Source organism: Pseudoalteromonas lipolytica, from assembly GCF_003515105.1.
Taxonomy (GTDB): domain Bacteria; phylum Pseudomonadota; class Gammaproteobacteria; order Enterobacterales; family Alteromonadaceae; genus Pseudoalteromonas; species Pseudoalteromonas lipolytica.
Map to the genome: position 1 here is coordinate 793699 of NZ_CP032090.1, position 115343 is coordinate 909041.

A 115343-nucleotide genomic window follows, 5' to 3' on the forward strand; every position below is an offset into this window, starting at 1 on the left:
GCTGATTTCTTTGTCACGTAGTTTTAACGATAAGCGCATATCGACAGGCTTATCTCCCTCTGGCGCCACTTTAAACGCGACGCGCCATCCTTGATTATTCGGTAACTGCTGAACTGTTTTATCGCTAATCTCACCTGATGACAGTGCTAAATCGGCCTTCATAGCAAAATTTGCAGACAGTTGATTGATGTTTTCACCACTGAAGTCAACAGTAAATTGACGGTGACTTTTTGGTGGTGGATTCTTTTCGCCAGGCAGGGCTGCACTGCCTATGCGTGTTCTTAAAACACTCGCTTTATCCTGAGATGCAAGGGTTGCATTAAAAGTTGATAGCTTATAGCTGAAACTTAAGCTATCGCCTGCTTTCATCGCTTGCTCAGGCACCCAGTAGCTAACAATGTTGTCGTTAGTTTCTGTGTCTGTGGGAATCTCTACCAGCTCAACGCGGCCTTTCCCCCACGAACCCATTGGCTCAATCCACATACTCGGGCGGTTATGGTAATGTGCCTCTGTGTCTAAGTAATTGTTAAAATCACGGTCACGTTGTGCGAGGCCAAATCCCTTCGGATTATCATAACTAAATGATGTAACACTTAATTTTTTAGGGTTGTTAAGTGCTCGCCATACCCATTGACCCTCTGCTGATTGCATTAATAGGCCGTCTGAGTCATGTACTTCTGGACGGTAGTCATCAAAAAACTTGGTGCTGTTTTCACCGTGATAAAACATACTTGTTAGTGGTGCTATACCCAGTTTTTTAATATCTTTGCGGGCAAAAATTTGCATCTGAGTTTTTACTTCAGTGTTTGTCGAAGGTGTTAACTCAAAACGATATGCTCCAGCAACAGATGGGCTATCAAGCAGTGCATAAAGCACGATAGTGGTGTCTTCAGGCGCTGGTTTTACTAACCAAAATTCTTTAAACACGGGAAATTCTTCGCCCGAGCTAAGAGCAGTATCAACCGCAAGTCCGCGGGCTGAAAGGCCATAGACTTGGTGTGGGCCCACTAAACGAAAATAAGAGGCACCTTGGAATACCGCAACTTCATCTTTGTATTCGCTATTATTGAGCGGAAAATGCAGACGAAAACCGGCATGACCCAACTGAGTATTCTTAATTGCAGTGCTTATTTCTGCTTCCAACGGAGCCGCGGTTGCATCGTAACGATAATAATCAGTTTTAAAAGGCAGGCTTTTAACTTCGGCATTTTGCTCTAGGGTATTAATTGCCACCGGTGATTTATATAAAAAGCCAGGATGAAATAATTGCACTTCATATAAGCTTTGATCTTTCCAGATTGCTTGATCTGGGCGAAAGCGAATAGCACGGTAATCTTGATAACTAATGCTGGTTAATGCTTCAAGTTCTAAATCTTTTAGTGCGACATACGGCTCAGAGGCTAACTTTTTAGCGCGAGCAGTGATTACATCAAATAGTTTCTCTTGTGGAATTGTGATCATCGCAGGCTTTTGCTCAACAACGGTGTGCTGTGTTTCAGTTTTTTGTGGCTGAGTTTGGTTTTCAGTTGCGTAAGTATGGCCTGCACTCATGGCTAATAATACGCCCAAGAAGGTCTTCTTTTTAACAGCGCTGAAGAGCTTAGTTCGGGTTTCTGGTTTCATTAATTTTTCCTTTAGCCGTAAATCACGTTTATTCATTCATACCTCTCAGCAAAAAGTGAACCTAAAAAAACACTAATAATCTCAATGACGTTGAGTTGGTACAGCTAAATGCGAAGAGTAAATTTTGAAATTAGTGAGAAACAATTACACGGTAGCAGTTGTTAATTCGTCACCAATATGGAGAAGTTTAATGAACGAAAGCTTGCCCTAATATGAATAGCTTAAAGGATGAACAAAAATATGAACAAAATTAGCAGACGCTTAATTGAAAAAGTGAAATTGTAATCGAGAAGGAAGGTGCAGGCACTGAACTGACACATACCAATTCGCAATAACACTCAAAATAGAATGTTTAATTAAGTAAATTGATATAATTCAGTGCCTCAGAAAGGCAAATTTATTTAACTTCGCCTAACTTTTCTGCATTCGCTTTACATTGATTGTAAGCTTCGATGCACTTGTTACTACAGACTTTATGAACTAAGCCATCTGCGGTGCTTTGCTGTTCGCAGCTGGCTTCGCATTGATAGTTTTGTTGGGCACATTGTTGCATTTCTGGGTTATCAATCTTGCTTGAGCAAGCTGCTAACAAGGTGAATGCAAACAATGATACTGCAATAGCTGGTAATTTTTTCATGCTTATCCCTAGTTTATGGCTATTCTTTTAAATCCATCTTACCCAGATTGTTGAAACTTAATCCAGCGTAACTTGCAAATTATCAATTAAACGAACCGATCCTAAGAAGGCTGCGGCTAAAATAACCAGTTGTTTATCCGCTGCTGATGCAGCTTTTAGCGTTGATCGTTCGGCAATCGAGTAATAATCAGGTTTTAGGCCTGCGGCTTCAAGCGTGGCTTTGGCTTTAGCTTCTAATTCAGCGAAATCCGTTTGGCCTTGTTTTAGCTGCTCAGCCGTCTCGTTAAGGGTTGCAAATAATACTTTTGCGGTGTCTTTTTGCTCATCAGACAAATAGCCATTACGTGAGCTCATAGCAAGGCCTGATATTTCACGGCACGTAGGTACACCGACAATCTCGACAGGGATAGAGAGATCGCGTGTCATGGTTTTAATCACTTGCAGTTGCTGAAAATCTTTTTCACCAAAACAGGCAAAGTCAGGTTGCACAAGATTGAATAACTTAGTCACAACGGTGGCGACACCTTTAAAATGGCCGGGACGTGAACCACCGCAATAACCCATCGACACGCCTGGTACATCAACAAAGCTTTGTTCACCAAGGCCATTTGGATAGATGGTTTCAACTGACGGCGTAAACACGATGTCAGTTTCAAGTTCTGCTAGGCCTTGTTTATCTTCGTTGAGCGTGCGCGGGTAGTTGTCGAGATCCTCATTGGCGCCAAATTGCATAGGATTAACAAAAATACTGACGACGACTTTATCGGCTAACGTTTTTGCTTTTTCAACTAATGAAAAATGCCCTTGGTGCAAGTTGCCCATGGTTGGGACGAGTGCAATGCTAAGTCCAGCTTGACGCCAAGCTTTGATTTGACTACGTAACGATTTTATTTCAGTGATTGATTGCATTATTTAAACTCATGTTCGGTACTTGGGAAAGCACCACTTTTTACATCTTCACAATACTTTTGCACGGCTGCTGGCATATTCCCTGTTTCAAGTAAAAAGTTTTTTGAAAACTTAGGGATATAACCAGCTGAAATGCCGACGAGGTCGTGCATAACTAAAATTTGTCCGTCGGTTTGATTGCCAGCACCAATTCCGATTGTCGGGATAGTTAATTCATCGGTAATACGCTTAGCCAATTCACTAGGAATACACTCTAATACCAATAATTGTGCACCTGCAGCTTCAAGCGCTTTAGCATCGCTAAGCATTTTATCAGCTTGTGATTGTTCGCGGCCTTGAATTTTAAAGCCGCCAAATACGTGCACAGACTGAGGTGTTAAACCTAAATGACCACACACAGGTATGCCTTGTTGCGTCATTGCGCGGATGCTGTCGTGTAACCACTCGCCACCTTCAAGTTTGATCATGTTGGCGCCAGCACGCATTAACTCGGCTGCATTTTTACACGCATCGGCAGGGTTTGAGTAGGTCATAAAAGGTAAGTCAGCGATGATGAATAGCTCGCGGCTACCGGCGCGGACACACCGTGTATGGTAAGCAATCTCGCTGTTCGTTACTGCTAATGTGTCATCACCACCTTGTAAAACCATGCCCAGTGAGTCACCGACTAAAATCACTTCGACGCCATTATCATGAAACAATTTTGCAAAGCTGGCATCGTAAGCTGTAAGCGCGGTAATTTTTTGTTTTTCGTGTTTCATTTTATTAAGAGTTGAAACGGTGATTTTAGACATAATTTCCTCTAAGGCTTCGCCTAGGTTGATTACTGCTGAGGGAGTTTTTGTAAATCGTTTAAAGGCAACGTTTTTGTTATATCAGCAAGTGATTGGTTATTCGGTAAAACAAGAGAAGGGGCTATCTCTAATAAAGGATAAACAACAAACTCTCTCTCAACGAGGCCATAATGAGGCACGGTGAGGCGAGGCGTGTCGATCACTTGGTCACCAAATAATAGAATATCAATATCAAGGGTGCGAGGTCCCCAACGTTCTTCTTTACGTACACGGCCATGATCACGTTCTACTGCTTGGGTTAAATCGAGTAGTTGCTCTGGTTGCAGAGCCGTTTTAATACACGCAACCGCATTGACATAGTCGGGTTGATCTTGTGGCCCCATTGGCTTACTTGCGTAATCATGCGATACGCAAACCAGCTCAATTTCTGGTAGCCCTTGTAATGCTGTAATAGCATTACGAATTTGTGTACGTGGCGCATTTAAATTTGCGCCTAACCCTAAATACACTATGTTCATGTTTATTCTGCTTTTTTCTTACGAGGTCGACGGCGGCGTTTAGGGCCACCTTGATGGCCAAGTGCTTTAACCATCTCTTTTTGGCCATTTATATCTTGGCTTAAATACGCCGTCCACCACGTAGCAAGTTCCTGATGTTGCTGCTCACCAGCTTGAACACGTAATAGTAAAAAGTCGTAGGCAGCTTTAAAACGAGGCTGTTGCGTTAACCTGTATGCGCGTTGACCACCGCGTTTATCAAGGCGTTGTTGAATATGCCAGATATCTCTAGCGCCTAACGTGAACCGTTTAGGTACAGCAACATGTTGTGCGCTTTCACTGAGTACCTTATTCATCGCTTGTGCAAATGCATCAAACTCAGAAAGTTGGTCACGTTGCTGTAATTTTTTAGCGATGTCTAATAACGGGAACCACAATAGTGCAGCGAATATAAACGCGGGGGTTACTTTTTTCTCTGCATTGATACGTTTATCTGTGTTTTTAAACATTTGCAGAATAAATGCGTGCTCGAGTCCATCTGGGTTAGCATTCAAAATTTTATCAAGGGCAGGGAATAGGGCTTTGAAAAGGCCATACTGACGCAACATGATATAGTTTTCTTCTGCTTTACCATTTAAAAACAGCTTGAGTGACTCTTCAAATAGACGTGCAGGAGGAATGTGGTCTAATAAGCTTGCAAGCTCTTTCATTGGCTTTTCTGTCGAAGGCGCAATGGTCATGCCTAACTTTGTTGCAAAACGGACTGCACGCAGCATACGTACAGGGTCTTCACGGTAGCGGGTTTCTGGATCGCCAATTAATTCAACCTGTTTGGCTTTTATTGCACTAATACCGTTGGCGTAGTCATAGATGCAAAAATCATTAATTGAATAATACAGCGCATTAATTGAGAAATCTCGACGTTCGGCGTCTTCTTCAATACTACCGTACACATTATCACGCAGCAGTTGCCCATGTTCGCTTGATTGGCTAACGTGGTTTTTTTCTTCGTCGGCTTCATGATGGCCGCGCATCGTAGCAACTTCAATTATTTCACGGCCAAACACAATGTGCGCTAAACGAAAGCGACGACCAATTAGGCGACAGTTACGAAATAGTTTTTTGATTTGTTCTGGCGTCGCATTTGTAACTACGTCAAAGTCTTTAGGTTGTTGGCCTAACAATATATCTCGAATACAACCACCGACTAAGTAAGCATCGTAGCCACCTTCTTTGAGGCGGTATAGTACTTTGATTGCATTTGGGCTAAATTGTTTGCGTGAAATACCATGTTCACTGCGCTCGATCACCAAAGGTAACTCGCTCGTTTGTGCGGCATTTGTTGAAGTCGAGGCATTTGGGCCGATAATTTGCCGACAAAATTGAAAAAGCTTGGAAATAATAATCTGTCTCCTACGACGCGGACTTTGCGACTCATCAAGTATAGCGTGTGTTTTTTCACTTCGTCGATATGAGATTGAGTCAGTAAATGTGTGTTTTATATGACGCTACAGTATGGTGTTAATGATTCGCACACTTTGGGTCGCTATCATATACCAGCGTGGCTCAAAAATTAAGTTACTCTGCCTTTAAAATTGGCAATTTATTTTGTAATGACTTGAAAATCACAAAAAGTGGCGTGTGGATTCTCACTAACTTGTATTTCGAGTGCTGTTGGGATGTTTTCAATACGGTAGGCTGAGATTGCCCAATTAAGCATTTCTTCGACTGTTGAAGACAATAGAGCAGGCTCTGGGTTTAAACCTAAAAAACGAAACGCATCAAATAATGCTGGTTTTGGCGCACGTTTTGATATGGCCGGTGCGTAGTTTTGTTTTGATAATTTAAAACCGGGCTTTGCAACAGCCAATGGTAGATGCGCGTAGTTAGGTGCTGGTTGCCCTAGTTGCTTAAATAAGCTGAGTTGTCTTGCTGTTGGCTCGAGTAAATCGGCTCCACGCACCACGTGGCTTATTCCTTGTGCAATATCATCGACGACGACAACCAGCTGATAAGCAAATAAGCCATCACTTCGTTTTATAAGGTAGTCTTCTTTAGCAAGTCGGCTGTCAATATTCACCTGACCTTGAATAAGGTCGTGATATTCACTCGTCGCAAATTGCTGAGTTAAGCGCAGTGCAGAATCGTTTAATGGGTGATGTTTTGATTTGCAATACCCTTGGTATATTCCGCCCATTGCTTTGATTTCTTTTCGTGTGCAATGACAGGCGTAGACAAGGTTCTTTGCAATGAGTGCGTCAACAACGGCTTGGTATTCAGTATGGCGTTTAGTTTGGTAGATAACGCCTTCGTCCCAGTGCAGACCATACGCTTCTAGAGTGCGTAATATGTCATCGCTTGCGCCGGGTACAACACGGGTTGTGTCAATGTCTTCTATACGGACTAGCCACTTACCTTGATTTGATTTTGCATCAAGGAAGCTGCCCACAGCCGCTATTAATGAGCCAAAGTGCAATGGCCCAGAAGGTGATGGCGCAAAACGGCCCCTGTATGTGCGCATAGGCGCATTAACGGCTGTGGTAGACATAGGTTAATTAATGTATGTAATTAACCGCGTCCTGATTGTTTTTCTTTAATTTCCGCAAGCGTTTTACAGTCAACACATAAATCAGCTGTTGGACGCGCTTCTAAGCGGCGGATACCAATTTCGATACCACATGATTCACAATAACCAAAGTCATCATCTTTGATTAATTGAATTGTTTTTTCAATTTTCTTGATCAGTTTACGTTCGCGGTCACGAGTGCGAAGCTCTAAAGAGAACTCTTCTTCTTGTGCTGCACGGTCTACTGGATCTGGAAAGTTAGCTGCTTCATCTTGCATGTGCGATTTAGTACGGTCTACTTCGTTACGTAAATCGTTACGCCAAGCTTCTAAAATTGTTTTAAAATGAGCACGTTGTGCATCATTCATATACTCTTCACCCGGCTGTTCCTGATACGGCTCTAACCCGGCCTGAGCCAATAACCCTAGTCTTTTCTGGTCTGGCATAACTTTCTCCTAAATCCTTAATATTTTGCCCAGCATTAGCCGGCGGCTATAAATAGCAGAATCTTCTGTTTGAGGCAAATTTATTTTTTAATTAATCCTGTATGCCCCAACTTATCGACTTTAAAAATAAGAATGGGCGGTTTTATTCGTTTACACGGCCCGTGCAATTTTTAATTTGCTAAGTTATATGGGCAAAAAATCATATTACAACTTAAAACATGTGTTCATTGAGAAACTTTTTGGGGGTTGTGTCGTACCAGCGTTTAAATGCGCGTTGTAAAGCACTCTGCTCTGAAAACCCCAGTTTATTGCTGATCTCAAGCACTGAATAGCCTTGCAGTAACATGCGTTTTGCGTGTTGTTTTCTTTGCTGATCAATTAACTTTGTGAAGCTTAGTTGCTGCCCAGTGAGGTAGCGCTGCAAGCTGCGTTTCTTTAAGCCTAATTGTAATGCGGCTTGCTCAACACTCGGAATAACAGGGAATTGGCAGGCAATAAAGGCATTTAATTCATTAATATGATCTGCATACGGCGTTAAATCTCCCGCTTGCGATAACAAGAGTTGTTCAAGCTCTGGGTTTGGCGAGTGTAAACGGCTATTAAGTAGTTTTTCATTAAAAATAAGGCTGTTGGATTTGGCACCAAATTCGATAGGGCAGTTAAAAGTATGCTGATAAATGTGTACACTCGCAGTGCTCGGAATGGGTCTGGTAAGGGTTACTTTTTCAAGCGCAAGTTCAGCGTTTTGCTGGCAGCAGTGGTTTGCAAACGATAACCAACTACTAAACAGTTCATCGACCATGTAATGTCGTATTGGACTTCGTGCATGCCAGCTCAGTTGGCATTGCTGCTGCACTTTTCTCAGCTCTATTCGACCAATGTTTCTTACCAGTGAATTTAATCTTTGCGCATGCTGCAGCGCTTTCTCAAGATTTTGACTCACCAAGGCGACATGCCCCAATAGCCCCCAGTTTTGTGCTTTGAGTGATTGACCAAACAAAAGGCCTATATGCTCTTGCTTAAGCTGGGTATCAGCATAATGCATTAACGATTCGTAATCTGATACAGGAAATCGGTAGCTAGTTTCATTGAGATAACAGCGGCGCTCAGCAAGTAATGCATGCAGCTGTTCTTTTTCAAGCCCTTGTTTTTGTAAAAAATAGACCAAGGAGCGAATGATTTGGCTATTGACATAAAACATAGTCGTTCATTTTTTATTATTATTAGCAACAGTTAAGCTGCATGACTAGGCGCGCAAAGTCAATATTTTGCGTGGAGGGTCAAGATTTAGTCTTTTAATTAAGGCAAGCTGGTTGATGGATATAATACTCATAATATAGGAAGCACAATGAAACTTCATCCAATAATGTTCAGCATTGCAGCCGCATTTCTTGCTGTAGGTTGTAACTCAGATAACGATAATAAAACCGTTGAGCCCCCCGTTACGACAACACCCGAACCTGAAGATGTTGTAAAGGTCGCAATACCTACTTTTGCAGATAACAAGACGCTTGATGCCAATATTCGTTGGACAAGTTATGGCGTCCCACATATTACAGCATCAAACCTTGAAAGCTTGGCATTTGGCAGTGGCTATGCTTATGCAAAAGATCATGCGTGTTTATTAATGGATCAAATAATTAAAACCCGCGGCGAGCGTGCTAAATACTATGGCCCTGATCAAGTTGCGGGGAGTGGCGATTCAAAACACTTAATCTCTGATTTTGGTTATAAAGCACTAGGTGTAAATGAGTATGCGGCGGAACATTATGCTGAATTAGATGAAACAAGTCGTGCTCATTTTGAAGGGTTTGTGCAGGGTTTCAATAAATATGTGACTGATACGGGGGCTGAAAATTTAGCGCCTGAATGTGCATCTCAGCCTTGGGTTATTAGCTTAACGGCTCAAGATATGCTGGCTTATTCAATGGCGACAGTGCAACTTGCAAGCTCAGCTAACTTTTTAGAATTAGCATTTTTTGCAAACCCAGGTGATGGTGATGAGTATTTGCCTGTGCCAAGTGGTAGTGAACCGAGTGCCGTTTCGAGCCTTGTTAAAAATATAAATCAGCAAGCAAAGCAATTTAAGTTAGAGAAGAAGTTTGAGCACTTAGGCTCAAATGGCTGGGGGCTGGGTAAAGAGATGATGGCCAACGGTCAGGGCGGATTATTAGCAAATCCACATTTTCCTCATGAAGGAAATTTGCGTTTTTGGCAGTCACACTTAACAGTCCCTGGTGCCATGAATGTGATGGGTGGGAGCCTGCAAGGCATGCCTGGCGTTATTAATATAGGTTTTAATGAACATGTGGCCTGGACGCACACCTTCTCGACGGCACGTCACTTTTTAATTTATCAGCTCGCATTAAATGAAAATGACCGCATGAGTTATGGTGTTGAGGGTGAGCAACACACTATTACCAGTAAAATGGTAACGGTGGAGGTTGCTGTGGGGCCAAACACAACGATTGAGCTTACAAAACCATTTTATTACAGCCACCATGGTTTGATGCTAGAAACGCCTGCTGAAAGAGGGTTAGGCTGGAATGACACTCAAGCATTTACCATAAAAGATGCCAATGAATTTAATATGGATGTTGTAGCGCAGTGGTCAGCACTCAACCAAGCCGTGAGTCTTGATGATATGAAAGCGTCATTCGCTCAGTTTGATGGGGTGTCGTTCAACAATACGATGGCAACAGATAAAACGGGCACTGTTTTTTACGTTGATGACAGCACAGTGCTTAAATTAGATGACACTGCTAACCTAGCAATTCGTTTGCAGCCTGAGCTCGTTGCTTTGAGGGAATCAACGGGCTTTGATTTGGTGCCTGGCAACATGAAGCTCTTTGAAAGCCAAGGTAAGGTGCCTTTTTCTGAAGCACCCCAGCTTACGCGGACAGACTATGTACAAAACTCGAATGATAGTTATTGGGTGACAAACTTAAAACAGCCTTTACTTGGTTTTGCTGCGCAGTATGGTGATGTACATAAGCCTTTATCACTAAGAACAAGAATGGGTCTGAAGTTATTGCAAGAAGGCGGGGGAGAAGACGGTAAATTTACACTTGATGAATTAGAACAGGCATTAATTGGCAATCGCATCTACTTAGGTGAACTGGTATTTACCGATTTAGCCTCACAATGTATTGCCCAAGGAAATACACCGGTGCAAGTTTCAGCGGGTATTGACGTGGATATCAGTCCTGCCTGCGATATCGTTGCTAACTGGAATGGTGCTATGAACTTAGATACAGAAGGTGCTGCATTGATCCGTGAGTTTGCGCATCTATTTAATCCTTCAGCACACTTATATAACAACTTTGATGTTACAGACCCGGCTAATACGCCTCATACTCTACGCCAAGATAAAGTTGCATTAAAAGCGCTGGCGCACGCTATGTTAAATGTGCAGGCGAATGGGGTGCCATTAACAAGTACTTTAGCTGAGCTTCAGTTCGTAGAAAAATCACTGGCCGGAGGGCACGCTTCAGGTGAGCAGCTTCCATGGGCTGGGCCGATGCATGTTGAGGGAGGCTTTAATGTTTTCAGATACGATAGAAGTAATTTAACACGCTCTACTCTGATACCTTATGCTGATTATCAAACATTACCGGATGCAGTTACAGGCCAACCTTTAGCGTCAAATTTATCAGCGCAAGGCTACCCTGTGAACTATGGTTCAAGCTGGATGTTTGTGATGAATTTTACTGAGGATGGACCGGTTGCTAAAGGATTATTAACCATGTCACAGAGCTCTGATTCACGTTCAGAGCACTTTGATGATCAAAGCCGTTATTATTCTCAAACAGCAAAACTCAGACCGTTATACTACAAAGAAGCAGATATAGAACAAAATCTGATCGATGAAATTGATATCTCAATGACTAAGCAATAAACGGCACTTCTTCAGCCAGTACAATGTGACTGGCTGAAATCTCTGCTTTATAAGCATATACTTCTACACCACAGTCAACGGCGTGTACTAATAGTTCGCTGTATTTAGCATCTATATGTGATGCGTCACTGACTGTATTAATTCCTTGATGTAATACAGCAAAAAGCAAAACAGCTCGGTGCCCCTGTTGCACCATTTCTATTAACTCGCGCAGGTGCTTTTGTCCTCGCACTGTTTTAGCATCGGGAAAGTAACCTTGACCAGTTTCTGGCTTTTCTTCTGATAGCAAGGTCACTGACTTAACCTCAACATAGCAATGAGCGGCGTTTTCAGCCGTTAATAAAAAATCGATGCGGCTATTCTCTTGACCGTATTTCACTTCAGCTTGCAGTGTATCGTAGCCATCAAGCTGCTTGATAAGATGATTTTCGAGAGCTTCTTGAACGACTTGATTAGCAACTGCAGTATTAACACAAATTAAATGCCCATGTTGATTTTGGGTGAGTTGTAACGATTGCGGGTATTTACGTTTTGGGTTATCACTGGTTGAGTAAAACGCGTTAAAACCTGGCTCGGCACAGCCTGTCATTTTGCCTGTATTGGCGCAGTGTGCTGTAAATTGTTGATTATCTTGCGTGACTAAATCAGCTAAAAATCGCTTATAGCGCTTTAATAAAGTGGCTGATTGTAATGGAGGATTAAATTTCATTATTTTGTTTTTATTTGAGCTTTTCTATATTGTAAGTGAATAACCAAGCAGAGTGCACCTTCGTTGTCATTTAAGGCGTTATTTATCGCAAGCGGTTGGGAACTGACGTAGCCTGTAGTAAACTCAGTGAACAATTTTTAGCGCAAAAAGAGTATTCTAACATGTCGGAAAAATTTTTAGTTCAACTAAGCGAGCAGGCTGCTGCCGCACATTGGGGTGATAAAGCCTCTCTTTCTTTTACTGAACAAGGCGCAACTATTCATTTAACTGAACAAGATACACTTAAAAACGTTCAGAAAGCAGCGCGTACGTTAGCGAATCAAGGTTTAAAAAATATTGCGCTAACGGGTGATGTTTGGTGCACAGAAACACAGTGGGCTTTTTACCAAGGCTTTGTTTCACCAAAGAATTTAGACGCAGTTGAATTTGCCGAGAATGCAAAAACAGACAGCAAAGAGCTGGCTTCTTTAACGCAAGCAGCGACTTGGGCTCGTCAAATGATCAATGGGACCGCTGATGATATTTTCCCTGAAAGCCTTGCTGGTAAAGCGGCTGAGTTTATTCAGTCATTAGCGCCTGAGCATGTTAGCTATCAAATTATTAAAGGGGATGCATTACTTGAGCAGCAATGGATTGGTATTCATGCGGTTGGTCGTGGTAGTGAGCGCCCACCTGTACTACTTGAGCTAGACTATAACCCTACGGGTGACGAAACGGCGCCAGTGGCCGCTGCGCTTGTTGGTAAAGGCATTACATTTGATTCTGGCGGTTACTCTATTAAGCCAAGTGAAGGCATGCTAGGCATGAAGTGTGACATGGGCGGTGCAGCAACCGTAACGGCTGGTTTAGCACTTGCGATTAACCGTGGCGTTAATAAGCGCATTAAATTATTCCTATGTTGTGCTGAAAACTTAATTTCAGGCCATGCATATAAACTAGGTGATATTCTTACCTATAAAAATGGCACCACAGTTGAAATTGTTAATACTGATGCAGAAGGCCGTCTAGTGCTTGCTGATGGCTTAATGGCTGCGGGTGAAACCGGTGCGCCATTAATTATTGATGCGGCAACGCTAACCGGTGCTGCACTGGTGGCTGTTGGTCAAGAGTACAACGCACTATTTGGCCTTGATAAAGAGTTTGTCCGTGAAGTGCAAGACTTTGCTGAGCAAGAAATGGAAGGCGCTTGGCCATTACCGCTTGAGAAGTGGCATCAACAAAATTGCCCTTCACCATATGCTGATACAGCAAACAGTCGCCCACAAAAAGGCGGTGGTTATGGTGGTGCATCGAATGCGGCTGGTTTCTTATCTCGCTTTGTGCCAAATGATGGCAAGGGATGGGTTCATATTGACCTTGCAGCAGCATTTAATATGGGTAGCACAAGCGAGTGGGCTGCAGGTGCAACAACCCAAGGGATGCGCACAGTAGCAAGAACGTTATTAGAGAAAGCGTAATAACCAGTTTGCTAACTAAATAAGTAAAAACGCCCGATTATGGGCGTTTTTTCGTTTTTGGTAATTTTACAAACGGATACAAGATTTTTCGCACAATATAGTATAAAATCTCGCCCCACATTTTCTCATCAAGTGGTTAGTTTATATTTCATTAACTACACTTGGATGATCAATTCACACTGGGGTTTCTATTTATGTCAGATAAGTGCTATATCACTGCGCAGCAGCTTCTCGAAGATTCATTTCGTGTTGCGGCACAAGTTTATGACGATGGTTTTCGTCCTGATTTCATCATTGGTATTTGGCGTGGTGGCGCTCCAATTGGTATTGCAGTACAAGAATACTACGATTACAAAGGCATAGAGACAGACCACATTGCTGTTCGTACATCATCGTATTACGGTATCAATCAGCAATCGAAAGAAATTAAAGTACACGGCCTGCATTATATTATTGAAAATGCAAATGCGGGTGACTCTTTGCTTATTGTGGATGATGTTTTTGATTCTGGCCGCAGTATTTTTGCATTAAAAGAAAAGTTATCTGAATTAATGCGCTTAAACTTACCACGCGATATTCGCGTTGCTTGCCCCTACTACAAGCCTAAAAACTCAAAGGTAGACATGGTGCCAGATTATTATATTCATGAGTCTGACGAGTGGCTGGTGTTCCCTCACGAGCTTTCAGGCTTAACACCTGATGAAATTATTGAAGGTAAATCGGATTTAGCCAATATCCACGATTTACTGCTCAAAAAGTAAGTTTTTTAAAAATGTATGAAAAAGGCCCTGTTCAGGGTCTTTTTTGTATTCAGTTCTCACATCAATTCGCAATAATACTTAATCATTTTGAGAGATTAAACAGCTCACTACCGGGCTAAAAATTTCTTATTTACTACTGCATCGAAGCAGGTGGTAGAGCAATGCAGGAGCAATTGCTGAGAACAACTAAATACCGAAATTTTTGCTTTATTATCAACGAAGTTTTATCGCCTCAAAATTTCTTACTTAATTAAGCGAATTAGTATCATTTGATAGTGCTTGTTGAAGATCGCTTTTTGTTATTTAGCCTTGTTTGCTACTAGTCCCAGCTGCTATTCGTTGTTGTTGATGAGAATAAAAAACCGCGCATAAAGCGCGGTTTTATTTAGTGTAATTGGGTTAAACTCGTGGATTAGTTACCACCAGTACCACCAGTACCACCTGTTACTTCAACTGTTTTAAGTTCACAGTTGTCACGGTCGAAGTTAAATGATTCTGCAGTGCCATCAGCTGTAATTGAGGTCACTTCAGGTTCTACTTCAATGCCACGAGGAATGATAGTTACAGCATATGTTTCTCCACTTTCAAGTCCTGAAAGTGCATAAGAGCCATTTGTTTCAGTTGCTGTTGAAGAACGTTTTTTACCAAGAGCGTACTTAACTAGAGCACCTGTTAACGGGAATTGCTTGTCTTGATCAACTTCAGCGTTTGAACATGTATAAGTTACATTCAAATCTTCCGCAATAATTTCAACCGGGCTATCTAGTGCGATATTGATAGAGTTACTACAAACTGATAAGTTGCTTTGAGTACCCCAAACATTACCGTTGTTATCTGTAACGGTAACATCTACAACTGCGTCAGCAGGTATACCCGCTTTAGTAACCGCAGCTGAACCTAAGAAGTTACCTTGTGTTTTCTTGATTTTTTTCTCTTTAGTGATAGTGTCCGACTTAATTTTAACATTTAAGCCAACAGCCGGAATCGCATCGCCAGTAAAGTTGTATGCAATAGGGCCACTACAAACAGCCTTACTTTGTGTTAACACTTTTGTAGAAAAGTGGTCAACACTAAAAGTTGTTGGCATAGTTAATGTACCAGCCGTTCCAACCGTTGCAGGATCTGTTTCTTTTACCCAAATACCAGTGTCTTCATCATAAGAGAAAACATCGAACGTATCACCTGTTTCAATCACTGTACCATCTGCTGTTACATAAGTTGTAGGCAGTTTTGATGTGATAGATACTGGAGATGAGAAGTTTTTAACTTTAGTATCGCCAGCTAACATTTCTACGTTAATAACTGAAGCAGGTACCGCGACTTCAGTTGTGCTTGAGCCATTTAAACCTTCAGGAATTAAATCTACCGCGGCTGCCTTACCAGCTGCAGCATCAATATCGGCAGTGACAATATTTAATGTTACATCTGTACCTGAAACTAACTCGCCATTAGCATCTCTTAGTTCTACATCTTTAGGAATTGTTACAGTAGCACCGCTCGAATCCGCATCAGCAGAAGCTGTTAAATCAGCCGATAAGATACCATCTGCAGCAGCACCTTCACTTGAATCAATAGCAAGTTTTGTATCATCAAGTTTTACAAGAGGTACTATCGCGTCTAAAGATTCTGATGTATCTGATAAATCAACAACAATACTTTTTGAAACGTAGCCTTCAGAAGTAACAAGAACAGTCAACTCTGTTAGTTCAGCATCATCAGCCAGCGTAAATGAAAATACACCGTCTTCAGCTGTAACACTAGTAAGTTCTTCGCCTTCAATGTCAGTAACATTTGTAGAAGGTGCACCTTCCTCTAAAAACTTAATTGTAGCAGGAATCACTTCACCAGTTTCATTATCAACAACGTTACCCGCTACATAAAAAGTAAGTGCCTCAGGCGTATCAGCAACTGGAACATCTACAGTTGGTGTTGGTGGCTTAGGCACTGTGGTGTTGTTATCATTATCACTAAAACAACCGCTTAAGCTTAGAGTGACACCCAACGCTAGCGCTAGCTTTGTTAGTTTAAATTCATTGTTTCCCATAATCGTTACCTTTCTTTCCTTTATCGTAAAGTAATCAGACTTTTATTAGAGCAAATAGTACCGGTTTGTGCACCGAAATACGCCACACATGGTTATCTGTTATTGAAGGATAAGCGTACATTATATATACGTCAAGTGAACATTATATATACTTTCATTAATAGAATAAGAAAGTTTTGTCTCGTCCTTCAAACATTGTGGGCGGCACATTTCGCTTTGCCGAATTATAATACAGAGCCCAGCTATTAAAAAGCTCAACTCTATGAATATTTATAGTTTATGCAACTGAACTCATGCTGACTATTAATTTCAGTTTGCCTGCGTAATTGTAAAGCATAATAACAGATTATGTAACAAGTTTATAACTGCGAAAAACTGTCTACGTAATCACTCAGTTTGTCTATGTCGACCACTTGTAAACCTTGATTGCTGCGTTTTACTAAGCCCTTTTCTACAAGCTCAGTCACAACACGTCGATAGGCACGTTCGGTGGTGGCAAAACGTTCTGCTTCGGCATTCACTGTTGGGTAGGCTCTAAGCAGTGTCGGGTTATTATTTTCAGCTCTTAATAAACAATCTTTAGCAATATTATAGCTTAAGGGTAATAGCAATTTGTCTAGGTTGATTTTTTGGTTCTCTTGAAACTTAGCGGCTATTGTTTGTGCTGTGTATAAACTCAGTTCTGGTTTTTCTAAAAGTAGTGCGCGCCAATGTTTAAGCTCAATGAGATTGTAACTAACATCACTGAAACACGTTACTGTGTAGATACAAGGGAGGTTGTTAAGAGCTTCAATCTCACCAATTAATGTATTATTACAGTCAAGTTGACCGAGCAAAAGGCGGCGACCATTACCGACATCGTAACTAAACGAAACGGTACCACTTCTCACTAATACGAGTTTGGAAAGTGGTTGATCTTGATGGATCAGCACTTCTTTTTTGGCTTGTTGAAAACGACTCCCTGCAAAAGTGAGTAATTGATCAACAAGGTAGCTTGAAAAATGATATTGAAACATTAACGCCGCTCTTCGGACAATTGTCCTATTTATTACATCTTAATGACGCTAGCATTAAGATTCTAAGAATTTATGCTAACTTACTAGTAAGGTGTTCACGTTACTCATACCTTCATTTCCCGTGTAATGATTTTAAAGTCGGGTTAATTCTCAGGCTTTACAAGGTTTTTAGTAAGTTAGCTTTTTTATTTTCATTGTCAAAGTGAGCAATGAGTGAGTCTAAAAATGACAAACTCTAATGCTAACCTAAAGCCTAGGAGAGAACAATTGAGTTGGGAATATTTAGGCTATTTAGCATCTGCATTATTGGTCGCTTCTTTAACAATGAGCGATGTTATGAAGCTTCGTTGGTTTAACTTAGCTGGCTGTATCGCATTTACTCTTTATGGTGTAGCAATTGATGCCGTGCCTGTGGCATTTACCAATGGCTTGCTTACCTTCGTTAATATCTACCATATTATAAAATTAAAGCGTCAACCGACAGTTGACGCTAAAAAGTAATTTAATTTTCGTTTTCAAGTGTATATTTAAGCTCACCTGCCAGCCAGGTTTGCTGTACTTTTATAGCGTGAACGTCAGCGAGCGGCACCGTGTAATAATCTTTATTGATTAAAATAAAGTCAGCCCATTTTCCTTGTTCTAAACTTCCTACTTTAAATTCTTGATGGGCAGCGTAAGCGCCTCCCAATGTAAACGCTCTTAGTGCTTCATCACGTGACAGTAACTCTTCAGGACGCCAACCTCCTTCAGGAAGTTGGTTATGGTCCATGCGTGTAATTGCTGAGTATAAGCCATCGAATGGGTCAGCAAGTTCAACGGGGAAATCAGAGCCTGCCGCAATAATGGAGCCTTGTGATAAAAATGTTTTCCACGCATAGGCACCCGTCAACTGTGTTTCGTTCAGACGTTGCTCAGCCATGTGCATATCAGAAGTCGCATGAACAGGCTGCATGGAAGGAATAATTTTTAACGCTTTAAAGCGAGGAATATCGTTTGGCGACACAATTTGCGCGTGTTCAATGCGGTTCCGTAATAAAATGCCTCCCGATTTCTTGAAGACATTTTCATAAGCATCTAAAACGGTTTTATTAGCTTGGTCGCCAATCGCATGGGTATTCGCGCTAAAGCCGTGTGAAAAACTTAAGGTAAATAGTTGTTCAAGCTTTTCTTGCGTTTCGAGCATTAAGCCATGATGGTTTTTGCGATCAGCGTACTCATTAATTAATGCAGCGCCTCGACTGCCTAATGCACCATCTGCATAGACTTTTACACTGCCAATGGAGAGCATGTCGTTCATATCTTTATAGCGACCAGCTTTAAGCATGGTTTCGAGCTTTGGATCGCCAGCACTGAGCATAGCAACAATTCTAACAGGCAGGTTATTGTGTTCTGCACGCTGTTTATACACTTGCCACGTATCGTAGTCTATACCTGCATCGTGTGCTGATGTAATGCCTAAACTGAGTAGGTGATTACCAGCGTTATCAAGTGCGCGATTGATACTCGCGTGATCTGTCTTGGGGATGTGTTGCGTTACTAATGTTTCTGCTTTATCAATAAACACCCCTGATGGCTGACCCGAAGGAAGTTTAATTATTTCGCCTCCAGAGGGCGTATCTGTTTGCGCCGTTATGCCAGCCAACGCCATTGCTTTTGAATTGACCCACACGGCATGACCATCAACGCGAGACAGCACAACAGGCTTGTCTTTTACGTATTTGTCTAAATCTGCTGCCGTAGGAAATTGACCGCCAGGCCAATGTTCTTGGTTCCAGCCTCGGCCAATTATCCAACCTTGTTTATCTTTAGCGAATTCGGCCAACATTTTACCGACCATATCGACAGATTGGGTATTTCTAACATCCAGTTGTGACAAGTTATTGCCAAGCCCAATTATATGACCATGTGCATCAATAAGCCCGGGCAGCAGTGTTGCCTTTTTACCATCGATCGTTGTCGCATCAGGAAAACTAGCCTTAAGGGAATCATCGCCTGTTTTGACAACTTTTCCATCTTTAAAGACTAAGGTTGAAAATTGCTGTGTCTGACCTTGATAGGTTGGTGTGTAACCATTTACGTTATAAATAACGGTGGTGTTAGCGAAGCAAGATATCGATGCAGTTGCGAGTAAGCTGATAATGAGTTTCATACTATTCTTATTTTTATTGATTTATAAAAACAGTATCAGAGTTGTTGTAAACTGCAAATAATTAGGTAATTAAAACGTGCAAAAGGGTGACTCGCACCCTCAGCATTATTTGCTAGCATATTCATTAAATTCAGCAAACGATAACTTATTGTCTTTATCGCTGTCGTAACTTTTAAAACGAGACCACAGAGCGGGGTCTCGTGCAGATTCAGAACGGCTTAAGAAGCCATCTTCATTACGATCGAGTTGTTTAAATTTTTCTCCAATACTTTCTGTTGCAAAAACCATACTGCTATATAAACCACAGATTATAAGACTGGCGAAAGTGTATTTTGACATTGCTTTAACTCTTGTTTGTTAAGTAGTGCTTAAATTCAAGGAGTGATATTTGCTGATCGTTGTCTGTATCCCATTTAGCCATGTGCTTTTGCAAGTGTGGCTGAGATGCAAGCTCTTCAACACTTAAATAACCATTTTTATCTTTGTCTAAATGATCAAATCGCTGCTTAACATCTAATGCTAAGGTATTGAAGCTTATAGTAATTAAAGTGAATGAAGCAAGTGTCGCAATTTTCATAATAAAACTCCTCAGAAAGTAAAATCCTTTTTGGGAAAAGTGCTTGCCATAATTTAAATCCCAAAATTTAAATCCGTTTACACGCTCCCTCTGGGATTATGGCAAGCACTTTAAGAGGTTAAGGTTTGAATTTTTCAAACTCTTGTTCAGATAATCGCTGATCATTATTTGTATCAAGATCAGTAAATTGCTTAATTAGCTCAGGGTGTTCATTAGCTTCAGAAAGTGAAATTGCATTGTCTGCATTGCTATCAAACTTAGTAAAACGAACATCCATTTGAGATGCCAAAACGGTCGCACTGATAGCCAAAAATATCAGCGAAAAGGCAGCGATAAGTTGTTTCATAACAATCTCCTATAGAATAAACGACTGAAACTCTGGAAATGAAATTTGGCCATCCTCATTACTATCAATTTGAGAAAAATTGCCATGTAACAGTGCGTCCTCAGATGCTTCAGACTCACTTAGCGCGCCATTACTGTCTTTATCAAGTTCATTAAACGTCTCGTTGAGATCAAGCGCGTATGAGCTTATTGATACTAAGCTGGCAAGCATGATTGAAATACAGGCCATCGTTTTCATTTTGTTTCCTAAAATCTATAACTTATTACGGTATTAACAAAAACAATGCCAACTTTAAAATGTGTTTAATATCAATGGTTTAATTGTTTTCTGAGTGGTTTGCTCAGCAATACTTACAAAGAGTTGTGTCTTTTTTGCAACGTTTTTTGGGTTCTAAAGGATTATTCATTTTAAAACAGAGAGTTATATTGTTGCTGATTAGCAACAAAAAAGCATTTATTGGTTAAAAAGTGCTGTTATATAGGCTGGATTCAGCGAGTGTCTAAGTTATTTATCTAATAATCATCTTCTGTCACGTTGAAAAGGATCAGTATGCAAGGTCTCGTTGCGAATAAATTTAAACATGCGCTCGATTGGCGGCCCAGTTTAATTGGCCAGTTTGTCTTTAGCACTTTGTTGTCTTTGCTGCCTTTATCGTTGGTTGTGATCGTGTTTTTAAACGCACTGAATAAACAATTGGCTGTGACACAAAAAATTGTCAGCGATAATTATTTAGTTACAAAGGCGTTTAATAGTTTAAAACAAGATTTAAATAGCCTAGAAAGAGCAACAAGACAAAATTGGGTTTTAAAAAGTGAATCACTCGATACCTTAATTGAAAATAAGTGGCAGTCATCGCTGCAAAGTATTGATGAGCTTATTTTTCTTAGTCCATCGACAGAGTATGTGGCGCAGTGGCAGCAATTGGCAGAAGTACTCAACTTTGCCCAGCAACACTTAGTTGCAGAGCAAAAACAAGATGGTGAATTATTTGCCCCAGCAAGCAAACTTATTGCAGAGCAAACGGTGTGGCTACGTGATCAAAATGAATTACGGATCACAAAGAATCAACAGCAATTAAAGGCGCTTCAAGCGTCGTTTATAAACTGGTTGATTGCATTAATTCCACTCACATTATTAGTAAGTGGTGGGTTTTTATGGCGGATCAGTGGCCGTTTAGGTGAACTAACAAGTGTAATAGATAAACTAGGTCAAGGTCATTGGCAGCAGAAAATTTCTGTACGAGGCTCATCGGAGCTAGTTGAGTTAGGTAATAAATTAGAGTGGGTGCAAGCGCAGCTGCATATGCTAGAGCAACAAAAAGACACCTTTTTACGTCATGTTACTCACGAATTAAAAACACCGCTTGCCTCTATGGTTGAAGGCACTGATTTACTCGCGGATGAAATTGTTGGCCCAATTAATAGCGAGCAGCAAGCTGTCCTTGAGCTAATTACACAGAGTATGGCGCGTTTACGAGTGATGATTGAAAGCTTATTAAATTATAACGCGATTCGTACCAGTAAAGAGAGTGTCACAGAGCTTAACTTCAATAGTATGAAATCGAATATTGAGCGTCACTTTGAACATCGTTTAATTGCGCGAAATCAGTCGTTAATATGGGTAAATGAACTCCCCTCAAAAGCGATGTATATTTCTTCCGAGTTGTTAGAAATGATGCTTGTGCAACTCATTTCCAATGCCTTGAAATTTTCACCTGAACAAGGCGTTGTCACGGTCGAAGCGCGTTATAAACACACTCAGCTTCAAGTGACGGTCAGTGATGTCGGTAAAGGCATTGCTGATTCTGAAAAGACCGCTGTTTTTGGTGCCTTTTATCAGGGGAAAAATGCCAAAGAGCAAACTGAAATGGGCAGTGGTCTTGGCCTCACAATAGTGAAAGAAACGGTTGAGCAACTGAGAGGCACACTTAATATTGCTGATAATGAACCGCAAGGCTGTCGATTTACAGTGACATTACCAATTCAAGTAACCCAAGGAGTTAACTGATATGGGCTTCGTAAATAAAGCCAGTTTTATACCCGCTGTACTCGTTGTATTTTTGACCGGGTGTGCCTTAACACAGCCAACATCATCGACAGCACAAAAAGAGCATAAAACACAGCTAACACCAAAGGAGCAACCTAATCCTAAGCCAAGGCCTAAAAGCGAGCCTGTGTATCCGCCAGCACGTTTGGTTATTGCATGGCATGCAGAGCAATGCGGTGGTTTTAAAAGTACGCCGCAGAAGCAGACGTATGTAGGGCAAAAAGAGTTGATCAGTTTATTTAAATATTTATGTATACACAGTGCCTCAGAACCTAAACAAGCATTGGCATTACTCGAAAGCAGTGATCAAGCTTATTATTGGCCTGATGATATAAAACAGTATTTATGGCTACAAAAACAAAGTGTTCAACATAGTCTAAAGGCCAAGCAAGCCAAGCAGGCCTTAACAGAAAAAATGGAAAAAACGTTGTCGTCACTGGCGGCAATTGAACAACAATTGCTGTTACGCGAAGAAACTAAGGAGCAGTAACCATGGCTGAGATAACAAAACCACGCATATTGTTGGTTGATGACGATGCAAGCTTACTGAAATTACTTGCAATTAGAATCGAATCAAAAGGGTATCAAGTTAGCACGGTTGAGAGTGGTCTGGCTGCGCTGCAGCAATTAAAAATGCAAACCTTTGATGCTGTGATTACCGACTTACGTATGGATGAAATGGACGGTATGGCGCTGCACCGCCAGTTGCAAAGTCGCTATCCGTCTATGCCAGTCATTATGATGACAGCGCATGGCTCTATCCCCGATGCAGTTGAAGCAACTAAGCAGGGGATCTTTGCGTTTATTACCAAGCCAGTTGATAAAGATGAGTTATTTGATAGCCTCGCCAAAGCAATCGAGATCCATGGTGTGCATGGTGATGAAACTCCAACGCAAACAAACATAGTTACGCGCAGCGGTGCCATGTTGCACCTCCTTGAGCAAGTAAAGTTACTTGGGCCAACGCATGTTAATGTATTAATTTCAGGGGCGAGTGGCACAGGTAAGGAGTTATTAGCACAGGCGATTCACCAGCATAGTCACGTTAGTGATGGGCCTTTTGTTGCAATTAACTGTGGGGCTGTACCAGGTGAGTTGTTAGAATCAGAATTATTTGGTCATAAAAAAGGTGCGTTTACTGGGGCGGTAAAAGATCACCTTGGTTTGTTTCAACAGGCTCAAGGTGGTACCCTTTTTCTTGACGAAATAGGTGATATGCCACTGAATTTACAAGTAAAGCTATTACGTGTATTGCAAGAAAAAACAATTCGTCCCGTGGGATTTCAAGAAGAAATTCCTATTGATGTACGGATAGTATCGGCAACGCATAAAAACTTACCTGAAGCGATTAATAACCAATGGTTTCGTGAAGATTTGTATTACCGACTCAATGTGGTGAACTTAAAGCTTCCTCCTTTGTGTGAAAGACGGGAAGACATAAGCTTGCTGGCACAGCACTTTGCAAGCGTAATAGCAAAACGTATGAATCAAGATGAAAAGCGTTTTGCTAATGACGCAATGCATGCATTGGTGCGTTATGACTGGCCTGGTAATATTCGTCAGTTACAAAACGTGATTGAACAAGTTGTCGCGCTGACCCCAGGTAATGTAATTGCGGTACAGCTAGTTGAAAGCGCGCTCAATAGCAATGTAAGTAATGCAGAGCCATTATCATTAAACGATGCTAAAAAAGAGTTTGAGCGTGACTATTTAATAAATACGCTAAAAATGGCAGCCGGCAATGTCGCAGAGGCTGCAAAGCTTGCAAAACGCAATCGCTCAGATTTTTATAAACTAATTAAAAAACACAACATTAATGTAGAAAATTTAATCTAGATACAACAAAACCTAGATGCAAAAAAAGGAAAGCGCATGGGGCTTTATTTAGTTTACCTTGGTGGTCGTATACAAGGCTGTCATATCGAAATGCACGATGTTCGATTTGTTGTTGGTGATAAAATTGAAGACACCTACTCAAAGCTAAAAGCGCAGTGGGTTGGTGACAAAGGCAGTGTGCACATGGATAGCTACATGCATATTCAGCACATTGATGGTTACAAAGTAGAGGTGATAGAAGGGGCTCACGAGCAACCTGAAAAGCTTTATTTTGTTAATTTAGGCGCGTATCGAGCAGACAGTCTTGCCGAACAACATGACTTTGCATTGTATGTTGCGCGCAGCAGTGAGGAAGCAAAGCAACGTGCTAAAGACTCTTTGCTTGCAGGGCTGACACATTTGCACAAAGATGATTTACATGACGTAGATGATTGTTTTGCTATCGATTTACTCGATAGCAACTTGACCCTTAAGCTAACACCAAGTGGGCACTCTCAAGCGATGAAACCCGATTGGTTTGGCTATCACGTTTTATAGTGAATTAATTAGTCATCATTCTCGCTTTTACTGGCAACCTTAAAAGCAATGATGACTAAAGCAAACAGTGCAAAAGGGAGTGCAGCAAGTAAATATTCTACAGTATGGCTATCTTGGTAGTTAGGCTGAAGTAAAAAGTGCCCAGCAACACATAACAAGATTGCCACAAACAAAACAGGCAATAAGATTAACTCTTTTTTTGGCGAGTGATTTTTCATTACATAAGGTCAAATTTCAATGGTGGGGCATTGTAATGAGCTAAGTTAAGCTAGGTCAAATAACTTGGTGACTTATATTGCGCTGTATCAACTTTTTTAGTCGGTATTTTCTTTGATTGCTTTTTAGGCTCTGCGGGTTTATCTGTTACATCATTACAATTATAAAGTGCCATTATGAATTCGATTTCTTCACGTTGTAACCTTGATTGCATGATGCCCCCTCGAGTCAAATTTGCCTTTTATAGTACAATATACTAAGCCCGCTAATCTGAATTATTGGTGAATAACTAAGCGTTAAATTGTAATCAAGTGTAACGCTGTCATCGTTGTTTTATAGGCAAACTTACAGTGAACACCACGCCGCTATCATCTGCGATATTTTCAGCCTTGACCTGTCCCTCATGGTAATCACAAATTAAACGAACAATATACAAGCCTAATCCTAAATGGGGTTGTTGCTGATGCTCCTGAGTTCTCACTGATACCATCGAATCAAATATATGATCTACTAAGCCCTCTGGTAACAAAGGGCCTTGGTTCACAATTTTTAGAATAGCGTGCTGTTCGTTTTTAGCTAAACTCACCGTTACTTGGCTGTCAGGAGATTTAAACTCGAGCGCATTATTAATCAGTTTATCAAGAAGTTGGGCAATAAACTCCGGGGCCCCTCGCAGGGGCAGTGGTGATTCATAAAGTGATAAATTAAATAATTTCTCGCCATAAGTAATTTGGTAACCTTGCATGCAGCCAGTGATCACTTGAGTGAGATCAAACGTCTCAGCTTCCACATTTTGAATGCTTTGTTCTAGGCGTGTTGCTTCACTCATTGTGGTTATTATTTTACCTAGTCGCTCAACGCCTTCGCTGGCGCGCGCGAGGTATTTTTGACTAAACTCAGATTGCGGCTGCATTTGTAAGTTTTCAAGCGATGAGCGCACCACCGCAACAGGGGTACGTAATTCATGAGAAAGGCGTGATGACATATTCTCAAGGTAATCGGTATAACCACTTAAGCGGCTGACAATATTGGCAAAACTACGTGAGAGATCACCAATTTCATCATTTGAATCGGTATACGTTATTTTGCCTGTAATTCGGCCTTGTGCATCAATAGCTTGCTCAGCGTTATCACGTAAACGACGAATACGGCTTGAGATCCGTGATGCAAAAAAGAATAAGGTGACAGTACCGACTAGCATGACAGCTAAAATAACGTTAAATAGTTTCTCGAGCGATTTATTACGAAGAGTACGCACACCATTGGTGGTTTCTTCTGCGATAACAGCACCAATGACCTTATCTTGAATCCAAATCGGGTAGGCTGCTGATAAGATCACCGCCTTGCTATCGGGAGTTAAGCGCCACGATGAAGCGGGTTTCCCGTTTAATGCACTGGCGATATGCGTGCCTTGCATAGCGGCCACATCATGCAAAGTATCAATAAACTCATTTTCAGGGCGAGTTAATATTTGGTAATAAAGCGGATGCAAGTAATCACGCTCAAATTGTTGCCACCATGTTGTTGCCGGTTTATCTGTGAGTCCATCTGCCCAGACACCATCAGCGTGATGTATAGACCCCGCTTGTGCGAGTACGCGATGGTGGCTATCGACTACCCAAATTCGACTGCCGCTATGGCCCATCCCTTTTAAAATACGGTTTATCTCTGGTGAAGGCACAAGCACCGAGCCAATGTCGTTGGGATTGAGTAGGTTAGACGTTGACATAAGTTGAGGCTCAACTTTGTCATCATCCCAATCTTCAATTGCAAATCCCAGCTTGTTGCCAAGCATGCTTAATGGAAAGCGCAGTTCAATGTTATAGCCCGTTTCTGTGCTTTGAAAATAGCCTTGAATCTTTGTAACAGGCTCGCGGCTGATAGCGTCAAAGGCATTAACCCAGCCATCTTGGCGAGCAGCAATCACGTAATGCTTAAATTCACCTTCGGGGGTCTTTAACATGATTTGTAAGTGATCATTGCGCGTAATACTGAGCGTATTTTTAGCGCGATACACCAACGAGCTATCACGCACCTCAAAGACTGCATACAAATAGTTTTCGTACTTACCAACCATATGACTAAATGCTAAATCAGCGTCTTCGTGCGCGGGGTTTACACGTTGTAAGTAGCGTTTATCGTAATGCCAAAAAAGTGCCCTATAGGGTTGCCAGTCAGCAAGTTTGCCATCAAGTTGAATCGGGTTGCTGAGGTTATAGGCATATAAATCACGGCCTTTAACGACCTGATCTAAAAAATTGGTTTGCGAGTCGAATAAGGCTGGCCGTTCATGTAACGCTGTTGCCAGGGCTCGTGTGGTGCCTACGAGTGTTTTTTCTTGGCCCTGCCTTAAAAACTTTTCCATTTCCCAAACATATTCATAGCCAAGCCAAGGCAGTAAAAACAAAAAGCAAGACAGTAAAATAAACTTACTGCGCAAACCAAATCTGAGCATTAAGCTTGCTCCCAGCGATAACCCATACCGTACACTGTGTCGATACAATCGAAGCTATTATCTAAGGCAATAAACTTTTTTCGGATACGCTTAACGTGGGAAGTAATCGTACTGTCATCGACATAAATTTTTGCATCGCTCATTAATTCATTGCGACTTTTTACATGCCCTGGACGCTGCGCAAGTGAATGCACCATCCAAAACTCAGTCACCGTCAAGTCAACAAGCTGATCGTGCCAAAACACTTGCATACGCTGGCTATCTAATTTTAATAGACCACGATGCAGTAGCGCATCTTGATTAGCCGGTTGTTCAAGTGCATCTAAGCGTCTGAATAAAGCCCCAATTCGTGCGGCAAGGTGCGCCATACTGATATCTTTTGTTAAGTAGTCATCAGCACCCATGCGCAGGCCGCAGACCGTATCAATTTCACTATCACGCGCGGTTAAAAAGATAATAGGCAAGGTTTTCGAGAGCGACCGTAATGTTTGACATAATAAAAACCCTCCATCAATTTCATGCGCTAAGCCAATGTCTACGATGGCCAAATCTGGCAATGACTGGCTAAACGACAGCTCTGCGCTTGCTCGGTCAGCAAACCCAATGACTTGATAGCCTTGTGCGCTCAACATTTCAGTGTAGTTTTCGCGGATGGCTGTTTCATCTTCGACAATGGCTATTTTCTTCATTCTTCCTACTTATTTAGCTTCATAGTCAGCACTATGAATACACTATACCGAAAATTTTACTGTGCGTACTGGCAAAAATGCGATTGCCATTTTTCTGCCACAATTGCTCAGCAGTTTGCCTTTTTTGATCCCCTTTATTGCCATTTCGGCTTGTTTTAATAGCGCTATACCACGTTTGCAACGCCAACCAATAGTTGCCAAACAATTAATGTAAAAGAAAGGATTAAATTATGAAAAAGATCATCATTGCTGCACTTATAACGTCGGTCCTATCAACAAGCCAATTTGTTGAGGCTGCGCCTCAAGCAAAACAAGAAACACCAAAAGAAACAGCTATTGGCCTTAGTGCAGGCGCTGTTGTTGGCGGTTTGATTGGGGGCCCTGTGGGTGCATTTGTTGGCGCATTTGCCGGAGGATTAATCGGTGAAAAAGAAGCCGGTGAGCGTGTTATCGAAGCGCAAAACCAGGCACTTGTTGTTATGCAGCAGCACACTGCAGATTATCAGCAGGTTATTGCTAATAATGCGGTTTTGACTGAGCAACTTGAGAGCTTAAATGATGAGAAAGAGCAATTGCTTCAAGCCCAACTAAATACTTTGCTGGCCATGACCGTTCAATTTAAAACAGGGTCAAGTGAGATAGCCCCGCATTTTGCCAGTCAGCTCGATAAAGTCGCACGGTTACTGATTGAACAACCGCACTTGGCTATCGACTTAAACGGCTTTGCCGACCAACGGGGTGATGAACTCGCTAATTTAATGCTATCTAAGAAACGTGTGAATGCCGTGCAAAGTTATTTAATTAAACAAGGTGTGCCGCACACGCGACTGTCTGCTACAGCATTTGGCGAGAAACAAAGTGTTGCAAGTTCAAATGATTATGAAGATAACGTGTTTGATCGCAGAGTCACACTAACCACACGACCTGTTCAAAACACGCAATTACAGACTGCAAAAAGCAATCGCTAATTCATCTGTCGATGGAGTGACATGTTATGTTGAGTAACCGAACCAAAAGGCTCTTGTCCGTGAGCCTTTTTATCCTACTTTTAGGATATGCTATAAATCCTGCATTAGCCGCTAATGTCAGTGCACAATTACGGTTTTATGATAACTTGCACAGCGAAGTGTCATCAGGCGTTTTAGTCAAAAACGATGTGACGATGACGCTCACAGGTTTAATCAATCATGTGGTTGTTAAGCAGCGTTATCAAAACCCACACCCGTTTGCAGTTAATGCGCGTTATGTATTTCCTTTGCCCGATGAAAGCGCAGTACATGCATTACAAATGCAAATTGGTGAGCGTGTGATTACGGGCAATATTGCACTCAAACAGCAAGCTGAGCAGCAGTTTAAAGAGGCGCAGCAGCAAGGCAAGCGAGCAGCCCTAGTACGTCAGCAACGGGCGAATATTTTCGCAACCGATGTTGCAAATATCGGGGCGGGCGATGAAATTGAAATCACCTTACAGTATCAAGAGATAATTGGTTTTCGTGATGGGGTATTTTCACTGCGTTTCCCAACCACGATTACACCCCGCTATGAGCCAAAAACAGCTCAGCTTAAGCCTCATACAAGCGAAAACCCAGAACCTAATTCATCGTCAATGTTGAATCAGAGCGCTCTGGCTTCTGCGTGGTTAAAACCGGTGTACCAACGCACAAATAGTCAGCAGGTTGATGCACATTTAAACTTGGCTATTAACATGGATATTGGTTTAGAGCTTAGTGATATAAATGCAAACCTGAGCGGTATGCAAATTGATAACCCACATTTTGGGCGCTATATACTTGCCCTTAATCGCGATGTACCGATGACACGTGATTTTGAGCTGACATTTAAGCCGCTCGACAAAGAGAGTTCACAGGCTGCGTTTTTTAAAGAAGTCGTCAATGGCGAAGAATATGGACTATTGATGCTCGTGCCGCCAGCGGATCATTTTACCGCACAGGCACGCCTCCCGCGTGAAATGGTCTTTGTAGTCGACACGTCGGGTTCTATGCATGGTCAGTCCATGGAGCAGGCAAAGCACGCTTTGTTTTATGCTTTATCGTTACTCGATGAAAACGATAGCTTTAATATTATTGGTTTTGATAATGACGTTACGGCTCTTAGTGAGGCTGCAATGATTGCCAATGACTTTAATATTCGCCGTGCAGAGCGTTTTATATATGGCTTGCAAGCCGATGGTGGCACAGAGATAAGTAATGCACTATCGCGGGTGTTAGATGGCAAACAGCATGATGGTTTTGTGCGTCAAATTGTATTTTTAACCGATGGCAGTGTAGGCAATGAAACACAGTTGTTTTCGCAAATTCAAGCTGACTTAGGTGATAGCCGCTTATTTACCGTTGGTATTGGCAGTGCACCAAATAGTTTCTTTATGACACGCGCTGCTGATATTGGTCGTGGTACGTTTACCTTTATTAGTAGCGCCAGCCAAGTACAGCCTAAAATGCAGCTATTATTCGATAAACTCGCTCACCCAGTTGTAACCGAGCTTGTCTTACATGCAGATAACCAAGAGCTTGAGTACTGGCCATCGCCTTTACCCGATCTTTATTTTTCTGAGCCCGTGTTAGTTGCGGTGAAGTTAGCTGGAAATCAACATGTAACCCTGACCGGGCAGACTCTATCAGGACCCCTTAATATTAACTTATCAGCGAATCACGCGGCGCAAGGTGAGGGCATAGCAAGACTATGGGCAAGGCAGAAAATTAAGTCACTCCTGCTTTATAATGATAAAGACAGCGTAAAGTCAGAAGTCGAAACATTGGCACTTCAGCATCATTTACTCAGTCCATTTACTGCTTTTATTGCTGTTGATAACGTCGCTGGGAACGAAATTGCTGAGCGCTCAGTGCAACTAAGAAATAGGCTGCCGAGTGGAATGACATTGCCACAAACAGATGGGCAAAGTCGTGTATTTATAGTGTTTGGCTTGTTATTGGTATCGTTAGCATGGTTATGGCAATGGCGACGTTAAAAAAGGCCTTACCACTGTGTGTGGGGTTGCTTGGCATTTCACTGCTACTCAATGGCAGTTATATGCAAGCCAAGGCGTGGCTTGCCCAGCATCTGATTGAATCAGCTTGGCAACATGCTTTGCTGACGCCAAATGAAAAAGTCAGGCCGTGGTTTTACGCTGACGGTTATGTCACAGCACAACTAAATTGGCCTACTCAGCAGCAACGTTTAACTATTTTAGCGGGGGCGTCGGGGCGTAACTTAGCCTTTGCTCCCGGGCATTTCTTACCCAGTGGTGAACTTTCGAGTGACAATGGGGTGTTAATTGCAGGCCACAACGATACCCACTTTGCATTTTTAAAAAATGTGAAAGTGGGCGAGTCGTTTTCTATGCAGTTACAAAACGGCCAAGTCGTGCACTACCAAGTACGCAGTGTTCGTGTCATTCATCAACACGAGCAGGCCTTTTTAATGCAACCCGGTTTGTATTTATTAACCTGTTACCCTTTTGATTCTTTGGCATCGGGTACCGAGTTGAGATTATTAGTGTCGGCAGACAAGCTCTCATCATCTACGTCAATTTTAAGTTCTTGATGGCGTTGACTGACAATCACGCCCGCAAATACCACACCGATACTTAACCACTGCCAAGTTGTTAGCACTTCTCCCAGTAAGATAGCGGATAAAATTAACGCAAAAATAGGAATCAAATTAGAGTAAGCCGCGGCAGTTAGGACCGATACTTTACTGATGGCATAGTTATACATACCATAGCCGCCTAAGGTCACGCACGAGCCTAAATATAAAATACTCAATAGGGCACTCAAATCATGTTGATTCTCGCTCGGCAGTTCAATAAAGAATAAAAAGGGTGCAAAGAATAGGCTGCCACTAAAGCCTTGTATGGCTATCAGTGTAAGCGGGGAGTAACGTGTTACTAAGTGTTTAACACTGACAGTATAAAAGGCCGCGCAGACCATGGCCATGAGCTCTAAAAAGTTACCCAGTAAAGGGTTTGGCGCTTGCTCGCTACTTGGCGAAAGCAAGGTTAACAAAATACTGCCACCAATACAGAGTGTAAAGCCAACCACAATGGCTTTACTGATGTACTCTTTTAACATTAAGAAAGCTAAAATAGCGACAATAATCGGTAAGCAAGACACAATAACACCCGCTTGCGATGCTGATGTGTATTCAAGCGCATGACCTTCAAATAAGTAATATAAGCAAGGCTCTGCCAGCGACATGCCTATCAAGTATTTCCAGTCGCCTTTTTTAAATTCAAAGCGGATCACAAATCGCCACAAGCATAAACAAATTAAAAGGGTGGTTAACATCCTTAAAAAAATTACCAACACGGGGTCATGAATTGTGATTGCATGCTTTAACGCAATATAGGAACTTCCCCATAAAAAAGTGGCAATTATTAAGCATAAACTGGCAGGCATAGGTGTCGCTTCGTGTGTTAAAAATGAAAAAACGATCCTAGCATGAATTTTTTTAACTTGTTCAAAAACTGTTTGCTGGTATATATAAATTCTCTATTTTATTTACAGAATTAATAACGCAGATGCAAAGGCCACATGTCGTTGTTGTAAAGCTAGGCACAAGTGTGCTGACAGGCGGTACAGACAAATTAGATAAAGCACATATGGTGGAGCTTGTTCGCCAGTGTTGTGAGTTAAAAAAACAAGGTTATCAGGTTGTTTTAGTATCCAGTGGCGCAGTCGCTGCGGGTCGTGAGCAATTAATAACCCCCTGTGGCCGTTCTTTGATCGAAAAACAAATGCTGGCAGCAATTGGCCAAGGTCATCTTATTCATACTTGGCAGAGTTTATTTGCACTCTATGGTATTAATGTTGGGCAGATGCTGCTTACCCGAGCAGATGTTGAAGACCGCGAACGTTATTTAAATGCCCGCGACACACTCAATGCATTGCTTGCGCATAATGTGGTTCCAATCATTAACGAAAATGATGCCGTAGCCACGACTGAAATAAAAGTCGGCGATAATGATAACTTGTCTGCGTTGGTGGCTATTTTAGCAAATGCAGAAAAACTTTTGCTGCTGACCGACCAAGAGGGGTTGTTTACTGGTGACCCGCGCTCTGATGTTAATGCAACTCTCATAAACGAAGTATCACACATTAACGATGAGCTTAGAGAGCTTGCTGGTGGAAGTGGTACAAGTTTAGGAACTGGCGGAATGGCAACTAAACTTCAAGCTGCTGATATTGCTCGTCGTGCAGGCGTTGAAGTGATTATTGCCAAAGGTGCGGGTAAAAATGTGATTTTAAATTGCATGGCTGACAAACTGCCAGGTACTCGGTTTTTAAAATTAACCGCCCCCAAAGATGGTCGAAAAAAATGGCTATTAGCGGGCCCCAAAAGTTCTGGGCAACTGGTGATCGATGATGGTGCCAGTTTGGCACTCCAAGAGCGCGGAGCCAGCCTTTTAGCAAAAGGGGTCAGAGCTGTTAGAGGCCAATTTGAACGAGGTGATGTAATTGAAGTGATATCGAGTGAAGGTCAATGTATTGCAAAGGGGCTCGTTAACTTTAACCATCAAGAAATCGATACAATAAAAGGCTGCCACTCATCACAAATTGCGCAGTTACTTGTGTTTGCACCAAGCAGTGAAGTAATACACAGAGATGATATGATTTTATTATAGTTTTTTAGTAATTTTTATAAATTTAACTACACTAAAGTTACTAATAGTTCTGGGGACTTTTCAATGCAGGCAAACCCTTGTGGACATGAATGGGTTGTGACGATAACACAGCAAGAAGAAGAGCCAGAGCTTGATCAGGCCCTTGTCGATGCGGTGGCAGGGTTAGGAGAGTTTTCGCGGTTTGCTATTTATGTCAATAAATTTTTTAAACCTGGGCTACCTGCACAATTAATTAATAAAGACACCGTGATAGAGAAGCTCTCTGAACACGAGGTCAATGAATTAATAGATAAAGTCAGTCGCAATAAAATCCGCATTAGCCATAACTATGGCTGTATTTATACCTATGTACCTGTTTATTATACGGGAAATGTAGTAGGGGTTTTAGTGATTGAGTCGAATCAAGAGCTCACCGAACGCTGTAGTATGTTAGCAATTTACATGCTAAATATTTACGCTAACCAACTTGCATTGTTGCATAAGTCCCGCCTTGACCCATTGACTGAATTACTTAATCGTCAAACGTTTGATAAAAAAGTGATTGATATCGCGGCGCAAGCGGCGCATGGAGTTACTCACTCAGATGTAAATCACCGCCACTGGTATTTGGCAATGATCGACATTGATCACTTTAAACGTGTGAATGATAACTACGGCCATGTTATTGGTGATGAAGTCATTTTGCTGGTCGCACAATTACTCAAAAATAACTTCCGATTCGAAGATTATGTATTTCGTTATGGGGGAGAAGAGTTTGCCATTTTATTTCAAGCAACCGACGAATGTGATGCGCGCAACGTGTTAAATCGATTTCGTGCGTGTGTCGCTGAGTATCCATTTCCACAAGTAGGTAGCCTCACTGTAAGTTGTGGTTTTTTGCCTATTTGTGAGTTTGAAATGGTTGCAAGCTTAGTTCAAAAAGCAGATAACGCCTTGTATCATTCAAAGAACATGGGGCGTAATCGCATAACGGCGTATTGCGAATTGGATATTCAAGATAATAAACACAATGATGACTCGATAGAGTTATTTTGAGCCTGTTGCAGCGTGTAGTGCTGTGTTAAAATTGCCCACCTTATTTTATTCAGTATGAGAATGTGAGATGAAGTTTGTCCGCTGGTTGTTAGGCCGCCTTATTTTACTTTTTGATTTTATTTTTACGCCGCGCAGTAAAAAACGTCCTGCTGCAGAGCAAGCACAGCTTGATTTAGTAACATCACAATTTAAGCTATATCAATTCAAAGCGTGCCCATTTTGCGTAAAAGTACGCCGTGCGATTAAACGCCAGGGCTTATCTGTGGAAACTCGTGACGCCAAAGGTAATGAACTCTTTCGCCAAGAGCTATTAGAGCAGGGCGGAAAAATTAAAGTACCGTGTTTACGTATTGAAGAAAACGGCCAAGCAACGTGGTTGTATGAATCAAACGATATCATTGCTTATTTAGATAAAGTCGCTGCATAAAGCGGCTTTTCACTTCGATAATAGCTCATGCTGTGCTAGCATTTGGGCAAATTTTTAATTGTCTTTTGAGAGATATAACCATGACAATTCGCACCCGTGTTGCTCCTTCACCAACAGGTGATCCGCATCTAGGTACTGCTTACATCGCTTTATTTAACTACTGCTTTGCAAAACAGCAAGGTGGGGAGTTTGTTTTACGTATAGAAGACACTGACCAAGTGCGCAGTACAGCTGAATCAGAGCAAGCTATCATGGATAGCTTACGTTGGTTAGGCTTAAACTGGGATCATGGTCCTGATGTGGGCGGTGAGTTTGGTCCATACCGTCAATCTGAGCGAAGTGATTTATACAAAAAGTTTGCGCATCAGTTAGTTGAGCAAGGCAAAGCATTTTATTGTTTTGCAACTAGCGAAGAGCTAGATCAAATGCGTGAAGAACAAATGGCTGAGGGTTTGCGTCCTAAATATGATGGTCGTGGTTTAAATCTATCAGACGATGAAATCAAAGCGAATCTTGACGCGGGTAAGCCGTACGTTATTCGTATGAAGATCCCAAGCGACGGCACGTTTAAGTTTAACGACTATCTTCGTGGCGAAATTGAGATCCCGTGGGAAAACGTAGACATGCAAGTGTTGCTGAAAGCCGATGGCTTCCCAACGTATTTCCTTGCTAACGTTGTTGATGATCACCACATGCAAATTAGCCATATTTTCCGTGGTGAAGAGTGGATCAACTCAGCGCCTAAGCTATTAAAATTATACGAAGACTTCGGTTGGGAAGCGCCTGTACTTGGTCACTTGCCGTTACTTCGTAACCCAGATAAATCAAAGTTATCAAAGCGTAAAAATCCAACTTCAATCAATTACTACAAAGAAATGGGTTACCTGCCAGAGGCACTATTGAACTATTTAGGCCGCATGGGTTGGTCAATGCCTGATGAACGTGAAAAGTTCACGCTAGATGAGATGATTGAACACTTTGATATGAAACGTGTTTCTCTGGGTGGGCCTATTTTCGACGTGGATAAGCTTAGCTGGTTAAACGGTATGTGGATCCGTGAAAACTTGTCAGATGCTGAATTAATGCAACGTTTTGTTGATTGGAAATTTAATACTGAGTTATTCGCTAAAGTATTACCAGAAGCAAAAACACGTATTAATACGTTATCAGACATGGTTGATCTTGCCGGTCATTTCGTGGGCGGTATTCCAAGCTATGATCCTGCGTTGTTAACGGCTGGTAAAGCGGGTGAAGATGCAACACGTCAAGCACTGCAATTCTTCATCTGGCAATTAGAAGGCTTACGTACATGGGAAAAATCAGCGATTTTTGCCATTGCGAAAGAAGTTGCAACGTTCCATGAGCTGAAGATTAAAGATTTTCTTGAGCCGATTTTTGTCGCTATTACGGGCAAAACATCATCAACATCGGTACTTGATGCAATGGAAATATTAGGCTCAGACCTGTCGCGTGCGCGATTACGTGTTGCACTTTCGCACATTGGCGTGTCAAAAAAGCAAGCGAAAAATATTGAGCGCGCTTACCGCGATTACCCGCAAGCTTAAAAATTATTACGCTTTAAAAACCGAGCTATATGTGAAGTGACCCCCAATAGTTGGACATTCCAATTACTGGGGGTTTTTTTATATTTAAATCAAAGTTAACGAAGATTTAACTTGTAAATAGGTACTACTCTAATAGTATTAAACATGTACAACTTATCACTTGTAGGAATATCTTAATTAAGCAGTATAAGGTGGCTGCAAGCGAGGGATTTTTTAAGCTGAAGTGAATGCTTCGGTTAATTTTCAAGGAGAAAGTGATGTTCAAATACTTATTGGTCTGTTTGACCTTTTTTGGCATTAGTACGTCGAGTTTCGCTGCTGATAAACCCAATGTGCTTATTATTTGGGGTGATGATGTTGGTATGTGGAATATTAGCGCTTACCATCGTGGCATGATGGGAGGTAGCACACCTAACATAGATAGCATTGCCAATGATGGCATGATATTTATGGATCATTACGCACAGGCCTCGTGTACGGCTGGTCGTGCTGCATTTATTACTGGTCAGTACCCAATGCGTACCGGTCTTAGTACGGTAGGTCTACCTGGAGCACCACAAGGTTTGCAAAAGAAAGATCCAACGTTAGCAACGATGCTTAAATCTAAGGGGTATGTAACAGGGCAGTTTGGTAAAAACCATTTAGGTGACCTTGATGAACACTTACCAACAAATCATGGTTTTGATGAATTTTTTGGTATTTTGTACCACCTCAATGCGGGTGAATACCCAGAACAGCAAGATTATCCACAAGACGCCAAAACACAAGAAAAGTTTGGTCTAAAAATGCGTGGAGTCATTCATTCAAAAGCGCTTGCTAATGGTAAACAAGAGGTTAAAGATCTTGGCCCATTTGGTAAAGAACGTCAGCGTAATTTAGACCAAGAAGTGCTTGTTGAATCAAAACGTTTTATTCGTGATGCAGTAAAACAAAATAAGCCTTTCTTCGTTTGGCATAACACCACACGGATGCATTATCAAACTAACCTTAATAAAGCGTATGACGGTAAAACAGGGTTTGGTTTATATGCTGATGGTATGGCTGAACTGGATGATGATGTAGGAGAGCTGCTTAACTTACTTGATGAGCTTAAAGTATCTGATAATACAATAGTGATGTTTTCTACCGACAATGGAGCTGCATCAAACTCATGGCCTGATGGTGGCAACCAGCCGTTTCATGGTGAAAAAGGTGTTGGTGGCTGGGAAGGTGGTTTCAGAGTTCCTATGCTTGTTAAATGGCCAGGCCATATTCCAAGTGGTGTAAGCACGGGTGAGTTTATGACCATGGAAGATTGGATACCAACGATTATGTCATGGCTCGGTGATAAAGACCTAAAAGCTAATTTGCTTAAAGGTACAAAAATTAATGGCCAAAAGTATAAAGTTCATTTAGATGGCTTCGATCAAAGTGATATCTTGTTGAATAATGGTAAAACAAACCGTAAAGAGTTTTATTATTTTACCGAAACGACTTTCCACGGTATGCGTTACGGTGATTGGAAGTTAATTTTCACAGAGCAAGAGCATTGGTTCAGATCTTCGCAACAAGCCCTTACTACACCTTATATCATTAACCTAAAAATGGACCCATTTGAGCGCTTCATTGATGCAAGGGGTTACGATGAGTGGGCAGAAAACCGTAGCTGGATTTTAGGCCCTGCAGGTAATCAAATTTCAGAGTTTGTAAAAACCTTTAAGGCTTTCCCGCCTAGCCAAGAGAGCATGTCAGTACAAGTGGATAGTGTCGCTGAAATGATTTCAAAGCAAGCGCTAAACCGCTAACAATATAGGCTTTACCAGGGCACGACGTTGCGACATCGCAGTTTTGTTCGTCACTGGTAAAGCTTTTACAGCTTTCAACCCCGTAGCCATTGCCGCCTCTATTTACCCCCTCACGTTTTAACTGCTCAATAGCAATACTCTATTTATCGCTGTTGGATTGTAACCGCTAGATTGCACTGAACGTTGCCCTTGGCAGCTAAGTTCTTCAACATCGCCAAAATAATATGCATCACTTTGAATAGCTTGTTCTTCACTTATAAATTCCTGTATTCGCTACTTTTCGAATTCATAAGTAAACAAATTAGGGGACTGTTAGTCTTAAACCTATGTTGCCGCAGGCAGATAAAGTTGAAAAAGTGGTGAGTAAAACGAGCAGTCGAGTGATGTCTTTTTCACTTTAACTAAGTTCTATTGTTCTATCGCTAAAAGCATGACTTTGTTGTTAAAAATTGAGGCTAATATTGAATCAATACATCTATTTATGCACTTTGGTTAGTCTTAAATGGGGTTGAAAATGTAACTAAGCTTGAATCTTTGTTAACAGTGTCGATTTTTTGCGTCTTAAATAAAAGTAGAAATTTTCACATTTAGAGAGTGTTCATTAAATTTCGATTAGCGTTATGGCTTGTTTTATAAGCTTAAATTTGATTTTGTCGTTATTTTGGTAATTTATTTGTTAAGGTTAAGTACAAAACGCTACAACTAAGTTGATTAATTTGTTTCATGGGTGTGATTGAATAACGGTTAAGTTTTGAAATGGATATTCATAAAACTTAAATAATTATTCAAATAACTATCCAGGAATTACTTATGCAAGTAAAAACACTCTCAATTGCTGTCGCTGCGGCTCTTTACAGTGCCAGCGCAGCCTATGCGACTGGTATTGAAGCTAATAACAACGCAAATAAATTACAAGCACCTAATATTACATTCGATGAAGTAAAAGCACTTTCAAATAAAGTTCATGACGCTAGTTCAGAAACAATGTTGCAAAACAATGGCTTGAACGTAAAAATAAATGCACAAACAAGAAAGTTCGTTGAAGAAGGCATCACAGGCGAAAGTATTTATATTGTAAAACTTCGTGACAATGCCGTTGCATTAGAAGCAAGAGATATTCAATCTCCACTTGCTCGTAGCTTGCAACAACAAGGTGTAAGCAAGATTTTTGAACACGGTAAGCCGTCTTCTCCTGCTGTAATCGACTATCAAAATAAGTTATTAACTAAGCAGCAATCGGTAATGCAGAGCGTGGCTTCAGTAACAGGCCGTACAGAAATGCGCCGCCAGTTTACTAAAGCAATCAATGGTTTCTCAGTAAAAATGACAGAAGCCGAAGCGCGTAGAGTGTCAGAGCTAGGCTCTGTTTCATCTGTTATGCGTTCAAAGAATTATGACCTTTTATCTGATGAAGGCCCTCGTCATATTGGTGCAGACCAAGTGTGGAATGGTACGAGTGTACCAAGCGGTATCAAAGGCAAAGGTGAAGGGCAAATCGTTGGTATTATCGATACCGGTATTAATTCAGATCACCCGTCTTTTGCAGAAGTTGGCGGCGACGGTTATGTTCACACTAACCCGCTCGGCGATGGTAACTTCTTAGGTGACTGTGTTGACGATGCAGAGTTCATCCAATGTAATAATAAATTAATCGGTGTACGTTCTTATGACATGATCACCGATGTGTTCTCTGAAATTATCCCAGGCTGGCCTGCAATTGGTGAAGATTACCAAGGGCATGGCTCGCACGTTGCGTCAACAGCAGCGGGTAACGTAGTTAAAAACGTACCATTAGTCACTGTTGGTGCTGGTGACCAATCAGATGGCATGGTGATTAAAGAAGATCTCTTCCCAGAAATTTCGGGTGTGGCACCGCATGCAAATATTATTTCTTACCAAGTGTGTTACCCATCAAATGATATCGGTGCGAATGGCTGTCCGGGCGAAATATTACTAGCAGGTATCGAAGATGCGATTTCTGATGGTGTTGATGTTATTAACTTCTCAATTGGTGGTTCAGATTCAAACAGCTGGACAGACCCAGTACAACTTGCATTTTTAGCAGCACGTGAAGCGGGTATTAACGTTGCGGCTGCGGCTGGTAACAGCGGCCAAGGGTGTGGCAGCGCAGAGTGTTTCGGCTATTTGGATAACTCATCACCTTGGCTTGCGCAAGTTGCAGCAACGACGCATGGTCGAAGTGTTGTGATTGAAACGCCGGTTGAATATGCAGGCTTTGCTGACGCATCAATGGGCTCTGAAGTGCCAAGCTGGTCAGAAATGGGTCTAACAGGTGGCTCACTTAACCAAACAGACATCACGGGTGTCGTTGTGTGGGCAAAAGACTATGCTGATGTGAATGGTGTTAAAGATGCGAATGGGTATTGTACTGCTGACTACCCAGCTGGCACATTTGACTTTTACAAAGATGGCTCGCCAATTGTGGGTGCTGCAGAGGGTGAAACTAACGTAATCGTTATTTGTCAACGCCATGACCCTCAAGACCCTAATGCTAATGCACGTGGTGCAAAGTCTGATCATATCAAAGCAGGCGGAGCAGATGGTTTCATTATGTTTAACCGTAATAAAGACCAAGGGACAGTTGCTGAAGGCTACTCACTTCCAAGTGTTCACTTTACTTATGATCAGTGGAATGGTGTATACCCAAATGATGGTTTAGAGGATTGGGTTGATAGCTTCTCTGAAAAAGGCCACATGATCACCATTAAAGCAACCAATGTTGAGCGTATAGTTAATGCTGAAGATGCTGATTGGTTAGCGCCATTCTCTTCTCGTGGTCCGTCGTACCCAAACCGTGAAGTATTGGCTCCAGCCCTTGCAGCGCCAGGTGTTGACATTTATGCGGCTTACGCTGATGAACATCCATTTGTTGCCACACCATACGGCACTGATTACTCAAGTTCTAGTGGTACATCAATGGCATCACCGCACGTTGCAGGTGCAATGACATTGCTACGCCAGGTACACCCAGATTGGTCAGCAACTGAAATTCAATCAGCATTATCAATGACTGCTGATAACGTGGTTAAATATCATCGCTTGAACAATGAAAAAGATACCATCGGTGAAGCGTCAGTTTACCGTGCTGGTGCGGGTCGTATTAATGTTGCTAATGCAGCTAAAGCCGGTTTTGTCATGGATGAGTCTGCGGAAAACTTTATTGCAGCAAACCCTGACAGTGGCGGTACACCACATAAGTTGAACATGCCAAATCTTGTTAATTTCTCATGTAAGCCAGAGTGTCAGTGGGTGCGTACCATTACAGCCACCGAAGATGGTACATGGACAGTAAGCAACGAAGAAGTTGTGAACTGGAATTTCGACATGAATAAGCAAATTCCACAAAATGGTATCAACTTTGAAATTACCCCTAATAAGTTCTCTCTAAAAGCGGGTGAAACACAAACCATTATTGTTAAAGCATCAATCATGGAAACACAAGATTGGTCAAGTAACTCAGAAGTAGAGCTGCACAGCAACCTACTGTTTAAAGCAGAAGAAGAGAACATTCCTGATGCGCGTTGGCCTGTTGTATTCAAATATGATCGTGGTGATTTACCAGCGAACCTTACAACCGTTGCACACTCTGATAAAGGCAGCTACGTTGTACAAGGCGTTGAGTTACCAGTTGTTTCATCACCTGTTGCACAAGCATATATGCCAGTTGAAGCAACCATAGATACGTTTGAATTACCAAAAGATAAAGACAATTTCTTCCCGTGGGCTTCTAATCGTACGGTTGAAGTAGACCCCGCTGATATACTTGATGAGGCTACCTATTCTAAGTTCATCACTGTGCCAGCTGATTCTAAACGCTTAGTCGTTGAAGTTGTGGGCGTAGAGTCTGAACTTGAAGGAAACTCTGACCGTGCGAACCCGCTTGTCTACATTGGTAAAGACTACAATGGTGATGGCGAAATTCAGATTGAAGATGAAATCTTGTGTGTCTCTGGTCACGTTGTTTATAACAACTTCTGTAATATCAATAACCCAGAAGAAGGTGAATATTGGGCCGTTATTTATAACCCAGCGAAACAACGTAACCCTGACTTTATCGAAAAAATTCAAATTGCAACAGCCGTTGTTAGTAATGATGTAGCGGATACGCTTGACGTTACACTTCCTGCAAGTGATGGCGTAAACCCAGTTGATATGACAATCAATTGGGATATGAACATGAATGCGGGCGGTATTTACTACAGTGCAATCGACGCTGGCACATCAACCGTAAATCCAGATAATCTAGGGACTATTCCACTTCGCATTGAACGTGGTGTTGATGTTGTTGACGTAGCCGTAGGCACTGAAGCAGCTAAAGTCGGTGACTTAATTCCTGTTAGCTTTAATGTACTTGCGAATAACTCGGGTGCCGACCGTGAGTTCTCATTTGATATTGATGCGCCTGCAGGATTAAATTTCCACTCTGACCGTATTGAAATCTCAAGCACATCAGATGTGGATGCTGAAGTTGTTGACGGTAAACTTGTTATCTCGGGTGTACAACCAGATACACGAGATGTTCAACCTGATTACCTTGTTACTAACAATGTAACCGATGAAATGTGTCGCCTTCCAAGTTTTGGTAATTCAAACCCAGGTGGTTATGTTAACTTATCTGATTTTGGTATTTTCCCAATGTTGTCGGGTTTCCAAGAAAATGGTCAAGCTAACTATGGCCGTGGTTGGATAATTCCAGTTAACACTTTATTCAATGGTGCATACGATAAAGTAAGCCTGTTTAATAATGGTGATGAAGTAAATATGTGGAATAACTTCATCCAAGTTAAAGGGATTGGTACGGTTGATACGCTAGGTGCGCGTTACCTTGTTCCTGCGCATTTACGCTTCCCTTACAACAATGTTCCATACGAAAATATGGCACCACTTTGGCGTGGTTGGTCTATCACTGAATCATCTATCACCAAAGATGTTCTCTCTGTAGGTCTATCTGCATCTGAAGGTATCTCACTGGCTTCAACAGCAAATGGTTGGGCTATTATTGAGTGGGATAATGCATCTGACTACGGTAACGAGTTTGGCTTTAGAGGTCAGTACTCTTATGACCGTCGTGATAACTCATTCGATTTCCAATTAATTTTCAATGCTGAAACACGTTTTGGTAAGAATGAGCATGAAATCTACTATGCGTACGATAACATCGACTTTGGCAGTACAGGTACTCACGGTAGTATCGGTGTGCAAGGCTTTAAAGGCCAAGTATCAACATTTGGTCCATTAGGTGATTATTTAGGGGTTGATATTGCGTACGATAACATCGACGAAGTAGTAAAAGATGACTACATCGTGTGTATGGATTACGTTGGCCCTGAAATGTCTCAGTTCGAAGTAACGGCATGGGCTGAAGTACTCCCTTCTGCTGCAGGTCAAACATTGGCACTGAACACGATTGCAAATGTTGATGGCATCGAAGCAATCACTAAGCTTAATGAAATTACAGTACCAAGCAACATCACAGTTGTAGCGCTTGACGATATGGTAACCACAGAAGAAACAGCAATTAGCTTTGATGTTCACTATATTGATGAAACAAACTCGAAAAATGAAATTTCAGTTATTTCAGACAATGTAAGTTTTGAAGTTGATGGCGATACAGTCACCGTAACACCCAATGAGAATTTCTACGGTGAAACAGAAGTGACGGTGGTTGTTTCTGACATTGAGAACCCATCAGATGCTGCAAGCACGACGTTTATGTTGACAGTAACTGGCGTGAGCGATGCACCTGTTGCAAATGTAGCGAATACAGAGATGGTTATCACAGAAGGCGATACGGTCACACTAGATGCATCAGCGTCAATGGACCCAGATGGTGATGAGCTGAGTTATAGCTGGCAAGGTAACGGTGTTATTGCAGATGCAAGCGCAGCGTTAACAACCGTGTCAGGCTTAACTGCGGGTGACCATGTATTTACAGTGACAGTATCAGATGGTGAACTTGAAACATCAGCAACTGTGAATGTGAAAGTCGTTACTGTTGCAGAGCGCTTAGCAATTGATGCTATTTCTAACCAATCAGTAGATGAAGATAACAGCACAGAGATTGCGGTTAACTTTGACAACCAGTTAGGTAAAGAAACCGTTATTACAGCAATGGCTGACAATGCTGAAGTTGAGGTAATGGGTCATGAAACGGGTTCAATGCTAAAACTGACACCAGCAGCAAACTTCAATGGTGAAATTGAAGTAACAGTAATGGTTGCTTATACAGATGAGCCTTCGGCGGTAGCGCAAACAACCTTTACACTGACAGTAAACGCAGTGAATGATGCGCCTGTTGTAGAGCTTGCAGAGACTCATTTATATGTACGTGAAGGTCAAGTACCGACACTTAGCGCAACGGCATCAGACCTTGATGGTGATGAGTTAACGTATGAGTGGACGGGTCCAGGTACGATAGAGTCAGCAAACAGTGCGAGCACGAAAGTGTCAGGTCTCGTTGCGGGTGACTATGTTTATACTGTGACAGTAAGTGATGGTACAACAACGGTTGAACAAAGCTTACAGTTATCAGTAACAGAAGCTCCCGAGGTTGATGACTCAGATGACGATGAGGATTCAAGCGGCTCACTTGCGTGGCTAACACTTCTAATGGCAGGTTTTGCAGGCTTAAGACGCCGTAAAGCAAAGCGCAGCTAATCACTCCCTAAGTGTGTTATGTGACAAAGGGCCTTCGGGCCCTTTTTTCGTTTTTAGGATTCCTCATTCCAATTCGCAGTAATGCTCACTCATTTTGAGGGGAGGAAGCAGAGCGTTAAAAACGTCTTATGAGTGGCTGCAACGATACAGGAATTATCACTGCTATATTGTTGATAAAAAGTAAATAATTAAAGTGGTTTTGCCGCTGCCTATGAGTGTACTTACCCTTAAATAGTGTGCTTCTATTTATTAATTGCAAATGAAAATACGATTATAGGAGTTTCAAGTATCTTAAATGTTAATTGTGTGTACAAAACGCTACACGAATGTAGGTAATTTTTTAATTCTCTGTGGTTATATTATAAGCGCGAGCGGTGGAATGGATATCCACCCAGCTTGAATAATTATACTAATTAACTATCCAGGGGATACTTTATGCAAGTGAAAACTCTCTCGATTGCTGTTGCCGCAGCTATCTATAGTGCCAGCGCTGCTCATGCAGTCGGTGTTGATAGTCAGCTTAAAACACAAAATCAATTAAAAGCACCTAATATTACATTTGAAGAAATCAAAGCATTTAGCAAAGAGTACAATCAAGGCGACTCAACTAGCATGATGCAGAATGATGGTCTAAATGTGCAATTGAGTGGACAAAATAAAAAGTTTACTGAAGAAGGCCTAGACGGTGAGCATATTTATATTGTTCGCTTAAGAGATAACTCTGTTGCACTTGAAGCGCGTGAGTTCGATTCGCCTTTAGCGAAAACAATGCAAACTCAAGGTGTGACAAAGGTTTTCGAAAAAGGTCAGCCGTCGATTTCTGCCGTGACCGAGTACCAAAATAAGCTACTTACAAAACAACGCACTGTTATGCAAAGCGTAACAGCTGTAACAGGCCGTACAGAAATGCGTCGTCAGTTCACTAAAGCATTGAATGGTTTCTCTGTAAAAATGACTGAACGTGAAGCAAGGAGTGTTGCTGAACTAGGAGCGGTCGCTTCTGTGATGCGTTCAAAAAATTACGATCTTTTATCTGATGAAGGCCCTCGTCATATTGGTGCAGACCAAGTGTGGGATGGCACAAGTGTTCCCAGCGGTATTAAAGGCAAAGGTGAAGGCCAAATTGTCGGCATTATCGATACGGGTATTAACTCTGATCACCCATCATTTGCTGCAGTAGGTGATGATGGTTATGAGCACATTAATCCATTTGGTAGCGGTAATTATGTGGGTGACTGTGTTGAAGAACCTGAAGAAATCCAATGTAATAGTAAGTTAATTGGTGTGCGTTCTTATGATGTGATCACTGATGCATTTGATGCCATGATCCCAGGTTGGCCTGCAATTGGTGAGGATTATCAAGGACATGGTTCTCATGTAGCATCAACTGCTGCGGGTAACGTCGTTAAAAATGTGCCTTATATGTTACCGAGTTTTGGTGAAAATACAGATGGTAATATCCTTGCAGAAGATTTATTCCCTGAGATTTCAGGTGTTGCACCCCATGCGAATATTATTGCTTATCAAGTATGTTACCCGTCAAGTGACGAATACAGAGGGTGTCCGGGCGAAGCGCTTGTTGCGGGTATTGAAGACGCGATTTCTGATGGTGTTGATGTAATCAACTTTTCAATCGGTGGTGCAGATTCGAACGTGTGGGCTGACCCTGTGCAACTTGCATTTTTAGCCGCGCGTGAAGCGGGCATTAACGTTGCAGCAGCGGCTGGTAATAGCGGACAAGGGTGTGGCAGCGCAGAGTGTTTTGGTTATTTAGATAACTCATCGCCTTGGCTGGCGCAAGTTGCAGCGACTACACACGGCCGTAGTGTTGCTGTTGAAACCGCCGTTGAGTTCGCTGGTTTTGCAGATGCCTCACTTGGATCTGAGGTTCCTAGCTGGTCAGAAACGGGTCTAGTAGGGGGCGCAATCAACAGTGAAGAAATCACCGGGGTTGTTGTTTGGGCTAAAGACTATGAAGATGTTAATGGTTTCAAAGATTACAACGGTTATTGTACAGCTGATTACCCTGAAAATACCTTTAACTTCTATAAGGATGGCACGGAGATAGCGGGTGCGGCTGATGGAACGACTAACGTTATTGTTATTTGTCAGCGTCACTTAGCAGCTGATCCTGCTGCGAATGCACGTACAGCAAAAGTTGAACACGTGAAAGCCGGTGGAGCGGATGGTTTCATCATGTACAACCGTGATGGTGCTCAAGGTACTGTTGCAGAAAGTTATTCTTTACCAGGTGTACACTTTACGTATGATCAATGGAATGGTGTTGATGGTAATGATGGCCTAGAAGACTGGGTCGATAGTTATTCAGAAATGGGCCATATGATCACTATTAAACCAACGGTGATTGAGCGTCGAGTTAACGCTGAAGATGCTGATTGGTTAGCAACGTTCTCATCGCGTGGTCCTTCATTCTCTAATATAGAAGTGCTCGCACCGACACTTGCTGCTCCGGGTGTTGATATCTATGCTGCTTATTCTGATGAGCATCCGTTTGTAACACCACATGGCCAAGATTATGCGGCAATTAGTGGTACTTCAATGGCATCTCCACATGTTGCGGGTTCAATGGCGTTACTTCGTCAAATTCACCCAGATTGGACTGCAGCTGAAGTTCAGTCAGCATTATCAATGACGGCTGAAAATGTGGTTAAATATCACCGCTTAAATAATAAAAATGATGTAGTTGCTGATGCGAAGACTTATCGTTCAGGTGCGGGTCGCATAAATGTTGCGCTAGCAGCAAAAGCGGGCTTTGTCATGGATGAGTCAGCAGATAACTTCTTAGCAGCAGATCCATTCAATGGCGGTACACCGCATAAACTTAACTTGCCTAATTTAGTTAACTTCTCATGTGCACCAGAGTGTCAATGGGTACGAACTATTAAAGCGACAGAAGACGGTACTTGGACCGTTAGTCATGAGGATGTTGAAAACTGGAGTTATGATGTTAATTCACAATCCGCTCAAAATGGTGTGAATATTGATATCTTCCCGAAAACTTTCTCATTGAAAAAAGGTGAGACACAAACCATTATCGTTAAAGCGTCGATTATGGATACGCAAGATTGGTTTAGTAACTCTGAAGTTGAGCTACACACGAACCTAGTATTCCAAGCTGAGGAAGCGGGTATTCCAGATGCACATTGGCCTGTAGCGTTTAAATATGATCGCGGTAACTTACCTTCAATGCTATCGACAACTGCGCATTCTGACGAAGGAACGTATGTTGCTAAAGGCATTATGTTACCAAACATCGAAGCACCTGTAGCACGTGTCTATGAACCAGTGAAAGCAGAAATTACTTCTGTAACACTGCCAAAAGATGACGATACTACCTTCCCTTGGACAATGAATCGTAAAGATGATGTAGCTGTTGAAGATATCTTAGATGAAGCAACATTCACTAAGTTTGTAACCGTCCCCGCTAATTCTAAACGTTTTATTGCAGAAACTGTCAGTGTTGAATCGGAACTTGATGGTTCACTGAAAAAAGGTAATCCAATCGTTTATGTAGGTAAAGACTACAATGGCGATGGTATTGTTCAGCCTCAAGATGAGATTTTATGCGTATCTAACCATCGAATCTACAACAACTTCTGTAATATTAATAACCCTGAAGAAGGTGAATATTGGGTTGTTTTATATAGCAGTAATAAAACCTCTGTAGGTCCAGTTGAAGAAACCTTTGAACTGGCAACTGCTGTTGTATCAGAGCAAGTTGCAACAGGGATGACTGCACGCCTTCCTGCGAGTGACGGTTTAAACAAAGTTGACATGACTGTTGATTGGAACATGGAATTTGATGCTAATAGTGTTTACTACTCATTATTGGATGTGGGCACATCAGCAGTTAATCCTGGTAACTTAGGTTCTATTCCATTCAAGATTAATCGTGGTAAAGATGTTGCGCACCTAGATGCGCCGAATACAGGTGCTAAAGTCGGTGACTTCGTTCCTTATACTTTTGAAGTATTGGCAAATAACTCAGGTGTTGACCGTGAATTTACTCTAGAACTAGCGATTCCAGAAGGTCTGGATGTTAAAGCTGAAAATGTTGCAATATCAACAACATCAGAAATCAATGTTGAAGTTGTTGATGGCAAGGTTGTTGTAACAGGAATGCAGGCTGATACGCGCGATGTTGAGCCAGACTACATTGTTACCGATAACATTACTGATGAGATGTGTCGTACACCTGACTTTGGTAATGCAAACCCAGGTGGTTATGTAGATTTATCACAGTTTGGAATTATGCCGTTGCTATCAGGTTTTGATGATAAAAACCTATATAACTATCGTGATGGCTATACCTTACCTATCGCAAGTTTTTACAATGGTGCGTACGATAACTTCAGTTTGTATAATAACACTGAAAATACAAACATTCAGAACCAGGTTATCCAAATTCGCGGCATGGGTACGGTGAATACAAGCGGTAGTCGCTTCTTCTACCCAGTTCACAATCCGTTCCCATATCACTCATTCCCATTTGAGAACATGGGTCCATTATGGCGTGGTTGGGAATTCTCTGAACAAGGCTTACTACGCTCTGTAATGTCTGTTGGCTTATCGTCAAACGAGGGTATTTCACTTGCAAGTACTGCAACGGGATGGGGGATTGTTGAGTGGGATAATGCATCTGATTATGACGATCCTGTTTATGACCGTTCAACAGGCACATACAGTTATACAAAACGTGATAACTCATTCGACTTCCAAGTGCTATTCAATGCAAATACGCGTTTTGGTAAAGGTGAACACGAAATTTACTATGCATACGATAATCTTGACTTTGGTACGACCCGTCCGCACGGCAGTATTGGTCTTCAAGGTTTCCGTGGCGAAGTATATGAATACGGTCCACTTGATAAATATCGCGGCGTTCAAGTTGCTTATAACAATCTAGATGAAGTTATTAGTGACGACTATGTTGTGTGTATGGATTACGTTGGCCCAGAATCATCACAGTTCGAAGTAACGGCATGGGCAGAAGTATTGCCATCAGCGGCAGGTCAAATGCTAAATATTGATGCGAAAGCAGCTATCTCTGGCCTAAATGACATGACAACGACTGCGACACTCAGTGTACCAAGCAACATCACGGTTGTAGCGCTTGACGATATGGTAACCACAGAAGAAACAGCAATTAGCTTTGATGTTCACTATATTGATGAAACAAACTCGAAAAATGAAATTTCAGTTATTTCAGACAATGTAAGTTTTGAAGTTGATGGCGATACAGTCACCGTAACACCCAATGAGAATTTCTACGGTGAAACAGAAGTGACGGTGGTTGTTTCTGACATTGAGAACCCATCAGATGCTGCAAGCACGACGTTTATGTTGACAGTAACTGGAGTGAGCGATGCACCTGTTGCAAATGTAGCGAATACAGAGATGGTTATCACAGAAGGCGATACGGTCACACTAGATGCATCAGCGTCAATGGACCCAGATGGTGATGAGCTGAGTTATAGCTGGCAAGGTAACGGTGTTATTGCAGATGCAAGCGCAGCGTTAACAACCGTGTCAGGCTTAACTGCGGGTGACCATGTATTTACAGTGACAGTATCAGATGGTGAACTTGAAACATCAGCAACTATGAATGTGAAAGTAGTTACTGTTGCAGAGCGCTTAGCAATTGATGCTATTTCTAACCAATCAGTAGATGAAGATAACAGCACAGAGATTGCGGTTAACTTTGACAACCAGTTAGGTAAAGAAACCGTTATTACAGCAATGGCTGACAATGCTGAAGTTGAGGTAATGGGTCATGAAACGGGTTCAATGCTAAAACTGACACCGGCAGCAAACTTCAATGGTGAAATTGAAGTAACAGTAATGGTTGCTTATACAGACGAGCCTTCGGCGGTAGCACAAACAACCTTTACACTGACAGTAAACGCAGTGAATGATGCGCCTGTTGTAGAGCTTGCAGAGACTCATTTATATGTACGTGAAGGTCAAGTACCGACACTTAGCGCAACGGCATCAGACCTTGATGGTGATGAGTTAACGTATGAGTGGACGGGTCCAGGTACGATAGAGTCAGCAAACAGTGCGAGCACGAAAGTGTCAGGTCTCGTTGCGGGTGACTATGTTTATACTGTGACAGTAAGTGATGGTACAACAACGGTTGAACAAAGCTTACAGTTATCAGTAACAGAAGCTCCCGAGGTTGATGACTCAGATGACGATGAGGATTCAAGCGGCTCACTTGCGTGGCTAACACTTCTAATGGCAGGTTTTGCAGGCTTAAGACGCCGTAAAGCGAAGCGCAGCTAATCACTCCCTAAGTGTGTTATGTGACAAAGGGCCTTCGGGCCCTTTTTTCGTTTGTGTACTCTGCTCGACTTAAAAGGATGTGGCCTACATGTCGTGTTTACTTCGCTTTTTAGTCAGGCTGTTTTATTAACGTTTGCAGTTAATTAAAAATGGGGGCAAAAGCCAGATTGCAAAAAGGGGGGATAGGGAAGGTGAGTGTTTATGTTACTCTTTTATAAGGGAAAATAAGTCATCTTAGAAAGATGGGTTTTTACCTTATAGCTAAAAGTAATAAAGCGATTGAAAATCCTCTGTAGCAAAATGTACAGAGTATTTCATATTTTTTTCAGTGTGTTAGTTTGAAGTAAGTGAGGGATTAGCCCCGCATTAACATACTTGTTGAGTGAAAAAATTATACAAAAATGTGTGCAAACGCTATGATCGCACCCAGAAGGGTGGAAACCTGTGGGTTATTAATCGTGTTTAGGCATCATTATAATCATTAATAATGCTATTAAGGTGAATTAAGTTGATGAAAAAATTGCTTGGCTTACTGTGTTGTTTAACGACGTCTATCGCTTATGCGCAGGGAGATGTAAAACAACCACAGTTGATAAAAAAGTCGACAATTCATGCCAGTATTACACTAGGATACGGTGGTATAGAGAACCCTGTTCTTGGTGCGGATAACGTCACGTCTCCTGTTTTACCAAGCGTGGCTTATTATGGTGATGATTGGTACTTCGACGACTTTTCGCTTGGTTACAGCTTAATCGAAACCCCAGATTACTATGTCGATTTACTCGGCCGCTTTAACGATGATGGTTTCTTTTTTGAGTTGGATGGTATCGATAAACTGTATGCCACGGGTGTCATTAGAACAGGCACTGATAGACCAACAAGACCCTCAGCTTCACCAATAAACCTGACCCCCATTGAACGCGATTTATCGTATATGGCAGGGGTAGCCTCAGCGGTAAACGTGTACGACTCTGTGTGGTTAAGTGCTGCATATTTTCACGATGTAACGCATGTACATGACGGTTATGAATTACTTTTGACTGGCTCTCGTGAATTTAAATTGTTTTCGGGTATCGCGGGTATAGAGGCCGGCGCGACCTATAAGAATGAAGAATTAATCGATTATTACTATACCGTTTTACCATCAGAAAGTGTGGTTCGCTTACCTAAATATGATTTAGAGAGTGCGGTTAATTATCACTTAAAAGTGAGTTACGTATACCCACTGAGTGACAGTTTTAGTATCGACTTTAAGCTCAAACACACGTGGCTTGATAGCCATTTGGCACGTTCACACATGATCGAAAAAAATGGTTACTTTTCGGGTTTTGCTGGAATTACTTACCACTTTTAGGCCAGCGTATTGCAATTTCAGCCCCACCGGTGTCTGTGTTGTTTGCAAGTGTTATGACCCCACCATGCCAGCTGGCAATGCGATGCACAATGTAGAGCCCTAACCCATAGCCGCTTGCGAGTTTATCCCCTTCACCTTGTTTAAAAGGCTCTATGAGTGCGTCAGCATTTATAGGCAGTCCGGGCCCGTCATCAGTCACACTAATGGTATAAAAATCACTTTCTTCCGCGCTGTGTATTAAAATGGTGTGTTTTGCGTACTTAGTGGCATTAATCAGCAAGTTTTGAACGGCAATGGCCATAAAGCTTGCTTCGCAATAGGCATTTATTACGTCTAATTTAACGCTAAACTTAAGCTCTTTGTAGAGTTCAAATTTGTGGATCTCAGTCTCAATCAACCTTGTCAGGTTGGTTTTCTCTTGATTAAAGACACTTTGTTGATGCTCTAATCGTGCAAATGACAAATATTGTTCAAGGCGTAATTCAATTTCATCGATATCGCGTTCTATTTGAATACTTTCTTCTGTTTCACATTCAGAAATCGACAGTGCAAAGCGCATTCGCGAGAGTGGGGTACGAATCTCATGGGAAATAATGCGTGATAAATCATTATGAAGTTGTACAAACTGTGTGATGCGATCAGACATATGAGTAAAGGTATTTGCTAAAGGCGCAATGGAGGAGTTTGGTTTGATATCCAGCTCTATGCGTTGCGGCTTTTTACTGAAACGGTATGCGGCACGTTGCAATAACCCTAAATCACGAAATACAGGGCGAATAAAGGCTAAGATCATGGCTGCAAGCAAAATGTAAAATGCAAAAAAAGCGAGCCAGTCATTTTTACTTTGTGAAATAAGCGTAATAGGGCCGACTCTTTGTATTGCACCATTATCGCTCTTCAAATAAACAAATTGTTGGCCGTTTTCATTGACACTGATAATGCCATCTCTGTCGAATGATGCCTGTAAAGAGTCAGGTAAAATTAACTCATTTTGATTAAATGCGTTAATACGCGTGTCTTTATGTTGAGCGATGAGTGCTAATTCATCCACACTGAGTTGAATACTAGGGGTTTGCTCTAAGAAAAACTGATTATAGAGTTGGCCAAATGCAAGCACTAAGGCAATTAAACTTACGGTGATGATTAAATAAAGTTTAAAAAACTGCTGCTTCATATTTCTGAAATATCCAAGCTGTATCCTTTACCTCGCACAGACTTGATATCTAAAGATTCTTTATGATCTTTAATGGTTTCTTTTAGTTTTTTCCTGAGTCGACTGATTTTTAAATCGATAGCACGGTCAAGTCCGTCGTACTCACGACCGATAATATGTTTGAACAAGACTTCACGTGAAACGGGTTGTGGTGAGTTTTTGGCAAGGTAGGCAATAATTTCAAATTCACTGTCGTTCAGGTTAAGCGCTGTGTTATGGAAAAAGATATCTCTTTTTTTATTATCGATGCGCAAAATATCGTTTTGTTTAGAAAAGTTATCTTGGCCAACTGAGTGGGTAATTATGGTTTTAATTTTGGCCAGTAGTAATTCAGGCTTGATTGGTTTTAAAAGATAGTCATAGGCGCCCAAATCTAACCCTTTAATTTGTGATTGCACTGAATCTAAGGCGGTTAAAAAGATCACCGGACAGCTGAACTTTTCTTTCAGCTGCGAAATTAGTTCAAAACCATTACCATCTGGGAGCATTATGTCGCAGATAATAAGTGATGGAATAAAGGTAATTTCGCTTTGGCGATATGCCTTTGCAGTATTAAAAACATCAATTGTGTAGCCATGCTTCAATAAATACGTTTGAATTAAGCTAGCTAGCTTTACATCATCTTCAATCAAAAAAATATGGTGCATTATAAACTCCAGCCAAAACGCCGTTTAATACGATAATCTTTAGCTTCATAGTTTGCTATTGAAAGTAATTGTTGTTGAACAACTTCATTGTTTATCGGATTTATTAGTTTAACAGTCAGCGGGTGCTCGGTTTTTATTATAAATTTTTCAATAATTAAGCCGTTTTGTGTATAGCACTGTGTGTACTGTGGGCGTTGTGTTACCTCTAAGCAAAGTTCTTTAAATGGGGCTAACCTAAAGTGAACTTGAATATTAAATTCACATACTTTTTGTTTTGTATCTGTTACACACACAATGGGTGATACTTTAAAAAAAGGCTGGTCTGTACTTTCATCGGCCAGCAAATTTGCTGAAAAGCACAAACATAAAAACAGTAATGACCAGCTTAATCGGTTTATCATTTAACCAAGCCCCTGTTTTCTAAAAGTCTTTTTTTCAAAGTAATATTAACCATTGAACGTTGGTGTAACGTACCTATCTCAATATGAGAGCTCATTTTTATGCCGCTTATTATAATTATGATTATGCAGCCTATGAGTGGCAATTACACGATAAAAAACGTGTTCATCATACCTTATTTACCGTTCCCGCCACAAATAGCACTAAGAACTGCCAGCGCTTTCAGACCTATTTGTGTTTTTGTCGCGACTTCTAAGTTAGCGCCTTGTTTTAAAATAGAATCTGAATTTATATTTAGTTAAAATTAATAACTTTTCATTACGCTCTGGCGCTGCTTTAGTGTTCACTATTGTTGTTCATTTGTTAACTGTTGCGTACAAATTGATACAAAGTTCATTTTAGATATAAAAACCAACATTTTAGTAATTGTAGCTAAACTCTCGCTGAGCGTGTGACTTATATTTAACAGATTCGACCTCTCCTATAAATTTTTCTGGTAGTATAGGCAGGTTATAAGCAGTTTAAGCAGTGAACAATTATGTTAAGTCCATTTTATCAGCAACATGCTGATTACGTCTCTATTACTCGTGAGCAAGGTTGTCGTTTTGCTAAGTCCGTGGCAGATGACTTTAATCCGTTACACGACAAAGATGCCAAAAAGTTTTGTGTACCTGGCGATTTACTTTTTTCGCTTGTACTCAGCCGTTACGGGATCAGCGAAAAGATGGAATTCACTTTTGCTGGTATGGTTGATGAGACATCAAAGCTCTCTTTTCCAGAAGGCGCCGATGAATTTGATATCACTGATGGCGATAAAGTAATGCTTAAAGTGAAACGTGAGGGGGCGGTCAGTCAATGTCCAGATTTGATCAATAGCTTAATTAAAAACTACGTTGAGTTTTCTGGTACCACTTTCCCGCATGTGATCATTCCATTAATGGGTAAGCAAGATGTAATGATCAATCCAGCACGACCTATGGTTATCTATGAGTCAATGCTCATTAATTTAGACCGACTTGATATTACGTCACCAGCGCTGCAATTCGCGGAGCCTGATTTCACTTATACAGGTAAGCGAGGAAAAATCACCTTACGTTTCGATTTATTAGAAAAGGGTGAAAAAGTCGGGTCAGGCGAAAAGCACATGGTGGTGTCAGGTATTCGTGAATACTGCCAAGCAACCGTGGATGATTTGATTGCGTTTTATAATCAACGCAAAGAAACACTTAAACCTGCATAACGGCAACGCTTGTAAGAAAAGGCGCTTTAGCGCCTTTTTTGTTTTTAGTGTTGCGCGTACAATAGACGTTTTACAGTAATTGTGCACCCTATCATGTCAGTAACCAGCTTTTCAGAGTTAAACCTTGCGCCTGAACTCCTTTCAGCATTGCAAGCAGAGAATTATCACACCCCAACGGCTATTCAAAGCCAAACTATCCCGCTTATTTTAGCCGGGGTTGATGTTATGGGAAGTGCACAAACAGGCACGGGTAAAACAGCTGCCTTTGTATTACCACTGCTTGATAACTTATTGCGTGAAGAGCCGCTGCCCGAGGCTGTAAAAGTTTTAATCCTGACACCAACGCGAGAGCTTGCACAGCAAGTATTTGCCAGTGTTGAGCGTTATGCAGCTAATACACCTATTAAAGCCGCGCTTGCTTATGGCGGCGCCAGTATTGGCCCACAAATTAAAGCCATTAAAGGTGCGCAAGTTGTGGTGGCTACACCGGGACGATTACTTGATCATGTGATTAAAGGGAGCATTAAATTATCTGCCATTAGTGCCCTTGTTTTTGATGAAGCAGATCGCATGCTTGATATGGGGTTCATTGATGAAATAAAGCGTATTCTTCGTCATGTTCCAAAACAGCGCCAAACCTTACTCTTTTCAGCCACATTTGATGACAGCATTTTTGAGCTAAGTAAACAGTTGTTGAATGATCCTAAGTTAGTTGAGGTTGATAAACGCAATTCGGCTGCTGTTGAAGTTGAACAGATTGTGTATGCGGTTGATGAGGATCGTAAACGCGAACTCGTTTCACATATGATCGGCATGAAAAATTGGCAACAAGTACTTATATTCACCCGCACTAAACAAACGGCCGATAGTCTGGCAAAAGAAATGTGTAAGGACGGCTTAAAAACGGAGTCTATTCACGGCGATAAAAGCCAAGGGGCGCGAGACAAAGCGCTGCAAAATTTTAAGACGGGTGTCACTCGAGTACTTGTCGCTACAGATGTTGCGGCGCGTGGCCTTGATATCGCCTCATTAAAGTATGTAATTAACTACGAACTACCCTATGTTGCAGAGGACTATGTTCACCGTATAGGGCGGACAGGACGAGCGGGTGAAACTGGGTTGGCCATGTCATTGGTGAGTATTGATGAGCAATGGTTACTGGATGAAATTGATGTTTTATTAGATACACGCTTAACACCACAATGGCTGCCAGGGTACGAGCCTGATTTAACAAAAGAGCCAAAACAAGTCCGAAAAAACACGAATAAGGCACGACGCTCTCGTGACAAAAAACGTATATTAGGGCAAAAAAATCCTAGGCGCCGATAGATTAAGCTGTATCAGTGCTAATTTAAGGGAGCCTAAATTAGCACTAATCAACACGCTAATAGCATAAAGTCGTATGTACATTAGCTTGGTGAACAAAAGCGTTTAATGAACTGTTATGCTTACCCGCATTTTCTTTGCTAGCGACCACGTTTTCTTGTTTTAAAATCGCTGTTAATTAAACGTATTGGTATAAACACGCACATTATTTAAGCGATTTGTTTTTCGGCTAGGTTTAATTCCATGGTTGCTTTAAGTAAGCGGTAAAGATTAATTGACGCATCAATTTCTTCTTTACGGTTTGTTAAGCTCTCAATATTTAAACCAAGTGGCACCGCTAAATGTGCGCAGCTTTGTAATATGAGGTCAAGATTTTCACGGCAAATGCGTACTGACTCACTCAATGGATTTGCAGAATCAAGCATGCGCCATTTTGTTGCCTCCGGTACAGAGATACCCAGCCACTCCATAAAATCTAACGTTTTCTCACCACCACAGGGTGTAAACGTTAAAATTATACGCTTAGGTGCGATGCCTAACGCTTTGCAGCTACGTGCATAGCTAGTGATTAAATCAATGGTTGCTTGTGCGTTGTAGACGGCTTGTGAAATAAAAAACTTACAACCTTGCTCTGTTTTTTCTAATAGACGGTCATGCTCGTTACGTTTGCTTGCATGGCGTTCAGCAATAGTCACACCGCCAAGAAACACATCATTGTCTTGCTTAGCAAGGGTGTTGTAAGCATCCGGTAAACTTAGTTTGATATCACCATGCGAAGATGGGCTGCCTACCAAGACTAGATTTTTTAAATCAAACTCATTACGTGTTTCGTGTAGCCAATCGGTAAATTCAGCTTCACCGCGCTGAGCAACACTTTTGTAAGTAATAACATCTAAATGAGACAGGCTACGCAACAAATGGCTGTACTCACGTGGGTCTACGGTTTCTTTAAATGGAAACGGACGCGGCTTTTCTGTACGGCTGCTCTCATCTTGAATGTCGTAGATAATGACACCATCGTATTCAATTTCATGAAGGCGACCCAATAATTTTTGTGCAATGGTTTCAAGCATGGCTTTATCAGTGCCTGATTTAGGCGGTGTGGTACCAATCAGGTATACACCCTGATTGGTGTCTTCAATTTTCTCTTGTAGTGATAAAGCCATAATCCTCATTCCAGCTCGTGCCTGCGTCTATGGGAAATAATATAGCAGCCATTTAGACGTCTAGATAGATTTTTCTGTTGAAAGTTTTTCAATGAGCATGAATTTAATTCAAGTTGGTGGTGAGGTGTTATCTTAAATTGACACACCTGTTTACATTAATTGTGCCCTTGACCCTCATATTTTCCAGTACTTTCATGCATAATCAAACACAACTGATTATGAGAAAAATAACTAACAAGTAAAATTAAAGGATCATTATGACATTTAGATTATTAGCGACCAGTGTTGCTGTAACGCTTGCTCTTAGCGGGTGTGCGACGAATTCACAATCAAATATGGTTAAAGAAGTCGAAATAGAACAGGTTGTCAGCCAAGAAGATAACCGTGTATTTAGCCAAGATTACGTTTTAGAAGAACTAGAAAATGGTCTTCGTGTCATGGTGGTAAAAACGGATTACCCCGATGTTGTTTCATTACAAATTCCCGTGTCGGTAGGTTCTCGTAACGAAGTAGAAGAAGGCAAAACGGGCTTTGCTCACTTTTTTGAGCACATGATGTTTAAAGGCTCAGAAAAATTCCCACAAGACGTGTATTCAGATATTTTAAAAAACTCGGGTGTTGATAACCGCGCGTATACTACTAATGATTACACCAACTATCATTTAAACTTCTCAAAAGAGCACCTTGATAAAGTGCTTGAAATTGAAGCTGATATCTTTCAAAACCTCACGTACAGCGAAGAACAGTTCCGTACAGAAGCCTTAACAGTGAAAGGTGAGTACTTAAAAAATAATGCCAGTCCAATTCGTAAATTGCTTTCAGCAGTGCGTAACGAAGCATTTGAGAAACATACTTATAAACACACCACGATGGGCTTTTTTGAAGACATTGAAGCCATGCCAGATCAAATGGCTTACGGGAAAGAGTTTTTCGCAAAATTTTATAAACCAGAATATGTATCGTTGGTCATTGTTGGTGATGTCGACCCTCAAGAAACCATGGCAATGGTGAAAAAACATTGGGGTAACTGGAAAAAAGGTGATTACCAAGCAGATATTCCAGTAGAGCCAAAGCAACAAGCGCCAAAATATATACATGAGCAGAATGACGGTTTACCAGGCCATTGGTTGCTTGTATCGTATAAAGGCACTGCGTGGGATCCAACGCAAAAAGATCGCGCCGCACTTGATTTAATCTCACAGCTTTATTTCTCAAATAACTCAGCGCTTTATCAAGAATTGGTGGTTGATAAGCAAATCGCAAGTCAAATGTTCACTTATAATCCTGATACAAAAGATCCGGGGTTATTGCATGTCTTTGTAAAAGTAGAAAACGAAGCCGATCTTGCAAAAGCACGTGATGCCATTAACCGCACATATGTACAAGCACGCACTGAGCTTGTTGATGCCCAAAAACTGGCAGACTTAAAATCAAATTTAAAATACAGCTTTATCAATGGGCTTGATTCATCGCAATCAATCGCCTCGACACTTGCAAGCTACATGCATTTTGAGCGTGATCCAGAGGTAATCAATCAGCTCTATGCGACTGCCGATAGCATCACCCCAGAAGACATTAAAGCGATAGCGAATAAATACTTTGTTGATTCAAGCCGAACTACAGTGACGATGTCGGCTTTAGATAACGTGGCAGGATTTGAGCAAGAAGTTGACCTAAACGCAGCCGTTGCAAGTACAGAACAAGCGCCAACAGAGCGTCATTTTAAAGTGCTCGATAAAACCAACAGTTCACCATTGGTTGATGTTAACTGGTTATTTAATACCGGTGCCGCGGCCGATCCAGCAGGTAAAAAAGGCGTCGCCGCATTAACGGCAGCCATGCTTGCGAAAGGTGGCTCAGAAACGATGAGCTATAAAGACATTCAAAAAGCGTTATACCCACTCGCGGGTAGCTTTGGGTATCAAATCGATAAAGAGATGATTTCGTTGCGCGGTCGTGTACACAAAGACAATGCGGCACAGTGGTATGCGCTTGTGAGTGAACAATTACTCAACCCAGGTTTTAGAGAAGATGACTTCAAACGCCTGAAAAAAGAGCTTATCGATAGCATTAAAGCGGGGCTTAAAGCATCAAACGATGAAGAGCTCGGTAAAGAAGTGCTTTATCATCAACTGTATAAAGGCCACCCATACGAAAGCTATAACTATGGTGACTTATCTGATCTGGAAGCATTGACGCTTGATGATGTAAAAGCGTTTTACGACAAGCAATTCACACAATCAAAACTAACTGTAGGTTTAATTGGTGCGATTCCAAGCGATGTAAAATCGGCGATGCTAAAAGATTTAACATCGCTGCCACAAGGCAAAGAAAGCCGTTTAGTAATTCCCGATGCGCCAGCACTGAGTGGTCACCATGCCACCATTGTTGAAAAGTCGGCGCAATCAACAGCCGTGTCGTTTGGTTTCCCAATAGAGACGATTCGTAGTAGTGAAGATTGGACTGCATTATGGCTAGTGCGTTCATACTTTGGCGAGCACAGAAGTTCAAATAGCTTCTTGTATCAGCGTATTCGTCAAACCCGTGGTATGAACTACGGTGACTATGCGTACGTTGAATACTTCCCACGTGGTATGTTCCAAACTAAGCCTGATGCGAACTTAGGCCGCTCTGAGCAAATTTTCCAAGTATGGCTGCGTCCATTGCGCTCTAATAACGATGCGCACTTTGCAACCCGTACCGCGTTATTCGAGTTAGATAAGCTTATTAAAAACGGCATCAGCAAAGAAGATTTTGAAGCAACGCGCAACTTCTTAATTAACTTTGTGCCACAAATGGTGGCAAGCCAAGACCGCCAACTAGGCTACGCGCTAGATAGTGAGTTTTATAATACAGAGAGCTTTGTTGACTATGTACGTGGCAAGCTTGAAAAGCTAACACTTGAGGATGTGAACCGTGTTATTCGCGAGAATCTGCAAACCGACAATATTCACTATGTGTTTATTACAGGTGACGGTAAAGACATGCAAAAGCGCTTAGCGTCAGAGCAAACATCGCCTATGGTTTATAACGCAGAAAAACCAGCAGAACTTGTCGCGGAAGACAACGTGATTGCTGATTATAAGCTCGCTATTCCAGCGAAAAATATATCAGTCGTTGATGTAGAAAAGGTGTTTCAATAACACACAATAGAGTGCTCCTTTAGGGGCACTCTTCTTTATTTGTTTGCGGGTAGTGATCAGCAACAACAAGTTTGTTGCGGCCAGTATCCTTCGCTTGATAAAGTGCATTATCGGCCATTTCGATCAATTGCATGGCATTATCAGCGACGTTTGGCACAAGTGTTGCCAAACCAATACTGACTGTTAAAGGGTGGCCAGCCAGTTCGGGGAGCTTTAATGCTGTAAGCTCGGCCATAAAACGCGTTAATAGCATTTGAGCCTGTAAACAGTGAGTATTTCCCAACACTAATATAAATTCTTCGCCACCGTATCTTGCACATAAATCGCCAGGTCTACGCGCGTAGTCGGGCAGTATTTTTGCGACTTCTTTTAGGCAAGTGTCACCAACGACATGGCCAAAGTTATCATTGAGAAGTTTGAAGTTATCTAAATCAATCATCGCCAGCGATATGGGAAGTTTGAGTCGCATGCAGCGGCTCCACTCTTGCTCATAAAAGTCATCAAAATGACGTCGATTAGCAATTTGTGTCAGACCATCAATATGCGCTAACTCTTGAACTTGCTGTTCAGCAAGTTTTCGTTCAGTGATGTTTAAATGACTAATCACCACGAAACGCTGCGCATTATACTCCAGTGGCACAGCACGCATCATAAACCAGCGTTTTTCGATGTCGCTATGACAAGGGTACTCTAAGTAAAATTCAGGTTCTTGATGATTGATGACTTTATTGAGACCTGCTAAGGCTTTTATTCCAAAATCATCGCCTTGTATTGCGGCTGACTTGCAGATAGCTAAGTAATTTTGTTTCTGCCATTGAATATTACAGTCACAGTTATTCTCATCGCCAAACGTTTGCCAACTGCGATTAACAAATATGATATCGCCCAGCTCATTGATAACAACGATATGCTCTGAGATGGTATCAAGTATTAATTTCAAAAATTCTTTTGATTCAACCACATTGGTTCCTGACCATGACTACTCAATTAAGATTAGCAATAAATGCTGAGTTTTCACTGTTGTTGATGTAAAAAATAATCCGAAGCACTTAATTTATTGCGCAGTTCATTTTACTGCATTGTGAAGGTGTTACAACAGGGAATAAGTCGATACTTCAAATAACAGTAAAACAGGTTACTCATATTTTAAGTAACCTGTTTTACGTAATAGAGAGGCTGTTGAGTCGGTTTTAAGGTTTTGCTATTTAGTTTTCTGCCAGAATCACACCAAGGCTCAACTCTGACAGTTAATCTATTTGTTATAACAATGCGCCAACTTCCACGCCGATAGCTAACAACAAGGTTGCTGCAACAAAGGCGATGAGCACTGCGTGACCACGCTGTTCTTTTTTCATCGTTCACTCCTAAAAAATAACAAATACTGTTGCCATACCCAGTGCAAAACTAACACACGATGAAGCTGCAACAATTGCGGCCAAGTTTTGCTTCGATACTGCTTTTGCTTCGCTTTCAACGGCTGGTTCATCGTCTAGTTTGATAAGCTCACCTTGGCGTACTTCAAATACCGCACATAGGCTCATGGTGGTTTCTTTTGATGCCGCACCTTCTTTTTCAACGCGTTGAATGGTTCGTAGGCTTACATCACAGGCGTCGGCCAACTGCTGTTGTGTCCAGTCGAACTTAAGCCTTAATGTTTTAATTGTATTAGGGTTTAATTGCATCACTTACTTCCCAATAAACGGCTCGATAAGTGTGATAAAGGCAAAACCAAAAATAGCCCCCCCAATAAAGCAACCTAAGGTAACCATAGCAACTTGTTTTGGGTTATCAGTCAGTGCGGTTTGCGTGCTTTGCTTTACCAATTTGCCAGCTTTAAAAAACGAACATTCAAGCTTGCCTGTTAGCATATTTTGCATCTTAAATTCGACTGCATACGCATTATCTTGGTAGTTAAAGTCGTGACGACTTTTAAAGCCGAAGCTGCGCTTCTCACTAACCAATTCATCGTTTACATATATTTCTTCTTTGCCGCTCATGATGTGACCAAAGCATGCGATTTGGTTATCACCATCTTGAAAGTAAAGTTTATAACCTAGTTTATGTGAGTTTAGTACGTCGTTTTTCATCATCGTTTCCTTGTTAAGTTGATGATGTAAATTTAATGATTATTTTTGTTTTTTACGCCGTCAGCGATACGCCAGTCCCTATTTTGGCATATGACAGCCAAGATGTCATATTGGTTTTGTTATTGAAATATAAGCGAATTATTTTAAGTGGTTCGATTGATGTTGTATCGGTCACTGTCGTATTGGCTTGCACTAAAATAACCGTTAGATAACAAAAAAGTAGCGATGACACTCTGGTTATTAGATATAACCAGAACAAATAAACAACGGGTTAGTACATCTTGCTACAAATCCGTTAAACTTAAGGCATAGCAGTTAGGTACAACCAGAAAGGCAAAAATATGCGTCATGAAATTTGGCAACAGCTTCGCGAAGAAGCAAACGAAGTCGTTACTCGCGAACCATTATTAGCAAGTCATGTTTACTCGTGTGTGTTAAATCATGAGTGTTTGGGGTCGGCGCTGAGTTTTATTGTTGCTAATAAGCTGGCAGATGCCGTCGTGTCAGCATTTACTATTCGTGAATTATTTGACCAAGCCTTTGTAAAATGTGACTTAATGCTAACGCATGTGGCCCATGACATAAAAGCTGTTAAAGATCGTGACCCCGCAGCCGATAGTTATTTAACTGTGATACTTAACTTAAAGGGCTTCCATGCAATACAAGCACACCGACTCGCACATTGTTTATGGCTGCAAAACAGAAAAGAGCTTGCTCGCTTTATTCAAAGTAGAACCTCAGAAGTATTTGGCGTTGATATCCATCCTGCTTGTAAAGTCGGTCATGGTATTATGTTTGACCATGCAACTGGGATTGTAATTGGTGAAACCGCGGTTATCGAAGATAACGTATCGATTCTACAGTCTGTGACATTAGGCGGTACGGGTAATGAGCAAGGCGATCGCCATCCTAAAATTCGCGCAGGCGTTCTAATTGGCGCGGGTGCAAAAGTACTTGGTAATATAGAAGTCGGTGAGGGTGCGCGTATTGGCGCAAACTCTGTGGTATTGAGTCCTGTTCCTGCCCATACAACGGTGGTTGGGGTGCCAGCTAAAGTAGTCGGTAAACCAAACTGCCCATGCCCCGCAGAAAGCATGAATCAAAACTTTTTAGATGATAGTGCAGCCACCCCTAGCAATGAATCGCATACGAGTGCTATGTTGTAATTTCAATTACATTGTTATTTAAAGGGCAACGGAAGTGTCTAAATTATCTTTAGGGTTAGTCGTTGCAGCGTCTTTTTTATGTGGCGCTGCTGCGATGTCGTTCTATCAATCTTTTTCTGCTACAACAACGTCTGACATTGAGCCAGCAGCGCCGAGTGTTGCTGGTTATGAACCGCATGAAACTTCATCTGTGAGCATTAAAAAACCTGAAACCATGAGCGCTCAAAATGAGCCACTCAACAAGGCGCCTATAGAATCCGCTACGGCAACTGAGCTTGTGCAACAAATTGAAGAGTTACAGCAGCAAGTGGCAAATCAACAAACAATTATAGCCAGTTACAAAGCGGCGGTTGTCTCACCGCAACAGATTAGTTCGCGTACCGAGGCATTGTACAGTTTATTAGAAGAGCAGGCGCGTGATGAAGCATGGGCGTATCAAACAGAAACGGCCATGGCAGACTTTCTTATCATGGCCGATTTACCTGTACAGCCAGATATGACTGTTGCCAACTGTAAAACCTCCGTCTGTGAATTTAAATTGCAACAGCCTGAAGGGGTTGATTCACTTCCTGCACATTATTGGCGAAATATCAGCGATAAGTTGATGGAGCAAGGCTGGTGGAAGCAGTTTAAATACTCTTCTTCCACATCAAGCGACGATACTCTGAGCATCATTGTTAGTACTGAACAGTAAATAACGCACAGCTAGATCACGTTTGATTTTAATTGGCCGTCCGCTAGTTCAGTTATCAATAATTCCCCTGATTTGATATCAGCCACTGACTTCACAACGTGACCGTGCTCATTTTTAGTGATGCTGTAGCCACGTGCTAGCACGCTTAGCGGACTCACCGAGTCTAAACGGCTTGCTTGCAGTGAAAGGGTGTTACGAGAGATTGAGAGCTGTTGTTGCATAGCTTGCGTTAAACGGCCATGTAATTGCACTAATTGATGTTCGCTTCTGGCCAGCTGCTTTTCAGGTGAACGCTGCATTAAACGCGGTGTTAAGTTTGCAAGAACGCGCTCATAATGCTGAATTTTACCGTTAATAGCGCTGTGCAATGCGAGGGTTAACTCATCTAATTTTTGAGTTTGCTGGTTTAACTGGTTACGCGGATGACACAGCTGCAAACGATGTTCAAACTGTGTTGCAGTGCTGCGTTTAACAGACAGTGTATGTTTAAATGCATGGTGTAAATGCTTCACTAACTGACTGACTTTATTGTGTAGCTCCTGCGTGTTAGGGCTAACAAGCTCGGCAGCGGCAGAAGGTGTAGCGGCACGTATATCGGCTACATAATCACTGATTGTGGTGTCGACCTCATGCCCAACTGCGCTGACAATAGGTAATTCACTGGCAAATATAGCGCGGGCGAGTTGTTCATTGTTAAAGCACCATAGATCTTCTAATGAGCCACCGCCACGACCGAGTATTAATACATCAACTTCATGTCGCTGGTTAGCAATATTAATTTTTTCAATAAGTTGGCTGTGGGCATCAGCCCCTTGCACCATGGCAGGGTAAATCACAACTTCAAGCTGCGGTGCGCGACGCTTTAAAACGGTTAAAATATCGCGGATGGCAGCCCCAGTCGCAGAGGTAATGACACCAACGCGGTTTATCGTAGTGGGGAGGGGCTTTTTATGTGCAGAACTAAAAAGGCCTTCAGCGGCAAGGCGCATTTTCAGTGCATCGAATTCTTGTTTTAGTAACCCTTCACCAGCCGGTGCCATATGCTCAACAATGAGTTGATAATCACCGCGCGGTTCGTACAATGAAACCCGAGCACGCACTGTGACTTGCGCGCCATTTGTTGGGCGAAAAGTCTGTCCACGGTTATTGCCTCGCCACATAGCCGCTTTCACTTGAGCTCTGTCGTCTTTTAAAGTGAAATACCAATGGCCTGAAGCCGGGGCAATAAAATTAGAAATCTCGCCCGTTAACACAAGTGATGAAAAGCCTTGCTCTAAAACATGGCGAATTTCCTTATTTAGGCGCGAGACCGTATAAATAGGCTGTGTTGAGTGCGTTAAAGCCATTTAAAACCCCAATAAAATAAACTGCGTCTACTTTATCATAAATAAATGCGGAATTTTATTTACTCATGCGCATAACGCTGATAAAATTTGGCCGCAATTCCTTATACTCAGATCCACATGTGAGAAGTTGCCAAAATGCTTAGAATTGCTAAAGAAGCTCTTACCTTTGACGACGTACTTTTAGTACCAGGTCATTCTACTGTTTTGCCACACACGGCAAATATTTCAACTCGCTTAACGCGTGGTATCAAACTTAACTTGCCGCTAGTTTCAGCATCTATGGATACTGTAACAGAAGCTCGCTTGGCGATTGCGCTAGCGCAAGAAGGCGGTTTAGGTTTTATCCACAAAAACATGACAATCGAAGAGCAAGCTAAAAACGTACGTAAAGTAAAAACGTACGAGGCAGGTATTGTTTCTTTCCCTGTTACTGTGACTGCGGATCTAACAATTGCTGATGCTATCGCGCTTTCAGAAGAAAAAGGTTTTTCAGGTTTCCCTGTAACCGACGCTGACAATAACCTTGTAGGTATTGTTACAAGCCGTGATATGCGTTTTGAAACTAAACTTGAGCAGCCTGTTTCTACAGTGATGACGAAAAAAGAATCGTTAGTGACTGTAAAAGAAGGTGCAGACCGCGATGAAATTTTAGGTCTCATGCACGAGCACCGTATCGAAAAAATTCTTGTAGTTGATGATGCATTTAAACTGAAAGGCATGATCACTGTAAAAGATTATCAAAAAGCACAAGACAAACCTCACGCATGTAAAGACGAACAAGGTCGTTTACGTGTAGGCGCTGCTGTAGGTGTTGGCCCAGGTACTGATGAGCGTATCGCTGCCCTTGTTGAAGCGGGTGTTGACGTATTACTTATCGATACTTCACATGGTCACTCACAAGGTGTTATCGACCGTGTTGCACAAACTCGTCAAACATACCCAGATTTACAAATCGTAGCGGGTAACGTTGCGACAGCTGAAGGTGCAATTGCCCTTGCTGATGCAGGTGTTGATGCCGTTAAAGTGGGCATTGGCCCAGGCTCTATCTGTACTACACGTATCGTTACAGGATGTGGTGTACCACAAATCACCGCTATTTCAGATGCAGTTGAAGGCTTAAAAGGCCGTGACATTCCTGTTATTGCTGACGGTGGTATTCGTTTCTCTGGCGATATCGTAAAAGCACTGGTTGCGGGTGCATCATGTGTCATGGTGGGTTCAATGCTCGCGGGTACAGAAGAAGCACCAGGTGAAGTTGAGCTATATCAAGGCCGTTACTACAAGTCATACCGTGGTATGGGTAGCCTTGGTGCGATGAACCAAAAAGAAGGTTCATCAGACCGTTACTTCCAGAAATCGAACGAAGCAGACAAGCTTGTTCCTGAAGGTATCGAAGGCCGTGTTGCTTATAAAGGACCTATTGCGACAATCATTCACCAACAAGTGGGTGGTCTTCGCAGTGCAATGGGCTTAACTGGCTGTGCGACAATTGAAGAGTTAAATACTAAACCTCAGTTTGTCCGTGTAACGTCGGCTGGTATGGGTGAATCACATGTTCACGATGTGCAAATCACCAAAGAAGCGCCAAACTACCGTTTAGGTTAATAACCGTAACGTATTGAAATTACATGGGCTAGCATATGCTAGCCCTTATTTATTTTTCATCTCCCCTGTGGGAGAGCAGTTCCTGACTAACGAGATACTCCATGAGCAAAGACATTCACGATTCACGAATTCTCATTTTAGATTTTGGTTCGCAATACACGCAATTAATCGCACGTCGTATACGTGAAATTGGTGTTTACTGTGAGCTGTGGGCTTGGGATGTAACAGAAGAGCAAATCCGCGAGTTTAACCCACAAGGTATTATCTTGTCGGGTGGCCCTGAGTCAACAACGCTTGATAACAGCCCACGTGCTCCAGAGTATGTATTTAATGCAGGCGTGCCTGTACTTGGTATTTGTTACGGCATGCAAACAATGGCAATGCAACTTGGCGGAAGTGTACACAGCTCAGATAAGAAAGAGTTTGGTTATGCGCAAGTTGAAAAAGTAGGCAACTGTGCGTTATTCGATGCTATTGAAGATCACATTACAGATGGCGGCGCAGGCGTACTTGATGTATGGATGAGCCACGGCGATAAAGTAATGGAAGTACCTGATACTTTCAAAACGACTGCTAAAACATCAACGTGTCCACATGCTGCTATGTCATGGGAAGAAAAGCGTTTTTACGGCGTACAATTCCACCCAGAAGTGACACATACTCACCAAGGTCTTCGTCTTCTTGAGCGTTTTGCGATTGATATCTGTGGCTGTGAAAAGCTTTGGACACCTGCAAAAATCATCGACGATGCGATTGAGCGAATTAAAGAAACAGTCGGTGACGATGAAGTTATCCTAGGTCTTTCAGGTGGTGTTGATTCATCGGTTGTTGCGATGCTTATTCACCGTGCGATTGGCGACAAGCTGACTTGTGTATTTGTTGATAACGGTTTACTTCGTTTAAACGAAGGCCAACAAGTCATGGATATGTTTGGTAACAAGTTTGGCCTAAACATCATCAAAGTAGATGCTGAAGATCAATTCCTTGCAGATCTTGCCGGTAAATCAGACCCAGAAGACAAGCGTAAAGCAATTGGTCATACATTTATCAAAGTATTTGATTCAGAAGCGAAGAAACTGAAGAATGCACGTTGGTTAGGTCAAGGTACTATCTACCCAGACGTGATCGAATCTGCTGCATCAGCAACAGGTAAAGCACACGTAATCAAGTCTCACCACAACGTAGGTGGTTTACCAGACGACATGGAAATGGGTCTTGTTGAGCCTTTACGTGAGCTATTCAAAGACGAAGTACGTAAAATCGGTCTTGAGTTAGGTTTACCGTACGACATGCTTTACCGTCACCCATTCCCAGGGCCAGGTTTAGGTGTACGTGTACTGGGCGAAATCAAGAAAGAATACTGTGATTTACTTCGCCGTGCAGACGCTATCTTTATCGAAGAGCTACACAAAGCTGAGCTTTACCACAAAGTAAGCCAAGCGTTTACGGTATTCCTACCTGTTAAATCAGTCGGTGTAATGGGTGATGCGCGTAAGTATGATTGGGTTGTATCACTGCGTTGTGTAGAAACAATCGACTTTATGACAGCACGTTGGTCACACTTACCTTATGAGTTCTTGGGGGTGGTGTCTAACCGTATCATTAATGAAATTGATGGTATCTCACGCGTTGTTTACGATATTTCAGGTAAGCCACCTGCAACTATCGAGTGGGAATAATCCTTTTATTTCTGTAACTACCGTATAAAAAACGGCGGATTAGCTTGCTAATTCGCCGTTTTGTTTATTTTGAAAGCAGTTGAACCACAAACTGTGTTTTTTTACTTTACCTTTATAAAAAGCTCTATATAATTCATCGTCATTGCAGGGGCGTAGTTCCAATTGGTAGAACAGCGGTCTCCAAAACCGACGGTTGGGAGTTCGAATCTCTCCGCCCCTGCCATTTCTTCCCGCTTTACTTTAATCGCAAATCTCCCTATATTACTTGCTCTTAATCATGATTGAGTTGTTATGAATCCAAGTTACGCTGCGATATTTTCTGTACAATCTTTAGAGTTAAACCAACACTATCGAACAGTGCCTGATGTTCAAGTAGAACATGCGCCAATGTCTGAGCAAACGCCGCTTACACTCTCGTTACAGTTTCATCATGATCTTGAAAAAGCATGTGCTCCTTTGGTGATTACACACGTTGTCAAAGCGCCAAATATAAGCTGGCAGGATGGCTGTTTAGCCTTACCAAGTGAGAAACTTAACAGTGAGCAAAAAAAACAATTGTGGTCTTTAATTGGTGAACAACTTGATAAGCTTTAAGCCTGTTGATGCAAATTATATAACTCAGCTAATGACAATCGAAAATGCCTGTCACAGTCACCCATGGACCGAAAAAACCATGTTGTCGTGTTTAGCTGGACGTTACTTTAATCTTGCCGCTTTTAAAGGTGATGAGATGCTTGGTTTTTACATTGGTGAGCAAGCTGGGCCTGACTACACGTTAATGGATATTTGTGTGGCGCCAAGTCATCAGGGGCAGGGCATTGCAAAGCAGCTTTTAGATGCTTTTATTCATCATGGTGAGCAACAGCACGCTGAGAATCTATTTTTAGAAGTGCGAGAGTCAAACACGCGTGCCATTGCACTATATGAGCGTGCAGGTTTTTCTCATATGTCGGTGCGAAAAAATTATTATCCGACAGCAACAGGTAACGAAGATGCCATTTTAATGGGCTTAACTTTACGCTTCTAGCGTTTAAGAAGCCTTTTTTAACGCACTGATAAGCATTTCGTAACTTTGTTCTATTTGCTGGGCTTGGTTACTGCGTAGTGCCGTTTCGAGTTGCCCCGCAGTCTCATGGATTTCCTCAAAGCTAAAGCAACCCGCACTGCCTTTTAGACTGTGTGCCAGCGAGCGTAATGCTTCCCACTCTTTAGTTCGGTACAACTGCACGACTTGGTTGAGGTAGTCAGGTAATTTAGAACGGTAGTTGTCGTTAATTTGCTGGAACTTCTCACTCTTGAGTAAATTTTCCCACTTGTTTTGACTGTCTTTTTCAATATTTAAATAACTAACCAGCACTTGCTCAAGGGCATTTTTATCAATCGGTTTTGCAAGTGCTTCATCGCAGCCTGCTTCGAGATAGGTGTCAACATCGGTTTTCATTACATTTGCCGTAAGCGCGATGATTGGGCCATCGTAGGCTGCATGGCGCAGCATTTGCGTCGCCTCTAAACCACCCATAACAGGCATTTGCATGTCCATAATAATGAGTTGGTAGTCATTGACGAGTGCCATTTCAACGGCTTCTGCGCCGTTTTTCGCGATGTCTGGCTCAAGTCCCCAGGTCTGTAATAACAGTTTGATAAGCAATTGGTTATCAGGGTTATCTTCGGCGACCAATATATTTGCATCAAAACTATTTGAGGCAAAAGAAAGCTGTAGATCTTTACTGGGTGACAATTGCTCTAAGTTATGAATAAAGGCGTCATTTTGTTGTTGCTCTGGTTTTAGGTGACACGCAATTTGCACTGTAAAACAGCTGCCTATACCGGGCTCGCTCTTAAGGTAAACATCCCCTCCTAATAGCTGAGCCAAGTTTTTCGAAATACAAAGTCCTAACCCAGTACCGCCAAAGCGGCGAGTTGTTGTGGCATCGGCTTGTTCAAACGGTTTAAACACCCGTTCAACTTCGCGCTCTGACATACCAATACCTGTATCTTGAATCGCAAATTCTAGATATTGTTTTGCACTGTTGTAGCGAATATCAATGGAGATATGCCCTTGTTCGGTAAATTTCACTGCATTACTAGCTATGTTGATTAATATTTGCTTTAAACGGGTCGTATCACTGTTAATACTTTTAGGAATTGGCAGGCTGTAGTTAATTGTAAACTCTAATCGTTTTTCGTTTGCCAGTGGACGAATAATCGAATCAAGATCATGAATTAATTGGACGACTGAGCATGGCCCACACTCTACAGCAAGCTTTTCAGCTTCAATCTTTGATAAGTCGAGAATGTTATTAATGAGCTCAAGCAGGTGTTTTGAGTTTCTTAAAATAGTGCTTAAATGCTGGTCGTCATTCACGGCATCTTTATTGTGAAGTAGCTGTTCGGTAAACCCCATAATGGCAGTAAGAGGCGTGCGAATTTCATGACTCATATTCGCTAAAAAACGACTTTTAAGTTGATTCGCTTGTTCAGCTTGTGCAATGGCTATTTCAAGCTTGCTATTCATTGCTTCAAGTGCTTTTGTACGGCTTTCAACTTTATCTTCTAGGTGGTGTTTATACTCTTTTAACTCATCTTGATAATGACGAATCTGGTTCACCATGTGGTTAAAGTCGTTAAATAATACACCGACTTCATCATTGGTGTGGGCGGGTAAATACACCGATAAGTCACCATCTCCAACGCGATGGCTGGCCGCACCCAATAACTCAACAGGGGTGAGTAGTAAATTGCGTACCACAATATAAATTAAAATGGGTAACGAAATAACCGAGATGATCACAATCAGCGCGGTGATTAAACTAATGGCTTTACCAGATTGGTAAAGTAAATCTTTGGGCGTGGTCGATACGTAATAATCGCCATCGGTCATTTGTACCGCATAAATAATACGCTCTTCTTTATCGATACTCGACAGTTCAATGCTAGACAGCTTGCCATAATCGGCCAAGCCTTTAATTTGTTCTAATTCATACTCACTTAAATAGTTGCCCCGTAAATCGTAGTCGGAGCTAAAGAGTATTTGCCCTTTACTGGTCAAAAATAGGTTTAAGGTGTTATTAAAAGGGGCTTCTAAAATACTGGTGTTCAAAATTGATGGTTCAACATGAACAACGATAAAGCCTAACTCTTGGGGTCGTTTTAAGTAATAGTCGATATTGTAGATAGGGTGCACAAAATAAAGACTGGTTGAGCCGTCTTCTTTGGGGATCATAAATTGTTGTTGACGCAAATTAGACTGTAGAACTTGATCAAAAAACGGGTAACTTTTAGGTGCAGGAGTTAATTGGCTCGAATAAAACGCATCACTTTTACCTTGCGAGTCAACATAGTTAATGCTGACAATATCAGGGTACGCTTCTGAGTAACTGGCAAATACATTCATTAACTCGCCGAGGTGTTCTATATACTGATTTTTCGAATTAGGCTCGCGTGCTAAAAAATCGGCAAGTACCGGAGAGGTTGATAAAAGGCGAGTGATGGAATGAAATGAGTCAATATAGTTGAAAATTTTATGCTGTTGCTGCTCAACAAAGCGACTCACAATAAGCTCTGCTTGTTTTTTTGTTGAATTGGTCACATTGGTTAACGTAAAGCCACCTAAAAACAACAAAGGTAAGATCACTAATGGCGTGATATACCATAATAATCGAATACTGAGCTTACTGGTTTTCATGACCTAAATTGATATCCCTCCGTGCAATTTGTCAATAGTATGCGTTACAACTTGATTACACAAGCTTAGCAAAAAAGTGAACAACGAAAATTGCTTATCAAGGGGGAATAATTACTTACAATCGCTGCTTTTTTGGCTAAGACAAACAGGGTATAATGCCCGCAATTCTATTTTATTTTTCAGTGCGCACCGAGGACTCTCGTTTTTAGAGCCGCTAGGTGTGCTTTGTTATGACTAAAAGCAGCTTACATGTCTAATTTAACTACCGAAATTAATAAACGACGCACCTTTGCGATTATCTCGCACCCGGATGCGGGTAAAACCACCATTACAGAAAAAGTGCTGTTATTCGGACAAGCAATCCAAAAAGCAGGTACCGTAAAAGGTCGTGGCTCAAACCAGCACGCTAAATCTGACTGGATGGAAATGGAAAAAGAACGTGGTATCTCGGTAACTACGTCAGTAATGCAGTTTCCCTATAACCAGCGTTTGGTAAACCTTCTTGATACACCAGGACACGAAGATTTCTCTGAAGATACATACCGTACTTTGACCGCAGTTGACTCGTGTTTAATGGTTATCGATGCGGCAAAAGGTGTTGAGGATCGCACACGTAAATTAATGGAAGTAACGCGCTTACGTACCACGCCAATCGTTACCTTTATGAATAAGTGTGACCGTGATATTCGTGATCCTATGGAGTTATTAGACGAAGTAGAAACCGAACTAAACATTGCATGTGCACCAGTAACATGGCCGATTGGCTGCGGTAAAGAATTCAAAGGTGTTTACCATATTCACCGCGAAGAAACGATTTTATATAGCACCGGCCAAGGCCACACTATTCAGGAAGTTCGTACAATTAAGGGCTTAGATAACCCTGAGCTAGATGCAACCATCGGCAGCGAACTAGCAGAGCAATTACGTGAAGAACTTGAGCTGGTAATGGGTGCATCGCACGAGTTTGACTTAGACCTCTTTTTAGCAGGCGAACTCTCACCTGTTTACTTCGGTACGGCGCTAGGTAACTTTGGTGTTGACCATGTACTAGATGGCTTAACTGAGTGGGCTCCGTCACCATTACCACGCGAAACAGAAGATCGCCAAGTGCTTGCAACAGAAGAAAACTTCACTGGTTTCGTATTCAAAATTCAAGCGAATATGGACCCTAAACACCGTGACCGCATTGCTTTCATGCGTATCGTATCAGGCAAATACAGCCAAGGTATGAAGATGAATCACGTTCGTATTGGCAAGCAAGTGAGCATTTCTGATGCGGTAACCTTTATGGCCGGCGACCGCGAACGTGCGCAGGATGCTTATGCGGGCGATATTATTGGTTTACATAACCACGGTACGATTCAAATTGGTGATACTTTTACCCAAGGTGAAAAGTTGAAGTTTAGCGGTATTCCTAACTTCGCGCCTGAATTATTCCGTCGTATTCGTCTAAAAGATCCTCTTAAGCAAAAGCAGTTATTAAAAGGCTTAGTGCAGTTATCAGAAGAAGGGGCGGTGCAAGTATTTAGACCACTTATTAACAACGACCTTATCGTTGGCGCTGTTGGTGTACTACAGTTTGATGTGGTTGTTGCACGCTTAAAAGCAGAATACAACGTAGATGCTATTTATGAAGGGGTCAGTGTTAATACTGCACGCTGGGTAAGTTCAGACGATACTAAAAAGTTTGAAGAGTTTAAACGCAAGTGCGAAAGCAACTTAGCGCTAGATGGGGGGGATAACCTTACTTACATCGCGCCAAGTCGTGTAAACCTAAACTTATCAATGGAACGTTATCCTGATATTAAGTTTAACCATACACGCGAAAACTAAGCTTACACAGGCACATATTTTAAGTGCCCGCATGGCGGGCAATAAAGGTAAAAATTACAATGAACATCCGTACTCTTTTAATTGAAAAAGCCGTTGCAGCCATGGTTGCAGCAGGACTACCCGAAGACACGAACCCCGCGGTAACACAAAGTACACGCCCGCAGTTTGGTGATTACCAAATCAATGGCGCGATGGGAGCGGCTAAAAAGCTAAAATCAAACCCACGCGAACTGGCACAAAAAATTATCGATAACCTAGACCTTGCTGATATCGCAGAAAAAACAGAAATTGCAGGCCCAGGTTTCATCAACATTCACTTAAAGCCTGAATTTTTATCAACAAGCTTAAAAGCAGCGAATGAAGATGAAAAGCTCGCGGTTTCACCGCATGCAACCGCACAAAAAGTTGTGGTTGATTACTCATCACCCAACCTTGCGAAAGAAATGCACGTTGGCCATTTACGTTCTACGATCATTGGCGATGCCGTTGTTCGTGCGCTTGAGTTCCGTGGTGATGATGTTATTCGTCAAAACCACATGGGAGACTGGGGTACGCAGTTTGGTATGTTGATTGCGCACTTAGAAGACCAAATTAGCCAAGGTGTCGACTTAGACAAAGTGGCTCTGGCAGATTTAGAAACCTTCTACCGCGATGCGAAAAAACGGTTTGATGATGAAGAAGGCTTTGCCGATAAAGCCCGTGACTACGTGGTTAAATTACAAGGTGGCGATGCGCACTGTGAAAAGCTGTGGAAGCTATTCATTGCCACGTCAGTGAAGCACTCTGAAGAAGTGTATAAGCGCTTAAATGTTACGCTTAAACAAGGCGATATCATGGCTGAAAGTGCTTACAACAGTGAGCTTGCTAATATCATCGCTTTATTAAAAGACAAGCACATTGCTGTTGAGTCTAATGGCGCACAAGTTGTGTTTCTAGACGAGCTTGCTAATAAAGACGGTGAACCTTCAGTATTTATCGTGCAAAAATCAGGCGGCGGTTTCTTATACGCGACAACTGACTTAGCAGCGTGTGATTACCGCTCAAACAAACTAGGTGCTGACCGTATCTTAATTTTTGTTGATGCGCGTCAAAGCTTACACTTTAACCAAGTTGAGCTAACTGCACGTAAAGCCGGTTTGTTACGTGATGAAACTAGTTACGAGTTTTGCCCATTCGGCACCATGATGGGTGAAGATGGCAAGCCATTCAAAACACGTACGGGTGGCACCGTTAAACTAGCTGACTTACTTGAAGAGTCAATCACGCGTGCAGCAGCAAAACTTGCAGAGCGTGAGTCTGAACTTAGCGACGAAGAGCGTAGTGAAATTGCCCGTAAAGTAGGGATTGGCGCAGTAAAATATGCGGATCTTTCAAAGCACCGCACCAGCGACTATATCTTCAATTGGGATACGATGTTGAGTTTCGAAGGCGCAACTGCACCTTATCTTCAATATGCGTATACGCGTGTTCGCAGTATTTTCCGCAAGTCAGGTATTGATGCCGCTTCATTAACAGCAGACGTTGCTATCAACGAGCCGCAAGAAAAAGCACTTGCGCTAAAACTTCTCCAATTAGAAGAAGTACTCGACCTGATGATCAGCGAAGCAACACCACACGTACTATGTGGATACCTATACGAACTTGCAAGCCTATACATGACGTTCTACGAAGCGTGCCCAGTACTTAAAGACGGTGTAGAACCAAGTGTACGTGATAGCCGTTTAGTACTGTGTAATTTGGTTGCGAAGACGCTTGAAAAAGGGTTGGATTTGTTAGGTATCGAAGTTATGGAGCAAATGTAATCTGCTTCGTGTAGTTCGCTTTAGCTGCGTTAATGAGTTTATTTAGCCTAAGTCACATACAAAACACGTATGCTCCTTGGCATAAATAAGCTCATTGCCTTGCTAGCACTCCTACACTCGCAGATAACGTATGTTACCGCCTTCGTAGGTTGGGTAGAGCGCAGCGACACCCAACAAAAATTGACAAGATATAAATGTTGCTTAATTTTTAGCTGATAGCTTACTGTGATAGAAGGAATTTTTAAATGAAACTTGAAGATATTCGCCGTGAATATTTACAGGATGGTTTATCTGAAGACATGCTTGATGCATCGCCTATCAAGCAGTTTGAAAAATGGCTTGAGCAGGCTGTGGCAACTAACTTGCCAGATCCGACGGCAATGGTGGTGGCAACGGTTGATGAGCATGGTCAGCCTTCGCAGCGCATCGTTTTGCTAAAGCACCTTGATGAAAACGGCTTCGTGTTTTTTACCAACACGGGTTCACGCAAAGCGCAAGAGCTTAAAGGGAACAACAAAATTTCCTTACACTTTCCTTGGCACCATATGGAGCGTCAAGTAATTGTGTATGGTGAAGCAAAACCATTACCAACCACAGCAGTGGCAAAGTACTTTTTATCGCGTCCTAAGGAAAGCCAGCTTGCAGCTTGGGCGTCTGCGCAAAGTCGTCCTGTCTCGTCTCGTAAAGTGTTAATGGAAACCTTTGCTAAAATGAAGCAGAAGTTTTCTGATGGTGAAATTCCTCTCCCTGATTTTTGGGGAGGGTACTGTGTAGAGCCGACTAAAGTTGAATTTTGGCAAGGCGGTGCACACCGTTTGCATGACCGCTTTATGTATCAGCGCAACGCTGACGGCAGTTGGCAATTCGGTCGTTTAAATCCATAAATGCGTTTTATTGATTCCCATTGTCACCTCGATTTTAGCGAGTTTGATGAGAATCGCGACGCGCTTATCGACGCGTGTCAAAACGCAGGGATCGCACACTTTGTTGTGCCGGGTATTAGCTTGGCACAATCGACCCAATTGCTTTGCTTTTCAAAATCGTATCCAAGCGTATCAATTGCACTAGGCTTACACCCTTATTTTTTATCACAGCATCAACCTCATCATCTAAGCGAGCTAGAGCAGCTTGCTAAAACCCATGCGAATGAACTTGTTGCGATTGGTGAATGCGGGCTTGATCGCAGTATTGATAATCTTGATAAACAAATTGCGTTATTTGAAGGGCAGATTGAGCTTGCTAACCAATTGGCACTCCCGCTGATAGTTCACCACCGACAAAGCCATGATCTCATTGCGCGTTCATTCAAGCGATGCAAGCCTAAATATGGCGGGGTAATTCATGCATTTTCCGGGTCGCAGCAACAAGCAAACAGCTATATTAAGCAAGGTTTTAAACTCGGGGTGGGTGGGGTGATAAGTTACCCTCGAGCTGAAAAAACACGCCAAGTGATAAGTAATATTGCCCCCCAGCATTTAGTGCTTGAGACCGATGCGCCCTCAATGCCACTTGCAGGCTCTCAAGGGCAAATCAATACGCCACTAAAAATACGAGAGGTGTTTACTCACCTATGTGAGCTAAAAGGTGTCTCGGGTACTGAAAAGCAATTGTTAGCTGATGCGCTTTATGACTCTTGCTCAGCACTTTTTTTGATATAACGATTTACCTGCCAGCGCTTTAATCCTCGGCCTAGTTGCCATGTAAAAATACAGGTAATAACCAACATGAGTAAGACCTGTCTGCCTAAATCATGAAAACTGCTGTGGCTGGTTGCAATTGACGCTTGTGTTAAATAAGTGATGGTTACAAAGCCTATCGGACGCTCATCATCGCTTATTACAGGCTCGACAAAGGGGGTTTTGAGTTTACTTATTCCCGGAGTCGAGTCTGGTAAAAGTCCAAATGTGTGGTGGCTTTGCCAGTTATCACTGGCGGCAATTTGGATCCCTTGTTGGTCATAAACGATGGCTGCTAAAACATACTCGTCTTCTGCTATGTTATTACACAGTGCATTTAATGCGGGCTTATTTTTTTCTTCGAGCGGGGTCTGCGCATTAAGCGCCATAAATTTTGTTAGGCTTGTCGCGGTACTGTTTGCACTGTCATAAAGTAGTTGATGGCTTTGAAAGCTACTATTAACGGCAACCCAACTAAGCAACACAAAACAGGCCGCAGCTAGGCTTAATCGCACGATGCGTTGGCGATAAGTAGCCGAAAATGGAGTTTTAAGTTGGTTATTTTTCATAGTCACCGTATACGCTGCTGACAGCTTTTACAATTGATGGTACAACTAAACCAGTATAATAACCTTATTAGTTCATTGATTGCGAGTAGCAAATACACGCACAACAACAGACATAAGTCTAACGTGGAGCCACTATGTCACAGCTTAGCTTAGCTGCTACACCTACAGCAAATTTAACAGGTCAAATAACACTAAATTGCTGGTATAAAATTGAAAATAAACACCTAATTGCGACAGATATTTTACCCAAAGCACATCAAGGCGTACTGAGCGTGGCGTTTGGCGGTGAACTCAGTGCTGACCATTTACTTGCTCTGACAGCATTTTTAAGCTCGCACGGCTTCACAAATTTAACCGTGTGTTGTTATCAGCCTATTGAATCTATGCCCTCAGCGTGGTGTGTTCATAGCGACTCAACATCACCACTCAGTCCATCCGTATTAACCGCCTTTGCTAATCAGCATGGCTTGCAATTGGTGCAGTTAACGAATCCACCCACCGTGAATGAGCCCGGTTTATTACTCATGGACATGGATTCAACAGCGATTACGATAGAATGTATTGATGAAATTGCACGTTTAGCCGATGTGTATGATGAAGTGGCTGCTGTCACTGCGCAAGCCATGGCTGGGCAGCTTGATTTTGCACAAAGCTTAAAACAGCGTGTTGCAAAGCTTGAAGGCATTGATGTTGATTTAATCGATGATTTAAAATCGCGTTTACCCTTGATGCCTGGTGTGAATGAGCTCTGCCAATACCTTAAAAAGTATGACTGGCATCTTGCCATTGCCTCGGGTGGTTTTGTGCCATTTGCTGAGCAAGTACAATCGCTTATTGGTTTAGATGAAGTACATGCTAATACACTTGAGTTTAAAGATAACCGGCTAACGGGTAAGGTCATAGGCACGATTGTTGATGCAGAAGAAAAAGCGCGAGTGCTTAAGCGAATCGCAGAAAAACTGGCGCTTAATACCCGTCAAACTGTTGCCATGGGTGATGGGGCTAATGACTTAAAAATGATGGCTGCAGCAGGGCTTGGCGTGGCTGTTCATGGAAAACCGAAAGTTGTTGAGCAAGCACAAACAGCCATTAATGAAGGCTCGTTACTTCAAGTCAGTTACTTGCTCACAATTCCATTAGATTACACGCTTTAACCACGTTTTCTTGCGCTTATTCATTTCGATTTTGAGTGTTTCATCAATATCAAAATGCGTAAGCGCTTCATCACTAATATCAATTAAATCACCCACACCTGCCACGGCCCACAGCGCTTCTTCAAGATCTTTCGCTTTATGTAAGGCATACTGACTTATATATTTGAGTTCGTTTGATAAATAATCAATATCAGGGCGCCCTGTACGTGATACATATAAACGAAACACAAACATGAGGTCATTTCTCAGCGCTTTTTTTACAAACAAAGTCTGGGGTTTGTAGTCATCTTCACTAATGCACCGACTCGTAATCGCGTCGCTGATTGAAGGTTGGCGAGGGTCAAAACGAATAAATAAGGTAAAAGCAAGCGGCGGGTCTTGGCGGCTACGATCTTTTATGAGTGGTGTAATGACTTCGGTGATTTGCTGCGTTGATAAAATCCCTTCAATACTGGTGTTTTCGTTTAAGAGCGCAAAGTTTTGCAGTAATACATGTAATGGGCTCGGATATAAACCCTGACCAATTGCACCGGCTTTAAAATGCGCTGCTTCTTTGTGTAAATAGAACGGAAATTGGCAAACACTTTTGGTTACCATATTTCTGAGTGCCGTTGAAAGACCCGGTATTTTAGGCGACTCTTCACACACCCTTAACTTATCTTTATTGTTTTCAATCAGTACCGTAAAGAACTTAATCGCCATATGTGGTAAGTCTGTAATACGGTGAACTTTTAGATTAACCGTGGTGAGTGACTTACTAATCGCCATGACTTCGTAAGCAAGGCTCGATAAATCATGTTTTTTGGTAATTTTTTGTAAATCAGGCAAGCTAATATTAATTATGTCGCCTTTTTTAAACTCAACAGGTTTATCACACTCGATTTGTAATCCCATAACTGACAAGTCGCGGGTATGGCCTGTGATAATCTGCTCGTGATGATTTATGGCGATAGCTGTCTTGTACAAATAGCGCTTGTGCGCTCTTAAATTTACATATTCAAGGGCTACGGGCTCTAGGTGTGGCGGTGTTTTATGTTTGCTATGGCCAAATTGTTTTAGTTGATTAATCGCGTTTTTATCAAATGTTAATTGTTTATAAGAGTGCTGCTCATAGGGCGTACCAATGGCCGTTAAGATCAGTAAATATTTAACGTCTTTGATCAACCCTTGCACGCGAGGTGAGGGCGGTTTGTTCAACTTTTCAATGTCTTTCCCTGCACTACTGGGCAGTGACAACGGAATATACGAATCTTCAGGGTGACTTGGCATCAATTGCAACTTAAAACATTGCCAGCTGTCTTTTTGACTACCAAACCCTAAAAATAAATTTTTAAGCTGAGGCTGGCTTTCAAGCTCACTACGCGTGGCAGAGTAGTAATACACTTTACCAGCAACAACATGCGTGAAAGTATATAGGTACTCTTCTTTTACTGCCTCTGGTGAGCTTAATAAGTGGCCTATACGTTGTTGGTTAATAATACTGTATAAGCAAGACAGCTTGCGCTCGTCACAAAAATAACGCTGAATAAAAATATTATTTTCAGTTGTTAAGGCAAGGCTTGGGTATAGCTTGTCACCTTGTAAGCTTAAAAAGGTATAAAGAGAGGTCACACGCGGAATGTAGTATTGTTCATAGCCTTTTGACACAACCGCATCGAGCGTATTGTCTAGGTTAACTTTATAACGACGCTTATTGCCGTGGATAAAGCTTTCTAAAAACTCATCAAACTTTTCGTTGTTTTCAATAAAGGTGCGTTTTAGGCGAACATGATTGTATTCGCGTGATACTTTTTCAATCGCGACGACTTCGTACTGAATTCCGTTTTTTAAACCTAACTCAAAATCTTGTTCAAGGCCGACTAGGCGCAGGCCTATAAGTTGACCTTTTTTTAACTTATAGCGTGGCGCGAGCTTTATCTTTGCACCACTGAGTGAGATATCAGATGTTGTTGCGGCTACTTTGCTGTCTTTATCAAACTCAACAGTGATTTTGATAGAGTAATTCATCCGCTCTTCACGACGGCTTTCGTAGGAGGCAAATTTTATCACTTTGGCTGATAACTGACTGTCGTTATCGTCTTCAGTAAGAGCTTGTTCGGCCGCTTTCTTTTGCATGACACGATGGTTGTTTTCAGTGTTCATCACCGCTTCATAGACAGCAAGGGTGTAACCGCCATGGCGTTTAATAGCCTGTTCAAACACTTCGATGGCAGTATCGTCCATAAAGTGTTGTTTACCTTCGTATTCGTATGGTTTTACTTGACCCGTTACTTGCCCACGTAAATCAATAAACCGTGCAACAGGCTGAGATAAACGCGACATCTCCATTTTGATCAAGAACTGCTCAGGCTTAGTTAAGCCCGCTGTTTTTGATTTAAACAGTTTGTCGAATTTTGGGGTGCCTAAATACGCCTTTAGCTCTTCAACTAGGCTTTCATATTTAAGCAGAATGTCTTCAGCCATTTATAAAACCATCAACGTCTATTAAAAAAAGTAGGTATACTAGTCGGCAATTACGCAGTAAAAACACAAACAGTAGTCACTTTTTTATTTTATTAATTATTGTTATAAGTATTTGCCAAATAAATGGCAAGCACTGTTAAGTTTTATTTGTAAGCAAAAACTATGCCCTAAAGCAGTTCTTTATTTAACAGTGTGTTGAATAAAGAGCTGGAGTAAGAGGTTTTAGTTACAACGAGTTATCTTTTTGTGATTATAAACTTACTATACATTAATTGTGATAAGTGTCAGTTTTTAATAACAAGTTAGTCACAAATTAGCGACCTAAATAGGTAAGGCCGAATGGCAAAATCAGCAAAAATCGAATTTGTCTGCACAGAGTGCGGCATGAACTATCAGCGCTGGCAAGGACAGTGTAAGTGCGGTGCATGGAACACGCTAGCAGAATTTAAGCCCTCAGCCGGACAGTCAAAACAAGCGGCAAGCCGTGCCGTGGTTGCAGGCTACGCAGGCGGTGTTGGCGGCGGCTCAAAAAAAATTAATGAAGTCGAAACCGCCGAAGCAGAAAAACGCTTAACCGACATTGGTGAGTTAGACCGTGTATTAAGTGGCGGTGTGACCACCGGTTCCGTAAATATTATTTCGGGCGATCCAGGGGCTGGAAAAACGACATTATTGTCAGATTTAATTGCTCGCATGTCGAAAGTGATGCCGTCACTTTATTGTACGGCAGAAGAGTCATTATCGCAGTTTAAAAACCGTGTAAACCGACTGCGTTTAGATTATAACCCTGATGAGCTTTATTTACTGTCAGAAACCAGCGTTGAAGCAATTATTGAAGAGCTTGATAAGAACAAGATTAAGTTTGCGGTGATCGATTCAATTCAAGCGGTTGTGACAGAAGCCGCTAATGGCAGCCCAGGCTCTCCTTCACAAGTTAAAAGTGCAGCACAAGCACTCACTCAATATTGTAAGCAAAATGACGTCACCATGTTCATTATTGCTCACGTAAATAAAAACAACGAAATCGCAGGCCCGCAAACCTTAGTGCATATTGTTGATGCGCTGCTGCATATTGATACCAACGATGGGCAAATTCGTACCTTACGTGCCAATAAAAACCGTTTTGGCGATATTGATACCGTCGGTATTTTTAGAATGTGTGAGCGCGGTATGCTCAGTGTTGACAACCCAAGCGAAATATTTTTATCGGGGTCAAGCACCGAATCGCCGGGATCGGCTATTACATGTATTCGTAAAGGTAATCGTAATTTATTGTTAGAGATTCAGTGCTTAACCACAGAAACCGAGGCTGAGTTTCCGCAACGAGTGTGTGTTGGCTTAAATATGAATCGTATCAAAATGCTCACAGGGATTTTGCGTAAACACACCAAGACTAAAATCTTTCATGACACGTTTTTTAATATTGTCGGTGGCCTAAAAATTGATGAGTCTGAAACCTGTATCGACTTAGCATTAGTTACGGCATTGTTGAGTAGTTTGAATGAATTTGTTGTGCCAAGAACCACCTGTATTATGGGCGAATTAAGCTTAAATGGTGACGTTAGGCCCATCGACAGTGGGGTGCCGCGAGTAAAAGAAGCCGCTCAGCATGGTTTCACTGAAATTTTTATTCCATATCGTAACTACCATAAATCAATGGAAGGATTGGGCGCAAAAATTACACCTGTTAAAACAGTGCATGAGTTACTGTCTTTAATAAACTAGTTGTAATTTGATAGACTATAAAAAACACCAATCAAAGGAAATAAAATGAAAAAGTTAGTAATTGCAGCCGTTGTTGCTGCAGCTGTAGGTGGCGTCGTTTACGCAAACTATACAGCAACACAGGAAGTGAAAAAGGTTGTTGATAAGCAACTAAGCGCTTTATCAAGCCAAAGTGGTGTAGATATCACTTACAGCGATATTTCAGCAAGCGTGTTCAGTAGCAGCATGCAGTTGTCTGGTATAAATGTGCAAAGCATTGAAGGCGATGAAACCATTGCCACTATCGACAATATTGAAGTGACGGGTTACGAAGTTGATGCGATCCCACCCCACACGGGCTTCGTGATGACAAATTTCCGCTTTAGTGATGAGTTTTTATCGCAACTTCCAGACAGTGCGAATAATAAGCTTGCCGCAACGAGTTACAACGTGAATTCATCGCTTGATTACAACAAAGAGTCAGGTGATAGCAAGTTTGCGCTTAACGTGAAGGCAAACGAAGTGGCTGATGTACGTTTTAATCTTGGTTTAGCAAATTCAACGGCGTTGATGGAAGCATCTTTATCAATCAGCCAAGCACAAAATGCTGCGAATGGGGCTGAGCTCACTTTAGAGCAACAACTACAGCAACAATCAAAAATGATGGCGGCAATGAGCCAATTAGAGCCGCGCAGTATCGAGCTTGAAATCAACGACGACGGTGAACTTAAAACTGTTGTCGAAAGCTTCTTAAAAGCGCAAGGCATGACACTTGATGACCTTGAGCAAGTTGTGGCAATGCAATTACAACAAGCTCCTGTAAGTGCGGAGTTAGACACTGCGATTAAAAACTTTGCCAGTGGTTTATCAAAATTGTCTTTATCGGCACGCCTACCTGAAGGCAAGTCGATGATGCAAATCAACCAGCAAATCATGATGCTGGTTGGTCAGCCTGAAGAGCTTGCGAAATTTATTAATTTAAAAGCCAGTGGTGAATAACCCGCTGACCGCAGCCGTGCGTTAGCTGCAATAACCTTAAAGTGTTCAACTCTCTAGTTTACTCACTTTAAGGTTATTTTTTACATGCCTTACACCCTGACTGTGTTCTAAGAACTTTTGTGCCAGCGCACGTTGAAACCCCGTTTCCGTTGAACCTAATAATTCAATCGTATCGCCACTTACAATAACCTGTAAGTTTTCAATTTTAAAATTGCGGTTATTCGTTAGTTTCTTTAAAGCCACTTGCTGTAATCGCGGTTGCGCCGAAGTACTGGTTGTTAAAACATGGGTGTTGGCACTGACTTGTGTGGCGCAAGCCAATAAAAAAAGACAGCTAAATAAGGTTACGACAACAGATAATTTGAAACGGCTCATACAATTCCCTCGCAATAATGACAGATTGAACTCTGTATGAACAATTACAAATTCTGTTCCAATTTTAGTTTGTTGATTTTTATAGGTTTTATTTTTTTGAAGAAACTGTATGTGAAGTAATTACACATAGTTCAGTAAAAAAGACACGGCAAATAACAGCGATAAAAATGCCGAGACAGGCTCGGCATTTTTATTAACAAGGCTTATTAAGCACGCACTACTTTTTCTTTTTTGGTTTTGCCTTTTTCTTCGCTTTGATCTTTGCTGGATCTTTTTTCTTTTTAGAAGGGATTTTTGCTTCTTTGTGTTGCGGCTCTATCCCTTTGATTACTCGACGCTTTAGTTTTTGTTCGATGTAACGCTCAACTTTGCCTAAAATGGCAACGTCATGCGCTTCGATAAATGAAATCGCGATTCCTTTTTTGCCTGCACGACCAGTACGTCCAATACGGTGAACGTATATGTCTGCGGTGCGAGGCATATCAAAGTTAATCACATGGCTGATATCTGCCACGTCAATACCACGGGCAGCCACATCGGTTGCTACCAATATTTTATTGCGGCCAGAATGGAAGTTCTCCATTGCTTTCATGCGTTTATCTTGTGGCATTTCACCACGTAACCAAGCAACGCGCAGTCCTTCGTTATTTAACGCACCAATTAATGATTCTAGGCGTTCACGGGTCTTAACGAACACTATCGCTTTATGGATATCATCGCCGTTTAAGATATCGACTAACATTTTAAGCTTATGGTTGTAGTCGTCGGCTAAGTGAACCCACTGGTGGATCTTTGCTTTTTCTTTACGCGACGATTCTGCTTCTAGTAGCGCAGGATCATTTAAAATACGCTCAGCGAAAAGCTCAACACTGTCACCTTCAAGTGTGGCTGAAAATAGAAAACATTGACGACGATTTCTGGCTTCATCACAAATACGCAGCATTTCTTTACGAAAGCCCATATCGAGCATGCGGTCGGCTTCGTCTAAAATAAGCATTTCGACATTTTCAGCATGGAAGTTCTCGGTTTCGAGGTATTCCATTAAGCGCCCAGGTGTCGCGATAAGAATGTCGTTATTGTTCTCAAAAATTTCTTTGTGCGTTCCATAGTTAATGCCGCCCGTCACAACACCTATTTTAAGGTGTGTTTGCTCAGCAAGCTGTTCACAATGCTCATGGATTTGATAAGCAAGCTCGCGAGTAGGAGTCATGATAAGTACGCGGGCAAAACCAGGGTCACGACGAGGGAAATCAAGCAAGTATTGAATAGCTGGGATCAAAAACGCGGCTGTTTTACCGGTACCTGTGGGTGCAGATGCCAAAATATCGCGCCCTTGTAATGCTTCAGGGATCGCTTGTTGTTGAATGCTGGTTGGCGTATCAAAACCCATTTTATTAATGGCATTTAACAGCTTGTTATCGATATCAAATTCAGAAAATTGCATAGAGTGACATAAATAGAGGACAATTGGCGTTAATTATACGCGCTATCCAGCTGTTGGTGAATGAAAAGGTGAAAAAATGTCAGGTTTTGTGTTTAAACAGTTTTCGATAGGGCAAACTCACACTGCAATGAAAGTTTCAACAGATGGGATTTTGTTGGGGGCATGGGCACATGTAAGCGATGCTGCACGAATTGTTGATATTGGCACAGGCACCGGGTTGCTTGCTTTAATGGCAAAACAACGTGCGCCGAAGGCGGTTGTTAACGCTATCGAAATAGAGGTTAACGCGTGTATTGATGCTCGCGCTAATTTTGCTAATAGCCCTTGGCCTGACATTATGCTTTATCAAGGGGCTGTGCAGTCTTTTAAAGCAGCAACCCCCTTTGATGCAATTATCACTAATCCACCTTATTTCAATGCCAGCCTTAAAGGCGATAATGCAGCACGCAATACAGCGCGCCACACCGATGGATTGAGTTTTAGCGAATTAATCAAAGCGTGTAGTGCGCTGAGTCATGCACATACTCTGCTCAATGTGATACTGCCTTGTCCTGAGGCCGAGCAATTTATTGCCATTGCAGAGCAAGAAGGCTGGTATTTAAACCACCTGTGTTTAGTTAAAACAACCGAGAAAAAAGCACCCAGTCGCAGTTTAATGTTATTTAGTCAGGTTGCAGCCCCTTTAACGACAACACATTTAACGATTCATGCAAACAGTGGCGCGTACAGTGCTGAATATAGTGCGCTATGCAAGGACTTTTATTTGAAAATGTGACGCATACCAGCCATTAATAGTCCGTCATCACTTTACTCTAAAAGGTCGTATTTGCTATTCACTGATGCTCGCTTGTAGACCATCTTCGCTTACTAATAATGTATAAGAGTGTCCATATGAGGCATGACAAATGGCAACTGATTCATCAACACGCTTACCTTCATCATTCAGTCGAGAGACTTTAATATCATCTGCGCAGTCATCAGTGTGATACCACGTACTTAATTGATTTTGATATAGGTTAACTATTTGATTCTCTATTTTTAAGCGAATGTTTTCGGTGGCAAGAAAGCGGACGGCAAAAAAGCCCTCTTTGTTACTTTGAGTCTGTTTTATGAGCGTTAAACGCAGCTTTTCTCCACTTTGCCAGGCGACAAAATGGTAAGGCTGGTCGTTGTCCACTTGATACATTTGCTCTGCGAAGTTGCTCGCTTCACTGTGATCTTCTACATAAAATGAAATATGGCGTCGTTCATTGTGAAGGTGTGTTATATCAACAGGTAATGAACCTGATGCGAGCGTGTCTACATAATATTGCGCATCACTGACTTCTCTTGCGTTACCAAACAGGTCGGTATTTGCCATGGAGTAGTCAACCTCTAAGGCGGTGGTGTTTATCAGTGTATACTTGTTCTCATATATCTGGTTGCCAAAATCATGACTTTCCTCGACTTCTAACTCATCACACCCTACAAGCAGCGTTGTTGCAAAGAGTAAAAATAGCGCATTTTTCATTGTTTATCCTTTTACTAATGAAGCTGCCGTATGGTATCAATTCGCAAAAATGCTTAATTATTTTGAGGGATTAAACCGGTTGCGACCTGTGTTAAACATTGCTGATTTACGACTGCATGGATGCAGAGCAATGCAGGAGCAATTGCCGAGAACAACTAAATAACGAAACCTTTGCCTTGTTTTCAACGAGGTTTTATCGCCCCAAAATAGCGCACTTAATTAAGCGAATTGGTATGGCATATTGATGCGTTGAATGTACCTCTATTTTGCACTTAATTGCACGGGAGGTTGCAGCTGCATTACTTCATCAAGTTGAATTTGTTGAACATGCTCAAGCTCAAGCAAGGCGTCTAAGACTGCTTTTGTGTGCTGTTTTTCTATTTCAGCACTGCAAAAATCTATGATACTAAAACGGCGTTTTATCAATAAGCCATCGATATCAGGTAAAGGGTCTTTGGTTTCTATTAGCACGCGTGTGGCAGGGCAGGGGTCGGCATACCCAGAGCGCATTAATTTGTTTAAGTTAAATAAATTATCGTCGAGTTTACCAAGCTCTACGGCGGTTTTAGCGCTATGCGGAATAAATAATGACTCACCAAAGCGGTTTGTTTTAATCTCGCCATCTGCTTTAATTGGGGTGACTTGATTATTGTCGAAGCTGACAATATCTCCGGTAAGTAACGTATATTGACTCATTGTGTTCCCTCGCAATGTGTTGTCTTTTTCTGATCATAGCAAAATGGTGTGTTTTACCAAGCCCTGATATAGTAATAAGGCCTTAAATTTTATGCGAGTATTTTATGTTACGACTCACAATCGCTTTATCAGCTCTATTATTTTCTCAATTAAGCGTCGCTGCAATGAGCCCTGTCGGGCTTTGGAAAACCATTGACGAAGAAACCAATGAAGCTAAATCTTTGGTACGCATTCGTGAGCAAAACGGTGTACTTATTGGTGAAGTTGAAAAAATTCTTAACCCAGCCAAACAAGATGCAATATGTGATGCATGTAAAGGCGATAAAAAAAATAAGCCAATTTTGGGAATGGCCATTATCGATGGCGCGAAAGAAGCGGGCGATGGCAGTTGGCAAGACGGTGAAATTCTTGACCCTAATAATGGCAAAACCTACACCTTAAAGCTCACCCCTAAAGAACAGGGAAAAGTGCTTGAAGTACGCGGTTATATCGCCTTTTTCTACCGCAACCAATACTGGCAGCGTGTTGAATAGCCTGACATTAAAACGCCAAGCATTGCTTGGCGTTTTAATAAATGGGTTATGCAGCAATTCACTTAATTAGGGAGTGAATATTACAGGGTTTCGCTGTATTCAGTCATCACCTGCTCAACCCAATTAGCAATACGTTCATCGCTGAGTTCATATTGGCTGTCTTCATCAAGTGCCAATCCAACAAAGTGTTTACCCTCATTTGTGAGAGCTTTTGACGCTTCAAATTCATAGCTTTCATCGTTAGGCCATAGACCTAAGAAGGTAATATCTTGATGGCAAATTTCGTCGTGTAGCATACCCAAAGCATCTTGAAACCACTGGCCATAACCTTGCTGATCGCCCATGCCAAAAAGGGCCACGGTTTTACCGTTTAGATTCACCTCTTTGATGTCGTCCCAAATTGATTCCCAATCTTCTTGTAACTCACCAAAGTCCCACGTTGAAATGCCGAAGATAACGAAATCGAATTGTTCTGCATTTTTTAATGGCTCATCTTTGATATTGTGTAAGCTGACAACATCTTGCCCGATAATATCGCGAATTTTCTCTGCCGCTATTTCTGTATAGCAAGTAGTAGAACCATAAAATAAACCAATCTGCATCGTATTTATCACCGTCTATTTGCTTGATATGATAGTTACTCAAGCTGCTTTTAGTATCTATCTTCCTGTAGTTTGATACTATTTTACCGTAAGGCTTTTTTAATTGATACCTTGATAAGGATGACAATACGCGTGGCTGAAAATAATTTCACAGCTGAAAAAGTAGCAATAACGTCAAACAGTGCCGAACATTTAGAGTTGTTTTTAGATATTTTGTACCTTGAGCAAGGGGTCAGTGAAAACACATTGATGGCATATCGCAGCGATCTTGATAAGTTTTGCCAGTTTTTAAAAGACAAAGATCTACTGGCTGTCAGCAGTGAAGATATTGAAGCTTACTTGGCATACCGAGTTGATTTAGGGCTTAAATCACGCAGCACTGCGCGCAGCATCAGTGCGCTTAAACGTTTTTACCAATACTTTGTACGTGAAAAAGCCATTGCTGATTCGCCAATGCTGAATATTGCACAGCCAAAAGCAGGGCAGTCATTACCCAAAACTCTCTCTGAGGCAGAGGTTGAAGCGCTACTCGCTGCGCCTAATATTGAAGAGCCTATGGGGCTGCGCGATAAAGCAATGTTGGAGCTTTTATACGCAACGGGTCTGCGCGTTACTGAGCTGGTAGGGCTTAGGATGGAGCAAATTAACTTGCGCCAAGCAGTTGTGTTTGTCAAAGGTAAGGGAAATAAAGAGCGTTTAGTGCCGCTTGGTGAAGAAGCGATGTATTGGCTTGAGCGCTTTTTAAAAGTTGGCCGCGCGCAGATGATCAAGCATGCGACTGACTTTGTGTTCCCATCTAAGAGAGGGATTGGCATGACGCGACAAACTTTTTGGCATCGTATCAAACACTATGCTATTTTGGCATCAGTTGAATCGCCGTTATCACCGCATACGCTTCGACATGCGTTTGCAACGCATTTGCTGAATCATGGGGCTGATCTTCGTGTCGTGCAAATGATGTTAGGTCACAGTGACTTATCAACAACACAGATTTATACCCATGTAGCGAATGAGAGATTGAAGTCGGTACACGAGCAACATCATCCACGTGCTTAGTGCAAGATTTTTAAAGATGTACCGGTCTATATAATAAATGATCAGGATATAGGATAGTTATGAAAAAGTTAGTTTTAGCCACGGCACTGCTTGGTACGAGTTTAAGTGTGTTTGCAAATGGTGTGTCGACCACCGACGCTGTAGATGCGCCAATTATTGCTAAATTTGCTGAGTTAGGTGTTACGGTTAAAAAAGTAAACCCAAGCCCTGTTGCTGGCCTTAAAGAGCTAATTACTGACAAGGGGGTACTTTACGCAAGCCCTGACGGTCAATTTTTAATGCAAGGTACACTGATTGATCTTCAAAATCGTGTCAATCTCACTGAGCACGCATTAAGTGATGTACGTAAGGCGGGTGTGGCTGAATACGAAGATTCAATGATTGTTTATAAAGCAAAAAATGAAAAACATTCAATTACTGTATTCACCGATATTACATGCGGTTACTGTCGTAAATTACACCGCGAATTAGACGATTTCTTAGAAGCGGGCATCACCGTAAAATACCTAGCTTTCCCTCGCGGCGGTTTACGCGGTAAAGGTTACGAAGACTTAATGAATGTGTGGTGTGCAAAAGACCCAGCAGAAGCTCTAACTGAAGCCAAAGCCGGTGCAGAGGTTGCCAAGGTAGAAGGATGCAGTGCCCCTATTGCTGAGCATTATCAGTTAGGCCAAAGCTTTGGTATGTCGGGTACACCTGCAATTATTTTAGAAGATGGAACGATGATCCCAGGTTATCAATCAGCAGCACAAATTAGCCAAGCGCTTGATGCCTTACCAAAAACATCTTCATAATCTTTTTATAAATAGGCCTGCCTTAAGTAGGCCTTTTATTCGCTTTAAGCTAACTAAAGTAATACTTCCAACATGGAAAAAATAATCCAAGTTCGTCCCCGTGTCGATGACTCATACCTTCCTCAACACTTACATCCCGTTATTAAGCAAGTTTATGCCTCGCGCCAGGTAAAAGATGCCAATGAATTAGATAACAGTGCAGCGACCCTGCATGACTTTAAATTATTTAAAGACATAGACAAAGCCGTATTATTACTGCAACAGGCACTCGCAGATCAACAGCGAGTATTAATTGTCGGTGACTTCGACGCCGATGGTGCAACCAGTACGGCCACTTTAATGCAAGGCTTGGCCATGTTTGGGTTTAACAACCTTGACTATTTAGTGCCTGATAGGTTTAGCCTTGGTTATGGCTTAAGCCCCGCACTGGCGGCGCAAATTGTTGAAATGAAGCCTGAGCTGGTTATTACAGTGGATAATGGTATTTCGTGCATTGATGGCATTACGATTGTGAAGCGCGCCGGTATTAAGGTACTGGTTACAGATCATCATTTACAAGGGGATACGCTGCCTAATGCAGATGCTATCGTGAACCCTAACCGCCATGATTGTCAGTTCCCATCTAAATCGATTGCCGGTGTAGGCGTGGCATTTTATTTATTAATTGCGCTGCGCAGCCACTTACGCGAACAAGGGGCCTTTGAGCATAGTCCAATGCCAAACCTTGCTGAGTTACTTGATATTGTCGCCCTTGGTACGGTGGCTGATGTCGTTGCGCTTGATGCTAATAATCGTACGTTGGTTCACCAAGGATTAGCACGTATTCGCAGTGGTAAAACTCGTCCGGGAATAAGCGCTTTAATTGAAGTGGCTAATCGAAATGCGGCACGTTTAAGTGCCAGTGACTTTGGCTTTTCATTGGCTCCTCGCTTAAACGCTGCAGGGCGTTTAGATGACATGAGCTTAGGCATCGCGTGCTTGTTATCAAACGACATAAATCAAGCTCGCCGTATTGCCAGTGAACTCGACAGCCTTAATCATGAGCGCCGCGAAATAGAGCAGGGCATGCAGGTTGAGGCGCAGGCCGTGCTCGATCGCCTTGCCTTTAAAACCGACGCTATCCCCGATGCGATTTGCTTGTATCAAGCTGACTGGCATCAAGGGGTAATTGGTATATTAGCGGGGCGTTTAAAAGAGAAATATCACCGGCCTACGATTATTTTTGCCGCGGGCGATAACGGTGAAATAAAAGGCTCATGTCGTTCAATTGAAGGTCTGCATATGCGTGACTTACTTGAACGAGTGAATACTCTACACCCACACTTAATCAGTAAGTTTGGGGGGCATGCAATGGCAGCCGGCTTGAGCATTAATGAGCAGAGTTTTCCCGAGTTTAAAGCTGTGTTTGAGCGTATGGTCACCGACACACTGACCGATGAGCATAAACAAAGTATTTTGTTGACCGACGGCGAGTTGCCAAATGAGTGTTTTTCGATGGAGTTTGCCAACCTGTTAAAAAATGCAGGGCCATGGGGACAGCAATTTCCCGAGCCGGTATTCGAGCACCTATTCGAGATTATTCAACAACGTATTGTAGGTGAAAAGCACTTAAAACTCGTGTTAAAGCATCAATCTGGACGTTTGGTTGATGGTATTGCATTTGGTGTCGATGTGCGTGCCTGGCCCGATACCGAAGCACGCTATGTTAAAGCTGCCTACCAACTCGATATAAATGAATTCCGTGGCAAATTCTCGTTACAACTGATTATTCGAGAGCTACAAAAAGCGACATAAAAATATCGCTATAATCGACATAAAAGGCTAATAAAACGCTCGGTTTTTTGTTAAAATCGGGCGTTTTTAATATTTGTAGATATTTTACCGTAATTCATCTTGAGAGCTGTGCGCGGTAAATCAGCCATTTTGGAGTAATGTACATGTTTGAAGTGAATCCTGTGATTAATCAAATCAAGGAAATTCGCGAACGTACTGAACTGCTTCGGGGGTACCTTTGACTACCCTCTTAAAAAAGAGCGGTTAGAAGAAGTTAACGCAGAACTTGAAGATTCAGCAGTGTGGAATGAGCCTGAGCGTGCTCAAGCCCTTGGCCGTGAAAAGTCGGCATTAGAAGCTATCGTTGAGACCATTGATAATTTAGTGGCCGGTACTGAAGATGTTGAAGGCTTAGTTGAACTTGCTGTTGAAGCCGAAGATGAGGAAACCTTTGCTGAAGCCGAAGCTGAATTAGCCGATTTAAATGCGCAACTAGAAAAGCTTGAGTTCCGTCGTATGTTCTCAGGTGCCCATGACCAAAACGACGCGTACTTAGATTTACAATCGGGTTCTGGCGGTACTGAAGCGCAAGACTGGTGTAATATGCTACTGCGCATGTATTTACGTTGGGGTGAAGCGAAAGGCTTTAAAGTTGAGCTTGTTGAAGCAACCGACGGTGATGTGGCTGGTATTAAAGGGGCGACAGTTCGCTTTGTTGGCGAATATGCATATGGCTGGTTACGAACTGAAACGGGTGTGCACCGTTTAGTGCGTAAAAGCCCGTTTGATTCAAGCGGTCGTCGTCATACCTCGTTTGCGTCTGCTTTCGTGTACCCAGAAATTGACGATAATATTGAAATTGATATTAACCCCGCCGACTTACGTATTGACGTATATCGCGCGTCGGGTGCGGGTGGTCAGCACGTAAATACCACCGAATCAGCAGTACGTATTACGCATTTACCAACCAATACGGTTGTGCAGTGCCAAAATGAGCGTTCGCAGCATAAAAATAAAGACCAAGCAATGAAGCAGTTAAAAGCGAAATTGTTTGAGCTTGAGTTGCAAAAACAAAATGCCGAGAAGCAAAGCCAAGAAGATGCAAAATCAGACATTGGCTGGGGAAGTCAAATTCGTTCATACGTGCTTGATGACTCGCGCATTAAAGACTTACGAACGGGCGTTGAAAACCGCAATACTCAAGCGGTTCTTGACGGCGATTTAGATAAATTTATTGAAGCCAGCCTTAAATCTGGCCTATAACCACCAAGCTAAAAAAGAGCTAAAAAATGACTGATCAAATCCAAGACGAAAATAAGTTAATCGCTGAGCGTCGCGGCAAATTAGACGCTATTCGCGAAAATTGCCCAGCCAACGGTCATCCAAACCAATTCCGTCGTGAACATTACACGGCTGATTTGCAAGCTGAGTTTGGTGATAAATCGAAAGAAGAATTAGTTGCTGAGCAACATGTAGTTTCAGTAGCAGGTCGTATCCTTGCTAAACGTGGTCCTTTCCTTGCGTTACAAGACATGAAAGGTCAAATTCAAGCATACGCATCAAAAGACGTACAAAAAGAATTAAAAGCAAAATATGGCCAACTTGATATCGGTGACATCATCGGTGTTAAAGGTGCGCTAAATAAATCAGGCAAAGGCGATTTATACGTCGAAATGACTGAGTATGAGCTACTGACTAAGTCACTGCGTCCATTACCAGAAAAATTTCATGGTCTATCAGACCAAGAAACAAAATACCGTCAACGTTATGTTGATTTAATCACCAATGAAGCGACGCGTGAGACATTCCGTATTCGTTCAAAAGTGGTAGAAGGTATTCGTCGTTTCTTAGCAGACCGTGATTTCATGGAAGTTGAAACGCCTATGCTACAGGTTATCCCTGGTGGTGCGTCTGCACGCCCATTCGTAACGCATCACAATGCACTTGATATCGATATGTATTTACGTATTGCGCCAGAGCTTTACTTAAAACGTTTAGTTGTGGGTGGCTTTGAGCGTGTATTCGAAATCAACCGTAACTTCCGTAACGAAGGTTTATCGACGCGTCATAATCCAGAATTCACGATGATTGAGTTCTACCAAGCATACGCTGATTACATCGACTTAATGAACATCACTGAAGATATGCTACGTACAGTTGCAACAGACGTACTAGGTTCACCAATCGTTGTTAACACAACGAAAAACGAGCATGGCGACGTAGTTGACTCTGTAGAGTATGACTTTGGTAAGCCTTTCGCACGTTTAACAATGAGCGAAGCTATCCTTAAGTACAACCCTGACTTTGATGCGGCTGTATTTAATGACCCAGAAAATCATTTTGAAGAGCTTAAAGCGTATGCGAAGCAAGTTCACGTTAAAGTACCTGAAAACTGTGTATGGGGCCCAGGTAAGTTCTTGTGTGAAATCTTCGAAGAGACTGCAGAGCATAAGTTAATTCAACCTACATTTATTACGGCATACCCTTGGGAAGTGTCGCCACTGGCTCGTCGTAACGATGAAAACCCATTTGTTACTGACCGTTTTGAGTTCTTTGTAGGGGGTCGTGAGCTTGCAAATGGTTTCTCTGAGCTAAATGATGCACAAGACCAAGCTGAACGTTTCTCTCGTCAAGTTGAAGAGAAAGACGCGGGTGATGATGAAGCAATGCACTACGACGAAGACTACATTCGTGCATTAGAGTACGGCTTACCGCCAACAGCAGGCGAGGGCATTGGTATTGACCGTTTGGTGATGTTATTTACAGACTCATCAACGATTAAAGACGTCATTTTATTCCCTCATATGCGTCCGCAAGCTGATTAATCAGTACTAATCAGTACTAAGACTCTAATAAACGCCGCTTTTTAGCGGCGTTTTTATTATCGGAAATTTCTGATTTTAAACGTTGAGTTCTGTAACTACTGATTTGTAATTAATTGATAAAAAAGAAATACTGAATTAAGTCTGCGTTGTTGTTGTAGTAAAAATGTTAAACATCGCCTTTTGTTCGTAATTACAGTGGTGTTTTTTTAGAACGAGTATGAGAACATTGTACAAATGTCGTTCAACGTATTAGTGGACTTAATTATAATGACAAAAAAGCCTGTGCAGTTGCAGACAGACACCAGTAAAAGCGATGAGCAACGTGAAGCTTTTTATCGTGCCTGCATCGCCGAGTTTCAACAACTAGGCTATCAGGATCAATATTTAGCAGAAATAACCGATGAGCATATCCCATTAACGGGCATCGATTCGTTCAGACAAAAAGCAAAACCGGTCAAAGGCTGAGCAAAAGTTTGTTGTTTTTACCCGTAGTGGACAATCTATAACCATCTGTGCGATTTTCCTTGAAAAGTGTTTGACATATTTTCTGAAATCTTTATTATACGCCCCACAAGACGGAGAGGTGGCCGAGTGGCCGAAGGCGCTCCCCTGCTAAGGGAGTATAGGGTTTGTAGCTCTATCGAGGGTTCGAATCCCTCCTTCTCCACCATTTTTTAAATGGTTATCTTGTAAAGTAAAGAATGGGCGCATAGCTCAGCTGGATAGAGTACCTGGCTACGAACCAGGCGGTCGGAGGTTCGAATCCTCCTGCGCCCACCATCCTTTACTAACATCAAAATGTGGGCGCATAGCTCAGCTGGATAGAGTACCTGGCTACGAACCAGGCGGTCGGAGGTTCGAATCCTCCTGCGCCCACCACTTTTGAAAAGTCTTAGTGAGACTTAAACTAACTAGAATAGAATGTGGGCGCATAGCTCAGCTGGATAGAGTACCTGGCTACGAACCAGGCGGTCGGAGGTTCGAATCCTCCTGCGCCCACCACTTTCTATACATTCATACAGCAATGTAAGAAAGCATAAACCGACAAACTGTCGGTTTTTTTGTGTTTAAACGACACCGTCATTGCAAGACGTAAATAAGCAGAACTATTGCGGACGCGTAGCTCAGCTGGATAGAGTACCTGGCTACGAACCAGGCGGTCGGAGGTTCGAATCCTCCCGCGTCCGCCACTTTCACTCTGAAAGTGACATAAACCGACGAAAGTCGGTTTTTTTGTGCCCGAAATCCGCAGCCGCGGTATTACAGTATATTTATTCTTCTTAACAATATGCAGCTTCACCTTTTAATCAATATTGACCTATTATACCAATCCGCAAAAATACTTAATCATTTTGAGTGATCAAACCAGTCGCTACCTGCATTAAAAATTTCTGATTTAGAACAACTAAATAACTAAATTTTTGCCTTGTTATCAACGCGGTTTTATTGCCTCAAAATAGACCACTTAATTAAGCGGAATGGTATTATTTACATTTAGCATGTAAAGGGTACAATTTGCTAATACAATAATAATTAAATTAATTTCCTTTGCGTTTACTCCACTTTTTATATATCTGTTGCTTTGCTGTTTTTTCTGTTGCTGCGCAAAGTGAGTCAACGGCGGCTCGTTCAATACAATTAAGCTCACAGCAGATCCAAGCTCTCAATTTTGAGTTTCTTCCTAAAGACGACTGGCAATTTAGTACCTTTAGAGAGTCTGTGTTTAATTCATCGGTGTTGGTGTTAGAGGTGGGTGATAAGCAGGCTCCTCCGCTATTATTAGTGCATGGATTGGGCGTATTGGGTATGCAAGACTGGTTTAGTATTATTCCTGAGCTTAGTAAAAACTACTATATAGTTGCTATTGATTTGCCAGGGTTTGCGCATTCACAAAGCCCTGATGGTCGATACTCACCACGCAATTATGCGAAAGTTTTGGCTGAGGTTGTCGATTATTACATGACAAAACCTCCCTCGGTTGTCGGCCATTCTATGGGGGGCGCTGTGAGTTTATATTTTGCTGGTAAGTATTCTGAAAAGCTCAATAAATTGGTGTTGGTCGATGCTGCAGGTATCCTACATAAAGTCGCCTTTATTAAGCCTATTTCTAATGTGCCTAAACCCAATAGTAAGCTACCCGCATTTATCTCAACGAAATTAGCACAGCTAAACGACTTTACAACAGGGCTTATCGAAGAAGGCGCGATTGACTCTTACCTTAGTGAGTTATTACAGCGCAGCGACGGAGCTTGGAAGCTAGTGATGGGGGATACGCCTAATATGAATGCTGCGCTAAGTTTAGTAGAAGAAAATTTTAGCTATATTGTCGCAAACCTCACAACCGAAACCCATATAATATGGGGGGAAAGCGATGCGATTGCTCCGCTGCGTACCGCAAAAGTATTAAATAGCCAGCTTGCAAACAGTGAATTAGCAGTTTTGCCCGGTGTCGGTCATGTTCCTATGAAACAAACGCCCTTGGCATTTTTGGCCTTGTTAGATAAAGCATTAACAGGTGCTATTCAGGATGTCACATCCGGAAAGGTTACTGATAAACAAATCGCGACCTTTCACTGTGAAGATCAACATAGTCGAGAATTTACGGGACATTATCGTCATATGATTATTGAAGATTGTCACAACGTGCTGCTTAAAGATGTGGTTGCTGAATCAATTCGTATTAAGGATTCATTGGTTAGGCTTGAAAATGTCACACTGGCGGGCGCTGAGCTTGCGTTAAATATTAAGCGCTCCGTGGTTGAGTTAACCAATGTATCAATCGATGCTGAACGAGCGATAAAACTTAACGAAAGCCGTTTTGATGGTGCTGGGGTCATGATTAACGCATCTAAGCATGCTATGAGCGTCGTTGATGATAGTAATATCATTTTTTCGTTAAGTACGATTAATAGCCCGCTTTATCAAGGTTTGGCACATGATGCCATCGAAGCAGAAAAAGGAATTGTCGATGCACGTTTTAAATCGAGTCGCACTCACTAAACTCGTAACTTGCTCTGTATTAAGTATCGCTTTATTAAGTGGATGTAAGTCAACAAAATCAGAGCATCAACAATATACTGAGCTGCAACGTAGTTTTAGTTATGAAGCCTACTCGGGTGTATCTGATACCAGTGTAGATACCATTGCTTATGGTTATAAGACTCTACAAAAAGAGCGATTAAAACAGGTTGGCGAAATTGAACCAACACTGACCCATGCTATGATGAGCTATATTCTTAGCATGGGATTAAGCAATGACTTTGCCATCGCCGAGAGCGATCTAGCGCTAGCAAAAGCCACTGATATACGGGGAAAGTATTTAGCTTATAGTGCTCAGTAACTGGCATTTTATAATAAAGGTTGGCGAAAAATGGCGAAGCAGAAAGCCGATTTCATTCGTACCGACCCACTTTTTAAAACGGTTAGTCAAAGTTACCCGAAAGAGCAGCTGATTTCATATCTGATCATAGGTAGTGTTGCTGTTCGTGATGGTGACTTGGCAACGGTGCAAAATATGTTTTATGTGATTGGTGAGCAAATTGAGAAGCCGTGGTTGCCCAGTTTAGCGAAGGCGATCACTGTGACACTAAACGGTTCCATGCTTGAATCACTGATTATGCTAAAAGATATCAGTACTGATCCGTCTTTAAATGCGTATGAACAAGAGAAAATTTCTGAACTAATAGGAATTGTTGGCAGTAAGTTAAGTGATAAGAACAAGCGCCAGCAAATAACTCGCATTACTGACGACTTTTTCCTCGACCGCATCAAAGATAACAGTGTATCGCTTTACCGTGACCTAATCACTAACTTGCAAAAGTACACAGAGCAGGTTCTCTAAAAGAGTAAACTGACGTTGAATCTAAGCGTACGTGGCTCTATGGGGTGGTAGTGATTATCTTCTACTCCCTCTGCGGGCTCAGTCGGTAAGCGTGATGCATAATAGTAATCGATATCATGATCACTGCTATCGAATAGATTAAGTAGCTCTAAGCCGACTTTCCAGTGAGTATGTTGGTAACTAACTAAACCGTTAACGACGGTCAAAGGCTCTGAACGTTGACTGCCATCATCATTGAGCATGCGTTTACCTATATGGCGAAGACGCAACGATGTTTGCCATTGCTCTGTTATGTGCCAGTTTACCCCAGCACTGGCAACTACTGGCACAGCCCCTTCAATGCGGTCGTTCTGGCTATCTATGTCTAGGCGTGAATGTGTAAACGATGCTTCAGCATCAAGGCTAAGTGTCTCGGCTAGCCAATAGTAAGCGCTTAGTTCTAATCCGTAACGTGTTGATGCATCACTGGCTTCAGTATTGCCTGCATCACCAACAAAGAGGAGTTCTGAGTCAAGTGAAAGCCACCACAGTGCCGCTGAAAAGTTAAAGTGCTTTTCATCAAAGTAGCGCATGCCCAACTCAGCACCATTACTTTTAACCAGCAAATCAACGGTATCCGTGGCTGCAAGGGTTACAGGGTCTTGTTGAATTGTTGCGCCGCGTGCATCGTTAGAATGAAACGATTGCCCCCAGTTGGCATAACCCGCTACGTTCTCGTTGAATAAATAAGTTAGGCTTGCTTTGAAACCGAGTAAATCGTCATTTGCATCGCCTGAATTTAAGTGATTATCGCTGTTAACGCTCGCATCAATATAGTCATAGCGTACGCCTACAGTGGCCTCTAATTGAGGGCTCATAGTAAGTTGGGTTTGCCAATAAGCAGCATAACTTGTTTCGTCAACACGGTCTTCACGTACGGTTGATAAGTAATTTCTCGACTGTGTGTTATACAGTCCTACGTTATCAATGTTATCGTTACGAAGTTCAACACCTACATCATGATTCAGTAAAATAGAGCCTAAAACATCCGAAAATTGATAACTGATTGCCCCGCCAGACACCGTACGATTATCACGTTGATTAAATTGGTCGCCATTAACAGGATCATTAAGAAAATACGAGAAATTAGAATACAAGTTCATTTTATAATCAATTACATAGGCATTAGCTGTGAGGTGTTCGTTTTGCCAATTAGCCGATAAGCTATAGCGACTAGAGCTGCCACCTAATGTGGTGTCCAAAGAGCCCAGCGATGAAATGATACCTTGATCAACGGCGCGTTGCGGAATTTGGTCAGCCGAATTCCACGTATTATCATATGCCATAGCACTGATGGATAGGTTACCGTGCTTAGACTCATTAACGAAACGAAGGAGGGCGTTCTTTTTATTTACACTTTCTTTAATGTCTTGCCATGGCCCGTCGTAACCTTGCCATTCTGTGGCGCCAATAAGTTTGCTATTACCAAGTGGAATGCTGCCTAAAGCAACCGCGCGTAAATAGTTATCCTCACCAATAGTGAAATCTAACTGTTGATGCTTTGGGTTATCTGTCAGGTGAAAGTAGGCGCTGCCCGCAGTTGAAAAGTCACCTTGCTTGGCATCGTAACTGCCTTTTTGATAACTGACTGTGGCAATCGTTTCGGGAATAATAAAGTTCAAGTCTGTATAGCCTTGCCCATGTCCATGGCTGCGCATATTGATTGGCATACCATCAATATTGGTTGAAAAGTCTGTACCATGGTCAAGGTTAAAACCACGAATAAAGTATTGATTTGCTTTACCTGAACCACTGTGTTGAGTAACGGCCATACCGGGGATTAACTCAAGTAGCTCTGTGCTTCTGAGCATGGGTCTATTTTCAATCTCACCTTGGCCAATAATGCCACTTGAGGCGCTGATTGATTCACCGATTAAGCCAGTGCGGTGGCCATATACGGTAATTTTTTCAATATTAGCAAATGCGCCACCAGAACAGCTTAGACAGCCCGCAATAAAGCATAACTTTTTCATTTTATAAATCCCTTTTCTATTTGGTATTAAAAGTATATACGCGTAAGTCATTTTTTTGGATGCAGAATAGATGAATCGTAATAAAGCTGAGTTAATTTGCTTCATGGGAAATTTGTGTTAAATTTAATAAAATATTCCAAAAATAAAAATAAGTGGGAATTTTATTTTATGCACACCATGCGTTTACGCTCTCTCAATTTTACGCTGTGTAGTAGCCTTTTGCTGTTAGTTGGCTGTCACGCGAATAACCCCGTGGACACAATGACTGACGAGCAGTTTTTTGCCGAAGTGATGATGGCACCTGCAATCATGCCACGTGATTTAAATAATACCGGTTGTTTAAGTCTCGCTAATAATGGAACTGGAAAAGGCTATAAAAGTGCTGACCAAGTGGCTTATCAGCAACCTGATTGGCAGTCTCGAATTGCCGCGGATTGGCAATATTTTTCTCCGTCTCAACAGCAAGGAAAATTGCTTGTTATTGATTATCAGGTAAGAGGTGGGGCACTTGCTTACCGTTACTTAAGTGATGGCACGCACAATGAGCTTTATGAGCCGTGGAGCTCATCAAAGATTCAAGCCTTCACAGGTGCTGTCGCTACCGTGAGAAAAGAGCAGCCTAAATTAGGTGCGCACGCACTGGCTGGTGATACTCTCTTGGCTGATTTAATTAGTAGCGTAAATAGCTATGAGCCATTTGGAAAAGCGGATGGCAATTCAAATGCAATCGCGAGTTATTTTATTAATGTTGCTGGGCGCAATACATTACAAAGCTTCTTTTATAATGACTGGTTAAAGCTCAAAACCCCTGGTTTATTATTTAATGGTGCCTATGGCGGTGAGCAGTTTATGCCATCTGATGAATATTGGCATGACCCTGCACACCCAGAACATGATGCAAAGATCAGCCATTACAAAGCAAATCGTGATGATCCTGGTTATTTAAGTTACCGTTGTGATAACTGCGGTTTAACGGGTAATAAGGCAATGACTACCTTGGCACAAGCTGAATGGTTAAAACGCCTTGTTAGTCACGACCGTGAACCCAGTACCCGTATGCCGTATTTGCAAAGTAGCGATATTGATGTACTCCTTAATGGCACGGGTCATAGTGACCAACAGTTTGAAGTAGGTGGTATGATGATTGGCATCAGTCATCTTGTGACTAATGCACTTGCAAAAGCGATTGCACCCAATGATACACGCTCGGCAAAAGAAGTACTTGATACCGCGACAAATGGGCAGTGGCGAGTGTGGCAAAAAATCGGCTGGGGCCCAAGTGAAACTCGCTCTGCGACCGAAACGGTTATGCTCGCACATGTATGCTTGGGGCAAATTAATGGCGGTCGCGAGTTTACCTTGAGTATTCAGCAAGCAACCCCTGGTGCAGAGGAAGCCCACTTGCCAAAAGTCGGCAAGCTAATGCAGCAAAATTTGCAGGCAGCTTTTACAAAACTATTAGATTCACGCGCTCAATAAGTATTAAGGAACACACATGCGTCGTTCAATTATCGCTTTATCAATTAGCCTAGGTGTTGCCTTTAGCTCACCTATGCATGCCGAAGGGTGGCAGTCAGATGTGATAGCCGTCACTCAGTCACAGTTGTCACCTAGTTATTGGTTGCAGCAAGGCGCATCAGCAAAAATGCTCATGACAAATGCGCAAATTCAGGCGTTTAACGATAAGTTAATCAAAGAAAATAAGTACATTGTTGATCCACTGTCATTTCAAAAATCACTGTCTAAAGCCGAACTCACTAGCTTAATTAATCAAGCCAGCTCAGTGCCAAAAAGCCCGCGTTTTTTTACTGACGGACGTCAATTAACAGCGAAAGATTTTGCTAAATATCAGGCAAATTTAAATATTAATAAGGTCGCGAGTACTAACTTAGTTCGCTTTGGTGTGGTGGTGAAACGTACGTCATTACGGACCTTTCCAACGTGGGATCGGGTGCTCAACAGTGGCTTAGATCACGACCTAGATCGCTTTCAAGAAAGTGGCATGTTTCCGGGAGAGACTGTCGCTGTCTTGCATCAAAGCGCGGATAAAAAGTGGCTTTTAGTGCGTGCTTATAACTATTTAGCGTGGACGCCCGCTGAGGATATTGCTTTTGCCGATGCTGATAAAATTAAAGCGTACCGTGACCAAGAAAACTTTTTAGTCATCACTGGCGCTAAAGTGCACACTGCTTATGTGCCTAATGATGATGCACGCTCAGAAGTTCAGCTTGATATGGGGGTGCGTTTACCCCTTGTTGATAACGAGCAAGTTCCTTACTTACTGAATGGGCAAAATACCTATGCCAGCCATATTGTGCAATTACCAACGCGCGATGAAAATGGCCAATTAGCCATAAAGCCAGCAATGATCAGTAAAACCGCAGATGTAAATATCGGTTACCTCGCCTACACCGAACAAAACCTGATTAAGCAAGGCTTTAAGTTTTTAGGTGAGCGGTATGGGTGGGGGCACGATTACAATGGCCGAGATTGCACTGGTTTTGTGGGGGAAATTTATAAAAGTTTTGGTTTACTCATGCCACGTAACTCCGGTCAGCAAGGGAGCAGTGAGTACGGTAAAAATAGCCGCTTTGATAAAAATGCCAATGAAGCGTCTAAATTATCCGTTGTTAAGAATATGGCAATTGGTGATTTAATTTATATTCCAGGTCATGTGATGATGTATTTAGGTGAACACCAAGGTGAGCCGTACGTAATTCACGACGTGAAAGGGCTTGGCTACAACAAAGGCGATGGTAGTTTTTACAGCAGTGCTCTAAATGGGGTATCGGTTACTCCATTATTGCCGTTAAGACTCTCGCAAGAAACAAGCTATTTAGACCGTGTGTACAACATTAAACGTATTCGCTAGAGGCCTGTATGAAAATTAAAGCAATTCGTTTTGCAAAGCTCAAAGTGCCATTAGTGACCCCATTCAAAACGGCGTTGAGAGAAGTTAGTTTTATAGAAGATTTAGTGGTGATCATCGAGACTCACTGCGGCCAGATTGGTTATGGTTCAGCAGCATCAACCCCAGTTATTACAGGGGATACTCACCAAGGCATGATAAGCGTTATTAAGCAGTTTATTGCGCCGAAATTATTGGGCCTCGAAATAGAAAATATTAATCAGCTCACCCATATTATACAAACGACAGTAGTCGGTAATAGTAGCGCAAAAGCGGCGCTAGAAATTGCTGTTTATGATTTATGGGGCAAGCTTTATAAAGCGCCATTGTATAAATTACTCGGTGGCGGGCAATCAAAGCTTAAAACAGATATCACTATCAGTGTTGATAATATCGATAAGATGCTCAGCGACTGCCAGCTCGCAGTTGATCAAGGTTTCGATGTATTAAAAGTTAAAATCGGCAATAACCTGAATCAAGACATTGAGCGTGTTAAAGCAATTTATGCGGGCTTTGCAAGCAAAGCACTCTTGCGTCTTGATGTTAATCAAGGCTGGAGTGCTAAGCAAACAGTGCAGGCCTTACAGCAACTAGAACACGCCGGAGTCGTGCTTGAGCTTGTAGAGCAGCCTGTTAAAAGTAACGACATCCAAGGACTAAAATACATTACTGATCGTGTTAATACACCGATTATGGCCGACGAGAGTGCTTTTTCTCCTCAGCAGGTTATTCAGCTTTTAGAGCTTGGCGCCGTTGATATTATTAATATTAAGCTGATGAAAACCGGTGGGTTGAGCCGTGCGATTGAAATAGCCAATATCACTGCGCAGTATCAAGCGCAGTGTATGATTGGTTGTATGCTTGAGGGCAGTATTGCTGTGGCGGGTGCTGCACATTTAGCATCCGCAAAAGCCCAACAAATTAGTAAAATTGATTTAGACGGTCCAGCCCTTGGCCAGTATGATCCGGTGCAAGGTGGGGTTGAATTTAATGGCCCGCAGATCACGCTTTCGGATGCCCCAGGTCTTGGTATTGAATCAATCAACGGTCTTGAACTGATAACAAATGGAGTGTGGCCAGAATGAAAAAAATCTTTAGTTTTGTTGCAGCAATGAGTTTAACCGCCTGTGCAAGCTCGCAGCAGTACACGCCTGTGATTGATAATACACATCAACAATTAGTTGTGGTTGTAGCCAATGACAGTGACTCAATTGATGCGACGCTTTATCGCTTTGAAAAAAAAGGGCGACAATGGCAACAACAAGGTGATCAACACGCTGTTGTGCTTGGGCGTACTGGGCTTGCTTGGGGTGTTGGCTTACATCCAGCGCAAGCTGGTTTGCAAAAACAAGAGGGGGATGGCAAAGCGCCAGCGGGTATCTTTGAACTAGGTACTGCATTTGGTTACTTAGACACATTACAAACGAATCTTAGCTATCAAGCTATGACTGCTAACGATTACTGCATTGATGTAAAAGGGTCTCCTTTTTACAACCAACTCGTTGATAAGTCAGAAGTGGGAGACGCTGCGGTAAAAAACTCATCTGAATGGATGCGCCGTGATATTTACAGCCAAGACGACTTATATAAAAAGGGGATCGTGGTAAAGCACAATCCTTACAATGTCGATGGGGCGGGCAGTTGTATTTTTATGCATTTATGGCGTGCGCCCAGTAAACCAACGGCAGGATGTACAGCGATGACCGAAACCGATATGGATACCTTATTAGCTTGGCTTGATGAGCGTAAAAAACCATTATTGGTGAGTTTAACTAAGCAGCAATATCAGCAAAAACAAAGTCAGTGGCAATTGCCGGTACTGGAAAATTAAAAATAATAAAATAAAAGTATTTTATTTTTGTGGTAATGGTGGAATAATATATTCCATTAAGGTTTGAGTTAGGATAATAAATGAGTGCAAATTACGCATTACTCGATTGGTTAGTATTCGCAAGTTATGGCGCAATTTTATTGCTCAGTGGCTGGTGGTTTAATCGCAAACGTGCCAACTCAAGCCAAGATTTTTTCTTGGGTGGAAATAGCATGCCGACCTGGATGGTGGCTATTTCTGTTTTGGCGACGTCGCAATCTGCGGCAACCTTTATTGGTGGCCCTGATCAAGGTTATCAAGGTGATTTTTCTTATATCGCAACAAATATAGGGGCGTTTATTGCGGCATTTGTGGTGTCGGCATTTTTAATTCCTAAGTTTTACCAACAAAAAGTGTACACAGTGTATGAGCTGTTAGAAAAGCGTATAGGCCCAAAAGCTAAACGCCGTAGCGGTTTAATGTATTTATTTGGTCGTGTGTTTGCCAGTGGTGCGCGTCTTTATATGGCAGCCATCGCGGTGGCTATGATTTTATATGGCAATATACATGCCGACAGTGTGGTGATAGCGACCTTAGTACTGGCGCTGGCGGGGTTACTTTATACCTTTTTAGGCGGGATCCGCAGCGTTATCTATTCTGATGTTTTACAGAGTGTTGTTTATGTTAGTGCAGCGATCGCGGTTATTTGGTGTTTGCTGAATATTATTCCTGCCGATTTCTCGACCATTATAGCCACCTTAAATGAACCCGCTCCTGGTGCTGACTCGAAACTTGCTTTGTTTAAGTTTGATTTAGACTTTACGCCATCAGGGGTATTCAATATGGCCTCTGTATTAACCGGGTTTGTATTGTTAAATATTGCAGCATTTGGCCTTGATCAAGACATGACACAGCGTTTATTAACCTGTAAGAGTCCAAAAGAAGGCAGTAAGGCATTATTGCTATCGGTGCTGATGGTAATACCGGTTATGGCTATTTTTATCTTCATTGGCATGCTGCTTTATATTGTTTATCAGCAACCAACACTTATGAATAATCAGGCTGGAGAGGCGGTTGTACAAGAGTTTAATGGCGAAAAAATTACTATTTTTATGTATTACGTATTAAATGAAGTACCTGCAGGAATTAAAGGCTTGGTTAGTGTGGGCATAATCGCTGCGGCGATATCAACATTAAATTCGGGGCTGAGCTCAATGTCATCAGTGATAGTGCAAGATTTATATCGCCCGTATCTAGAAAAAGCCAATAAACACGTGAGTGACCACCACTTTGTTACAGCTGGTAGAGTGGGGATGGCAGTAGTTAGTTTAGCGTTGGCGTTGATGGCAATACTTTGCTATTTCTGGCAGCAATACAGTGATATGCCGTTATTAAAGTTTGCCTTAAGCGTTATGGTGTTTTCGTACAGCGGTTTATTGGGTGTTTATTTCACAACGTTATTTACAAAACGCGGCAGTGAAGGTTCTGTGCTCGCTGCATTAATTGTTGGTTTTGTTGTTACGCTATTAATGCAACCCTATATGATTGATTGGTTATTGCCTGAGTCGATGCGCTTTTATTTAGGTTTTACTTGGCAGTTATGTATTGGCACCTTGTTATCAACATTAGTGTGTTGTGTTGGCAAACCCAAAGCAAGTAATGAGGCATTTGCATAAATGACAGTGCGTTATGTTCTAGCCATTGATGGTGGCGGTACTAAAGTTTTAGCTGAACTGACAGAGCAATCCTCACAATTGACGTTTCGCTCACAAGGCGGGCCCGCGTCTATTTCGAATGATCTTGATTTAGCAGTTGAGAATATTGTGAAGGTTGTTCGAGACGTTTGCGAACAAAGTGGTGCAAAGGCCAGTGATATCGTTGCTGTAATGGGCCTCGCCGGAGGTGCATCAACCACATTAGCTGAGCAAGTTAAAGTAATGCTCAAGCTAATTTACGAGATTGAGTTTGCAAGTCTTCGCATAGAGAGTGATGCCATTACATCGCTTTATGGTGCAAATTTGGGGGAACCTTGTGTTGTTGTTGCCCTTGGTACAGGTGCTGTCGGTGCGCGTTTACAATCAAACAACCAAGCTAAATTAGTCGGTGGTTGGGGTTTTACTGTGGATGACTTTGGTGGCGGCGCGCGTATTGGTCTAATGGCTGTACAGTATTTATTAAACGATATAGATTGTTACGATTTACCAAAAAGCCGATTAACGATTCGCTTGAGTGAGCAGCTAGGATGCACTCGTCAAGCAATTAGTCATTGGCTTAAACAAGCCAAACCCGCGGATTATGCACGTTTTAGTCCGCTTGTGTTTAGCTTACAAAACGAATGTAAAGTAGCCAATAAGGTATTAACTGAGCACACGACGTCAGTGGTTGAGTTAATTAATAAAAGTCGCGGTACATCGCCGTTACCCGTAATTTTAATTGGGGGGCTTGCTAAGGTGAGCCAAGACTTATTGCCACTTACATTGCAAAACGAATTATCTCCTTGTAAAGGGGATTCATTAACTGGTGCCGCTATACTAGCGGTAAAGCATTACCATGACATTATTGAAAAAGGACAACGTAATGAGCCCTGAGCACGTCTTTAAGCATCAAAGTGAGTTACTTGAAGAATTAAACGGTATTGTCTCTGAAGGACAAAACCCTGACACTTTGGATATCGATCTGCTCAGCACCACTGAGATCCTCACAAAAATCAATAATGAAGATCACAAGGTTGCAGCAGCCGTTAAGCTGGTTATCCCGCAAATAAGCTTAGCAGTAGATCATATTGTTGAAGCATTTCAACAAGGTGGCAGACTTATTTATATAGGCGCAGGCACTAGCGGCCGTTTAGGTATTCTTGATGCTGTTGAGTGTGCCCCGACCTACAGTGTGAGCGAACAGCAGGTTTTAGGCATTATTGCTGGCGGTGACACCGCGTTTAAAAAAGCTGTTGAGGGTGCCGAAGATAGCACCACACTTGGTGTGGAAGATTTAAAAAATGCGAACCTTACAGGAAAAGATATCGTTGTGGGTATCGCTGCCAGTGGACGTACTCCATACGTGTGTGCTGCAATTGAGTATGCTAAGTCGTTAGGGTGTGTCACGGTGGGCATTACGTGTAACCCTGATTCAGCGGTGATGCGTTTACCGCAAATTGGTATTTGCCCTGTGGTAGGGGCAGAAGCTGTTACAGGCTCAACACGAATGAAGTCGGGTACGGCACAAAAGCTTGTACTTAATATGTTAAGCACTGCCAGTATGATCCGCACCGGTAAAGTGTATAAAAACCTGATGGTTGATGTAAATGCAAGTAACGAAAAGCTCCATGCACGTGCTATTCGTATAGTGATGCAGGCAACTAGTTGCTCACAGCAGCAAGCTGTCGATGCTTTAAAGCAAGCCGAGCAAAGTGCCAAATTAGCTATTTTGATTGTATTAACGGGTAAGCCTGCAGATGAGGCAAAACAGCTGCTTTGCCAAACGAATGGGTTTTTACGTAAAGCGGTGGAGGAATAATGCGTTTTTTAGCCATTTTAATTGTGAGCTGTTTAGCATTACTTGGTTGTAAGGAAACGCCAGTTAATGTGCCAGAAAAAGCACAACCATTACAAGTGGGGGCTGTTAACTATCAAGCCTATGTGCCAGAACTTAAAGGCAAGCGCGTTGGTTTAGTTGTCAATCAAACGTCAGAAATTAATGGTCAACATTTAGTCGACTTTTTACTCGAGAAAGGGGTTGTGGTGCGTAAAATATTTGCCCCGGAACATGGTTTTCGAGGCGATCATGATGCGGGTGCCCATGTAAAAAGTACTGTAGATGCCAAAACGGGCATCGATGTTGTTTCTATATACGGCAGCAATAAAAAACCGAACCCAGAAGCACTGGCTGATCTGGATGTTATTATTTTTGATATCCAAGATGTCGGTGTGCGCTTTTATACATACATCAGTTCAATGCATTATATGATGGAAGCGGCTGCTGAAAATGGTAAAGCATTTATTGTTCTTGATAGACCCAATCCGAACATTGCTTATGTCGATGGGCCAATTTTAGATCCCAAATTCCGTTCGTTCGTGGGTATGCATGAAATTCCCGTTTTACATGGTATGACGGTTGCTGAGCTTGCACAGATGATTAAAGGCGAAGGGTGGATAAATAACGCAGCTGAACTTCAGCTATCAGTGGTACCGGTGGCGAATTATAAGCGCACCATGACTTACGACTTGCCAGTAAAACCAAGCCCTAATTTGCCAAATGCTCAATCTATTCAGCTTTATCCATCATTATGTTTCTTTGAAGCGACACCCATAACCATTGGTCGTGGAACTGATTTTCCGTTCCAAGTCGTCGGCTATTCACCTGTAAAACTAGGAGAGTTTAGTTTTACGCCACGTGCGATTAAAGGGGCATCAATGAACCCTAAATTCAAAGACGTTGAGGTTTTTGGTCAAGATTTACGTGATTCAAACATGCATGGCTTAGATTTAAGTTTATTTATTGCTGCTTATCAACAACTAACCGATTCACAGCAGTTATTTTTTGAACGTGCTGAGTTTATGGATAAGTTAGCGGGCACAGATAAGCTTCGTTTAGCGATTGAGGCGGGACAAACCGAGCAACAAATAAAACAGAGTTGGCAAACTGAGCTTGCAGCATTTAAACGTAAGCGACAGCCCTATTTACTGTATCAATAACAAAACATTTCAAAAAGAGGCACTTGCCTCTTTTTTATTATCACTTTTTGACGGCTGTGGTAAATTTAGGCCCTGAATAATTAAAAGGATGTATTATGAAGGTCTATTTTTGTGCGGCAGTATTTGCCTTACTCTCTGGCTGCTCACAGGCCCCTAGCAAGGCTGCACGTATACTTGACTTAAGCGCCGATAAAAGCGCTGCAGATCAGCTATGGGCGTTAAAACGCGTAACTAAACCTAGCTATCCTAAAGTGGCACAGATGACCAAAAAAGCGGGCTGTGCACGCTTCATTATTACGATTGATCAACACGGGAATAGCAAAGATATTACCTTTCTAGAAAGTTTCCCCGCAGGCATGTTTATTAGTGAATCGCGTGAAGCACTTAGTGACTGGCACTGGCAAGCAACATCAAAAAACAGCCAGCAACACGCTATTAAACGTACGGTACAGATTGATTATTTTATGAAGCAGGCCATTAATTTAGATGAAGCAAAAACGTTTTGTACAATTTAGATTAAAAGGGATGAAAAAGGGCCGCATATGCGGCCCCCAACAGGATTGATTGGTTTAGAACTTGAAGTTAACTGAAAGCTGTAAACTACGTGGATTATAGTAACTGCGTGATTCACCATAGTTTTCATCAAGTACATACGGGTTTTTGTTGTAACCAGTTTGACGGTTAAAGACATTAAATAAGTCAGCACGGAATTGTAGTTCCATGTCACCTGAGAACGTAAAGTCTTGCGTGTAGTTCAAGTCAAGTTGCCAGTGGCTTGCTGTTCTTCGAGAACCAGAAGGTTCTGCATAACGACTAACATGGCTTGTCGGATAACCATACATAGTTCCATCCCAGTTTTCCCAAGCTTGACCAGACTGGAATACAAAGTACGCACCAATGTTTGCTTCCCACGGCACAGTGTAGTAACCATAGACTTTAACCTTATGCGGCTTATCTCCTGAAAGTGTGCCGTAACGGTTATCCCATGAGTAACGGCCGCGGCCATCACCATAGTATGATGAGCCAATAAAGTTATTTGCATCGTTACTTGTCGTGGTATTGTCTTGGTCGAAATTACCGTAGTAATGGCTCCACACATAAGAGGCATTGATATAGCTGTTTTCACCTAGGTATTCAGCTTCGATACTGGCTTCCCAGTATTTCGTTTCGCCGCCATCAACCTCAGCGATTACATACGATGAGCCACCGATTTCATCGATAATATCGGCAAGGTTTTCAACATAAAGGCCTTTATCTGCGATATGTTGTGGCACACCTTCGGCATCAACGCCTGAGTAATCAGTTAAGCGTGCATTGTTAGGCATATCTTCCCAAAAATGCATACCTTTACGGTGACGTACGTGAGCACGTAATACTAAATCAGAGCCCACATATTTCGTTGTGCCAAGCGTGAATTCATTGATACGACGAGGTTTCATGCCTTCTTGGAATGCTTTACCTGATGAACCACGTCGAGGTGATGCAGAAAGAATGTTGCCAGACTCATCTAGAAGTAGCTCAATTTCTGAGCGCGTATTACGGTCCCACGAGGCTGCACGAGCGAGTGAACTTGCTTCAGGATTATAAATTGCGAAATTTGCAAAGACTGAGTCTTCATCTGAGTACGTCCAAGTTGCACCTAAACGAGGTTGCAGCATATCACTCCAGTCTGTTTTATACATTTCGTACTTCTGTCCTGGAGCCAACTCATAACCTGAAACGGTGCCTGACTTCGCTTTTAAACCTTGCCCGTACCACGTATCTTGGCTTACGAGTAAACCGATATTATAAGTCCAGTCACCATGTTCTATGGTATCGTTTATTTCAAAATTGATACTACGCATTTCTGAGTTTATGCCAGAAACAGTTGTACCATCTT

General features: G+C 42.0%; 96 protein-coding genes and 6 tRNA genes (2 of these 102 only partly in view). 62 read left to right on the plus strand and 40 right to left on the minus strand.

Going from position 1 to position 115343, the window contains the following annotated elements:
• The 9 genes from D0907_RS03690 to D0907_RS03730 all read right to left on the minus strand — a co-directional run.
• Positions 1 to 1623 carry the 5' portion of an OpgD/OpgG family glucan biosynthesis protein gene (locus tag D0907_RS03690; protein ID WP_075593157.1) on the minus strand. 42 nt of this gene lie to the left of the window's left edge, so 1623 of the gene's 1665 nt are visible here — the first part of the coding sequence; the start codon lies at positions 1621 to 1623; its stop codon lies off the left edge, out of view.
• Positions 1624 to 2020: 397 nt separating this feature from the next.
• Complete coding sequence (locus D0907_RS03695; RefSeq protein ID WP_075593158.1) at positions 2021 to 2260, minus strand: hypothetical protein; 240 nt, start codon at positions 2258 to 2260, stop codon at positions 2021 to 2023.
• A gap of 57 nt (positions 2261 to 2317) precedes the next feature.
• The gene (gene panC, locus D0907_RS03700; RefSeq protein WP_118844030.1) at positions 2318 to 3169 is read right to left on the minus strand and encodes a pantoate--beta-alanine ligase; all 852 of its coding nucleotides are present in this window, start codon (positions 3167 to 3169) and stop codon (positions 2318 to 2320) included.
• Positions 3169 to 3963 (minus strand): 3-methyl-2-oxobutanoate hydroxymethyltransferase, encoded by a 795-nt coding sequence (gene panB, locus D0907_RS03705; protein ID WP_036970718.1) that lies wholly within the window; start codon positions 3961 to 3963, stop codon positions 3169 to 3171. Before panB ends, panC begins: the two co-directional genes overlap by 1 nt.
• Before the next feature lie 29 nt (positions 3964 to 3992).
• Positions 3993 to 4481 (minus strand): 2-amino-4-hydroxy-6-hydroxymethyldihydropteridine diphosphokinase, encoded by a 489-nt coding sequence (gene folK, locus D0907_RS03710; protein ID WP_118844031.1) that lies wholly within the window; start codon positions 4479 to 4481, stop codon positions 3993 to 3995.
• Between the two features lie 2 nt (positions 4482 to 4483).
• Positions 4484 to 5770, minus strand: a complete 1287-nt coding sequence (gene pcnB, locus D0907_RS03715; protein ID WP_118844032.1) for a polynucleotide adenylyltransferase PcnB — start codon at positions 5768 to 5770, stop codon at positions 4484 to 4486.
• Positions 5771 to 6063: 293 nt separating this feature from the next.
• Positions 6064 to 7008 (minus strand): tRNA glutamyl-Q(34) synthetase GluQRS, encoded by a 945-nt coding sequence (gene gluQRS, locus D0907_RS03720; protein ID WP_118844033.1) that lies wholly within the window; start codon positions 7006 to 7008, stop codon positions 6064 to 6066.
• A gap of 20 nt (positions 7009 to 7028) precedes the next feature.
• The gene (gene dksA, locus D0907_RS03725; RefSeq protein WP_036970706.1) at positions 7029 to 7472 is read right to left on the minus strand and encodes an RNA polymerase-binding protein DksA; all 444 of its coding nucleotides are present in this window, start codon (positions 7470 to 7472) and stop codon (positions 7029 to 7031) included.
• A gap of 211 nt (positions 7473 to 7683) precedes the next feature.
• Positions 7684 to 8673, minus strand: a complete 990-nt coding sequence (locus D0907_RS03730) for an AraC family transcriptional regulator (protein WP_036970703.1) — start codon at positions 8671 to 8673, stop codon at positions 7684 to 7686.
• A 147-nt stretch (positions 8674 to 8820) separates the two neighbouring features.
• On the opposite strand from D0907_RS03730, the gene D0907_RS03735 reads away from it, so the two are divergent.
• Entirely contained in the window at positions 8821 to 11370 is a 2550-nt protein-coding gene (locus D0907_RS03735; RefSeq protein ID WP_118844034.1) for a penicillin acylase family protein, read from the plus strand.
• Here D0907_RS03735 and sfsA read toward each other — a convergent pair.
• Entirely contained in the window at positions 11360 to 12079 is a 720-nt protein-coding gene (gene sfsA, locus D0907_RS03740) for a DNA/RNA nuclease SfsA (protein WP_118844035.1), read from the minus strand. The genes D0907_RS03735 and sfsA overlap by 11 nt on opposite strands.
• Before the next feature lie 161 nt (positions 12080 to 12240).
• Between sfsA and pepB the strand changes: the two genes are divergently transcribed.
• Both pepB and D0907_RS03750 read left to right on the plus strand, forming a co-directional pair.
• A complete protein-coding gene (gene pepB / locus D0907_RS03745) occupies positions 12241 to 13536 on the plus strand; it encodes an aminopeptidase PepB (RefSeq protein ID WP_036971743.1) in 1296 nt (431 codons plus the stop codon).
• Between the two features lie 194 nt (positions 13537 to 13730).
• Complete coding sequence (locus D0907_RS03750; protein ID WP_036970696.1) at positions 13731 to 14297, plus strand: phosphoribosyltransferase; 567 nt, start codon at positions 13731 to 13733, stop codon at positions 14295 to 14297.
• A 412-nt stretch (positions 14298 to 14709) separates the two neighbouring features.
• Here the strand turns inward: D0907_RS03750 and D0907_RS03755 are convergent, their stop codons facing one another.
• Both D0907_RS03755 and D0907_RS03760 read right to left on the minus strand, forming a co-directional pair.
• Positions 14710 to 16341, minus strand: coding sequence for a hypothetical protein (locus D0907_RS03755; RefSeq protein WP_118844036.1), 1632 nt, complete (start codon positions 16339 to 16341; stop codon positions 14710 to 14712).
• A gap of 359 nt (positions 16342 to 16700) precedes the next feature.
• Positions 16701 to 17357, minus strand: a complete 657-nt coding sequence (locus D0907_RS03760; RefSeq protein ID WP_036970695.1) for a Crp/Fnr family transcriptional regulator — start codon at positions 17355 to 17357, stop codon at positions 16701 to 16703.
• A gap of 267 nt (positions 17358 to 17624) precedes the next feature.
• Between D0907_RS03760 and D0907_RS03765 the strand changes: the two genes are divergently transcribed.
• Entirely contained in the window at positions 17625 to 17858 is a 234-nt protein-coding gene (locus D0907_RS03765) for a YgjV family protein (RefSeq protein WP_036970694.1), read from the plus strand.
• Between the two features lies 1 nt (position 17859).
• Here D0907_RS03765 and D0907_RS03770 read toward each other — a convergent pair whose 3' ends face one another.
• The 5 genes from D0907_RS03770 to D0907_RS03790 all read right to left on the minus strand — a co-directional run bounded on the left by D0907_RS03770 (position 17860) and on the right by D0907_RS03790 (position 20666).
• Positions 17860 to 19506 carry an amidohydrolase gene (locus tag D0907_RS03770; RefSeq protein ID WP_118844037.1) on the minus strand — a complete coding sequence of 549 codons (1647 nt, stop codon included), beginning with the start codon at positions 19504 to 19506 and terminating at the stop codon, positions 17860 to 17862.
• A 105-nt stretch (positions 19507 to 19611) separates the two neighbouring features.
• Positions 19612 to 19845 carry an EF-hand domain-containing protein gene (locus tag D0907_RS03775; protein WP_065978055.1) on the minus strand — a complete coding sequence of 78 codons (234 nt, stop codon included), beginning with the start codon at positions 19843 to 19845 and terminating at the stop codon, positions 19612 to 19614.
• 4 nt (positions 19846 to 19849) lie between these two features.
• Entirely contained in the window at positions 19850 to 20083 is a 234-nt protein-coding gene (locus tag D0907_RS03780) for an EF-hand domain-containing protein (RefSeq protein WP_036970689.1), read from the minus strand.
• Between the two features lie 118 nt (positions 20084 to 20201).
• A complete protein-coding gene (locus tag D0907_RS03785; RefSeq protein WP_065978056.1) occupies positions 20202 to 20429 on the minus strand; it encodes an EF-hand domain-containing protein in 228 nt (75 codons plus the stop codon).
• A 9-nt stretch (positions 20430 to 20438) separates the two neighbouring features.
• Positions 20439 to 20666 carry an EF-hand domain-containing protein gene (locus tag D0907_RS03790; RefSeq protein ID WP_118844038.1) on the minus strand — a complete coding sequence of 76 codons (228 nt, stop codon included), beginning with the start codon at positions 20664 to 20666 and terminating at the stop codon, positions 20439 to 20441.
• Between the two features lie 312 nt (positions 20667 to 20978).
• Here D0907_RS03790 and D0907_RS03795 point away from each other — a divergent pair, with 312 nt between their 5' ends.
• The 4 genes from D0907_RS03795 to D0907_RS03810 are packed head-to-tail and all read left to right on the plus strand — an operon-like array spanning position 20979 to position 24848.
• Positions 20979 to 22436 carry a HAMP domain-containing sensor histidine kinase gene (locus tag D0907_RS03795; protein WP_118844039.1) on the plus strand — a complete coding sequence of 486 codons (1458 nt, stop codon included), beginning with the start codon at positions 20979 to 20981 and terminating at the stop codon, positions 22434 to 22436.
• Between the two features lies 1 nt (position 22437).
• A complete protein-coding gene (locus D0907_RS03800; protein ID WP_065978058.1) occupies positions 22438 to 22965 on the plus strand; it encodes a hypothetical protein in 528 nt (175 codons plus the stop codon).
• Between the two features lie 2 nt (positions 22966 to 22967).
• Positions 22968 to 24311, plus strand: a complete 1344-nt coding sequence (locus D0907_RS03805; protein ID WP_118844040.1) for a sigma 54-interacting transcriptional regulator — start codon at positions 22968 to 22970, stop codon at positions 24309 to 24311.
• Positions 24312 to 24347: 36 nt separating this feature from the next.
• Entirely contained in the window at positions 24348 to 24848 is a 501-nt protein-coding gene (locus tag D0907_RS03810) for a DUF1543 domain-containing protein (RefSeq protein WP_036970673.1), read from the plus strand.
• Between the two features lie 8 nt (positions 24849 to 24856).
• Here D0907_RS03810 and D0907_RS03815 read toward each other — a convergent pair whose 3' ends face one another.
• The 4 genes from D0907_RS03815 to pdsR form a co-directional block, all read right to left on the minus strand.
• Positions 24857 to 25066: a hypothetical protein gene (locus D0907_RS03815; RefSeq protein WP_036970671.1), complete on the minus strand. Its 210-nt coding sequence runs from the start codon at positions 25064 to 25066 to the stop codon at positions 24857 to 24859.
• 50 nt (positions 25067 to 25116) lie between these two features.
• A complete protein-coding gene (locus D0907_RS21005) occupies positions 25117 to 25278 on the minus strand; it encodes a hypothetical protein (protein WP_155950844.1) in 162 nt (53 codons plus the stop codon).
• A 108-nt stretch (positions 25279 to 25386) separates the two neighbouring features.
• Complete coding sequence (gene pdsS / locus D0907_RS03820; RefSeq protein ID WP_118844041.1) at positions 25387 to 27519, minus strand: proteobacterial dedicated sortase system histidine kinase; 2133 nt, start codon at positions 27517 to 27519, stop codon at positions 25387 to 25389.
• Positions 27519 to 28208: a proteobacterial dedicated sortase system response regulator gene (gene pdsR / locus D0907_RS03825; RefSeq protein ID WP_036970667.1), complete on the minus strand. Its 690-nt coding sequence runs from the start codon at positions 28206 to 28208 to the stop codon at positions 27519 to 27521. The genes pdsS and pdsR overlap by 1 nt, the downstream gene beginning before the upstream one ends.
• 230 nt (positions 28209 to 28438) lie before the next feature.
• Between pdsR and pdsO the strand changes: the two genes are divergently transcribed.
• The 3 genes from pdsO to D0907_RS03840 are packed head-to-tail and all read left to right on the plus strand — an operon-like array spanning position 28439 to position 31769.
• Complete coding sequence (pdsO, locus tag D0907_RS03830; protein WP_118844042.1) at positions 28439 to 29176, plus strand: sortase-associated OmpA-like protein PdsO; 738 nt, start codon at positions 28439 to 28441, stop codon at positions 29174 to 29176.
• Between the two features lie 26 nt (positions 29177 to 29202).
• Entirely contained in the window at positions 29203 to 31194 is a 1992-nt protein-coding gene (locus tag D0907_RS03835) for a marine proteobacterial sortase target protein (RefSeq protein ID WP_065978063.1), read from the plus strand.
• Positions 31182 to 31769, plus strand: a complete 588-nt coding sequence (locus D0907_RS03840; protein WP_075594533.1) for a class GN sortase — start codon at positions 31182 to 31184, stop codon at positions 31767 to 31769. Before D0907_RS03835 ends, D0907_RS03840 begins: the two co-directional genes overlap by 13 nt.
• Here the strand turns inward: D0907_RS03840 and D0907_RS03845 are convergent.
• A complete protein-coding gene (locus D0907_RS03845) occupies positions 31676 to 32623 on the minus strand; it encodes a DMT family transporter (protein ID WP_118844043.1) in 948 nt (315 codons plus the stop codon). The genes D0907_RS03840 and D0907_RS03845 overlap by 94 nt on opposite strands.
• A 122-nt stretch (positions 32624 to 32745) precedes the next feature.
• Between D0907_RS03845 and proB the strand changes: the two genes are divergently transcribed.
• The 8 genes from proB to D0907_RS03885 all read left to right on the plus strand — a co-directional run bounded on the left by proB (position 32746) and on the right by D0907_RS03885 (position 52998).
• Complete coding sequence (gene proB, locus D0907_RS03850) at positions 32746 to 33849, plus strand: glutamate 5-kinase (protein ID WP_036970656.1); 1104 nt, start codon at positions 32746 to 32748, stop codon at positions 33847 to 33849.
• Between the two features lie 63 nt (positions 33850 to 33912).
• Complete coding sequence (locus D0907_RS03855) at positions 33913 to 34884, plus strand: GGDEF domain-containing protein (protein ID WP_036970652.1); 972 nt, start codon at positions 33913 to 33915, stop codon at positions 34882 to 34884.
• Positions 34885 to 34951: 67 nt separating this feature from the next.
• Positions 34952 to 35311: a glutathione S-transferase N-terminal domain-containing protein gene (locus tag D0907_RS03860; protein WP_118844044.1), complete on the plus strand. Its 360-nt coding sequence runs from the start codon at positions 34952 to 34954 to the stop codon at positions 35309 to 35311.
• Between the two features lie 80 nt (positions 35312 to 35391).
• On the plus strand, positions 35392 to 36876 hold the full coding sequence (gene gltX, locus D0907_RS03865; RefSeq protein WP_065978065.1) for a glutamate--tRNA ligase: 1485 nt from the start codon (positions 35392 to 35394) through the stop codon (positions 36874 to 36876).
• Positions 36877 to 37133: 257 nt separating this feature from the next.
• Positions 37134 to 38660, plus strand: coding sequence for an arylsulfatase (locus D0907_RS03870; RefSeq protein WP_118844045.1), 1527 nt, complete (start codon positions 37134 to 37136; stop codon positions 38658 to 38660).
• Positions 38661 to 39470: 810 nt separating this feature from the next.
• Complete coding sequence (locus tag D0907_RS03875) at positions 39471 to 45338, plus strand: S8 family serine peptidase (protein ID WP_118844046.1); 5868 nt, start codon at positions 39471 to 39473, stop codon at positions 45336 to 45338.
• Between the two features lie 435 nt (positions 45339 to 45773).
• Entirely contained in the window at positions 45774 to 51644 is a 5871-nt protein-coding gene (locus tag D0907_RS21200) for a S8 family serine peptidase (protein WP_118844047.1), read from the plus strand.
• A gap of 511 nt (positions 51645 to 52155) precedes the next feature.
• A complete protein-coding gene (locus D0907_RS03885) occupies positions 52156 to 52998 on the plus strand; it encodes a MipA/OmpV family protein (RefSeq protein WP_075593813.1) in 843 nt (280 codons plus the stop codon).
• Here the strand turns inward: D0907_RS03885 and D0907_RS03890 are convergent.
• From D0907_RS03890 to D0907_RS03900, 3 genes are read right to left on the minus strand one after another with little or no spacing between them, the layout of a single operon-like run.
• Positions 52982 to 54172 carry an ATP-binding protein gene (locus tag D0907_RS03890; RefSeq protein WP_118844048.1) on the minus strand — a complete coding sequence of 397 codons (1191 nt, stop codon included), beginning with the start codon at positions 54170 to 54172 and terminating at the stop codon, positions 52982 to 52984. The two genes, D0907_RS03885 and D0907_RS03890, sit on opposite strands and share 17 nt — an antisense overlap.
• On the minus strand, positions 54169 to 54858 hold the full coding sequence (locus tag D0907_RS03895) for a response regulator transcription factor (protein WP_036970639.1): 690 nt from the start codon (positions 54856 to 54858) through the stop codon (positions 54169 to 54171). Before D0907_RS03895 ends, D0907_RS03890 begins: the two co-directional genes overlap by 4 nt.
• Positions 54858 to 55259, minus strand: coding sequence for a DUF3019 domain-containing protein (locus tag D0907_RS03900; protein ID WP_036970636.1), 402 nt, complete (start codon positions 55257 to 55259; stop codon positions 54858 to 54860). The genes D0907_RS03895 and D0907_RS03900 overlap by 1 nt, the downstream gene beginning before the upstream one ends.
• A 536-nt stretch (positions 55260 to 55795) precedes the next feature.
• Between D0907_RS03900 and D0907_RS03905 the strand changes: the two genes are divergently transcribed.
• Entirely contained in the window at positions 55796 to 56497 is a 702-nt protein-coding gene (locus D0907_RS03905) for a DUF3581 domain-containing protein (RefSeq protein WP_036970634.1), read from the plus strand.
• Positions 56498 to 56590: 93 nt separating this feature from the next.
• Entirely contained in the window at positions 56591 to 57826 is a 1236-nt protein-coding gene (locus D0907_RS03910) for a DEAD/DEAH box helicase (RefSeq protein ID WP_036970629.1), read from the plus strand.
• A gap of 206 nt (positions 57827 to 58032) precedes the next feature.
• Here D0907_RS03910 and D0907_RS03915 read toward each other — a convergent pair whose 3' ends face one another.
• A complete protein-coding gene (locus D0907_RS03915; RefSeq protein WP_065978452.1) occupies positions 58033 to 58989 on the minus strand; it encodes a methylenetetrahydrofolate reductase in 957 nt (318 codons plus the stop codon).
• A 257-nt stretch (positions 58990 to 59246) separates the two neighbouring features.
• On the opposite strand from D0907_RS03915, the gene D0907_RS03920 reads away from it, so the two are divergent.
• Positions 59247 to 62132 carry a M16 family metallopeptidase gene (locus D0907_RS03920; RefSeq protein ID WP_118844049.1) on the plus strand — a complete coding sequence of 962 codons (2886 nt, stop codon included), beginning with the start codon at positions 59247 to 59249 and terminating at the stop codon, positions 62130 to 62132.
• 19 nt (positions 62133 to 62151) lie between these two features.
• Here D0907_RS03920 and D0907_RS03925 read toward each other — a convergent pair whose 3' ends face one another.
• The 3 genes from D0907_RS03925 to D0907_RS03935 all read right to left on the minus strand — a co-directional run bounded on the left by D0907_RS03925 (position 62152) and on the right by D0907_RS03935 (position 64222).
• Positions 62152 to 63093 (minus strand): sensor domain-containing diguanylate cyclase, encoded by a 942-nt coding sequence (locus D0907_RS03925; RefSeq protein ID WP_118844050.1) that lies wholly within the window; start codon positions 63091 to 63093, stop codon positions 62152 to 62154.
• Between the two features lie 403 nt (positions 63094 to 63496).
• Positions 63497 to 63814, minus strand: a complete 318-nt coding sequence (locus D0907_RS03930; protein WP_074989757.1) for a helix-turn-helix transcriptional regulator — start codon at positions 63812 to 63814, stop codon at positions 63497 to 63499.
• Positions 63815 to 63817: 3 nt separating this feature from the next.
• A complete protein-coding gene (locus D0907_RS03935; RefSeq protein ID WP_065978449.1) occupies positions 63818 to 64222 on the minus strand; it encodes a hypothetical protein in 405 nt (134 codons plus the stop codon).
• A gap of 32 nt (positions 64223 to 64254) precedes the next feature.
• Between D0907_RS03935 and D0907_RS21010 the strand changes: the two genes are divergently transcribed.
• The 3 genes from D0907_RS21010 to D0907_RS03945 all read left to right on the plus strand — a co-directional run bounded on the left by D0907_RS21010 (position 64255) and on the right by D0907_RS03945 (position 66079).
• A complete protein-coding gene (locus D0907_RS21010) occupies positions 64255 to 64431 on the plus strand; it encodes a hypothetical protein (RefSeq protein ID WP_162898024.1) in 177 nt (58 codons plus the stop codon).
• Between the two features lie 129 nt (positions 64432 to 64560).
• A complete protein-coding gene (gene cysE, locus D0907_RS03940) occupies positions 64561 to 65385 on the plus strand; it encodes a serine O-acetyltransferase (RefSeq protein WP_036970620.1) in 825 nt (274 codons plus the stop codon).
• A 34-nt stretch (positions 65386 to 65419) separates the two neighbouring features.
• Positions 65420 to 66079: a hypothetical protein gene (locus tag D0907_RS03945; protein ID WP_118844051.1), complete on the plus strand. Its 660-nt coding sequence runs from the start codon at positions 65420 to 65422 to the stop codon at positions 66077 to 66079.
• 11 nt (positions 66080 to 66090) lie between these two features.
• Here D0907_RS03945 and xseA read toward each other — a convergent pair whose 3' ends face one another.
• A complete protein-coding gene (gene xseA / locus D0907_RS03950; protein WP_036970617.1) occupies positions 66091 to 67425 on the minus strand; it encodes an exodeoxyribonuclease VII large subunit in 1335 nt (444 codons plus the stop codon).
• 135 nt (positions 67426 to 67560) lie between these two features.
• On the opposite strand from xseA, the gene guaB reads away from it, so the two are divergent.
• From guaB to rimI, 5 genes are all read left to right on the plus strand, one after another.
• On the plus strand, positions 67561 to 69030 hold the full coding sequence (gene guaB, locus D0907_RS03955) for an IMP dehydrogenase (RefSeq protein ID WP_036970614.1): 1470 nt from the start codon (positions 67561 to 67563) through the stop codon (positions 69028 to 69030).
• A 101-nt stretch (positions 69031 to 69131) separates the two neighbouring features.
• Complete coding sequence (guaA, locus tag D0907_RS03960) at positions 69132 to 70709, plus strand: glutamine-hydrolyzing GMP synthase (RefSeq protein WP_065978447.1); 1578 nt, start codon at positions 69132 to 69134, stop codon at positions 70707 to 70709.
• A gap of 146 nt (positions 70710 to 70855) precedes the next feature.
• A tRNA-Trp gene (locus tag D0907_RS03965) sits at positions 70856 to 70932 on the plus strand.
• 68 nt (positions 70933 to 71000) lie between these two features.
• Positions 71001 to 71303 (plus strand): hypothetical protein, encoded by a 303-nt coding sequence (locus D0907_RS03970; protein WP_036970608.1) that lies wholly within the window; start codon positions 71001 to 71003, stop codon positions 71301 to 71303.
• A complete protein-coding gene (gene rimI, locus D0907_RS03975; protein WP_065978446.1) occupies positions 71290 to 71736 on the plus strand; it encodes a ribosomal protein S18-alanine N-acetyltransferase in 447 nt (148 codons plus the stop codon). The genes D0907_RS03970 and rimI overlap by 14 nt, the downstream gene beginning before the upstream one ends.
• A 3-nt stretch (positions 71737 to 71739) precedes the next feature.
• On the opposite strand, the gene D0907_RS03980 is transcribed toward rimI, so the two are convergent.
• Positions 71740 to 74394, minus strand: coding sequence for a hybrid sensor histidine kinase/response regulator (locus tag D0907_RS03980; protein ID WP_118844052.1), 2655 nt, complete (start codon positions 74392 to 74394; stop codon positions 71740 to 71742).
• 249 nt (positions 74395 to 74643) lie between these two features.
• On the opposite strand from D0907_RS03980, the gene prfC reads away from it, so the two are divergent.
• From prfC to D0907_RS04000, 4 genes are all read left to right on the plus strand, one after another.
• Positions 74644 to 76227, plus strand: coding sequence for a peptide chain release factor 3 (gene prfC, locus D0907_RS03985; RefSeq protein WP_036970600.1), 1584 nt, complete (start codon positions 74644 to 74646; stop codon positions 76225 to 76227).
• A gap of 59 nt (positions 76228 to 76286) precedes the next feature.
• Positions 76287 to 78029, plus strand: a complete 1743-nt coding sequence (argS, locus tag D0907_RS03990; RefSeq protein ID WP_118844053.1) for an arginine--tRNA ligase — start codon at positions 76287 to 76289, stop codon at positions 78027 to 78029.
• A 245-nt stretch (positions 78030 to 78274) separates the two neighbouring features.
• Positions 78275 to 78913: a pyridoxamine 5'-phosphate oxidase gene (pdxH, locus tag D0907_RS03995; RefSeq protein ID WP_065978444.1), complete on the plus strand. Its 639-nt coding sequence runs from the start codon at positions 78275 to 78277 to the stop codon at positions 78911 to 78913.
• Positions 78914 to 79687, plus strand: coding sequence for a TatD family hydrolase (locus tag D0907_RS04000; protein WP_036970590.1), 774 nt, complete (start codon positions 78914 to 78916; stop codon positions 79685 to 79687).
• Here the strand turns inward: D0907_RS04000 and D0907_RS04005 are convergent.
• Positions 79654 to 80274, minus strand: coding sequence for an AhpA/YtjB family protein (locus D0907_RS04005; protein WP_036970587.1), 621 nt, complete (start codon positions 80272 to 80274; stop codon positions 79654 to 79656). The two genes, D0907_RS04000 and D0907_RS04005, sit on opposite strands and share 34 nt — an antisense overlap.
• A 134-nt stretch (positions 80275 to 80408) precedes the next feature.
• Between D0907_RS04005 and serB the strand changes: the two genes are divergently transcribed.
• The gene (gene serB, locus D0907_RS04010) at positions 80409 to 81428 is read left to right on the plus strand and encodes a phosphoserine phosphatase SerB (RefSeq protein WP_036970584.1); all 1020 of its coding nucleotides are present in this window, start codon (positions 80409 to 80411) and stop codon (positions 81426 to 81428) included.
• Here serB and D0907_RS04015 read toward each other — a convergent pair.
• Positions 81411 to 83891 (minus strand): PilZ domain-containing protein, encoded by a 2481-nt coding sequence (locus tag D0907_RS04015; RefSeq protein WP_075593820.1) that lies wholly within the window; start codon positions 83889 to 83891, stop codon positions 81411 to 81413. The genes serB and D0907_RS04015 overlap by 18 nt on opposite strands.
• A gap of 339 nt (positions 83892 to 84230) precedes the next feature.
• Between D0907_RS04015 and radA the strand changes: the two genes are divergently transcribed.
• Entirely contained in the window at positions 84231 to 85616 is a 1386-nt protein-coding gene (gene radA, locus D0907_RS04020) for a DNA repair protein RadA (protein ID WP_036970582.1), read from the plus strand.
• 45 nt (positions 85617 to 85661) lie between these two features.
• Positions 85662 to 86594, plus strand: coding sequence for a hypothetical protein (locus D0907_RS04025; RefSeq protein ID WP_036970580.1), 933 nt, complete (start codon positions 85662 to 85664; stop codon positions 86592 to 86594).
• Positions 86595 to 86639: 45 nt separating this feature from the next.
• Here the strand turns inward: D0907_RS04025 and D0907_RS04030 are convergent, their stop codons facing one another.
• Positions 86640 to 86969 (minus strand): BON domain-containing protein, encoded by a 330-nt coding sequence (locus D0907_RS04030; protein ID WP_065978441.1) that lies wholly within the window; start codon positions 86967 to 86969, stop codon positions 86640 to 86642.
• 217 nt (positions 86970 to 87186) lie between these two features.
• Positions 87187 to 88413: an ATP-dependent RNA helicase SrmB gene (gene srmB, locus D0907_RS04035; protein WP_036970576.1), complete on the minus strand. Its 1227-nt coding sequence runs from the start codon at positions 88411 to 88413 to the stop codon at positions 87187 to 87189.
• Positions 88414 to 88489: 76 nt separating this feature from the next.
• On the opposite strand from srmB, the gene D0907_RS04040 reads away from it, so the two are divergent.
• Positions 88490 to 89188 carry a tRNA1(Val) (adenine(37)-N6)-methyltransferase gene (locus D0907_RS04040; protein WP_118844054.1) on the plus strand — a complete coding sequence of 233 codons (699 nt, stop codon included), beginning with the start codon at positions 88490 to 88492 and terminating at the stop codon, positions 89186 to 89188.
• Positions 89189 to 89242: 54 nt separating this feature from the next.
• On the opposite strand, the gene D0907_RS04045 is transcribed toward D0907_RS04040, so the two are convergent.
• Together D0907_RS04045 and D0907_RS04050 are read right to left on the minus strand one after the other, a co-directional pair.
• Positions 89243 to 89923: a hypothetical protein gene (locus D0907_RS04045; protein WP_118844055.1), complete on the minus strand. Its 681-nt coding sequence runs from the start codon at positions 89921 to 89923 to the stop codon at positions 89243 to 89245.
• Positions 89924 to 90184: 261 nt separating this feature from the next.
• Positions 90185 to 90619, minus strand: a complete 435-nt coding sequence (locus D0907_RS04050) for a hypothetical protein (RefSeq protein WP_065978437.1) — start codon at positions 90617 to 90619, stop codon at positions 90185 to 90187.
• A gap of 104 nt (positions 90620 to 90723) precedes the next feature.
• On the opposite strand from D0907_RS04050, the gene D0907_RS04055 reads away from it, so the two are divergent.
• Positions 90724 to 91152: a DUF2147 domain-containing protein gene (locus D0907_RS04055; protein WP_036970567.1), complete on the plus strand. Its 429-nt coding sequence runs from the start codon at positions 90724 to 90726 to the stop codon at positions 91150 to 91152.
• 80 nt (positions 91153 to 91232) lie between these two features.
• Here D0907_RS04055 and fldB read toward each other — a convergent pair whose 3' ends face one another.
• A complete protein-coding gene (gene fldB / locus D0907_RS04060) occupies positions 91233 to 91754 on the minus strand; it encodes a flavodoxin FldB (protein WP_036970565.1) in 522 nt (173 codons plus the stop codon).
• 168 nt (positions 91755 to 91922) lie between these two features.
• Here fldB and xerD point away from each other — a divergent pair, with 168 nt between their 5' ends.
• The 14 genes from xerD (at position 91923) to D0907_RS04130 (ending at position 102043) form a co-directional block, all read left to right on the plus strand.
• On the plus strand, positions 91923 to 92810 hold the full coding sequence (gene xerD, locus D0907_RS04065) for a site-specific tyrosine recombinase XerD (RefSeq protein ID WP_425274510.1): 888 nt from the start codon (positions 91923 to 91925) through the stop codon (positions 92808 to 92810).
• Positions 92811 to 92869: 59 nt separating this feature from the next.
• Complete coding sequence (gene dsbC, locus D0907_RS04070) at positions 92870 to 93604, plus strand: bifunctional protein-disulfide isomerase/oxidoreductase DsbC (protein WP_118844057.1); 735 nt, start codon at positions 92870 to 92872, stop codon at positions 93602 to 93604.
• Between the two features lie 72 nt (positions 93605 to 93676).
• A complete protein-coding gene (recJ, locus tag D0907_RS04075) occupies positions 93677 to 95398 on the plus strand; it encodes a single-stranded-DNA-specific exonuclease RecJ (RefSeq protein ID WP_118844058.1) in 1722 nt (573 codons plus the stop codon).
• 143 nt (positions 95399 to 95541) lie between these two features.
• Positions 95542 to 96640 (plus strand): peptide chain release factor 2 gene (gene prfB, locus D0907_RS04080; RefSeq protein ID WP_118844059.1). Its coding sequence is split into 2 segments (ribosomal slippage): positions 95542 to 95616 and positions 95618 to 96640, totalling 1098 coding nucleotides; the frame shifts between segments, so codons are not numbered across the junction.
• A gap of 26 nt (positions 96641 to 96666) precedes the next feature.
• Positions 96667 to 98202: a lysine--tRNA ligase gene (gene lysS / locus D0907_RS04085; protein WP_036970557.1), complete on the plus strand. Its 1536-nt coding sequence runs from the start codon at positions 96667 to 96669 to the stop codon at positions 98200 to 98202.
• A gap of 267 nt (positions 98203 to 98469) precedes the next feature.
• Positions 98470 to 98667, plus strand: coding sequence for a hypothetical protein (locus D0907_RS04090; protein WP_118844781.1), 198 nt, complete (start codon positions 98470 to 98472; stop codon positions 98665 to 98667).
• Positions 98668 to 98779: 112 nt separating this feature from the next.
• Positions 98780 to 98872, plus strand: a tRNA-Ser gene (locus tag D0907_RS04095).
• Positions 98873 to 98905: 33 nt separating this feature from the next.
• Positions 98906 to 98982, plus strand: a tRNA-Arg gene (locus D0907_RS04100).
• 22 nt (positions 98983 to 99004) lie between these two features.
• Positions 99005 to 99081 (plus strand) — tRNA-Arg (locus tag D0907_RS04105).
• 46 nt (positions 99082 to 99127) lie between these two features.
• A tRNA-Arg gene (locus D0907_RS04110) sits at positions 99128 to 99204 on the plus strand.
• Positions 99205 to 99315: 111 nt separating this feature from the next.
• Positions 99316 to 99392: transfer RNA gene (locus D0907_RS04115), tRNA-Arg, on the plus strand.
• A 358-nt stretch (positions 99393 to 99750) separates the two neighbouring features.
• On the plus strand, positions 99751 to 101202 hold the full coding sequence (locus tag D0907_RS04120) for an alpha/beta fold hydrolase (RefSeq protein WP_118844060.1): 1452 nt from the start codon (positions 99751 to 99753) through the stop codon (positions 101200 to 101202).
• Complete coding sequence (locus D0907_RS04125; protein WP_118844061.1) at positions 101171 to 101542, plus strand: hypothetical protein; 372 nt, start codon at positions 101171 to 101173, stop codon at positions 101540 to 101542. Before D0907_RS04120 ends, D0907_RS04125 begins: the two co-directional genes overlap by 32 nt.
• 30 nt (positions 101543 to 101572) lie before the next feature.
• Positions 101573 to 102043: a hypothetical protein gene (locus D0907_RS04130; protein WP_118844062.1), complete on the plus strand. Its 471-nt coding sequence runs from the start codon at positions 101573 to 101575 to the stop codon at positions 102041 to 102043.
• Here D0907_RS04130 and D0907_RS04135 read toward each other — a convergent pair.
• Complete coding sequence (locus tag D0907_RS04135; protein WP_118844063.1) at positions 102040 to 104055, minus strand: TonB-dependent receptor; 2016 nt, start codon at positions 104053 to 104055, stop codon at positions 102040 to 102042. The genes D0907_RS04130 and D0907_RS04135 overlap by 4 nt on opposite strands.
• A gap of 168 nt (positions 104056 to 104223) precedes the next feature.
• On the opposite strand from D0907_RS04135, the gene D0907_RS04140 reads away from it, so the two are divergent.
• The 9 genes from D0907_RS04140 (at position 104224) to D0907_RS04180 (ending at position 113979) form a co-directional block, all read left to right on the plus strand.
• A complete protein-coding gene (locus D0907_RS04140) occupies positions 104224 to 105534 on the plus strand; it encodes a hypothetical protein (RefSeq protein ID WP_118844064.1) in 1311 nt (436 codons plus the stop codon).
• A gap of 16 nt (positions 105535 to 105550) precedes the next feature.
• On the plus strand, positions 105551 to 106927 hold the full coding sequence (locus D0907_RS04145; RefSeq protein ID WP_065978431.1) for an SH3 domain-containing protein: 1377 nt from the start codon (positions 105551 to 105553) through the stop codon (positions 106925 to 106927).
• An 8-nt stretch (positions 106928 to 106935) separates the two neighbouring features.
• Positions 106936 to 108048: a mandelate racemase/muconate lactonizing enzyme family protein gene (locus D0907_RS04150; protein ID WP_118844065.1), complete on the plus strand. Its 1113-nt coding sequence runs from the start codon at positions 106936 to 106938 to the stop codon at positions 108046 to 108048.
• Positions 108045 to 108794, plus strand: a complete 750-nt coding sequence (locus tag D0907_RS04155; protein ID WP_118844066.1) for a L,D-transpeptidase family protein — start codon at positions 108045 to 108047, stop codon at positions 108792 to 108794. The genes D0907_RS04150 and D0907_RS04155 overlap by 4 nt, the downstream gene beginning before the upstream one ends.
• Before the next feature lie 80 nt (positions 108795 to 108874).
• Positions 108875 to 110449 (plus strand): sodium:solute symporter, encoded by a 1575-nt coding sequence (locus D0907_RS04160; RefSeq protein WP_036970547.1) that lies wholly within the window; start codon positions 108875 to 108877, stop codon positions 110447 to 110449.
• Positions 110450 to 111361, plus strand: a complete 912-nt coding sequence (locus tag D0907_RS04165; RefSeq protein ID WP_051501818.1) for a glucosamine kinase nucleotide-binding domain-containing protein — start codon at positions 110450 to 110452, stop codon at positions 111359 to 111361.
• Positions 111351 to 112286, plus strand: a complete 936-nt coding sequence (gene murQ / locus D0907_RS04170) for an N-acetylmuramic acid 6-phosphate etherase (protein ID WP_075593827.1) — start codon at positions 111351 to 111353, stop codon at positions 112284 to 112286. Before D0907_RS04165 ends, murQ begins: the two co-directional genes overlap by 11 nt.
• The gene (locus D0907_RS04175) at positions 112286 to 113464 is read left to right on the plus strand and encodes an exo-beta-N-acetylmuramidase NamZ family protein (RefSeq protein WP_118844067.1); all 1179 of its coding nucleotides are present in this window, start codon (positions 112286 to 112288) and stop codon (positions 113462 to 113464) included. The genes murQ and D0907_RS04175 overlap by 1 nt, the downstream gene beginning before the upstream one ends.
• Positions 113465 to 113559: 95 nt before the next feature.
• Positions 113560 to 113979 carry an energy transducer TonB gene (locus tag D0907_RS04180; protein ID WP_118844068.1) on the plus strand — a complete coding sequence of 140 codons (420 nt, stop codon included), beginning with the start codon at positions 113560 to 113562 and terminating at the stop codon, positions 113977 to 113979.
• Positions 113980 to 114033: 54 nt separating this feature from the next.
• Here the strand turns inward: D0907_RS04180 and D0907_RS04185 are convergent, their stop codons facing one another.
• Positions 114034 to 115343, minus strand: partial view of a TonB-dependent receptor gene (locus D0907_RS04185; RefSeq protein WP_118844069.1) — the 3' end only. It continues 1732 nt past the right edge of the window; 1310 of the gene's 3042 nt are visible here — the last part of the coding sequence; the start codon falls outside the window, past its right edge; the stop codon is at positions 114034 to 114036.

What these genes read in the sequence shown, in the direction of transcription:
- D0907_RS03935 (WP_065978449.1), bottom strand. Translation starts at nt 64,222, where the DNA reads ATGATGAAAAACGACGTACTAAACTCACATAAACTAGGTTATAAACTT.
- D0907_RS03800 (WP_065978058.1), top strand. Translation starts at nt 22,438, where the DNA reads ATGGGCTTCGTAAATAAAGCCAGTTTTATACCCGCTGTACTCGTTGTA.
- D0907_RS03735 (WP_118844034.1), top strand. Translation starts at nt 8,821, where the DNA reads ATGAAACTTCATCCAATAATGTTCAGCATTGCAGCCGCATTTCTTGCT.
- D0907_RS21200 (WP_118844047.1), top strand. Translation starts at nt 45,774, where the DNA reads ATGCAAGTGAAAACTCTCTCGATTGCTGTTGCCGCAGCTATCTATAGT.
- prfC (WP_036970600.1), top strand. Translation starts at nt 74,644, where the DNA reads ATGTCTAATTTAACTACCGAAATTAATAAACGACGCACCTTTGCGATT.
- proB (WP_036970656.1), top strand. Translation starts at nt 32,746, where the DNA reads ATGCAAAGGCCACATGTCGTTGTTGTAAAGCTAGGCACAAGTGTGCTG.
- D0907_RS03875 (WP_118844046.1), top strand. Translation starts at nt 39,471, where the DNA reads ATGCAAGTAAAAACACTCTCAATTGCTGTCGCTGCGGCTCTTTACAGT.
- guaA (WP_065978447.1), top strand. Translation starts at nt 69,132, where the DNA reads ATGAGCAAAGACATTCACGATTCACGAATTCTCATTTTAGATTTTGGT.
- D0907_RS03790 (WP_118844038.1), bottom strand. Translation starts at nt 20,666, where the DNA reads ATGAAAACGATGGCCTGTATTTCAATCATGCTTGCCAGCTTAGTATCA.
- D0907_RS04165 (WP_051501818.1), top strand. Translation starts at nt 110,450, where the DNA reads ATGACAGTGCGTTATGTTCTAGCCATTGATGGTGGCGGTACTAAAGTT.
- D0907_RS04055 (WP_036970567.1), top strand. Translation starts at nt 90,724, where the DNA reads ATGTTACGACTCACAATCGCTTTATCAGCTCTATTATTTTCTCAATTA.
- D0907_RS03810 (WP_036970673.1), top strand. Translation starts at nt 24,348, where the DNA reads ATGGGGCTTTATTTAGTTTACCTTGGTGGTCGTATACAAGGCTGTCAT.
- sfsA (WP_118844035.1), bottom strand. Translation starts at nt 12,079, where the DNA reads ATGAAATTTAATCCTCCATTACAATCAGCCACTTTATTAAAGCGCTAT.
- D0907_RS03980 (WP_118844052.1), bottom strand. Translation starts at nt 74,394, where the DNA reads ATGAAAACCAGTAAGCTCAGTATTCGATTATTATGGTATATCACGCCA.
- D0907_RS03840 (WP_075594533.1), top strand. Translation starts at nt 31,182, where the DNA reads ATGGCGACGTTAAAAAAGGCCTTACCACTGTGTGTGGGGTTGCTTGGC.
- radA (WP_036970582.1), top strand. Translation starts at nt 84,231, where the DNA reads ATGGCAAAATCAGCAAAAATCGAATTTGTCTGCACAGAGTGCGGCATG.
- D0907_RS03785 (WP_065978056.1), bottom strand. Translation starts at nt 20,429, where the DNA reads ATGAAACAACTTATCGCTGCCTTTTCGCTGATATTTTTGGCTATCAGT.
- folK (WP_118844031.1), bottom strand. Translation starts at nt 4,481, where the DNA reads ATGAACATAGTGTATTTAGGGTTAGGCGCAAATTTAAATGCGCCACGT.
- srmB (WP_036970576.1), bottom strand. Translation starts at nt 88,413, where the DNA reads ATGCAATTTTCTGAATTTGATATCGATAACAAGCTGTTAAATGCCATT.
- D0907_RS04160 (WP_036970547.1), top strand. Translation starts at nt 108,875, where the DNA reads ATGAGTGCAAATTACGCATTACTCGATTGGTTAGTATTCGCAAGTTAT.
- D0907_RS04150 (WP_118844065.1), top strand. Translation starts at nt 106,936, where the DNA reads ATGAAAATTAAAGCAATTCGTTTTGCAAAGCTCAAAGTGCCATTAGTG.
- panC (WP_118844030.1), bottom strand. Translation starts at nt 3,169, where the DNA reads ATGCAATCAATCACTGAAATAAAATCGTTACGTAGTCAAATCAAAGCT.
- D0907_RS03910 (WP_036970629.1), top strand. Translation starts at nt 56,591, where the DNA reads ATGTCAGTAACCAGCTTTTCAGAGTTAAACCTTGCGCCTGAACTCCTT.
- D0907_RS04125 (WP_118844061.1), top strand. Translation starts at nt 101,171, where the DNA reads ATGCACGTTTTAAATCGAGTCGCACTCACTAAACTCGTAACTTGCTCT.
- D0907_RS03815 (WP_036970671.1), bottom strand. Translation starts at nt 25,066, where the DNA reads ATGAAAAATCACTCGCCAAAAAAAGAGTTAATCTTATTGCCTGTTTTG.
- D0907_RS03915 (WP_065978452.1), bottom strand. Translation starts at nt 58,989, where the DNA reads ATGGCTTTATCACTACAAGAGAAAATTGAAGACACCAATCAGGGTGTA.
- D0907_RS04175 (WP_118844067.1), top strand. Translation starts at nt 112,286, where the DNA reads ATGCGTTTTTTAGCCATTTTAATTGTGAGCTGTTTAGCATTACTTGGT.
- D0907_RS03795 (WP_118844039.1), top strand. Translation starts at nt 20,979, where the DNA reads ATGCAAGGTCTCGTTGCGAATAAATTTAAACATGCGCTCGATTGGCGG.
- recJ (WP_118844058.1), top strand. Translation starts at nt 93,677, where the DNA reads ATGGAAAAAATAATCCAAGTTCGTCCCCGTGTCGATGACTCATACCTT.
- D0907_RS04155 (WP_118844066.1), top strand. Translation starts at nt 108,045, where the DNA reads ATGAAAAAAATCTTTAGTTTTGTTGCAGCAATGAGTTTAACCGCCTGT.
- lysS (WP_036970557.1), top strand. Translation starts at nt 96,667, where the DNA reads ATGACTGATCAAATCCAAGACGAAAATAAGTTAATCGCTGAGCGTCGC.
- D0907_RS03860 (WP_118844044.1), top strand. Translation starts at nt 34,952, where the DNA reads ATGAAGTTTGTCCGCTGGTTGTTAGGCCGCCTTATTTTACTTTTTGAT.
- dsbC (WP_118844057.1), top strand. Translation starts at nt 92,870, where the DNA reads ATGAAAAAGTTAGTTTTAGCCACGGCACTGCTTGGTACGAGTTTAAGT.
- D0907_RS04135 (WP_118844063.1), bottom strand. Translation starts at nt 104,055, where the DNA reads ATGAAAAAGTTATGCTTTATTGCGGGCTGTCTAAGCTGTTCTGGTGGC.
- D0907_RS03760 (WP_036970695.1), bottom strand. Translation starts at nt 17,357, where the DNA reads ATGTTTCAATATCATTTTTCAAGCTACCTTGTTGATCAATTACTCACT.
- pdsR (WP_036970667.1), bottom strand. Translation starts at nt 28,208, where the DNA reads ATGAAGAAAATAGCCATTGTCGAAGATGAAACAGCCATCCGCGAAAAC.
- D0907_RS04130 (WP_118844062.1), top strand. Translation starts at nt 101,573, where the DNA reads ATGGCGAAGCAGAAAGCCGATTTCATTCGTACCGACCCACTTTTTAAA.
- D0907_RS04180 (WP_118844068.1), top strand. Translation starts at nt 113,560, where the DNA reads ATGAAGGTCTATTTTTGTGCGGCAGTATTTGCCTTACTCTCTGGCTGC.
- D0907_RS03870 (WP_118844045.1), top strand. Translation starts at nt 37,134, where the DNA reads ATGTTCAAATACTTATTGGTCTGTTTGACCTTTTTTGGCATTAGTACG.
- D0907_RS21010 (WP_162898024.1), top strand. Translation starts at nt 64,255, where the DNA reads ATGATTATTTTTGTTTTTTACGCCGTCAGCGATACGCCAGTCCCTATT.
- D0907_RS04000 (WP_036970590.1), top strand. Translation starts at nt 78,914, where the DNA reads ATGCGTTTTATTGATTCCCATTGTCACCTCGATTTTAGCGAGTTTGAT.
- D0907_RS04045 (WP_118844055.1), bottom strand. Translation starts at nt 89,923, where the DNA reads ATGAAAAATGCGCTATTTTTACTCTTTGCAACAACGCTGCTTGTAGGG.
- D0907_RS03895 (WP_036970639.1), bottom strand. Translation starts at nt 54,858, where the DNA reads ATGCACCATATTTTTTTGATTGAAGATGATGTAAAGCTAGCTAGCTTA.
- panB (WP_036970718.1), bottom strand. Translation starts at nt 3,963, where the DNA reads ATGTCTAAAATCACCGTTTCAACTCTTAATAAAATGAAACACGAAAAA.
- D0907_RS03835 (WP_065978063.1), top strand. Translation starts at nt 29,203, where the DNA reads ATGTTGAGTAACCGAACCAAAAGGCTCTTGTCCGTGAGCCTTTTTATC.
- gltX (WP_065978065.1), top strand. Translation starts at nt 35,392, where the DNA reads ATGACAATTCGCACCCGTGTTGCTCCTTCACCAACAGGTGATCCGCAT.
- D0907_RS03695 (WP_075593158.1), bottom strand. Translation starts at nt 2,260, where the DNA reads ATGAAAAAATTACCAGCTATTGCAGTATCATTGTTTGCATTCACCTTG.
- D0907_RS04040 (WP_118844054.1), top strand. Translation starts at nt 88,490, where the DNA reads ATGTCAGGTTTTGTGTTTAAACAGTTTTCGATAGGGCAAACTCACACT.
- D0907_RS03900 (WP_036970636.1), bottom strand. Translation starts at nt 55,259, where the DNA reads ATGATAAACCGATTAAGCTGGTCATTACTGTTTTTATGTTTGTGCTTT.
- serB (WP_036970584.1), top strand. Translation starts at nt 80,409, where the DNA reads ATGTCACAGCTTAGCTTAGCTGCTACACCTACAGCAAATTTAACAGGT.
- D0907_RS03890 (WP_118844048.1), bottom strand. Translation starts at nt 54,172, where the DNA reads ATGAAGCAGCAGTTTTTTAAACTTTATTTAATCATCACCGTAAGTTTA.
- pdsO (WP_118844042.1), top strand. Translation starts at nt 28,439, where the DNA reads ATGAAAAAGATCATCATTGCTGCACTTATAACGTCGGTCCTATCAACA.
- D0907_RS04145 (WP_065978431.1), top strand. Translation starts at nt 105,551, where the DNA reads ATGCGTCGTTCAATTATCGCTTTATCAATTAGCCTAGGTGTTGCCTTT.
- D0907_RS04015 (WP_075593820.1), bottom strand. Translation starts at nt 83,891, where the DNA reads ATGGCTGAAGACATTCTGCTTAAATATGAAAGCCTAGTTGAAGAGCTA.
- D0907_RS04090 (WP_118844781.1), top strand. Translation starts at nt 98,470, where the DNA reads ATGACAAAAAAGCCTGTGCAGTTGCAGACAGACACCAGTAAAAGCGAT.
- gluQRS (WP_118844033.1), bottom strand. Translation starts at nt 7,008, where the DNA reads ATGTCTACCACAGCCGTTAATGCGCCTATGCGCACATACAGGGGCCGT.
- pdsS (WP_118844041.1), bottom strand. Translation starts at nt 27,519, where the DNA reads ATGCTCAGATTTGGTTTGCGCAGTAAGTTTATTTTACTGTCTTGCTTT.
- xseA (WP_036970617.1), bottom strand. Translation starts at nt 67,425, where the DNA reads ATGGCTTTAACGCACTCAACACAGCCTATTTATACGGTCTCGCGCCTA.
- cysE (WP_036970620.1), top strand. Translation starts at nt 64,561, where the DNA reads ATGCGTCATGAAATTTGGCAACAGCTTCGCGAAGAAGCAAACGAAGTC.
- D0907_RS03885 (WP_075593813.1), top strand. Translation starts at nt 52,156, where the DNA reads ATGAAAAAATTGCTTGGCTTACTGTGTTGTTTAACGACGTCTATCGCT.
- D0907_RS03855 (WP_036970652.1), top strand. Translation starts at nt 33,913, where the DNA reads ATGCAGGCAAACCCTTGTGGACATGAATGGGTTGTGACGATAACACAG.
- D0907_RS03845 (WP_118844043.1), bottom strand. Translation starts at nt 32,623, where the DNA reads ATGCCTGCCAGTTTATGCTTAATAATTGCCACTTTTTTATGGGGAAGT.
- D0907_RS03930 (WP_074989757.1), bottom strand. Translation starts at nt 63,814, where the DNA reads ATGCAATTAAACCCTAATACAATTAAAACATTAAGGCTTAAGTTCGAC.
- D0907_RS04140 (WP_118844064.1), top strand. Translation starts at nt 104,224, where the DNA reads ATGCACACCATGCGTTTACGCTCTCTCAATTTTACGCTGTGTAGTAGC.
- dksA (WP_036970706.1), bottom strand. Translation starts at nt 7,472, where the DNA reads ATGCCAGACCAGAAAAGACTAGGGTTATTGGCTCAGGCCGGGTTAGAG.
- pdxH (WP_065978444.1), top strand. Translation starts at nt 78,275, where the DNA reads ATGAAACTTGAAGATATTCGCCGTGAATATTTACAGGATGGTTTATCT.
- D0907_RS03750 (WP_036970696.1), top strand. Translation starts at nt 13,731, where the DNA reads ATGTCAGATAAGTGCTATATCACTGCGCAGCAGCTTCTCGAAGATTCA.
- D0907_RS03775 (WP_065978055.1), bottom strand. Translation starts at nt 19,845, where the DNA reads ATGTCAAAATACACTTTCGCCAGTCTTATAATCTGTGGTTTATATAGC.
- D0907_RS03905 (WP_036970634.1), top strand. Translation starts at nt 55,796, where the DNA reads ATGTTAAGTCCATTTTATCAGCAACATGCTGATTACGTCTCTATTACT.
- D0907_RS03730 (WP_036970703.1), bottom strand. Translation starts at nt 8,673, where the DNA reads ATGTTTTATGTCAATAGCCAAATCATTCGCTCCTTGGTCTATTTTTTA.
- pepB (WP_036971743.1), top strand. Translation starts at nt 12,241, where the DNA reads ATGTCGGAAAAATTTTTAGTTCAACTAAGCGAGCAGGCTGCTGCCGCA.
- D0907_RS03970 (WP_036970608.1), top strand. Translation starts at nt 71,001, where the DNA reads ATGAATCCAAGTTACGCTGCGATATTTTCTGTACAATCTTTAGAGTTA.
- fldB (WP_036970565.1), bottom strand. Translation starts at nt 91,754, where the DNA reads ATGCAGATTGGTTTATTTTATGGTTCTACTACTTGCTATACAGAAATA.
- D0907_RS03770 (WP_118844037.1), bottom strand. Translation starts at nt 19,506, where the DNA reads ATGAAACTCATTATCAGCTTACTCGCAACTGCATCGATATCTTGCTTC.
- murQ (WP_075593827.1), top strand. Translation starts at nt 111,351, where the DNA reads ATGAGCCCTGAGCACGTCTTTAAGCATCAAAGTGAGTTACTTGAAGAA.
- D0907_RS04005 (WP_036970587.1), bottom strand. Translation starts at nt 80,274, where the DNA reads ATGAAAAATAACCAACTTAAAACTCCATTTTCGGCTACTTATCGCCAA.
- D0907_RS03920 (WP_118844049.1), top strand. Translation starts at nt 59,247, where the DNA reads ATGACATTTAGATTATTAGCGACCAGTGTTGCTGTAACGCTTGCTCTT.
- guaB (WP_036970614.1), top strand. Translation starts at nt 67,561, where the DNA reads ATGCTTAGAATTGCTAAAGAAGCTCTTACCTTTGACGACGTACTTTTA.
- argS (WP_118844053.1), top strand. Translation starts at nt 76,287, where the DNA reads ATGAACATCCGTACTCTTTTAATTGAAAAAGCCGTTGCAGCCATGGTT.
- D0907_RS04030 (WP_065978441.1), bottom strand. Translation starts at nt 86,969, where the DNA reads ATGAGCCGTTTCAAATTATCTGTTGTCGTAACCTTATTTAGCTGTCTT.
- D0907_RS21005 (WP_155950844.1), bottom strand. Translation starts at nt 25,278, where the DNA reads ATGCAATCAAGGTTACAACGTGAAGAAATCGAATTCATAATGGCACTT.
- D0907_RS04025 (WP_036970580.1), top strand. Translation starts at nt 85,662, where the DNA reads ATGAAAAAGTTAGTAATTGCAGCCGTTGTTGCTGCAGCTGTAGGTGGC.
- D0907_RS03755 (WP_118844036.1), bottom strand. Translation starts at nt 16,341, where the DNA reads ATGGGAAACAATGAATTTAAACTAACAAAGCTAGCGCTAGCGTTGGGT.
- D0907_RS04050 (WP_065978437.1), bottom strand. Translation starts at nt 90,619, where the DNA reads ATGAGTCAATATACGTTACTTACCGGAGATATTGTCAGCTTCGACAAT.
- D0907_RS03780 (WP_036970689.1), bottom strand. Translation starts at nt 20,083, where the DNA reads ATGAAAATTGCGACACTTGCTTCATTCACTTTAATTACTATAAGCTTC.
- D0907_RS03805 (WP_118844040.1), top strand. Translation starts at nt 22,968, where the DNA reads ATGGCTGAGATAACAAAACCACGCATATTGTTGGTTGATGACGATGCA.